Here is a 114,307-nt window from a genome sequence, read left to right as displayed (position 1 = left end):
ATATCATAATTTCCCTTCTTTTAGTTTTGTGCTTTGATTAATAATGGTTTTGCCTTGCCTATGGCAACGTCTTTTGAGATGATAACATCATATCCTTTAAGATCTGGAAGATTAAACATTATGTCCATCATAATATCTTCCATGATACTTCTAAGACCTCTTGCTCCTGTTTTACGATTTATAGCTTGTGTAGCAACCTCTTTTATAGCATCATTATCAAATTTTAAATTTGCGCCATCTATCGCAAATAATTTCTGATACTGTTTTAAAAGAGCATTTTTTGGTTCCGTTAAAATTTTTACCATATCATCGGTTGTTATCTCATTTAAAGTAGCAATAGCATGCAAACGTCCTATAAGCTCAGGGATAAGGCCAAAATGAACTAAATCATCTGGCTCAACTAAGCTTATTAAATTTTGCTTATCGTCGCGACCGCGTTTTATCTGACCAAATCCAAGAACATTTTTTCCTATTCTTCTTTCTATAATCTCATTTAACCCATCAAAAGCTCCGCCGCATACAAAAAGAATATTTGTTGTATCTATCTGAATAAAATCTTGATTTGGATGCTTTCTACCGCCTTTTGGAGGGATATTTACGGTACTTCCTTCTATTATTTTAAGAAGTGCTTGCTGAACTCCTTCGCCGCTTACATCGCGAGTTATAGAGCGATTTTCACCCATTCTTGCTATTTTATCTATCTCATCGACAAATACAACTCCTTGCTGAGCTCTTTGTACGTCTCCGCCAGCTGCGCTAAGTAGTTTTGTAAGGATATTTTCCACATCTTCGCCTACATATCCTGCCTCAGTTAAGCTCGTAGCATCACAAATCGCGATCGGCACATCTAAAAATCTAGCTAAAGTTTGAGCCATAAGAGTTTTACCGCTTCCTGTTGGACCTATAAGCAAGATATTTGATTTTGAAATTTCAGTATCATCTTCTATAGCATCTTGTTTAAATATCCTTTTATAATGGTTATAAACGCCTACGCTAAATACTTTTTTAGCTTTTTCTTGACCTATAACATAACTATCTAAAACATCTTTTAAAAGTTTTGGTGTTATATCTTTATAATCTTTACTTGTTTTTTCACTACTATTTAAACTTTCATCACCATGCACAGCAGCATATCCAGCATCAATGCAGTACTCGCATATAAAAGCGCTATCTGTTTCATTTGCTAGTAATTTTCTATCTTCGGCTTCACTCTCACCGCAAAAACTACATTTCCTAGCCATTAATATTTTCCTTTTTCAAGCGGAATTCCCCTTGTTGTATTTATTATAAACTCACACATTTTTTTTGCATATTCATTTGGATTTAAATTTAAAAGCTCCTGAGCTCTATCTTTTAATCCTCCACCGCTTCTAAATAAAAATTTATAAGCCTTATTTATCTCTTCAACAACTTCTTTATCAAATCTACGACGAATTCCTACTAAATTTAAACTTCTTATATAAGCCCTATTTCCCTCTGCTAAACAATACGGCACAACATCTTGAGACAAAGCCGAAGCGCCTGCTATCATACAGCTTTCACCTATTCTTACAAACTGATGAATAGGAGTAAGTCCTCCTACTACGCTAAAATCGCCTATTTCTACATGTCCTGCTAAAGTAGCGTTATTTGCTAATATAATATTATTCCCAAGTATGCAATCATGTGCGATATGCACATACGCCATTATAAAAACATTATCTCCTATACGAGTAATTCCATCGCCTTTATGCGTACCTGAGTTTATAGTACAAAACTCGCGTATAGTAGCATTTTTGCCTATTATAACACCTGTATTTTCTTCTGGACGGTAACTAACGTCTTGTGGGGCGTCTCCTACTATAGCATAACTATAAATTTTGCTTCCGCTGCCAATTTTCGTATCGCCTATGATCCTAGCGCCTTGCTTTATAGTAACGCCGTCTCCTAAAACAACTTTGGAGCCTATAAAGGAGTATGGTTCTATAATGCAGCCTTCGCCTAAAATAGCGCCGTCTTCTATAACCGCTGTTGAATGAATACTCATATCGCGCCGCTACTTATCAACTATCATAGCTTTTAGCTCAGCCTCAGCTACCAATTTATCGTCCACGTAAGCTTTCCCGTCTAAAACCCAAACATTTCCTTTATGTTTTAATACCTCTAAACGATACTCTAACTTATCTCCTGGCTTTACAGGATTTCTAAATTTAGCTCTATCGATACTCATAAAATATACGACTTTATTTTCTATGCTCAAACCGCTTGGATCTTCTGCACTTTTAAATGCCAAAATACCACCTGCTTGAGCCATTCCTTCTATTATCATAACACCTGGATATATCGGATGCCCAGGAAAATGTCCTTCAAAAATTTGTTCTGCGATAGTTATATTTTTATACGCATAAACACTTTTACCCGTTTCTAATTCACAAACTCTGTCTATTAACAAAAACGGATACCTATGTGGTAAAATTTTTTGAATTTCTACTACGTCTATCATAAATTTTGCCCTTACGTTGATATAAACTCCAAATTTTAGCAAAAATTAGCAAATAGTTAGATAAAACGAAATAAAAAAATCAAAATTTGTTTGTCGTTTAATTTTAATTATATATAAGCGTGCTTAATAAATTTAATATTTTTTTAAACTTTGCAGAATCAAGCAAGCAATTTGGAGAAATATTCTATCTTAAATTTAAATAAATAATGATATATCCATAGATACCGTATTTGCCGCTTCGCCTTTGGTTAGTAGCCAGCACATTTAGCCTAGCATAATTTCGCAGCCAAACTGATTTCTTATATCGTCAGTTTCCTATATCGTAAACTCTACTGTAGCTCTTTGAATTTGAAATAGTTTTATCTTGCGCTTTTGCATAATTTTCGCTTAGATAAGCTTCAAGCCCACCATCAAAATCATTGCCGAAGCTACGATCACCAAACCAAAAATGATTTTTTTCGTACTCTCTCCTTTTTGAAATTCGTAAAATATATTTAATCAAATTTAAACTTCATTTAACTTTAATTTTTAAGGTTACTTTCTATTACTGTTGCGCATTGTAAATTTAAGCTGATTTTAGAGAGATAATTTAAATATTTAGCTTGTTAAAGATATAGATTTGCGCCTCAAAAAAAGTGCGCAAAATCTACAGAACAAGCTTTTCTATGCTTTGCGTATACATAACGCTATTTGCTCTAACCTCGAATTTGCCGATATTTATCTCATCAAGCACGATGATAGGAGAAAGAGAAAAATTACCACAAAGCCATTTGCGAATTTTTAACTCGCGCTTTAGCTTCGGCGGATTTGCCATAAGCTCCGAAACGCTCTTATAAAAAAATCCACCAAGCTCGTTAAATTTAGCAAGACTAATAAGCTTTATATCGTCTTTATTTGTATTTAAAAGCTCTGAGTTCTCATTTACTTTAAATTTAACTAAATTCCTATTAAAATGCGAATAAAAAAGAAAATAACTAGGCAAAGTTACGCCATCAACGCAAACTTTTGCAAATTTTAAGCGATAATTTAAGATTTTTTCTCTTATCAGCTCAAATTCCAAACCATTTTTTTCATATTTTCTTACTTTTTTATATAGCTTTAAACGACTTTTTATAGATCCAAACTGAACTTGTCCACCAAGAGGTTCAAAAAGTTCATCTATGATTTCATTTTCTCTTTTTTGTGCACTCAATCCAAAAATGCAACCGCAGTAATTTTGATGATACAATTTATCGTTTTTAGCTAGTTCAAACTGCTTTGTAGTGCCGCCATTTTTGCGAAAATCCACAGCTATAGGCTCTAAGTTTGTACCAATAACTGCATTTTTTAATGCATTTTCTAACTGAGTAAAATCCTTTTTGGGGCTCATTAAAAGCGTTGTAGTTATCTTTTTACATCCTAACTCAACTGCTATTTGCGCCGATTTTCCCACACGAAAATCAAAACAATACTCGCACCTTTTTCCTTTTTCAGGCTCATTTTCAAGACCTTTTGTGCCCTTAAGCCAACTCTCGTAATCGTAATCTCCACAAATAAGTTTAACACCTAGCTTTTTACAACTTCTTTTTACGTCTTGATAACGCAACAAAAACTCACTATACGGATGGATATTTGGATCATAAAAGTAGCCTATGATGTTTTGGCTAGGATAGGCTTTTTTAAGCTCTTGTAAAAAGTAGTGACTATCAACACTGCAGCAGATATGAACTAGCAAAATTTGACCTTTTATTTTTATATTATCAAAATAATAGTGAATTTTTAGTAAATTTTATTACTTAAATAGATAATTTTTTATATAATAATATAAAAGGAGTCATTATGAAAACTGCTAAGATAACTGCTTATATAATCTGTCTTGTATTTCTGTTTTATACTGTTTTGGGATATTTTGCAGCTCCAAAACTCATTATGAATTATGTGCCAAAAATTGCCGTGCAATATGATGCGAATTTAAGCATAAAAAATATAAAATTAAACCCTTTTACATACGAAGCAAACATTACTGGAGTGGAGTTTAGCCGTAAATCTCCTATATTTAAATTTGACGAAATAAATATAAATTTCGATCCTATAAATTTGATAACAAAAACCATAAAAATCGCAAATTTAAAAATTTCTAAACCTGAAATTTTTATCCAAAAAGAAGAAAACGGTGAGTTTAATTTCTCATTTTTACTAAGCCAAAAAGATACAAATAGTAGTTCCGATACCGAAAAAACAACCCGATTCGAGTATGAAATAGGCGAACTCGAGATAATAAACGCAAACTTAAACTATGAAGATTTTAGCAATGATTTTAAACTTAGTTTAAAAGACATGGATTATAAACTTTCAAATTTATCTACTAAAAATGGAAGTCTTGGAGCACACTCTTTGCTAGCTAGCTCAAATCTAGCAAATAAAATAGTTATAGATGCAAATGCTAGTTTAAATCCACTCAAAATAGATGGAAATATACAGATAAACGAGCTAAAAACGAAGCCGATTTGGATATCGTTTTTCAAGAATATGCCGCTAACTATAAATAGCGCGGTTGTGAGTTCTGATGTAAATTATAGTTTTAATTTTGATAACAATATCAGCATAAAAGCAAACGCAAAAACAGATATCAAAGATATAAATATAACTCAAAATAAAAATACTTTTATAATAACTAGCTTAATCATACCGGATTTAAACGCAAATTTCATAAATAGCTATAATAATTTTGATATGAAAATGTCTATATCAAATGTAAATATAGGCAGTTTTAAAACTAAATTTGATGAATTTAATGCTAATTTTGATAAGTTGAGTTTGGCTGCAATTAGGTTAGGTTTTGATCAAAACTTGGATTTAAATTTAGATATAAATGATATAAATTTAAAAAAATTAAATGTCAAAAAAGATAGTTCAAAGCTAAGCATAGACACATTCGCATTAAATAAAATAAACTTAAAAAAAGATGATTTAAAAATAAAAAATATGTCGATTGCAAGTACGAGCTTAAACTTAGATAAGCAAAATTACCTGGATATAAATGGAACCGAGCTTAGTAATTTCAATTTAAAAAACAACAGTCTAACACTAGAAAATATAATTATAAATAAGCCAAATTTTGCGACTTTCATCGACGAGAGCGGATCTAAGTTCATAAACAATTTATTCTCCTTGCTCCCTAAAAACAGCGATAAAAAAGATGAATCCAAAAAAGATGAGTTTAACTATAATATTTCAAATTTCATCCTAAATAACGGATACTTGCATCTTAGCGACGAAATTAGCAAAAACAGTATAAAAAATATAGAACTGAGTGCCAAAAATATCTCAAATAAAGACAGTCTAACACTGAATTTAAATGCAAAAGATGATAATTTAAATTTAAAAAGCAGCGCAAAAATAAATATAAATAAAAACGAATTAGGCGGAGATATAAACTTAAATTTAAACAATCTAAACTTCGCAAAACCATACATAAAACGGTATCTAAACATCGCGGATTTAAATGCAAAGATAAATTTAAATGCAAAGATAAATTATACCGATAAACTAAGCGCAAAAGCCGATTTAAACGTAAATAACTTCTATATAAAAGATGATAGAAACGAGATATTAGGTTCTTTTAAAACTCTTAGCCAAAATATAAATTTGAACGATAAAAATATCTTGATATCAAATGTAAAGCTTGAAAATCCACATTTAAAATTTGTAGTTTCAAAACAAAAAGAATTAAATATTTTAAATTTAATAAAAAATCAAGATAGCAAAACTAGCAATGAAGAACAAAGCGATAACTTCAAACTAAGTCTAAAAAATTTAACGTTAAAAAATGGTAGTTTGGAATTTAAAGATGACAGTTTGGCTCTTCCTTTTGATACAAATATAACTAAAATATCTACCACGATAAACGAGTTATCAAATGACAAAATAAGCAATATCGCGCTTCACGGAGTTGTGGCAAACTATGGATTTAGCGAGATTTTAGTTACTACTTTGCCATTTGATCCAAGATCTAACACGGATCTTATCGTACGTTTTAAAAATATAAATTTAAAAAATATAACTCCGTATTCGGTAAAATTTTTAGGATATGAGATTGATAATGGTAGACTAAGTGTAAATTTAAATTATAAAATAAAAAACTCTATATTAAGCGGCGCAAACTCACTAAATTTCGATAACCTAACTCTAGGACGCGAAATTCCTAGCAAAGACGCGGTAAGTCTTCCTTTAAAGCTTGCGATTTCTATACTAAAAGATAGCAATAATCAAATTGATATAAATCTTCCTATATGGGGCGATTTGAACAGTCCGGAGTTTAGCTACTCAGGTATCGTTATTCAAGCTATTTTCCAACTTTTCAGTGACGTCGTCACTTCTCCATTTAGATTTATAGGAAATGTTCTTGGTATAAATACAGATGAGATCAGTAGTGTTGATTTTGCTCCAGGAACGGCGTTTTTACTAGAAACAAATGAATCAAAGATAAAAAAACTAGCAGATATCGCGAAGAAAAAACCAGAAATCATATTTACTCTCACGCCGACTTATTCTCAAATACCAGATTCCTACGCTATAGCAGATAGAAGCGTATCTAAAGATATACTTCTTGTTATGAACACAAAAGATCTAAGCTATGAAAATGCACTAAAAGAGATGTTTAAGAAAAAATTTAATAATTCTGAATTTATAAATGAAAAAGATGCGAAAGAAAAGCTTATATCTCTAGTAAAAATCAACCAAGACAGGATACTAGCCATAGCGCAAAAAAGAGTAGAAAATCTACGTAAAAAATTGATGGAAAACGGAGTTAAAGAAGGTCAAATAGAGATTTTAAATATCAAAGACGTAAAAGGTCAAGCAAACGATAAAAAAGTCTCAATGCAGATAAATATAAGAACAAGATAATTGATAAAAATAGCAAAAAGCACCGACCTTGCATATAAAAATATATTAAGATTATGCAAAGCGTTGCTTTTTAAATTTACTTTGCCAAATCAGCTAAAACTTTCATAGCGTGACCTGCGGCTTTTACGCTTTTATACACTTTTGCGATTTTTCCTGTCTTATCTATAACAAAAGTCGTTCGCACTATACCAAGATACTCTTTACCGTAGTTTTTACGTACTTGCCATACGCCATAAGCTTTTGCTATTTCTTTTTCCGGGTCGCTTAAAAGTATATGTTTAAGACTCTGTTTTTCTATGAAATTCGAGTGTGATTTTACGCTGTCTGGACTGATACCTATAATGATAGTATCGTTTGCTATGAAATCATCGTAATTTGCGCTAAACTCGCACGCTTCAGTCGTACAACCAGGCGTGTTGTCTTTTGGATAAAAGTATAAAACTACGTTTTTACCTTTAAAGTCTTTGAGTGAGATTTTAACTCCATCTGCGTTTTCTAGCTCAAAGCTTGGAGCGATATCGCCGGCTTTTAATGTAACTTTTCTCTCAACGTCTTCAGGCAAAAAAACTGTAGTTTGAGCTGATTCTTTTGTTTTAGGAGCGCATAAATTTGACTCTTTTTTATCGTTGCACGCCATTTATTTACCCTCTTTTATAGTTTGAACAGATTTTGCACCAAAATACGTCGCTTCAGGGCGAATTTCATCGAAATTTATCACGACTCTATCTGGATTTTTTCCTAAATCTTTTACCATTATATCCGTGATTTTGACTGCGATTTCATCTAGTTTTTCACGGCTTGGCATGGAACCTGCTAATTTTATATTTATAATAGGCATTTTATTTCCTTATTTAAATTTAATGCGTGATTATAGCGAATTTAAATTAATCAAATTATTCATATCTCTCAAATTTACTCCACAAATTTACTGCCATTCAAAAGATATTAATCAATTTTTTAGCATACTGCTTAGATTATTATTTCATAATTTTATTAAGCAACATATCAATATCATCTTGATGAATATTGTCTTCCATACCATACTTTTTTGCCGCCAAATTTAGCAATGATATTTGATCTTTTATGTATTTATCCACTTCGTATATTTTCCAATTTTCAAGACCAAATACATTACAATATGTGTAAACAGTTGAAAAAGTTATATTTAAAATCATACGTAAATACTGGTCGTTACCAACTATACTTTTATCATGTATGTAATGCGTATAAGCTACAGAATATGTATAATTAAGCAATTTTTTTAATTCTATTCTACCTTCTGAATCGTTAGCATGATTTATCCAAAAATGATTTTTAGAACCTTTAACAGTTGAATAATATCTGTCATACTGACCCAATAAATATTCGCCAACATCATCTTGTTTACCATTATATATAAAAAATGTTATCACTAAAGCGACTAAAATAGAAATTCCATATGTGAAAAAACTTAATATTATAGCAATAATCCATAAAATAGCCATTTTATTCCTTTATTTTATATCCAAATTTTTTCAAGAAAAATTTGTAAAGTTTTTTTACGATAAAAATCAAAGCCCAAGCAACACCGCCCAATACCAGCATGTAGATTATCGCTCCTACGCTTTGTCCGTTTGATGTAGCACCTTTAAAAACTGCCAAAAATAATCCAGCAGGGAAAAACCATAAGGCTAATCCAATCACTAAAGCCAAAGCAAATGCAACAAATTTCATTCTAATTCCCCCTTATTAAACCTTGATTATCTTCTCTCATTCCGTATTTACGGTATCTTTCAAGCTCATAATGCAAATGCTCTATACCAAATTCCTTATTTTTCATTCCACTGGCAAATATAATTTCATTTAGTATAAATAGCTTTTGATTTCCACTTACTACTTCATTTCTCTCAACTGCTACTTTATCAAATTCATCTGATATAGTTTTAAGCAAATTTATGATTTCCTCTTTTGCAAACATACCTACATAAGGATTTTTTGTAGATTTTAAAAGCTCTATATTTGCATCCACCAGCTCATCGTATAAAGTTCGCTCTTTTTTTACAGCATCTGGCATTTGAGAATAAATCATAAAAACACAAAATATAACAAATAAAATAAAAAATATTACCCACATCATTAACCTACTTAAATATTCTCTTTACATCACATTTACTTGGAATTGTCATATCGTAATCAAAAATCAAAGCATTATCATAAGAATAATTATCATATTTCAAAATTGCTTCGCTTCCATATGTGTAGTGATAACAAAATTTTGTTTCGATAAATATCTCATCAGATGTTCTGTATAAATTACTATCAACTCTTTTTACATAAACTTTATACAACTCTGCATTAAGAAATGAAAGACAAACAAATAGACAAAATAAAAATTTCATACAACCCTCCTTAAATTTATCCCATAGGATATAGAAAATATAATTGTATCGGTATAAATTTAAAAGAAAATTAATCCCATAGGATAAATATGCAGAGTGAGTTTAGCAATGCAAGTGACGAGGAAATCGCTGCTTTTTACAGACAATTATCACAAAACGTAAAACACTTAAGAGAACAAAGTAAAATTTCTCAGCTTGAATTAGCTTTAGAAATAGGTATCAAATCAGTCGCATTTTACTCCAATTGTGAAAATAATCGCTATGGAAAACACTTCAACATCGAACATATTTTTAAAATTTCAAAAGCCTTAAATGTGGATATAGAAGAACTATTTAAATTTAAAAATTAAGCTAAATTTAGTAATATTCAAAAGATATTAATCAAATTTTGGATAAAATCAGGCAAATTTTATAACCACGAAAGGCAACAAAATGGCAATACCAGAAGCAGAGCATATATGGTTTGATGGGAAACTAATCAAGTGGAAAGATGCCACGGTTCATGTTTTAACTCATTCACTTCATTATGGAAATGCTGTTTTTGAGGGAGTTAGGGCTTATAAGACACCAAAAGGCTTAGCTATATTTAAACTAAAAGAACATACAAAAAGACTTTTTGAATCAGCAAAAGCCTGCGGGATTACTATCCCATTTTCACAAGATGAGATAAATAAAGCGCATATAGATTTACTAAAAAGCAACACTTATAACAGCAACGTTTATATCCGTCCACTTGTATTTTTAGGGTACGGAAAAATGGGAGTTAGCCACATCGGCTGCCCAGTAAATACGGCTATAGCCGCATGGCAATGGGGAGCTTACATGGGCGATGATGCTCTTGAAAACGGGATAAAAGTAACGATCTCATCTTGGATAAAACCGGCACCGTTTTCTATGATGGCAAAAGCAAAAGCAAGCGCGAATTACTTCAACTCTCAAATGGCGAACTACGAAGCGCAATTATCTGGATACGATGAAGCTTTGCTTCTTGATCCTCAAGGATTTATAGCTGAAGGAAGCGGAGAGTGCTTTTTCATAGTAAAAAACGGCGTGATCATTACTCCTCCAAATGACACGAGTTTAGAAAGTATAACTCAAAAAACGGTTATAGATATCGCAAAAGATCTAGGCTACGAAGTGGTCCGTCAAAGAATCACAAGAGATGAAGCATATACGGCAGATGAGGCATTTTTTACAGGAACAGCCGCGGAAGTAACGCCTATAAGCAACATCGACGGTAGGATTATCGGCTCAGGAAAAAGGGGCGTTATAGCCACACAGCTTCAAGCCGCATATTTTGATGTAGTAATGGGTAAAAATGCAAAATACGAGCATTTTGTAACATATATAAAATAAATTTAAAAGGAATAAACTTGCCAGCAGATTTAAATGATTATTTCAACAAGAAAAACGGTAATGGAGGCGGAAACGGCGGAGATAATAAGCCGAATTTCAACTTTAAAAAACCAAATATGCCGAGCCTTCCTAGCGGCTTTGGTAAATTTAGCGGTATAATTTACGCTATCGTCGTTATCATAGCTGTTTTAGTCATAGCAAAACCATTTATAATAATAAATTCAGGTGAGGTGGGTATCAAATCAACAGCGGGTAAATTCGATCCGACACCTCTTGGTCCAGGATTTCATTTCTTTGTACCTTTTGTACAAGAAGTAAGAGTAGTAGATACTAAAGTTCGTATCATAAACTATACTTCAAGCGAAGGCAGAAACGAAGCAAATTACCGTGGCAGCGGTATAGAAACAAAAGATACTATATCGGTTCTTGATTCTCGCGGTCTTCCAGTCAGCATGGATATCACCGTTCAGTACAGACTAAATCCGCAAAATGCTCCTCAAACTATAGCCGCATGGGGATTTAGCTGGGAAAGTAAGATAATTGATCCAGTTGTTAGAAACGTTGTTAGAAACGTAACTGGTAAGTACACCGCCGAAGAGCTTCCTGAGCGTCGTAATGATATAGCAGTAGCTATAGATAATGGTATAAGAACAGATATCGATAGCCAACAAAATAAACCGGTAGAGCTTTTAAGTGTACAACTTCGCGAGATAATACTTCCGCCAAAAGTAAAAGAGCAAATCGAACGAGTTCAAATAGCAAAACAAGAAGCCGAAAGAACAAAATACGAAGTAGAACGAGCGAATCAAGAAGCTCTTAAAAAAGCAGCTCTTGCAAAAGGTAACGCAGAAGCCGTAAAAATAGAAGCTCAAGGTAGAGCCGACGCTTTAAAAATAGAAGCAAACGCTCAAGCATACGCAAACAAAGAAGTAGCAAAAAGTTTAGATAATAACTTACTGCAACTAAAACAAATTCAAACCCAAAAAGAGTTTAATGAAGCATTAAAAGTAAATACCGATGCTAAGATATTTTTAACTCCAGGAGGAGCCGTACCAAATATCTGGGTGGATACAAAAGACAAACCCAAGCAAAGCGCTCTAGAGCAAAAGTAAGGATAAAATATGTGTGTGAATTGGGATAAAGTAGCTGGACTTTTACCAGTAAGTGTACAAGAGTATAGCTCAAATGAAGTTCTTATGATGGCTTATATGAATGAAGCAGCACTTAATCTTAGTATAGAAACTGGTTTTGCTCACTACTTTTCACGCACAAAAAATAGAATCTGGAAAAAAGGTGAAGAGAGCGGAAATTTTCAGATTATTAAATTTATGGCTCTTGATTGCGATAACGACGCGCTTCTTATTAAAGTCAAACAAATAGGCGACAATGCTTGTCATACCGGAGCAAAATCTTGTTTTTTTAATGAAATTTCAGCCAACAAAGCAAATTTAAATAACAATCAAAAAACCCATAAATACGATATTTTAGATCATCTTTATCATATAGCTCTTGATAGAAAATTAAATAGGAGCGAGAACTCGTATATATCTAAACTATATCAAAAAGGTGAAAATAGTTACTTAAAAAAAATATGCGAGGAAGCCGGAGAGTTCAGTTTTGCTATCAAAGATCTTTCTAAATTTAAAAAATATGCAGATCTAAACAAAGAGAGTTTCGGCGAACATATAGATGGCAAACCAGATTACGACGTAGTATATGAAGCAGCAGATATTTTATTTCATCTTATAGTCGCTTTAGCTGATTTTGATATACATCCGGCTAGAGTTTTAGATGAGCTGAAAAGACGCGAAGGAATAAGCGGTATTGAGGAGAAAAATGCTCGCTCTAGATAGCATAAAACAAGGTATTAAATTTTATATATCGCATTTCGGTTTTATCGATTATTTTGCGATAATTTGGGTTTTATTAGTGTTTTTAGTGGTGCTTTTTCTTGTTATAATACTCATTTTTAAGCGCCCAGGTCTTGCCTCAATCCTACTTATAGCCGATATAGTATTTGTATTTCTTGGTATATTCTATACGCATAAATTTATAGATGAAACTTTAAGAAAGAGAGAGATTATGATAAGTGATATAAAACAGCTAAACTACTCAGATACAATGATAGTCGATCTGAATTTGACTAACAAGTCAAATAAAGCGTTTAAATATTGCAATGTAAATTTGAAGTTTTACAAAGTAGCGCCTAATAAATTTAAAAACTACATAAATTCTCTTAAGCCATTTTACAAAAAAAATAGCGTGATAGAAGATGGAGTAAATATAGGTCAAACCAAAAACTTAAGGCTTGTCATAAATGACTTTAGACCGACTGATTATAATACAACTGTGACTTCGGAGTGTTTTTGATGGGTTATTTTACTATTTATCACATAATCGCACTAGTGATTATATTTATACTATTTTTAGCTTTTTTATTTCTGTCCATAAAAGAAAAAAAGGTTTCAGTAGTGCTAAGTATGGTGCTGCTAAATATATTTGTCATGACCTCTGTTAGCATACTTGCAATGCTTATAATAGACGAATATACAAAAATAGCCAGAATAATCCAATTAGACCAAAACAGAGTACTCATCAATGAAAGTATAGTATTTACGGGCACTATCCAAAACACGGGCTCACATACGATCACTAATTGCAAATTTAATATAAGACTTGTTAATTCTCCTGTTGAAAAAGGAAAGCTTGATCCTACTATATTTCAAACAAGAGGATTTTTTGAAATATTTAAAAGAAAAGATACTCAATCCAGCACACAAAATGCTAGCTTCACAATCGGACATGGTTTAAAAGCAGGTGAAACTAGAGCATTTAGCGTTTCTATGAATTATCCGGCGCATTTTAGAAGTCCAAGTGTATATCATACTTTATCTTGCCACTGATAATCAGCAAGATAAAATCACATAAAACCAGGCTTTGAAACTCTGGTTTTAAATAAATTTATTTTATAAAATAATCACCATCAAAGCTCACGAGAGAATATTTTCGCTCATTGCCAAGGCTGCTAGTAAGCTCATCGATACTAAGAAACTCAAGACTATCAGCGCCTATAAACTTACGCACCTCTTCTACGTTCATATTTGCACTTATAAGCTCAGCGTAACTTGGCGTATCGATACCGTATCTACAAGGATGTTTGATTTCTGGAGCAGCTATTTTCATATGAATCTCTTTTACTCCGGCATGCCTTAAAAGCTCAACAATTTTTTTACTAGTAGTTCCTCTTACTATACTATCATCGATGACAACAACGCTTTTCCCATTTAAAACAGAACTCATAGGGTTTAATTTCAGCTTAACTTTTAAATTTCTCATCTCTTGAGTAGGCTCTATAAATGTACGACCCACATAGTGATTTCTCACTATAGCCATCTCAAACGGTATTTTGCTAAACTGAGAATATCCAAGCGCCGCGGGAACTCCAGAATCTGGCACCGGAACTACAAAATCAGCTTTGATATTTGATTTTTTAGCCAAAGTCTCGCCGAGTTTTTTTCTTATGTCATATACATTTTTACCGTCTATGACACTATCTGGTCTAGCAAAATATATATACTCAAAAGCGCAAATTCTAGGATCGACTTGTCCAAAAAGCTGGATACTTTTAAACTCGCTTTTACCTTCTTCAAATATAAGCATCTCTCCTGGCTTCACGTCTCTTATAAAAGTTGCTCCTACAAGATCAAACGCACAAGTCTCGCTAGCTACGATATATCCGCCATCTTTTAATCTCCCAAGACTAAGTGGTCGTACGCCGTAAGGATCGCGCAAAACAAACATCTTTGAACGACTCAGTATAAGAAGACAATACGCTCCTATAATCTGACGAACGGCTTCAACTATGCGATCTTGCAGATGCTCTTTTTTGCTTTTTGCAATAAGATGAAGAATATTTTCCGTATCCATATTTGACTGAAATATCGCACCGTCCTCGACAAGCCTCTCTCTAACTTCATTTTTATTTATCAAATTTCCGTTATGCACTATGCTAATCTGACCCAAAGAGTATTTTGCGCTAACTGGCTGAGCATCCAAAACGCTATCGCTTCCTGCGGTTGAATAACGATTGTGACCTATTGCCATTTCACCTTTTAAAACTTCAAAACTATCATGATTAAAAACTTCTGTTACTAAACCGCGATTTTTAATGGTTTTGATATTGTGATTATTACTAGCGCTGATTCCGCTTGCTTCTTGACCGCGATGCTGCATAGAAAATAGACCGTAATAAGCAGTCTTAGCGGCATCTTTTGAATTTATAATTCCTACTATCGCACACATTTTATAGTCCTAAACAATCATAAATAGAGTAAAGCTTAGGCTCTTTTGATTTTATCCAAATGGCAGCTTTTATAGCGCCTTTTGCAAATGTAGCTCTAGATGTAGCAGTGTGATTGAGTTCGATAAACTCCCCATCATTATAAAATCCTACAGTATGACGACCGACTATATCGCCGCCTCTTAGGGACATAACAGCTATCTCGTCTTTGCTTCTAGCTCCTATCATCCCGTCTCTACCGCTAACTCTTACGCTATCTAAAGTCAAGTTTCTAGCTTTTGCGGCATGCGTTGCTAGTGTAAGAGCCGTGCCGCTTGGGGCATCTACTTTACGGCGATGATGCATCTCGACTATCTCTATATCAAATCCATCTAAAACTCTACTTGCAAGTTCAGTAAGTCTATTTAACACTGCTACGCCTAAACTCATATTTGTAGCTTGAAGTATAGGCATAACAGAGCTAGCAAGTTTTATGAGCTCATCACCTTCGCTTCCCAGACCGGTTGTACCTATGATCAAAGGTTTTGGGTTTGTTCTTGCATAGTTTATTAAATTGACAGCACCATCTTTAATACTAAAATCAATTATCACATCGCTATTATCAAAAAGTGTTTTTAAATCATTTGTAACGATAGCATCACCGACATCAAAAGGCATAGGTTCTATCGTATAAGCAACGCTTAAAATTGCTTGTTCATTGTTTTTTAAATTTGAAATTATCTCATATCCCATTTTACCGCTTGCACCGTGAATTCCTATCCGTATCATCATACACCTTTTTGGTTTGAATTTTTTCTCATTTTATCAAATTTTTAATTACAAAATGGTTATGTTATAGAAAATTTGAAATTGAAATTTGAGTAAATGTGAAGATTTGAGATATTAATATAATTCGAAATTTGATATTTTAAATTTAAAAAACTAGGCTCAAATAAAAACTTATTTGAGTCTAAATTTAAAAATTAAAATAATCCAACAATTTGAGAAGCAATTTTATCTTCTAATATAGGAGTAGCTTCAGCCAAATCTAATCCCATTTTAGTAGCTTCGGCAAATATAATTGTCTTTTTCTCTATATAATCGCTTTCATAGCTTTGGCTAGAGGTGTCAACTTGGTTACTTCTTAGCGAACCGCTTGCATTATCATTTTTGATATTTCCGCCAAACGAATTTAAAAATCCAGATTTACTTGAATCGCTAACTGAAGCTTGTCCGCTCACGCTTCCTGTAGAGCTAAGAACCATTCCTTTTGATTTTTGTTTTATATTTATATCTACTTGCATTTGCCAAATAGTATCTTCGGTAATCTTGCCTAAAACTCCACCAACCAAAGCACCAGCAGCACCAGCAGCTATCATACTACCGGCCCCTCCGCTATTATATCCGCTTATAGCTGCTCCGGTGGCTCCTAAAGCTACAGCGCCGCCTGCAGCGTTATTTTCTGATTTTTTATCGCAATATAATACATTTGTACTAAGTATATATGTAGCAACGTCTGGATCATCTACTATCTGATAACCTTTAGACTGCAAACCTTGTATGATTCTATTTTCCAAATTCACATCATGACCGCTTGTGTTTTTGATATTGACAAAAACAAGTCTCTTGTCTTTAGCAACCGGATCTATAAATATACTTTGAGTCATTTTAGAGCTAGTCTGCAAATTCGTAGTAGCACAACCTGTTAAAAAAAGCAGCACGGCAATACTGCCTAAGATAGTTTTTGAACTTAAAATTTTCATATGAAACCTTATTTATAAATTTATTGCATAATAACAAAAAAGTTTATAAAAATCGCTTAAATGAATTTATTAAAGTCAGTAAAAACTGACTTTAATAATGAAGGCTCTCTATATAGCTCATAGCTGAAAGTGCTGCAGTAGCACCATCGGCAGCTGCACACACAACTTGTTTTGGAGCATCTTCTCTTAAGTCTCCAGCAGCAAAAAGACCGGGAATATTTGTTTGCATTTTTAAATTTACCCTAACTTGACCTGTTGATAAAGTATCACATATAAAATTGCCGTTTTCATCTTTTAAAACATCGTTTCTAACATCCAAACCAACAAAAGTAAATATACCAGGCACTGCCAAATCACGCACTGAGCCATCTTGAAGCTTAACTTTTACCCCTTTTACTCCAGCTACGCTATCTCCATAAACCTCATCTACTCTCGCATTTGTTATAAGCTCTATTTTTGGATTTTTTTTAACTTTTTCTACCGTGATCGGAGCTGCTCTAAAACTATCTCTTCTATGTATCAAATAAACCTTAGAACAGATATTTGCTAGATATTCGGCCTCTTCAAGCGCTGTATCCCCGCCACCTAAAACCGCAACTTCTTTATTTTTATAAAAAAATCCATCACAAGTCGCACAAGTAGAAATTCCCTTACCGAAAAACTCGTCTTCTCCTTTAAATCCAGCTCTTTTTGGCGTTGAACCGGTGCAAACTATAACTGCTTTTGCGGTTTCTACTTTATTACCTTCTAAAAAAATACTAAAACTTCCATCACTGTTTTTTGACACTCTTTGAACATTTGCCATTTCATGTTTTAAACCAAATCTAGTACATTGCTCAGTCCAAGGAGTCATAAAACTAAGACCATCCATAACTGTCGCGACTCCGGGATAGTTTTCCATCTCAGAACTACTTGTTATCTGACCTCCGGGCATTCCTTTTTCAAACATCACAACATTTTTAAGACCGCCGCGAGTTGCATACAAACCTGCGGATAGTCCGGCAGGACCTCCTCCAATTATCGCTACATCTAACATAATTTGCTCCTAAATAAATTTATATCTATAAAATTAAATAATAAATCACATAAAAATAAATTTTAAATTTTTGATTGAATATATACAGACAGATAATGGGGTAAAACCCCATTTGGATTATAAAAGCGAGTTAATTTTATCAGCAATTGCTATTTTTGATTGCGCGCCGATCATTTGATCTACTATTTGACCATCTTTAAAAAATAGTAGCGTTGGTATCGAACGAACGCCATACTCAACAGCTAAATCTTGTGCCTCGTCCGTATTAACTTTACAAATTTTAGCCTTGCCATCAAACTCAGCAGCAAGCTCATCAATAACTGGAGCTAACATTCTACAAGGTCCGCACCAAGGAGCCCAAAAATCTACTAATGCAACGCCTTCTTTGGCAACATTAAAATTTTCTGAAGTAAGCTCTATATATTTACCCATTTGTTTCTCATCTCCTTAATAAATTTAGTCAAATTATACATTAAAAAGCTTAAATTAAAAGACAATAGTGAATTAAAAGCTAACGTTTTGTATAAATTTAACCTTATTTTGTTCAATACATATAATATCTATCTGGTAATTCAAATCAAAATCGTATTTTAGCATATAAAAGTTAATAGTTTTTATTATTTTATAAATTTTATTTTGTGTAACTCTATATATAGTTTCGTAATCTTTACTAGTAGATTTTACCTCTACAAAATGGAGAACATCATCCTTTTTTGCAATTATATCGATTTCTCCGAATTTAGAATGAAAGTTTTTTTCTAATATTTCAAAACCTTGCGATACCAAATATTTAGCTGCCATATTCTCGCCTTTAAATCCAAAAAGATACTCTTTTAGACCCAAATTATTCTTCTATTCTGATCATAAATGGCTTATCTTTTATAAAACTCTCATTTTCAAGTAGATTTACCACTCTTACCATATCTGCTTCTAAGCATGTATGAGTAGTAAAATACAAAGTGCTACTATCACAACTCTTATCGACTCTTGGTTTTTGTAAAAAGCTATCTATAGAGAGATTATTTTTACTCATTAGATCCGTAATCTTAGCTAAAACACCTATCTCATCGGCTACTTTTAATCTTAAATAATACTTAGTTCTAATATCTTTTGGACTCATAAGCTCAAGCGGAGCTATCTCAAGCGGAGCTTTATAACCAAGCATAGGATTTTTAACGTTTCTTGCTATATCTATAAGATCGCTTATAACGGCACTTGCAGTAGCACTTCCGCCGGCTCCGGCTCCATAAAACAGACTTTCTCCAACAGCATCTCCAGTAACGCTAATGGCGTTCATCACTCCGTCTACTTTTGCTATCATTTTATCTTTTCTAATAAGAGCTGGATGAACGCGAAGTTCTACTTTATCTTCTCTTCGTTTTGCTATAGCTAATAATTTAATAACATATTCAAATTCATTCGCAAAATATATATCTTCATTAGTGATATCGCCTATGCCTTCTATGAGTATATCTTGCGGTTTTGCATGCACCAAATAAGCTATACTAGCAAGTATAAGGAGCTTATGAGCCGTGTCAAATCCTCCTATATCAAATGTCGGATCAGCTTCAGCGTAGCCGAGTTCTTGAGCTCTTTTTAACGCTTCATTAAATTTAGTGCCGTTTTGCATCATATTTGTAAGTATATAGTTGCTAGTACCGTTCATAATGCCTACGATTTTTTCTATATGGTTTGCGCTTAAACCCTCTCTTAAGGCTTTTATGATAGGAATACCTCCAGCTACGCTAGCTTCATAACCAAATGGAGTATCTCCGGCAAGCATCTCAAGCTCACTTCTATGATAAGCTAATAAAGCTTTATTTGCAGTTACGACAGGTTTTTTTTTCTTTAAGATTTTGCTTACTACATCATATGGTTTTTCCACGCCTCCCATAAGCTCCACAAAAACATCAATATCATCCCTATTTATAACACTTTGTATATCATCGCTAAGAGGTATACTAGACTCTCTTTTTTTACTTATATCGCGTACAACACCTATAACAGGTGTTATCTCAACACCCGATCTAGCTGTTATCAACCGTCTATTATTTATTAATACGTTGGCAACTTCGCTGCCAACAGTACCTAATCCAAGTATCGCTACTCTCATTCAAATTCTTTTAAATATTTTTTTATATTTCTAGCTGCTTGACGGATACGATTTTCATTTTCTATAAATGCAATTCTTACATATCCATCACCAAGCGCACCAAATCCGGCTCCAGGACTAACTGCTACGCAAGCTTTTGTTAGAAGCTGCTTTGCAAACTCTTTGCTTCCTATGCTTCCTACTTGATGAGGAAGTTTTGCCCATGCAAACATACTAGCTCTTGGCTTTGCTATCTCCCATCCAGCAGAACAAAACGCATCTATCAATATATCTCTTCTTTTCTCATATGTTTGGCGAATTTGCTCAACGCAGTTTTGATCACCATCAAGAGCAACAGTCGCTGCTACTTGAATAGGAGTAAACATACCATAATCAAACCATGATTTTATCTTTTTAAGTGCGGCGACTAATTTTTTATTTCCACATACAAAACCGACTCTCCAACCTGCCATATTGTATGATTTTGATAGCGTATAGCACTCTACTGCAACGTCTTTTGCGCCTTCAACTTCAAAAATACTAGGAGTTTTATACCCATCAAAAGTAAGTTCGGCGTAAGCTATATCGCTTATTATATAAAATCTCTCCTTCTTTGCCATATCTACTAAACGCTCATAAAAACTCTTTTGACAAGTCACCGTTGTTGGATTGTGGGGGAAATTTACTACTATATATTTTGGTCGTGGAATACTTTCATCTATAGTTCTTTGTAAATTTTCAAAAAATTTATTCTCATCTAGTTCAAATTCGGAATTATAGCTAAGCGGCATTTTGGCGACATTTCCACCAGCTATAATAAATGCTTGAGTATGTATAGGATAAGCAGGATCTGGAACGATCGCAACGTCTCCTGGATTTACTATAGCTTGAGTTAAATGCACAAAACCCTCTTTGCTACCCATAGTAGCGACTGCTTCAGTTTCTGGATCTAATACTACTCCATATTTTCTTTTATACCAATTACAGATAGCTAAACGGAGTTTATATATACCCTGACTTACGCTATATCCATGAGTTTTATCTTTTTGAGCGCTCTCACAAAGCTTATCTATGATGTGTGCCGGCGTTCTGCCATCTGGATTTCCCATAGAAAAATCTATTATATCAGCTCCGTCTCTTCTTGCAGCCATTTTTATAGCATTTACTTCGGCAAAGGCGTAGTTTGGTAATCTCTCAATAGTATTAAAACGTATCTCGTCAAACATAATAACTCCTTAATTTGATTTTATATAAATTGTTAAACCGTGCTTTATATTTTCTAAGCTAAAAACATCATCAATAATTAGATAAAACGCCTCATCAGGAAAATCTAAGTATATTTCTTTTTCTTTTTTATCTGACTTTACTTGACTAATAAGCTTTAAGTTTTTATCTAAAATTTTCACTAATGCTATCCAGCTATCATTTGATCTAGATTTTATCTCTATGCTGCTTTTACCACTTACATTTAAAAAATACGGCTCCAAAGGCTTTGAAAGCTGTACTTCGGTATCACTCTCATAAGTTAAAGTTTTTAGCATAGCTCTGCTAGCATCTATTTCATAAGAATAAGCAAATTGACCTGTTTTTTTTATATTTTTTATAAATATATTGTTTGATAAAAGCTCTTTATAAAAACTTCCAGGATTTAGCATAAATTGCGTATTTATAGATATACTCCATACCATACCAGAATCCCAAGTATCTAGGCTTTTGGTTAAAAAATAGTTATAGCCAAGATTATTTAAACTCTGAGATATCGCTTTTAGTACAAGAGTAGGAGAAGATGAGCTAACAAAACTAATATCCATATAAACAGGCGATGCATAGCTTAAATTTAAAAAGGAATTTGTCCTAAGTATGTTTGTTATCTTATCGTAATTCAAATTTAGGTTTGTATCTAAAAACTCGGCTTCATTTATAAATAAACTTTTAATTTTTTGCCGGTTTGCATTATATACCTGATCTCCAACTATGCTTTTTAAATTTGAGTTTAAATCATATCCAAAGCATATGGACGCAAAAAGCAAAAAAGCAAAAAATGATTTTACCACTCTTTTCCCTTATTTAACTTTACGTATTCATCATAATCTATCTGCTTTAAACTTCCATTTTCTACTAAAAATCTAAGTGCATTTTTTGATTTAAATGTTGTGTTTTTATCGTTTTGTTCTAAATTTAATTCTCCATGACCTGTTAATACAAGCGAATTCAAACTTAAATTTATATCAACCGGATCTTTTGTGCTAAATGATCTTTTATATGTTCCATCAAGACTTTTTACACCTATCCAGATTGTCTTTTTTGGTATAATTTTAGCGATCAAACCACCCTTAGGTACGTTTTGTTCTGCACTATTTTGCTGTAAATTTAAAACAGGTATCAAGCTATCTATCTGATCATTTTCACTGCTTTGTGTCATAGATGAGCTAAATAAAGACTCATTTTCATCAGACAAATTCGAATCAGTTACATTTTCATCTTGCAAACTGACAAAAGGAATTGTCATATTGCTTTCTATCTTTAAACTCTCTTTTGCAGTTTCTACTACCGTTGTATTTGAGTATGAAACGCTATTATTTTTATCGTCAAATATAAATGAAAAATCATCAAAATATTTCGTATATCCAAAAATCCAAATCAGCCCGACAATAACAAATAACAGCACAAGCGTCCATGTCCAAAAATTGCTGCCCGGTTTTGATGTATAAGCGGGAATTTTAGGTGCTACGCAAAACGTGCAGCCATCATCGCCTGAATGCTCAAAGCAGTAAGTCTTAAACTCATCATACCAATCAGAAAGATCCCACCCATACTCTCTTGTTAAAATTTTTATAAAACCAGAAACATTTAGCTTTTTTAACTTATCAAAATTTTTATCACACATATACTCTAGATATTCTGCTTCTATGTGTGTTTGCTTTGCAACTTCTCTTACGCCTATATCTTTGATTTTTAATATATCATTAGCCATTCATAATCCTATCAAATAATATTCCAAATGCCACACTAACATTCAAACTATCCCAGCCTTCGCGCATATTTATACCTAAATTCTCATCGCATTTTTCAAGCGCTTTTCTAGGAATTCCCTCACCTTCGCTGCCCATCACAAGTACGGTTTTTTTACCAAATTTGCACTCACTAGGGTTTTTACCTTTAGCATCTGAGCCATAAATTTTAAATCCAAGCTGTTTTAGCTCGTTTAAAAGACTTAGTCCATCACTAACTAGCGTTATAGGCAGCTCATAAGCCGCTGCACTGCTAGCTCTTATGATACCTTCCATGGAAGCACTTTTAGATATCATTATAACACCGCCTCCGCCAAGAGCGTAAGTCGTGCGAACTATGCTTCCTATATTTCCTACGTCGCTTAATCCATATAGCACGACTAAGAAGTCTTGTTTTTTTATCTCATTTAAGCTAGCAAACTCGAACTCACAAACTTCGGCTAAAAAGCCTTGATGATTGCCCCCGCGTGCTAAAGCTTGAGCTTTTTTGTTATCTACCTTGTGGATTTTGACTCCACTTTTCACAATTTTATTAAAGATATCTTTTTCGATATCTTTGGCAAGATAGATATTTATAAGCTTCTCTTTGTGCTTTTCTAACAAATGTAAAAATAGTTGTTTTCCATAAATAATCATACGCCTGATAATACCCAAAAGCCGTTAAAATTTAGCTTATGTTATCAAATTTTGGTATATTTTTTTTGCATTCTCACCGGTTATTTTAGAAATTAGCTTAGCTTTTTGTTTTAAAGGCAGATCAAGCTCCATAATATCTTTTGTAGTGATACGCTCTAATGCTTTATTTGCAGAACGATCGATCACAACACACCACTCTCCGTTTAAATTTGAGTTTTCAAGCTGAGTGAGTAAATTTGTAGCACTATTTTTAAATTTAGCTTCAAATTTTTTAGTCGCTTCTTTGATAATAAAAACTTCCCTTAAAGGATCGAGTTCAGATATGCTTTTTATAAGGCTTAAAATTCGTTTTGGAGACTCATATATAATCACCGGATATAGCGAATTTAACGCATTTTGGATAGCGATAGCTCTTTCTTTGCCTAAATTCGGCAAAAATCCTAAAAAAGTGAATTCTTTTTCTATGATCCCGCTAGCTGCGGCTGCTAGTAAAAGAGCGTTTGCTCCGCTTAGAACTTCGTATTTTATACTATTTTGCTGGGCAAATTTGACTAGCGAAATTCCCGGATCACTGATGCAAGGCATTCCTGCGTCACTAGCATAAATGCAAATTTTAGTTTCAAGCCTAACTTTATCAAATTTATCAAAAAAATCTTTTTCGTTGTGAGTATGGAGTGAGTAAAACTCTTTTGGGCTGATTTGTAAGCCAAATTTTGCATTCAAAAGAGTTATAAGAGATTTTGTTACTCTAGTATCTTCGCAGATGATGATTTCACAAAGTTCTAAGACGTCCAGGCATCTCTTTGAGATATCATCTAAATTCCCTATAGGGGTTGGAAGAAAGTAGAGCAACGGTTTATTTCATATTATATTTTTTCTTGAATTTATCAACACGTCCTGCGCTATCTACGATCTTTTCACTACCTGTGAAAAATGGGTGACACTCGCTGCAGATATCAACTCTGATTTCTGACTTATTTGACTTGCTTGTAAATGTGTTGCCACAAGCGCAAGTAACTGTGCATTCAACATACTCTGGATGTATATCTTTTTTCATTGCTTGTCCTTTTAAATTTTATAAAACTTCGCATTATAACTAAATATTCTTAAAACCAAATTACTTAGCATCGCAAAGCAGCTCGCAAGATGTTCTGGTGCGTAAATTTAGATACGCTGCGTTCAAGCATCTTGCATCTTTATCGCCACTTAAAATTTCAAGTTCATCACCTATTTTCCAGCCTTTACACGGTAAGCTCAAAGCCAAATAGTCTCTGTTATTTATAGTAAGCTTTAGCCCATCCTCACTTATAAAATTAACTTTTAAATTCTCGGCAAAAACAGCAGTGCAAAAAACAAGAAAAATAACAATTTTTTTCATTTTATAACTCTAGTTTCATTCGGTTTCATTTCTATGATCTCCCACGGAAGTCCTTGCTTATTTAATTCGTCCATAAATGGTTTTGAATCGAAATTTTCCATATTAAACACACCTTTACCGCTCCAAATTCCACGCGCAACCATCATACTTCCTATCATCGCAGGAACTCCTGTAGTGTAACTCACGGCACCTACTCCGGTCTCTTTGAAACACTCTTCGTGATCACATATGTTGTATATGTAGATCTTTTTTTCTACTGCGTCTTTTACCCCGGTTATCACGCAGCCTATATTTGTTTTGCCTTTTGTTCTCTCTCCAAGTCCAGCAGGATCTGGTAAAAGCGTCTTTAAAAACTGTATAGGTACAATTTTTACGCCGTTATGCTCTACTTCGTCTATGCGAAGCATTCCTACATTTTCAAGACATTTCATATGAGTTAAATAACTTTGTCCAAACGTCATAAAAAAGCGAATTCTTTTCAGTGTAGGTATATTTTTTACTAAACTCTCAAGCTCTTCGTGATAAAGCAGATAACTATCTTTTACGCCGACTTTTGGATAGTCCCATTTAAACATTATCTCCATAGGATCGGTTTGTATCCATTTACCATTCTCCCAGTATCTGCCCTTTGCGCTTACTTCGCGTAAATTTATCTCAGGGTTAAAATTTGTAGCAAATGCGTATCCGTGATCTCCGGCATTACAATCTAAAATATCGATCTCGTGTATTTCATCAAAAATATACTGATTTGCATACGCACAATACACATTTGTCACACCCGGGTCAAATCCGCTGCCAAGAAGAGCCATAGTATTTGATTTTTTAAAATCGCCATCTTTTGCCCATTGCAACTTGTACTCAAACTTAGCGGTATCTGGATGTTCGTAATTTGCAGTATCGATGTATGGAATTCCAGCCTCCGCGCAAGCATCCATAATAGTAAGATCCTGATAAGGAAGCGCAACATTTAACAACAAATCCGCTTTTATATCTTTTATCAAATTTACGACTGCATTTGTATCATCAGCGTCGATCTGAGCTGTATTTACGGTCACATTTAAACGATCTTTTATAAATTTAGCTATTTTATCGCATTTACTCTTTGTCCTGCTTGCTAAAGTTATTTTTGTGAAAATTTCACTATTCATAGCACATTTTACGGTCGCTGCTTGACTAACTCCTCCGGCTCCGATTATAAGAATATGGCTCATCTGTATCCTTTGATAAATTTTTTATGAATTATACTTGAAATTTGATAAAATGTTAATATATCGTTTTTACTTTACAATAAATTTAAGTTATAAGTAAATTTAAGCAATAATATTTAATCAAAAAAAATTATCAATTAGACTATCTTCATTATAATTTAATTTTTAAAATTTATATTATAATTTACTTGATTTTAAAAGCGATATCAAGCGAAATTTGATACTCTTTATCTACATTCGGGAAATTTGAACTTGCTTTTTTCAAAGCTTGAATAGCCGCCTCATTTAGCGAATTAAAAGAACTTTCACTTTTCAATCCATAGCTTTTTAAGCCGTTTTTATCTAAGATAAACTCCACTTTTACTACGCCTTGATATCCTAGCCTTTTTGCAACTTTTGGATAAATTACGTTTTTGATAATCTCATTTTTGATCTTTATGAATAGCTCGTCATTGCTTTTTAAATAGACTATATTTGAACTGTTTTCGCCTGATTTAAGACTACTGTTTTCTGAGCTGCTTTTTGTCAAACTGCTGCTTTTTATACTTTGAGTCTGATTTGTATCAATGTTATTTGAATTTAACGGAATTTCAGGCGGAATTTTTTCGTACGTTTGATTTTTAATATACTGGTTGGGCGCTTTAGTATTTTCTTTTGATATCTGCTTTTTTTCTACTTTTTTTGGCTTTGGAAGCGGTTTTTTTACTATCTCATTTTTTGGTTTCGCTTCATCTATTATCTGTTTTTTCTGCTCTTTTTTAGGCTGTTGGGGCTCTCTTGCTTCTTCTGTTTTTACACTGTTAATCGGAGTTTCAAATTTAGCCAACGGCAGTTTAAAACTCTGTTCTGATTGCTCTTTTGGTAATTTAATATCTAAATTTAGCGCGTAAGCAAAAACGCAAACATGCAAAGCGGTCGATATCAAAAACGCTATCAAATTTATACTAATTGTTTTTTGTGACGATGGAAAAATTTTCATGATTTTTCTCTTTTAATATATCTATGATCCACACGAAAGTCTCAAATTTACTCTCTTTATCACTTTTTATCTCTATCAATTCACTATTTCCTAGTTTAAATATTTCGCTTCTTAAAGCTTCTTTATCTACTAATATATCATTAAAATATAAGTTATTTTGATCATCTACGATTATAACGGTTCTACTTTTTTTCATATTTTTCATGCTAGAATTCGCATTTGGCAAACTTAGTTTTAAATGTCCACTAGCTATAAACGTTGATATACTAAGCACTATGCAAAGTAGTACCAGCATAATATCTATAAACGGAACTATATTTAAACTGTCATTTTTAGGAAGCCTCAAAGTGTTTCCTCAAATTTAGCGAGCAAAATATCTACTTTTCTATTTAATAAATTATATATCGCCAAAGTCGGTATAGCCACGGCAATACCAAGAGCTGTAGCTTTGAGAGCTAAAGAGAGTCCCATCATTATAGTATTTGCATTTATATTACCTGAAGCGCCCATATCGTAAAACGTTATCATGATCCCGCAAACTGTTCCCAAAAGCCCTACGTAAGGAGCGTTTGAGTATATCACGTATAAAAAAGTTAAGTTTTTAGTAAGCGCCATCTCAAGTGATTTAATGCTTTTAAAATGTCCTATATCCACAAAGCTATAAAAAAGAGCTCTTTCAATGGTAAAATATAGCGCAAAAAAACTCATAAAACCCAAAATTCCCATAATAATATAATCAATATTTTGCTTTAAAAACAGAACTATCTCCATAATGCCGACCTCAAACTAAAATTTCTATAAAAGCCCAATTCATCTCTTTGTATGTAGTGCGATTTTTTTCATAATAAACTTTTAAATTTTGCTTATCTACGTCATTTACTTTGTCTCCATAACTCCACTGCACCGCCGCTATAAACTCATCGAAAGTTTCTGTTTTAAATTTACAATCACTATGGCTTATAAAATCTACTTTCGCAAGATAACGCATTTGATAAAGTATGTTTAAAATATAGATATAATCAGGCTTTGGATAGACTTTGGAGCTTATAATTTCACTTATTTCATCGCCTAAAAAAGTTTTTCCGATATTGTAAGTTATATAAACTGCCCTATTTGCTTTGCTAATAAGTTTTGTTAAAGCGTCTTTTGCATCACTTACTTCAAGACATCTTGAAGCAATGATTATATCGTATTTTGGAAGCTCTTCCCAGCTATCTTCAAACGATAGTTTTTTAACCTTTACATTATCTAAACCTAAATTTGCCGCATTTGATTTAACGCATTTAAGCATTTCATCACTATAATCACAACAAAGCACGTTTTTAACGTCTTTTGCAAGCTTTAATCCTATCGTTCCAGGGCCACATCCCATATCTAAAACGGTAGTAGATTTATCAAATTTTATTTTACTCACAAACTCATCAACGTAATAGCTTTTATGAACTCTCTCATTCATACTAGAAGCTTTTTTATCCCAGTCTGTGCTGCTTTTTGGCTTAAAAGTGCTTATCTTTTTTTGCTCTATATAAAGCTTTGCAAAGTCTATCTCATCGTAATTTGAACTCATCATCATAGTAATTCCTCGTATTTTTTATAATTAACTCCGTATAGTTTGGATATCAAAGAGCTATCTAAAAGCTCACTAGAAGTGTCTTTAAATATCTCACCGTTTTTTACCAAAATCGCCCTTCCGCCTATAAATTTGGCATGTCTTGGATGATGTGTGGTTATGATAAAATTACAACCATTAGCCGCTACTTTTTTTATCATTTCTAAAAGCCTTATTTGATTACCGAAGTCAAGTCCGTTTACTGGCTCGTCCATTATGATAGTTTTTGCCCTGCTAGCTAGAGCTCTAGCTATTAAAACAAGCTGTTTTTGTCCTCCGCTAAGGTTTAAAAACTCGTCATCGGCTAAATTTATTATACCAAGTCTCTCTAAAGATTCCATAGCTATAAGTCGGTCGTTTTTAGAGTAATTATCAAAAAGCCCTTTATATGCAAGTCTTCCCATCAAAACCATATCAAGTACGCTATAGTTAAATGGAGTGTAGTTTGATTGAGGTATGTAGCTTATGAGTTTTGCCAGCTCTTTTGGACTAAAAGAGCACAAATCGGCTCCGTTTATCAAAACATTTCCTCTAAATTTAACAAGCCCCAAACTAGCTTTTAAAAGGCTCGATTTACCAGAACCGTTTTCGCCAAGTATATTTAATATTCCACCCTCAAACTCAAAGCAAATTTGATTTAATACCTCTTTTTTAGCATATTTCACACTTAAATTTACTAACTTTATCAAGCTCTTCTCCTAAGCAAAACCGCTAAAAAGATAGGAATTCCAAAAAAGCTTGAAACTATACCTATGGGGACTTCGTAAGTAAAGAGCTCACGACTTAAAAGATCACAAATCAGTAAAAACAAAGCTCCGATAAATGCCGAACTAAAAAGCATAGTGCGTGAGTTTGCTCCATAAATAAATCTAGCGATATGAGGCACGATAAGCCCTATCCAGCCTATGATACCGGCCAACATCACGCTTAAAGCAGATATCAAAGTAGCAAAAAATATAATGCAAATTTTAAGCGTTCTCACATTTACCCCAAGGCTTTTTGCCTCTTCTTCGCCCATACTAAGAGCGTCTATCTGTTTGCCAAGAAGTACAAGAGATAAAGTACCAAAAACCATAGGTATAAAAACCGCAAAAACAACGTCTTTTGTCGCAAAGCTCAGGCTTCCCATAAGAAAATAAGTTATTGCAGGAAGCGTTTCGTTAGGATCTGCTGCGTATTTTAAAACTGCTAAAAACGAGCTAAAAAGAGAGCTTGATATCACGCCGCCAAGCACTAACATTATCATATTTTTGCTACCACCAAATACAGCGATCATCACCGCTAAAAAAACAGCCGCGAAACCAAAAATAAAAGTAAGCCACATCTGATAAAATACGCCAAAACCCATCACCATAGCAAGTGCCGCGCCAAAACTAGCACCGCTCAAAACTCCAAGTATAGACGGACTTACCAAAGGATTTATAAACATATTTTGATAAGCGCCGCCAGCTACTCCAAGAGCCGCACCTATGATGATAGCGGCGATCACCCTAGGAAGCCTGATATCAAGTACGATAACAGAGGCTGGACTCTCTTCGCCGCTAAAAATCCCCGTAAAAACTCTCAGATATTCACTCATACTTATATCAAATTTACCGTTTGTCAAAGATATAACGCTAAATATAGCGAGCAGAGCAAAAAGAAAAATAAAACTAATTTTTTTCATTTAATATAAAATCCAGGTCGTCTTTGTTTAGATCTGCATATAAAAATAACTTGTAAAACTCACTAGCTTCACGCCTGATATCTAAGCCTAAAGCGTCTTTATGCAAAACATCCATAAGCCACCTAAGCCCCAAAAGTTTTGTAAAACTTGCAGGTTTTCCGACCCATGAAAACGGGCTTCTAGGTATGAGATAAACTCTTTTATTTTTTACGGCGTTTATTAAGTTCCACTTTTTATCGCTCCAAATTTTCTCAAAAAATTCCTTTTCATAGACTAGTATGACTTCAGGGTTTGCCGCTAAGATCTTTTCAAAATCTGCCTTTACGCGGCTCATTTTGTTTTTTGATTTGCACTTAAACTTAGCCGTGTCACCTCCAGCTAGATCTACAAGTTTGATAAAACTCGAGCTTCCGCACTCCGTCTCAAGTCCGCCTTTTCCAAAAGCGTAATAAACGCTTGGCTTATCTAAACTTAGTTTTGCTAAACTATCAGCCATTTTTTGACTTTGGTTAGCGTAAGCTATCAGTTCGTCCGCTCTTTTTTGGTTGCCGAAAATCTCGCCAAATGCCTTATATACTTGAACTCCAAAACTATCTTCATCATCTATATATAACACAGGTATTTTAAGAGATCTAAAAATACCGCCGTATTTTGGATCGTCTTTTGTATTTTGGCCGGTTATGATGAGATCGGGTTTTAAGCTTAATACCATTTCGATATTCGGCACTCTACCTTGCCCGTAAAATCCACCCACAACAGGCAAACTATACACATTTTTATCAAGATATCTTTTTTCGATATCCCAAAACTCGAAAACAAGCCCTGCTATCAAGCTTTTATCAAAACTATAAAGTGAATAAAGCAGAGTTGGATTGCTCGCATAGACTTTTTTGATATTTTCAGGTTTTAGATTTTCGCAGTTTTGACACTCGAATTTACCTAAAATCAAACTAGCATTAGCCGCTATAGCCAAAAAACACAAGAGTAAAAATTTAAACATAAGGCATTATCTTTCTAGCATAATCTTTTAAAATTTCTTTATGACGTTTGTAGCTTAAGGCTGCTGGTTTTAATAAAATATGGTCTATTTTAGTAACTTTTACTAGCTCTAAAACCTGCTTTTTGCACTCTTTTACGTCTCCTGTTATGGCAAATTTTTGTAGCAATTTGGGATCAAAAAACTCATTTCTAAGTTTTTCATACTCACTGCCTTTTACCATTTCAAACGTATCTTCGTTTTGCGCTCCGGTCATCGCTTTAAAGAAAAAGCTGATAGTTTTGTTAGCTTCAAGACTTGATTTGGCTTGATTTTGACCTATATTAATAGCTCTGATCAGTCCCATTTTCGGGTAAAATCCGGCTATTTTTTTATAACGCTCTTTTATGCTCAAAACATCATCTATACTTGATCTAATGCTCGCTAAAATAGGATATCCACGTCTAGCGGCAAATCCCAAGCTCTCATCATGTACGCTTGCCATATAAAACTGTGGTTTAGACACTTTTGGAGTGATGTTAAGCTCATCAAACATTAAATTTAACTCATCTAATTTTTCAAGCATAATTTTTCTATTTAAATTCGGATCTCTACCTTGAACTTTATCGATGATAGGAAACGAGCCTTTTGCAAAACCAGTTATTAATCTACCGCCGCTGATAGCTTCTAAATTTGCTATATCACTAGCTAGACGGAGCGTATCATAAGCAGGAAGGATAAATCCCGCAACGCCGATTTTGAGGCTTTTTGTTTTTGCTAGAGCATAGGCTGCGAGCGCAACCGGACTAGAAGTAAGAGAAAAACTGTTGAAATGATGCTCGCTTATCCACGCTTCATTAAAACCTAATTTTTCTATAAATTTTATAGTTTTAAACGCCTCTTTAAAACTCTTTTTCTCGTCATTTTCTAAATTTTCAAATAGCGCAAAGATTCCGTGTTTCATTAGTACTTATACTCCGCAGTTACAAAAAATCTTCTACCGGCCATATAATAGCCACCGTTGTATTGATAGTTTTCATCAAGTAAATTTGTAGCTCCTACGCTTAACTCAAGAGATTTGTAAGGTCTAAAATTCGCTTTTAAATCCATTAAAAACACGTCGTCGTTTTGATTTTCATATCCGGTCATCTCATCATAAGTCCATTGCGCACTTCTGTATGTTCCGCTTAATACCAAATCAACTTGTTTAACCGGGCTATAAGAGATAAATGCATTTGCTATGTGATTTGGATAGTCTTGAATTTTATTTAACGCTATACCGTTGTTGCTGTCTGCTGAAGTATGCTTTTGCGTATAAGTATAGTTTGCTCCTATATTTACTCTATCATTGAACAATCTTTGCTCGGCTGATAGCTCAAGACCGTAACTATAACCGCCGTTTGCATTATCTAGCATAGAGCAGCCATTTTTTTTATCAGGATTATCACAGCCTTTTAGCCCATTTACAGTTATGATAGAGTTTTTTAAAATGTTGTAAAATGCAGTTGCTCCAAGCATCGTAGAACCGTTATCAAATTTATGGCCTATTTCCGTATTATAGATTGATTCTGTATCTAAATTTGGATTTGGTATTCTTGCTCCCCATGGTGTGCCGTAACGAGTTTTTAGAGTAGGTAAATTATTTTTCTTACCTATGTTGAAGTGGGTTGTATTTGCATTGTCCCAATCAGCAAAAAATATAGTTTGAGCATTCCAATCCCACAAATCCACTTCATAATCCAGTTTTCCATCGCTTGTAGCTGAGCGTTTTCTTATAGCAGTTATAGTATCCACTCTATCATATCCAGCAGATACCACATAACGCCAAGTATCGTTCAACTGATGGCCAAACTGCACAAATAACGAAGTTTGGAAGTCTTCATACTCATCAGCATCAGTAAAATTACCTTGACTAAAGTTGCCTTTATTTGCATCTACAAAGTTATAATTATCGTTATTCGTATGGTTATAGCGTAAATTTGCGCCAAATTGAAGCTCTTTTGTATCATCTATCTGGTATTTTGCTGTTTCTATCAAACCAAAACTATGATCATCATAGATACTTACGCCTCTAAATCCGGCAGGAGTGATGGTTCCGTTTTTTCCGACGCCGCCCTTCATATGCAAAACGTTATAAAAATTATCCCAATAAATCTTTGAGTTTAAACTCCATTTATCATTTATCTGAGTTTGACCTAAAAAATAAACAGTATTTTTATCGTAATTTGGCCAATCCCAAAAACGACCGTTGCCATTTGCATTTACGGTACCGCCTTTTTCACCTCTTTGGATAACGGCGTTAAGCGAATACTCACTACCCTCGCTTGGCTCAAACCCGACTTTTGCTTTGAATGTTTGATTTTTGTAGTAGCTATTTCTTGCTTTGTCGCCAGGCTGATAATCAGTAGGTTTGTAGTCGTTTGAAAGCGGAAAACTATCACGATCAACCAAAGAGTAACTAAAACTAGAATACCAATTTCCTTGATTTGTACCGACATTTGCACCGATTTGATTTTCTTTGCCGGATAATAATCCGTATTTTAGTCCGGCTTCAAGCTCTTTTGTAGGTTTAGTGCTGATGATATTTACAGCGCCTCCCATTGAGTTTATACCATAAATCGGACTTACAAAGCCTTTTGCTACATCGATTTGAGATACGTCATAAGTATTAAATTGCGACCAGTCGGTTTGACGATCATAGATCGAGTTTACTGGAATTCCATCTATAAATAGTCCTATTTGTGTACGACCAAATCCACGAATACCTATATCTGCTTCACCGCGAGATCCTAATGCATAAGGAGTCGTATACACACCAGGAGTATTTCTGATCGCCTGATCTACGCTAGTTGAAAGAGACTCTGCGATCTCTTTTTGAGTGACTACCGCATCACTTCCTTCTGCTATGGTTTGTTTTTGATTTGGCGTAGTAACCTCGATACGACCAAGATCATAAACTCCATCTGCTCCAAATAGTACCGAACTAAGGGCACAACTCAAAATAAATGCTTTTTTCATACAAATTTAAATCCTTTCTAAACAAAATTCAACTTGTAGCTATTATAACTACTTTTATGAAAATAGTAAAATTTATATTTTAAGTTTTATTTTCTATTATAATGGTATTTAAGCAGTATATTATACTAATTTTATTAAATTTGATAAACGAAAGTAACACAAAAAATATGAAAATTCAGGAATAAGTGTTTATTTTTTACGCACTGTTGTATATTTTTGTATATTTTTATTATTTTTGCATGAAAAAAGAGTCTAAATTTATCTCAAGAATTTAGACTTAAATATTATTTGTAATATTTTTCAAGACTTTTTAGTATATATTTTGCCAATTCCAAACCCTTTGATCTGTGAGATATGGCTAGTTTTGTTTTAACGTCTAATTGTCCTATGGTTCCATCAAAACCATCGGGCATAAACATAAAATCATACCCAAAACCGTTATCGCCGCGCTCTTCGTCTATAACTGTGCCGTACATAAATCCATGTGTGCTAAAATTCCCGAATTTAGAAGCTACGGCTATACAAGCAGTATAAAACGCTCCGCTTTTTTTAAGTCCGAGTTTATGAAGTTCACAGGTAAGTTTTTTTCTATTGCTAGCGTCAGTCGCATCTTTTCCGCTATATCTTGCAGAGTAAATTCCCGGCGCAAAACCGAGTGCTTCTACACTTATTCCGCTATCATCACTAAGAGCGATAAACTCATTTTCAAGCTTTAAGGCGCAAAGCTTCGCATAAACCGCTGTTGCTTTTATGAGAGCATTTTCTTTGAAACTAGACCCTGTTTCATCGATCTCGAACGGCTCACAAATCTCATTTAGAGCATAAATTTCATAACCGTCATAAAAGGCTTTTATCTCTTTTACTTTATCTTTATTATTTGTTGCTAAAACTATTTTCACGATTTTTCCTTGAATTTAAAAAAGTAATTCTACTAAGAACGGCTTAATCTAAAATTTGGTTACAAATTTAAAGATACGACCGTAAAATAACTTTAAACCTATAGAAACCAAAACCAAAACAAACACCCAAAAAACTGCCCACCAAAACTGTGCTGTTCCTACATTAGAAGCATTTACTCCTAAATTTAAAAATACGATACTGCTCAAAACCTTACCAAAAAAGCTTCCTAAAAAAAATTTCCAAAACCTAAAAGCAAAAGCTCCGGCAAAATAATTTATAGCGTTATAAGGAATAATAGGTATAAGTCTAAGTAAAAATATAGTAAAAAACTCATCTTTTATATAAGCTGTTTTAAATTTATAAATATCAAAGAATTTAGCTAAAAAATCCTTACCTAAAAATCTTCCTAGAAAATACATTATAACCGAGTTTATACTGACTCCTATCATAGTCAAAATCAAACCTTCAGCAATTCCGAAAAACGCTCCGCCCACAAGAGCTAATATAGCTGCCGGAAACATAAAAATAGGTAAAATAATCCAAGATAGTATATAAATAACTGCGCTAAATTTAGAATGACTTTCTATATAATTTTTTAATATTTCAAAACTCAAGTTGTCAAATATTAAAAAACAAGCGACTATCAAAAAGATAAAAATAATAAATTTAAAAATGCTGTTTTTCATAGCTTCCAATCGTATGTAAAATATATACAAAAACAAATTTGAAAAATTCTAACTAAATTTAGTTAATACTTTAAGTCTAAATTTGATAAAATCTAAAGTTAAGTTAAATTTTTGGGCTAAAATTATGAAACTATTTTCAAAATATACCGGTTTAGTTTATTTAAAATATTTTATTATTATTTTTATGGCTTTGGAGCTATTTTATATAGGTATTGATACATTAACAAATTTAAAAGATTTTCCAAAAAGTGCGAATTTGCAGCTTATTTATCTAAGCCTTACTGCACTAACTGCGGTAAATTACGTACTTCCGATAAGTTTAGTTTTTGCTCTTATAGTTTCAAAAATAAATATGATAAGAAGCAACGAACTAGTTAGTTTCTACTCTCTTGGAATAAGCAAAAATACTCTTATACTTAGTCCGTTTATAATATCTCTTATCATAACCTGTTTATATATATATTTATCTAGTACTTCATTTGCATATGCTAGAGACTATCAAAAAAGCTTGATAAATTTTCAAGGATTTAATAAATCTTCAAATAGTATATTTTTAAAATACAAAAACAAATTTATCTACATAGACGAGTTGTATCCTGCTATCGGAGAAGCAAATAAAATAAAAATATTTGAAACTCAAGACGGCGATATTATAGGTCAAATTACCGCAAAAAAAGCTAAATTCGAAGACAACAGCTGGAAGCTTTTTGATGTTGATATAATAAGTCTGCCGCCACGTCTTGAACTAAACGCTACCGGATATATAGAAAATACCCAAAAAGAGCTTCTTATACTAAGTGGATTCAAACCAAGAACTATAGAAAATATATACCAAACAAATAGTAATTATTCTATCACAGATGCGATCGACTCTTTAAGAACTTTAAAAAACGAGGGAATTAATTTAAACAAGATAAAATCTACACTGTATTCACTCATATTTTTTCCTCTATTTGCTCCGCTTATGGTTCTTATCTTATACTACTATCTACCGATAACGGGAAGATTTTTTAACCTTGCTTTAGCAAGTTTTATCTATGTTATCGTCACACTGTGCATTTGGGGAGTGCTTTTTGTGCTTATTAGATTTAGTTTAAACGGAGTTATAATCCCAGAAATCGGAGTAATTTTGCCTATTATCATACTCGCTTCATTTGCAGGATTTAAATTTTACCAGCATCGTTAGATATTTTTTGTATTTAGAGCCTTTGTATCATATGAATATTCTGTTAATTTTGACACATCTATCTCACATTCGTTTTCTTTTAATTTTTCTTACAAATAATTAAATATAGTTAAATCTTAAATGTAAATCTATCTTCAAAATTCTTATACTTTATCGGAATTTTATTAAAATTTGGATAAAATATCAGGTATTTTACATTTTTGGAGATTTTTATGGATTACAGCTTGCTAGCTAAAAAATACGGAACACCTCTTTATGCCTATGATTTTGATTATATACAAAATCAATATAATAAATTAAAAAAAGAATTTAACGCAAGAAAATCACTTATATGCTACGCTCTAAAAGCAAACTCAAATTTAAGCTTACTAAAGCATATAGCAGATCTTGGAGCAGGATTTGACTGCGTAAGCATAGGAGAGGTAAAAAAAGCGATTTTAGCAGGTGCGCAAAATTATAAAATCATATATAGTGGCGTAGGAAAAAGCGATGAAGAGATAGAAGAAGCTTTAAATTTAGATATTTTAATGCTAAATTTAGAAAGCGAAGAAGAGATGAAGAGAGTCGAAAGTATCGCAAAAAAACTTAATAAAAAAGCCAGAATTTCAGTACGAGTAAATCCCAATGTAGATCCAAAAACTCATCCATACATATCAACTGGGCTTAGTAAAAATAAATTTGGAGTCGGGATAGAAAAAGCCCGTAAAATGTATCTTTACGCCCATAAAAGTGAATTTTTAGATCCGGTTGGAATACACTTTCACATAGGAAGTCAGCTAACAGATCTAAAACCTGTTATAGAAGCTGCAAATATAGTAAGCGACCTTTTAAGAGAACTTAAAGCTCTTGATATCGATATCAAATTTTTTGATGTAGGCGGAGGAATAGGAATAAGATATGAAAACGAAAAAGATCCTGATCTATACGGCTATGCTCAAGGAATTCTAGCAGCGCTTAAAGGTGAAGATATAACCATAATATGCGAACCGGGAAGATTTTTAGTCGGAAACGCCGGAGTTTTTATAACAAAAGTTTTATATGAAAAGATAAATGATACTCACAGCGATGATAAAAAAAGATTTATCATAGTAGATGGAGCTATGAATGATCTATTGCGCCCTAGTTTATATGAAGCTCATCATGAAATTATCGCTTTAAATAGCGGAAAAAAAGAGCTTTGCGACGTGGTGGGTCCGATATGCGAAAGCGGCGACTTTTTAGGTAAAAACGTAAATTTACCAAAGCAGTCAAGCGGAGATATTTTGGTAGTAAAATCAGCCGGCGCATATGGATTTTGTATGTCTAGCAACTATAATTCGAGATTAAGAACTGCTGAAGTCGCCGTTTGTGGCGGTAAAGATAGACTTATTCGTCAAAGAGAGAGTTTTGAAGATTTAGTTAAAAACGAGAAAGAGTTTATATAATGTATTTTATAGATGTGCAAGGAACGCTTATAAGCGACACGGATAAAAGCCCTATTAATGGAGCTTGTGAGCTCATAGAGTTTTTAAATTCAAAAAATATTCCGTATGTTGTCATAACAAACAATACAAAAGCAAAAAGCTTGGATTTTTTAGCAAATTTGCGTAAAATCGGACTGCAAATCAAAGACGGGGCTTACCTTGATCCGTTTTGCGTTTTAGAAGAGATACTTCCGCCTTGTAATTGCGCTATGTTTGGCGCTACTCAGTTTGTAGATACCATGAAAAATCTTGGGTATAAAGAGGATTTTAAAGAGCCAAAAGCGGTTCTTATCGCTAGTTGGGATGATTTTAAATTTAGTGATTTTGCAAGTATAAACGAGCTTGTTTTAAACGGGGCAAAGCTCATCGCTATGCATGAAACTAGCATATACAAAAAAAACGGAAGGCTTTATCCTGGAGTCGGCGCCATATCCGCTATGATAAATTATGCAACAGGAATTAGCCATGAAGCTGTCGGAAAGCCTAGTAAAGCATTTTATAATGAGGCTTTAAGGCTCTTAAATTTGCAAAGCAGTAAAGTCGAATTTAAAGATATAACTATAATAAGCGACGATGCAAAAGGCGACTTAAAAGGAGCTAAAGAGATTGGTATGAAAACATCGCTTGTGCTTAGCGGAAAAGTTAGCGACCAAAATAAAAGCGGCGTAAAAAAAGACATTTTAGATAGCGTTTATAAAGATATAAGCGAAGTTTTAAAGGCGATAAATGCAAAGTATTGATGAGCTAAGAACTAAAATTGATGATATAGATGATCAAATTTTATCTTTACTAAATAATAGAATGAGATATGTTCAAAAAATAGGCGAGCTAAAACAGAGCAGTAAAACTGCCATATATCGCCCTGAACGCGAGCGGGCGATTCTTTCTCGCCTTGAATCCACTAAAGACAATAAGCTTAGTAAAGAAGCTATAGAGGCCATTTATCTTGAAATTTTTGCCGTAAGCAGAAATCTAGAAATGCCGCAAAAAGTAGCGTTTTTAGGTCCTATCGGCACTTATACTCATCAAGCCGCCGAAAGTAGATTTGGCGCTATGAGCAGCTATACGGCGCTTTCAAGCATAGAAGCCGTATTTAGAGAACTTGATAATAAAGAAGCGAAATACGGAGTCGTGCCTATAGAAAACAACACAGAAGGCGCTGTTGGAATCACTCTTGATTGTCTTAGAAAATATGAAAATGTAAAAATTGTAGCCGAAATTTATATGGATATTCATCATAGCTTTGTTAGCATGAGCGAAAACTTAAAAGATATCAAAAAAATATATTCTCACCCTCAAGGCTACAATCAATGTCGTAGATTTTTAGATGATCACAATCTAAATGAAGTTACTTTTATACCGACAAAATCTACCGCAGAAGCTGCATTTCTAGCATCAAAAGAAAAAGACTCAGCAGCCATCTGTTCAAAGATAGCCGCGCATATAAATAACGTTCCTATAGTATTTGATACGATAGAAGATAATCTTGCAAACAGAACTAGATTTTTTGTATTAAGCGACTTTAAAAACGGTAAAAGTGAACATAATAAAACGAGTATTTTGGCTAAAACAGCGCACAGACCAGGCGGATTAGTTGAACTATTATCTATGTTTAAAAACGAAGGTATAAATTTAACCAAACTTGAAAGTCGTCCTATAAAACAAAAAGATTTTCAAACTGTATTTTATATAGATTTTGAAGGCCACATTGATGAGGAAAATATAAAAAAAGTGCTAGAATTAGCTGCGAAAAACGGTCATGATATAACATGGCTTGGAAGTTATATCAATCAAGAAGGATAAAAATGAAATTTAATAGCCATATAGAAAATTTACCTATTTATGAAGCCGGAAAACCTATAGAGCTAGTTATTCGTGAATTTGGAATAGATCAAAACGATATTATAAAATTAGCTAGCAATGAAAATCCGCTAGGAACTAGCAAAAAAGTTATAGAAAAGATAAAAAACGTAGCACAAAATAGTAGTTTATATCCAGATGATAGCTACTATGAGCTAAAAGACGGACTATCAAATTTATATAAAGTAGAGCCGAAAAATGTGATAATCGGTAGTGGAAGCGATCAGATAATTGAGTTTGCTCTTCATGCTAAGGCAAATGAAAAAAAGGGTATTTTAGTAAGCGGAGTAACGTTTGCGATGTATGAAATTTATGCTAAACATGTTGGAGCAAAAATTTACAAAACAAAGAGTAAAGAGCATAATTTAGCCGAGTTTAGAGAAATTTACCGTACAAATAAAAATGATATTTCGGTTATATTTTTGTGTCTTCCAAACAATCCTCTTGGGGAGTGTTTGGACGCCGATGAAGTTTTTTCTTTTATAAAAGACGTGAGCGAAGATACTTTGGTAGTTATAGACGGCGCTTATATGGAATTTGCTAAGTTCAAAAGTAGCAAAAAAGAGATAGACCCAAAAACGCTAATCCAGACTTTCTCAAATGCTCTTTATCTAGGAACATTTTCAAAAGCTTACGGACTTGGCGGAATGAGAGTTGGATATGGCATAGCAAATGAAGAAATTATAAAAGCTCTTCATAGATTGCGAGCACCGTTTAATATAACGACGCTTAGTCTTGCGGCAGCGATTGAGGCTTTAAAAGATAATGATTTTCTAAAAGAGACATTGGAAAATAATTTTAAAGAGATGAAAGTTTATGAGGAATTTGCAAAAGAAAACAGTATAGAATTTATAGAAAGCTACACAAATTTCATTACTTTTATATTTGATCAACATCAAAATGCTACTAAAATTTGTGACAACTTATTAAAACAAGGTATAATATTAAGAAATTTAAAAAGTTACTCAATGAATGCGATCAGGATAACAATAGGAAAAAATGAACAAAACAGACGCGTTTTAGATATGCTAAAAAAGGAAATTTAATAAAATATGGATTACAAGACTCTATTTCATCAAGTCGGTCAGCTATATCAAAATCTTACGCTAAAACAGAAGATTGTAGCAGCTAGCAGTGTTGTTATAGTGGTTGGATTTTTAGTATTTTTAAGCCTATATAAAAGCAGCAGCTCTGGATCTGAGTATGACGGATACAGCATACTATTTAGAAATTTAAATCCCGCCGACTCAGCTCAAATAATAGCTCAACTAGAAAAAGATGGAGTAACTTATAAATTAGCAAATGAAGGCACTATATTAGTTCCTACTAAAAGCGTTTATAAAGAGAGAATAGCAGTAGCAAGCCTTGGGATAATGAAAGACGGTAAAAACGGTTTTGAGATATTTGATAAACAAGATTTCGGCGCTACTGATAATGAGCAAAGAGTTAAGTTTCAAAGAGCCATTCAAGGAGAACTTTCAAAGACGATAGAAGGTCTTGAACCCATAGAAAAAGCTACTGTTTATATCGCATTTCCTAAAGATAGCGTATTTACGGAAAGACAAGTACCGCCGACTGCTTCAGTAGTAGTAAAGATAAAAGACGGTGAAAAACTAAATAGAAAACAGATAGACGGTATAAAAAGGATAGTAGCTGGATCAGTTACAAATTTAAAAGCCGAAGATGTGAAAATAGTCACTCAAGACGGAGTAGCAGTAGGGGATGACGAAATAGCTTTAGAAAGTGAATTAGTAGCTTCACAAATAAAATATAAAAAAGAATTTGAAAATACATATGAGCAAAAAATTATTGATATGATAGGAAAATTCACAGGCGGAAGAGATAAAGTAACTGCAAAAGTCAGCATAGAGTTTGACTTTTCCGTAAAAGATAGTCAAAGTGAAATTTATGATCCAAACTCCGTAATAAGAAGCGAACAAAATATAGAAGAAAAAAGAGAGGGAAAACAGCCAAAAGAAGTTGGTGGAGTTCCAGGAGCAGTTAGCAATATAGGGCCAGTAGAAGGCTTAGATCAAAATAAACCAGATGAGTTATACACAAAAAACGTAGCTAATACAAACTATGAAATATCTAAAAAAATTATCAAAGTCAAAGATCAATATGCAACAATAAAAAGAGTGACCGCAGCTGTTGTCGTAGATGGAAAGTATGAAAGAGAGAAGAAAGAAGACGGTAGTTTAAGCGATACAATAGCTTATGTGCCTCTAAGCGAAGATGAGATAAATAAGATAAAATCTCTAGTTGAACAAACTATCGGTTACAACTCGACAAGAGGAGATGAAGTCACAGTTAGCAATTTTGAATTTAAAAAAGCCGGAAATTTAAATGCAAATACGACAAAAATAGGAATATTTTATGACTCATACCTAAAACCTCTAACTCCGATAATTAAATATCTTATAGTGCTGCTTATACTATTTGTATTTTATAAAAAAGTCATTACTCCATTCTTGCAAAAAATGGTCGAAAATGCTAAAGATGAAGACTTTGAGCCGCAAAAAGAAGAGAGTAATATAGAAGAAGAAGCCGAAGATACTTTGGAAAAATTCAAAGCCGCAAGAAAAAGAGTTGAAGATGAGCTTGGTATCGGAGAGGATTTCAACGAAGATGAATTAAAATATGAGGTATTGCTAGAAAAAATGAAACTTATAGTATCTGAAAGAAGCGAAGAAATATCAACTCTTCTTCAAGGAATGATAAAAAATGACTCAGACTTCAACTCGCGTAAGGAGTTTTGATGACAAAGCTAAATGAACAGCAAAAAATGATATATGATGATCTTAGCATGCCAGAAAAAGTAGCCATACTTCTTATACAATTAGGAGAAGATGCCACCACTCTTGTATTTTCACATATGGATATAGATGTTATAACTGAAATTTCAAGATACATAGCAAGTGCAAAAACTATAGATAAAACAGTTGCGGCGGCGGTATTGGAAGAATTTTACGCACTTATGCAGTCAAATCAATATATGAAAAGCGGCGGTATTGAGTATGCTAAAGAGATATTATTTAGAACATTTGGACCAGAAATTGCTCAAAAAATCATGGATAAACTACAAAAATCCATGGAAACTACAAAATCTTTTGGTTATCTTAGCCAAGTAAGACCTCAGCAACTAGCAGATTTTATAGTAAAAGAACATCCACAAACAATAGCATTGATAGTAGCTCATATGGATGCAACTAGCGCTGCTGAAACTCTTGTGTATTTTCCAGATGATTTAAGAAGCGAAGTTATCATACGTATGGCAAATTTAGGCGACATAAGCCCATCTGTCGTAAAACGCGTATCAACCGTATTAGAAAGCAAACTTGAAAGTCTTACTAGCTACAAAGTTGAAGTCGGAGGTCCAAGAGCAGTCGCCGAAGTGCTCAACCGTCTTGGTCAAAAAGCTAGCAAATCCACTATCGGTATCATTGAACAAAGCGATCCTAGCTTAGCCGTAACCATAAAAGAAATGATGTTTACTTTTGAAGATATTAATACTCTTGATAATAATGCTATAAGAGAGATATTAAAAGTAGTAGATAAAAAAGATCTTATGGTTGGATTAAAAGGTAGCGGCGAAGAGCTAAAACAGAAATTCTTAGCAAATATGAGTCAACGCGCAAGTGAAGCATTCGTAGAAGAGATGCAATTCTTAGGAGCCGTACGCGTAAAAGAGGTAGAAGAAGCACAAAGGCGCGTCGTAGAATTAGTCCAGAAACTAGCCGAAGAAGGAGTATTCCAAGTAGGCGAAAGTGATGAGATGATAGAATGAAACAAAGTAACGTCATAGATAACAAAAATGCAGAACATACTATAGAGCCTTATAGATTTAAGGTTTTAGGCGCATTTCCTACAAACGATGTAAAAGAGCAAGAAACGGTTTCAAATTTAGAAGAGCAAACCGAAACTCAGGCTCCAAAACAAGAAGTCGAGAAAGAGAGCCAAACTCATCAAGAAGAGCCTAAATTAGAGCCGAGTTTTATTGAAGAGCTATTAAAACGAACCGATGAATTAAGCGGCAATATAATAAAACTGCAAATGCAGATAGAAAATCAAGAAAATGAATTTAAAGTAAGATTAGAACAAGAAGTTGCAAGAACTAAAGACGAAGCTTTAAAAGAAGGTCATATGGCGGCAAAAACCGAATTTGAAGCCGAGTTAAACGAGATAGAAAAAAAGTATATGCATTCCATAGAAAAACTTGATGAAGAAAAATCAAAACTAGAAGCACTATACGCATCAAGTCAGCAAGAACTAGCAAGTACTGCTATAGAAATAGCAAAAGAAGTAGTCATAAAAGAGATAAAAGATAGTTCATCTGTAGTTGCTTCAAATATTGCTAAAAGCTTGATCAGCGAACTAAATGACGCAACTAGCATAGAGATAAAAACAAATCCAAAAGATTATGAGTTTTTAAAAGCAAATTTAAATTTAAACTCACATATAAAAATTACGAGTGATGATGCTATAAATGCTGGCGGAGTTATAGTTTTAAGCGAAGTTGGAAATATAGACGGAAGCGTGATGGCGAGATTTGCAAAAATCAAGAAAATTTTAAGCGAGTAAGATATGGATATAAAATCAAAAAGTTTAGAAGAATTAACTGATTTATGCGATACTCTTAGAGATAAAATACTAAAAACCGTAAGTTCAAACGGCGGACATCTCAGCTCAAATATGGGGGCAGTAGAGCTGAGCGTAGCCATGCATTATGTATTTGACGTATCAAAAGATCCTTTTATTTTTGACGTAAGCCATCAAAGTTATGCACACAAACTATTAACCGATAGATGGAATCGATTTGATTCGCTTAGGCAATTTAATGGAATAAGCGGGTACACAAAACCTAGCGAGAGTAAATTTGATTATTTTGTAGCTGGACACAGCTCAACTTCTATAAGTCTTGTAGTAGGAGCTTGCAAAGCTATAAAATTAAAAGGCGAAAATAGACTTCCAGTTGCCGTAATAGGCGATGGGGCTATGAGTGCTGGAATGGCTTATGAAGCATTAAACGAGCTAGGAGACAGAAAATATCCATGCGTGATAATACTAAATGACAATGAGATGAGCATATCAAAACCCATAGGGGCTCTTAGTAAATATCTGTCTCAGATGATGGCAGGACAGTTTTATCAGAAATTTAAAGCCAGAGTAAATCAATTTCTAAGCTACGTTCCAGATTCAGCCGCGTATATGGCAAAACGTTTTGAAGAGGGATTTAGGCTCATAACTCCCGGAATGTTTTTTGAAGAGTTAGGACTTGAGTATATAGGACCGGTTGACGGGCATGACCTAAAAGAATTAATCTCTACTTTTACAACCGCTAAATTGATGAATAAACCAGTTATTGTTCATATCCAAACCATAAAAGGTAAAGGATATGAGCTAGCAGAAGGTCCAAAAGAGAAGTGGCACGGAGTAAGCCCTTTTAATCTAAAAAACGGTCAAAGCGTAAATCAAGCAAATCAAAAAAGTGCTACTAATATCTTTAGTGAATTACTTTTAAATTTAGCCAAAAAGTATGAAAATGTAGTAGGCGTAACGGCGGCTATGCCTAGTGGAACCGGTTTAAATAAGATAATAGAAGTTTTTCCCGATAGATTTTGGGATGTTGCGATCGCCGAACAACACGCCGTAACATCTATGGCGGCTATGGCAAAAGAAGGATTTAAGCCTTATATAGCTATTTATTCTACTTTTATGCAAAGAGCTTATGATCAAGTCATTCACGACTGCGCTATTATGAGGCTTCCGGTAGTATTTTGTATGGATAGAGCAGGAATCGTTGGTGAAGACGGTGAAACGCATCAAGGTGCATTTGATATAAGTTTTTTAAATGCAATTCCAAATTTAAATTTAGTTGCTCCACGCGATGAAGAGAGTTTTAAAAATATAATGGAATTTTCATACGCTTTTGATTCTCCTCTTGCTATTCGTTATCCGCGCGGAAACTTTATCTTAAATAATGAGTATAAATCGCAAAAAACAGCTCTTGCAAAAGGTGAAATTTTAGAAAATGGAGACGGCGGTGTAGCTTTTATCGGATATGGAAACGGAGTTGGAAAAGCAGTACAAACTGCTAAAAAGTTAAATTTCAAACCTACGATAGTAGATTTAGTCTTTGCAAAACCACTTGATAAAGAGCTTTTACTTCAGATCGCAAAAACTCATAATAAGTGGTATGTATTCAGCGATAGTGCCAAAAGAGGAGGCATAGGAGAAATATTGGCTGGATTTTTACAAGAAAATTTATTAACAAATATTTTAATAAAAAGTTTTGAATACGAAGATACATTCATAAAACATGGAAAAACTAGTGTTGTCGAGGATTATTTATCTATTAGCGCTGAAAAAATCTCTAATACGTTTTAAAAGATAAAAAATATTAATTGATATAAAGATATTTTAATCTTTTTTTAGATACAATAGCAAAAATAATTCAGAGGAAATTAGTATGGATTACATGGAGCTATTAAAACAGGCTAATCTAAAAGCCACACCACAAAGACTCTGTGTGCTAAAAATATTAGACAAGCACACCCACCCCACAATAGAAGAACTCTATGCTGAGATTAAGAGGGATTATCCATCTATATCATTAGCTACAGTCTATAAAAATTTAAATACATTAATAGACGAAAAGCTAGTTGTAGAGGTTAATACTCCAAATCAAAAAGCCAAATATGATATTTATGAACATCCTCATATTCATGTAGTATGTTCTGTTTGCGGTCATGTAGAAGATGTAAATTGCGATGATGCTAAAATGGTTGAGTATCAAGAACATCTAGAAAAAAAGATAGGAAATTTGATAGATAGACTAAATATAGTAGCAACAACAAACGGCTGCAAAAAGTGCTCTAATTGTTAAGTCCGGATTAATCCGGACTTATTTTAGCACATTTTTTTTGAAAAATATTAGAGTTATGCACAGAGATACGATGCCTATGATAAACATAGGTAAAATATATTTCAATGAATCTATAAAACTAATATCTTTTAAAAAAACTGCCTTTGTAAATACCACATAGTAAGTAAGCGGTAGTAAATTGCTAATTGGCGCAAGCCAGTCAGGCATATTTTCTACCGGCGTTACAAATCCAGAAAGCATAAATGACGGAAGTAAAAACACAAATGATCCAAGTATCGCTTGTTGCTGCGTTTTACAAAGCGCAGATATAAATAATCCTATACCGCATACAGAAAATATAAAAATAGTCGAACCAAGATACAAAAGCCACAAAGAACCTATAATAGGAACTTTAAAGAAAAATCGTATTATAAATATAACAATAGTTGATAATAATAAACTAAGTATAAGTGCCGGTAGCAACTTTCCTATTAAAATTTCAAAAGGCTTTAGCGGAGAAACGATAATTTGATCAAAAGTCCCTATTTCGCGCTCTCTTGATATACTAAGAGATGTAAGCACTATCGCCATTACCATAACTATTGATCCGTATAAATTTGGAACTATCCACCAAAAATTTTCTAAATTCGGATTATAGAAGTTTCTAACTGAAATTTGTATATCGCTTAAATTCGATATCATAGTCTGTTCGATGTATCCATTTACTATTTGAGCTGAGTTTGAATGTCTGCCATCTAAAACTAGACCTAAACTTTCTCCTCTTATAACAAAATCTTTAGGGATCATTAAAAACGCAAAAACCTCTTGGCCCGTAAGCAACTCTTTTGCTTCATTAAGACTTTTGACCATTACGATATTTTTTACAAATTTAGCACTTTCAAGCTTTTGAATTATCTCTCTGCTCTGTTTTGAACTATCTAAATTTAAAACAGCTAAATTTAAATTTCTTACTTCCAAAGTAACAGAAAATGCAAAAATCAAAATCTGCATAAGAGGCGGCACCATCACAACAATCATGCTTTTTTTATCATTTTTTATCGCCAAAATTTCTTTTTTGATAAGAGCCAATAGTCTCAATCCAAACTCCTTTTTGACTTTTTAAGTACCAAAATACCTACTACAAATCCTATAATGAGCATGTAAATAGCATCTAAAATAAAAACATTGTATAAATTTCCAACTAAAAATATATTTCCTAACGAATTTACAAAATAAGTCGCAGGGACAAAATATGAAAGATACTGGATAAATGTAGGCATATTGCTTATCTCAAACACAAATCCCGAAAGTAAAAATGCGGGCAAAAAGCCTACAATAATCGAAATTTGAGCTGCTACAAACTGATTTTTAGCTATAGTTGAGATAAAAAGTCCGATTAAAAGGGCCGGAAAAAGATAGATAAAACTTAACAAAAACAGTATAAAAATACTCCCTCTAAATGGAATTTCATACCAGAAGTACGCCACAAAAAAACAGATTACGGCTGAGAGCATAGCAAATACGAAATAAGGAATCAGCTTACCTATAATTATCTCTAAATTTGAAACCGGCGTACTCATCAAAGACTCCATAGTTCCTCTCTCCCACTCTTTAGCGATAACAAGAGATGTGAGCAAAGTACCTATTAAAGTCATTATAACTGCGATTGAACCGGGTATCAAAAAATATCTACTGGATAATTTTTCATTAAACCAGTATCTAGACTCTAACAAAACGCGTTTTGAAGTTAAATTTTCTGCCCAAATATAAATTATACTAGATCCGTATTGACGTATCAAATTTGCAGTATTTGGCTCGCTGCCATCCGTGATAATTTGAAATTTAAGGCTATTTTTATCATCATCAATAACTAGAAATCCGCTTATTTTATTTAATTTCATATCATTTATAAGCTCATTTTTATCGGTAGTTATTTTTGTGATAAAAAATTTTGATGCAGCAAACTTCGATATTATCTCTTTTGAATCCTTTGAACTACTGTAATTTACTATACCAAAAGATATATTTTTAGCATCCAAAGATACCGCGTATCCCATCAAAAACAATAAAATAATAGGCAAAATAATAGCTATCAAAGCAGTACTTGGATCTCTCATAGCTTGCAAGCTCTCTTTAATGACGATAGCAAAAATCCTTTTAAAGCTCATTTGCACCCTTTATAAGCTTTATAAACGCATCTTTTACAGATATCGCGCCGACTCTTTGCTTTAGCTCATCGGGAGCTCCCACCGCTATCATCTTTCCTTTATCGATAATCATTACTCTATCACAAAGCTCGGCTTCATCCATAAGGTGAGTCGTAACCATAACGCTTATTCCTAAATTTGAAATAGCATCTATATGCCTCCAAAACTCCTTCCTAGTGATAGGATCTACTCCGCTTGTCGCTTCATCTAAAAATAATACAAGAGGAGAATGCATAAGGGCACACGATAAAGCAAGGCGCTGTTTTATACCAAGAGGCAGCTCAAAAACTTTATTTTGCAAATATCTATCAAAGCCGAAAATTTCTATCATAGAGGCTATTTTATCTCTTTTTTCTTTTCCCCTAAGCCCATAAAGTCCGGCAAAAAAGTCAAGATTGTCTTTTAAGCCTAGATTTCCGTATAATGAGAATTTTTGAGCCATATAGCCTATCTTATTTTTCATAACATCTATGCTATTTCCATAGATAAGAGACTCTCCTTCACTTCTAGATAAAAGTCCACAAATCATCTTAAACGTGGTCGATTTACCGGCTCCATTAGGACCTAAAAAGCCGAATATTTCACCCTTGCTAATCTCAAAACTAATGTTATCAGTAGCGGTAAATGAGCCAAATTTTTTTGTGAGACCTATAGCTTTTAGAGCAAAACAATCTTGCTTATCGACTCTGTTTAGTATAGCAGTTAGTTTTGAATGCGCTTTGGTTTTTATTTTTAGCATATCAACAAATGCATCTTCAAAACTAGGAGCTACATTTTCAAATTTAAAATCCGCAAAATCTTGAAACAAAGAGCAATCTTTCGTTTTCAAAACAACTCTTATTTTTGAGCCGACAAAATATGCATCTAAAACATTATCGTGCTCTAAAATATTAGTTAAAAATGATTTTTTATCGCCTCTTACTTCGACTAAAAATACTCTATTTTCTAATATATTATTTATACGTTTAGGATCGTCGTCAAATATAATTTTACCGTCATTTATGAGTAAAACTTTATCACACAAACCAGCTTCATCAAGGTAAGAAGTCGCCCACAATATACTTACGCCCGTTAAACTTTTTGCCATAGACCAAATCTCTTCTCTAGAAATAGGATCTACGCCGACTCCTGGCTCATCTAGTAAAAGGAGCTCCGGTTTTTTAAGCAAAGTTGCGCCAAAAGCCAACTTTTGCTTCATTCCTCCGGACAAACTTCCAGCTAATCTATCTTTAAATATTTTTAAATTTGTGAATTCCAAAATTTCATCTATGCGTTGCTTTGAATGCTGTACATCTTGAAGCTTTGCGTATAAATTTAAATTTTCTTCACAAGTAAGATCTTCATATAAGCCAAATATTTGAGGCATGTAGCCGATTTTATTTAAAAAATCTTTCTGGCTACAAGGCATTTTATAGCCTAAAACATTTAATTCGCCGCTACTTGGTGTGAGAAGTCCGGCGCAAAGCCTAAGAAGGGTTGTTTTTCCTGAACCATCTGGTCCTACTACGCCTGTGATTTTGCCTTTGATGGCATCGAAATTAATACTTTTTAAAGCCTCGGTAAAAGGCTTATCAAAATTTCTTGTAAGATTAGTTGCTTTGATCATTGAATTTGATATGCACTGGCATACCTTGCTTTAGTCGATCATCTTTATCTATCAACGTAACTTCAAATTTATAAACAAGATCTGATCTTAGCTCCGTAGTTTGAATGTTCTTAGGAGTAAATTCAGCCACAGATGAGATAAAATTTATATAGCCAAGATACGGCTCGCTTCTTGCATCGCTAAAAATTTTCATCTTTTGTTCGAGTTTTATCTTACCAAGATTTTTCTCATCTATATAAGCTCTTATGAAGTATTTATCATCTCTAGCGATCTCGACTACTGGCTCATTTGCGTTTGTTATAGCACCTATTTCTTTATATCTTTTTTGCAAAATTCCATCATACGGAGAGATTAAAACCGAATTTTTTATATCAAGCTCTATAGCTTCAAGATTAATATTTAAATATCTTACAAGCTCTCTTTGAGCTTCGATATCCTCTTTTTGATATCCGTTTTTAAGAAGTTCGTAATTAGCTTGAGCAAGATTTAAATTTGCTTTAGCAGCTTCAAAGCGTGTTTGAGCAGTCATAAACGCCTCTTCGGAAGTTGCTTTTGATAACATAAGTTTTTGTTGTCTATTAAATGAGTTTTGTGTCTCTTTTAAATTTGCAGCAGCAGCCTCAAGTCTGGCTTTACTCTGCTTTATCTCCTCTATCCTATAACCAGATTCTAGTTTTAAAAGATTTATATTTTCTATGTTTATCTTTGATTTTAAGCTATTTAGAGAGTTTTGAAGATATGAGTCATCAAGATATACCAAGGGTTCACCTTTTGAAACCTTAGCACCTTCGATTTTCGAGATATCTACTATTTCGCCTAAAAATCTAAAAGAGAGATCGACTGTTTTTGTATCAACATTTCCGTAAAAAATATCGTCCTTATCTTTTAGTATAAACTCTTTTTCATAGAATTTATAAAATAAAAATATCAAAACCAGAACAACACCGATAACTCCAAGCTTGTTCAAATAAACTCCATTTTAAAATAACAATTAATAATAGATAAATATTATACAATCCAGAAGTTTAAATGTATCTGAATAGAACTATTCAAATTTTAAGCTTATTTAGATATATTTATGCAACTATTTTTATCGTATGGTAGAGTTTTTTCATAATAAATACATTATATATTAAATTTAAACTAAATTTTAAACAAAATATAATATTGATTTGATAATATTTAAATAATAGAAATTTATAATCACTACGCAAAAAAATTAGTTAAATTTAAATAACAATGTTTAAAATATTTTTAAATTTAACCTAATGTTAGCGTAATTTAAAAATTTAAAAGAGGGAAAATGCAAACCATACAAATTCTCATACCCGTGTTTTTGATCGGTTCTATTATTTTAGGATACTTATACAAAACAAATATAGGTATATTTGCCATTCCGCTTGCATTTATAGCAGCATTTATCCATGGATTAGAAGTAAAGAATATAATAAATTTATGGGGATTAAATCTATTTTTCATACTTATATCAATGACGTTCTTTTACGGTTTTGCTATAAGTAACGGTACGCTAAATCTTTTGGCGTCAAAAGCCATTTACGTCTCAAGAAATCAACCTTGGGCTATTCCGATTGTTTTGTTTATAATCGTTGCAATGTTTGTCGGCATAGCAGGACATTACGCCGGATTTGCATTTATGTCGCCGTTAGTACTTTACATAGCAAATAAAATAAATATGAGTAAAATGTTAGCGGCTATCATTATATACTCCGGATCGTGCGCCAGCGGATTTAATCCGTTCACGATCGGGGGTCGATTCGTAAATAGCATAATACTAAATTTAGGATTTAACGACTCGGTAGCTAGCGATTTTACAGTATCGATATATAAAAATATGTTTTTTGTGCATACTTTGATCTTTATAGTTGGATATTTTGTGCTAAAAGGCTACACAGTACATGCAAACAAAATAGAAAAACCGGCAAAATTAAGCAAAATACATATCAAAACCATATCTTTAGTTGCTTTTATATTTGCTTTAGTTATGGCACCGTCTATCTGGTTGGCATTTGTTCCACATAGCGTATTTATGCAAAAAGCAAGCGATATTTTAAATCCGATTTTTCTTTGCTTTCTTGGAGTATGTCTTGCTATTATATTCAAAATCGGAGATGAAAAAGAAGCATTTAGAAATATACCTTGGGATATTGTTTTTATGATATGCGGGCTCGGTATGCTCATAGCTCTTGCCAAAGAAGCAGGAGCTATCGATAAACTTAGCATCTATATAAATAGCGTATCGACAGATGAACATACTATAGCTTATCTGCTTGGGATATCTTCAAGCACAATGAGTATATTTTCTAGTACGCTAGGCGTCGTGATACCCACTTTTTTTCCTATTATTCCGAATTTAAATATAGATATCGCCTTAGGACTTAGTATAGTCGTCTGCTTTGCTACATTTACTGGGTATTCTCCTTTTAGCACGGGAGGCGCACTTGTTCTAGCCGGGACAAAAGATCCAAAAGAGAGCAAAGAGCTATTTATAGGATTGTTAGTGTTACCTGCGATATTGGTTTTAGGTGGATTTGCTTTGCTTATCATCGGATTTTTTAACTAAATTTAAAATATATTGGTTCTAACCTGCTCAAAATATATTAAATATTTTTTGCAATATAAGTCAAATATCGCCTTATATTTTAATTTTAAGAAAAAAAATAGGTGAATATGTATAAAGCTAGTTTTTAGTAGATTTCAGGTAAAATATTCCCATTTTGTAGGCAAAGGATCTTGATTTGGTTTTAGAAATTGAGCGCAAATTTCTATTAAATAACGGCTTCATGCAAATAGCATTAATGCTCGAAGGAGTCGAATTTAAAAAAGTAAATATTCTACAATTTTATACAAAAATCGCTCCTAATTACGAAGTTAGATTTCGCAAAACTGCAAACGAATTTATAAAAACAATAAAAATAGGCAAAGGCCTCATAAGACAAGAAAATGAAACCGTAATTTCTGAAAAAGAGTTTCAAAAACAGCGCAAAAACAGCATCGCAAATCAAATTTCTAAATCAAGATATATATTTAAACTAAATAATTTTCCATGCAATATAGACATTTATAATGATTGCTTATCCGATCTGGCGATTTTTGAGATAGAATTTATGAAAAAATCAGACGCCGATGTATTTGTACTACCTGAATTTTTAAAAAATTATATAAACAAAGAGATAACATTTGATGAAAGATATAAAAATAAAAATCTTGCACTTTTTGGACTTCCTGATTTTAAATTTAATTACAAAAAAACAGTAAAGATGGTAGAAAAACTTAATCATATAAAACTATTTTTTGGGAAAAATATAAGCAGTTACGATGCTATCAGACTTGCTTTATTACAAAATTACAAGATGATTTTAGAGTACAAATTAAAATACCTACAAGGAAAAGATCAATCCACATTAACAAATTTAAGAGACGCTTTAAGAGTAAGTTATTCACTTATGGATATTTTTAAATTTGCATTTGATGAGAAGATAATATCTGTTTTTTTAGATACTTTTAGCCAAAAAATCAGAAAAACAACAGAATTAATAAGAGCAAATCTTTTGATTGATTACACGAATACTGCTGGTTTTGAGCTAATAAATAGTGAAAACTACAATAAACAAAGGCAAATTTTAGAAGATGAAACTATACTGCTTTTAAGCTCAGATACTTTCGAAAAAGAGCTAAAAGAGTGGAATATCGTGCTTAACGATGAAGATTATTTTTATGCCTCCAATAACTCTACACCGATAAAAACCGCGTCCGCTTATAGATTGAGATTAGAAATACTAAAAACCATAAAAAGTATAAAACGCAAAAAAAATTATAAACAAATATATAAACAATGCAGAGATTTAAGAGCGATTTTATGGTATTTCGGAGATATATTTGGAAATACTAATAAAATGATAAAAAATTTAGATAATCTGATAGAAAATTTAAGATTTTTGTCTCAATGCAGATTATTTGAAAATGCTAAATTCAAAGATAACGATAGTCTTGAATTTTTCAAAAAAAGTTTAAATTTAAAAATCCTAAAAACTATAAAAAAAGCAGACAAAAAATCACAAAAAATCACAAAAAAAATAGGCAAATTCTCAAAAAAACTAAAAGTATATTACACAAAGGAAATTTGAGTGGAAAAACAAGAAAAAATCATAGAAATGTTCAACCAAATAGCACCTACTTACGATAAAGCCAACCGTATTTTAAGCTTTGGAGTTGATACCAGCTGGAGAAAAAACGCTTGTTGCATCGTGCTTGATAAACTAAAAGCAAAAGAGATAAACATAGTAGATGTTGCATGTGGAACAGGCGATATGATGAACATTTGGGAGCAAATGGCAAATAAAAAAAATATTAAAATATCTTCTATGAGCGGAGTTGATCCAAGCGTTGGAATGCTTGAAGTGGCTAAAGAAAAATTTCCAAATTATAACTTCATAACCGCTCTTGCAAACGATACTTCTTTACCAAATAATTTTGCAGATATAATAAGCATCAGCTACGGCATAAGAAACGTAGTTAAAAGAGAAGAAGCGCTAAAAGAATTTAACAAAATCTTAAAACCGGGCGGTTATGTGACGATTTTAGAATTTACAAAAAGAGAGCAAGGTGGATTTATATCAAAAATAAGAGATTTTTATCTTAGTAAAATTTTACCGAAGATAGGAGGCTTTATAAGCAAAAATGAAGCAGCTTATACATATTTGCCTAGCAGCATTGAGAATTTCTTAGATAAAAATAGCTTTTGCGATGAACTTATAAAAGCCGGATTCGAGATAGAAGTTTGCAAAGGTTTTAGTTTTGATATAAGCACACTTTTTATAGCAAAAAAAGTCAAACAAATATGACCGTAAGTGAACTAAACGAACAAGCTAAAGCGCTTCTAGAAACTCATTTTAGCTTTGTGGAGGTTACTGGAGAGATTTCAAGACTTATTCGTCATAGCTCCGGACATTGGTACTTCTCATTAAAAGATGAAAAAAGCGTTATAAGCTCCGCTATGTATAAATTTAGCAATCAGCAGGTTAAATTTGAAGTAAAAGATGGAATGCAAGTAACGATCTATGGAAAATTAACGATTTATCCGCCGAGCGGAAGTTATCAGTTATTAGCAAATAAAATGCTTCCTGTTGGTATAGGAGAGCTTGAACTTGCATTTAATCAGCTTAAATCAAAGTTAGAAAACGAGGGACTTTTTGATATAAAATTTAAAAAACCTCTTCCTAAATTTCCAAAAAAAATAGCCATAGTCACAAGCCTAACATCAGCAGCCTATCAAGATATGTTAAAAGTCATAAACTCAAGATACAAACTTTGCGAGTTTATAGCATTTAACACTTTAGTTCAAGGTGAAATGGCAGCTGCAAACATCATACAAATGCTACAAAAAGCCGATAAAATGGGTTTTGACGCAATAGTTTTAGCCCGCGGAGGCGGTAGTAAAGAGGATCTTTGGTGCTTTAACGATGAAAATTTAGCAAGAGTGATTTTTACCCTAAAAACTCCTATAGTCTCGGCAGTAGGACATGAGATAGACTACTGTATAAGTGACTTTGTAAGTGATCACAGAAGCCTGACTCCGACTGCTGCTATGGTTGATTTGTTACCGGATGCCAACACGATTTTACAAAGCTTAGATATAGCTTTTGATAAATTTGAGAGTTTCATAGATGGCAAATTTCAAAACTCATTTAATATACTAAATTTAATAAATCAAAGCTTAAAAAATCAAGCAATAAGCCAAAAAATAGAAAAAGCAAATTTAACTTTAGAAAACAAAAAAGCAAATTTAGAAAATTTAATAACTTCAAAAATAAATAATTTAGCACATAAAATAAAGGAATTTGAGCTGGTATTTGATAGACAAGAACAGTTTTTCAAAGCCACTAAAAACATGGTTCAAATAGAAAAAAACGGCAAAATAATGCCACTCCATGAATTACAAATAGGTGATGAGATATCTATATATTCACAAATAACGAAGAAAAATGCGATAATAAAATCTTAGAAAGGCAAGATATGACAAGAGTTTTAAATTTCAGCGCCGGACCTAGCGCGATCCCCTTAAGCGTATTAGAACAAGCACAAAAAGAGTTTGTAAGTTACAAAGGGATGGGGTTTAGTATTATGGAAGTGAGTCATAGAGGTAAAGTATTTGACGCACTTCATAATAATGCAATAGAAAAAATCAAAGCATTTTATGGTTTAAACGATGATTACTCGGTACTTTTTTTACAAGGTGGAGCTACTTTGCAGTTTGCACAAGTTCCAATGAATATATATAACGGCGGAATTGCGCAATATGTAAATACGGGAATTTGGACAACAAAAGCCATAAAAGAGGCAAAAATACAAAATATAAATTATGAAGTTGTTGCCTCAAGCGAAGAGACCAAATTTGACCGTATCCCGGAAAATATACGTTTTTCAGACGACGCAGACTACGCATATATATGCTCAAATAACACTATTTACGGTACACAATACAAAGATCTACCAAATACAAAATGCCCTTTAGTAGTAGATAGTAGCAGTGATCTTTTAAGCCGCGAGATAGATTTTAGCGCAAAAAATATCGGTCTGTTTTACGGAGGAGCGCAAAAAAACGCGGGACCGGCAGGAGTTACGCTAATAATCATAAAAAAAGATCTTGCAAATAGAGTAAAACATAACGTTCCAACTCCGCTTCGATATACAACTCAGATAGAAGCAAACTCTTTAGCAAATACGCCTTGTACGTTTGGTATATATATGTTTGATTTAGTGCTTGACTGGATAAAAGATCAAGGCGGGTTAAGCGCTATAAATAAACTAAATGAGCAAAAAGCGGCTTTATTATACGATATCATCGACACTTCAAGCTTCTACAAAGCTCACGCAAAAACAGGTTCAAGATCTCTTATGAACGTAAGCTTCACTACTCCTAGCGCAGAACTTGATGCTAAGTTTGTGAGCGAAGCAGAAAAAAACTCTATGATAGGACTAAAAGGGCATAGGCTTCTTGGCGGAATTAGAGCATCTATATATAACGCGGTTTGCTTAAAAGATGTTCAAACATTAGTAAATTTTATGAAAGAGTTTGAAAGAGTAAATGGGTAAATTTGGTTGAATAACTCATAAATTTACCTAGAAAAATATCCATTTCTTACTAAATAAATATCTAAATTTATATATTAAATTTAGATATTTTATAAATCATAAGCTCAAAAAGTCAATTTGATACAAATTTTACTTTTTATTTTTCTCTATTTCTGCAAGACTTGCTGATACTTCTGCTATCTGAGAGATAAGACCGCTTGCCTTTTGAGAAAGTTCTTTGAGTATATTTTGTGCATATTCATTACTATTATTTTGATACTGAGCTATCTGTTTTTGAATTGTTTCTAACTGTTTTTGAAGTTGTTCTAAGCGTTTTTCAAGCATCTTTTTTACGGCTTCAATGCTACTGCTTGCACCAGAAGAAGTATCGATTTCTTCTGCTTGCTTAACTGACTGAGCAGAGGATTTGTCAGAAGATTTTGCTTGAATGCTGTTTGGTGATTTTAAGTTATTTAAATTTTGTATTGATATCTTGCTTGTTTGAGAGGTATTCATACTATTTAACTCACTAATCATAATATCTCCTTATAAAATATTAGATTATATATCGTCAAAATTGGTATTTAGTAAAATTGTATTAAAAAATGAATTTAAAAAAGCAAGCCTGAAAAAGGCTTGCAAAATAGTAGTAATATATTATAGCTTATCGCCGTTTTCGCCAAGATAAGAAGCAACACCATCGGTAGAAGGCTTCATACCTTTATCGCCTTTGCTCCAACCTGCAGGGCAAACTTCGCCATGCTCATTCGTAAATAGCATTGTATCTACCATTCTTACCATCTCATCGATGTTTCTTCCAAGTGGAAGGTCATTTATAACGGCGTGTCTTACCGTTCCGTCTTTATCTAATAAGAAACTTCCTCTTAGAGCAACTGCCTCATCAAATAACACGTCAAAACCTTTTGCCCACTCTTTTTTAAGGTCGGCAACTAATGGAAATTGAACTCTTCCGATACCGCCGCATTTTACGTCAGTTTCTCTCCATGCAAAGTGGCAATACTCATTGTCGCAGCTTACGCCGATAACTTCAATGCCTCTTTCTTTAAACTCTTTATATCTGTGATCAAATGCTATAATCTCACTTGGGCAAACAAAAGTAAAATCTTTTGGATAGAAAAATACTACCGCACCCTTTGATCCTATGTTTTTGTAAAGTTCGAAATTTTCATCTATTTGACCATTGCCTAAAACCGCTACGCCTTTTAAAGCAGGCGCTTTATTTGTAACTAACATAACCTAGTTCTCCTTAGTAATTTTTATTTTTAGCGAAATTATATCCCTGCTATATTAATTAATTTTAAATAATGATAAATAATGTTATTTTAAAATTTAAAAATGATTAAGCTGTAATTTATTGTAATTTTAATTTAATTTAAATTTACTTGCAGTGTATTATCTACTGTTTTAAAGAAAAATTTGGCTAAAGTTGGTTATAATCGACCAATTTTTAAAAGCTAAGGAAAAAAATGTTTGGTGATTTTTTTTCAAAAATAAGAAGAAAACAATCAGATCCGAGCGAAGCACCAAGTCACTGGATCAAATGTAATAGCTGTAACTCTTTAATGTATTATAAAGAAGTAGAAGCATGTTTTAATGTATGCCCTAAATGTGGTTATCATATGCGTTTAAGCGCGAACAAAAGAGTAGAGTTGATAGCCGATCGAGATAGTTTTGTTGAGTTTGACTCTGAACTTAGACCAGTAGATCCACTTAAATTTGTAGATAAAAAATCCTATAAAAAAAGAATATCTGAAAGCGAAGAAAAAAGCGGTAAAACGAGTTCTGTTATATCTGGTGAAGCTTGTATAGACTCTATACCGGTGCAGCTTGTCGTATTTGATTTTAGTTTTATGGGCGGAAGTCTTAGCTCTGTCGAGGGCGAAAAAATCACTCGCGCAGTAAAACGAGCCATAGAAAAAAGACAAGCTCTTATAATAGTAAGCGCGAGCGGCGGAGCTAGAATGCAAGAAAGTACGTTTAGTCTTATGCAAATGAGCAAAACAAGTGCAGCTTTGAAACTTTTAAGCGATAATAAATTGCCTTATATTTCAGTTTTAACAGATCCTACTATGGGTGGAGTTTCAGCCTCATTTGCATGGCTTGGAGACTTGATCATCGCTGAACCAGGTGCACTTATAGGATTTGCCGGTCAACGAGTTATAGAACAAACTATAAAAGCTAGTCTCCCAGAAGGATTTCAAAGAGCCGAATTTTTACTAGAGCATGGACTTATAGATGCTATAATTCCTAGAAGTGAGCATAAGAAATATCTAGCCGATATGGTTAGGTTTTTTATGAAAGAAGATGCAAATTTACAAAAGCCGGATTTTGAGCCTAAGGCTGTGTGATGCAGATCCTAGTCCATTGTATACAAAAAAAAGATGATGATTTTGATAACATAAAAGAGTATATCAAGATGTCATCTAAATGGGCTGATATAAAAGATATAAATAAATTTAACTCTCAAATAGCAAAAGCCCAAAGTGCGTCAAAAGAGCAAGCTCACAAAGCTTACGACTTAGCTTATGAGCATTGCCTTAATGGGTATTGCATTGGGCTTGATGAAAAAGGCTATCACCTAGATAGTGTAGAATTTGCCGATTTATTGAAAAATAGCTCTCAAATTTCATTTTTCATAGGCGGAGCTTATGGACTTAGTCCTCAGTTCAAAACAAAGATGAACAGATTAATCAGCCTATCAAAGATGACTTTAGCGCATAAAATAGCAAAACTAATGCTTTTTGAGCAAATTTTTCGAGGACTTTGCATCAACGCAAATCATCCATATCATAAATAAAGGAAGCAGATGAGACAAAGCGACTTAGAGTTTTTTAAAAATCTTCTTGAGGAACGTAAAATTCAGATCAATAAAAATATACTTGATGCGGCAGACGAGATAAACGGCTTACGACAAAGCGGCGCTAGCGACGAGTTTGATTTTGCAAGTATAAACGCTGATGCTATACTAGAACATTCGATATCTGCTAAGCAAAGATCTGAGTTAAACGAGATAGACGAGTCTTTGAAAAAGATTGCAAACCGCACTTATGGAATTTGCGATATGTGTGAAGATGAGATAGATATAGAACGACTTAAAGTAAAACCTAATGCAAAATACTGTATAACTTGTCGAGAAATAATAGAAAAAAACAATAAAAATAAGGATATGCAATGAAAACAAGAAGATATATATTTTATTCTGTTGTATATATAGCTCTAGTATGGGTAATGACATTTTCATTTATCAATCAGGACTTTAGCGTCAATCTGTTTGAGTACAATATAAACTTACCTATAGCAACATGGATCATTATACCTATAACACTGTTTGCACTACTTAGTATACTTCATATGAGCTATTACGGTTTTAAAAACTTTTTAGACGCAAGAGCCGTTAAAAATGATCTGCAGCTTTATAATACTTTGGCAAAAGAGATATATCTAGGTCTTGAATCAAATAAAGATTTTAAAACAGATCTATTTTTAAGTCCTAGCGAGATCACAAAATCACTTTCTCCTTGGGTAGATCTTGGTGAGCTAAATTTAAAAAACGAAGAGTTAAAATCTGCTTATGAAATATCTAAAAAAGTTAAAAACGGTGAGGCTTGCGATATAAAAAAATTTAAGATATTGAAAACAAATCCTCTATTTTTGCAAAATGAAAAAAATAAAATCAAAGCTGATTACAAATACGCTATAACTTTGATCTCTAGTAAAAATGAGATAAATGACGCAATTTATAAAGAAGCTTATAGCGCGCTTATAAACTTTGCGAGCTATATAGAACTTTGTAAATTTAACTTTGCCTATACAAATGATGATATATTTAGCCTTGTAAAAAGATATGTTAAAAATGAAAATTTCGAAATTGCAAGTTCTGAGCTATTTACTATGATAAACAAAAACGAATTTAGCTGTGATGAATATATCAAACTAGCCATTCTTCTAAAAACAAAACTTGATCCAGATAAGCTTATATCTATGTTTGATAGACTAAAAAACGAGCATTCAAATGCCATGGAAGCGTATTTATACATACTTTATGATTTACAAATGTTAGATAAGCTAAGAGAAAGTTTAGCTTCTATAGAACACGGAGATTTTGATAAGATAAAAACATTACTATTTTTGAGAGAAAGTGGAAGATTAGCTCCCGTAGATATGTTTTATAAATGATAGATTTTAGTTCAAAACCGCTATTTCTAGCGCCTTTGGCAGGTTTTTCAGACCTGCCTCTTAGGGGAATTGTAAAAAAATTTGGCTGCGATGTTACAGTAAGCGAAATGATAAGCTCAAACGCTTTGGTATATGAGAATAACAAAACAGTTTCAATGATAGAAAAAAATCCTTTAGAAACACCATATATAGTGCAATTAGCCGGAAACGGTTCTGAAATTATCAAACAAGCAGTTCAAATTTTAAATGATATTGAAGGAATCGATGGAATCGATTTAAACTGCGGTTGCCCTGTTCCAAAAGTAGTAAAACAAAATTCGGGATCCGCTCTGCTAAATGATATAAAAACGCTATGTGAAATAGTAGAAACTATCAAAAAAACATCTAATAAGCACTATACTTCAGTTAAAATACGTCTAGGATTTAATAGTAAAACCGCACACAATATAGCAAAAGATATAGAAAACGCTGGTGCTGATTTCATATGCGTTCACGGTAGAACAAGAGCCGGTGGATACAGTGCTAAGGTCGATTATGAAGCTATAGGTTTAGTAAAGCAAAGCGTGTCGATACCAGTAATTGCAAACGGCGATATAAATGCAAAAAACGCAGATGAAATACTGCGCCTTACTAACTGCGACGGGGTCATGATAGGAAGAGCAAGTATAGGAAATCCTTGGATATTTTATGAAATAAAACATAAAAAGCCAGTAGATAAAAATATTAAAAAACAGATTGTTTTAGAGCATTTTAACGAAATGCTGAATTATTATGGCGAACACGGCATAGGAATATTTAGAAAACACCTGCATGAATACTCAAAAGGTATAGATGGAGCAAGTTCATTTAGAAATGAGATAAATCATATCTCAGATCCGGATGATATGCTAAAAATATTGCGGTCATTTTTCAAGTAAGATGCAAGGATATATCTTAAAAGTACAAAAAGTACGCGATGAAGACTGTTTAGTATTTATATTATCTAAAGATAAGCTAATAAAATGCTACAGATTTTATGGTGCGAGACATCCTGTTATCACTCAAGGCTTTAAGCTTGATTTTGAGCTTGTGCAAAATGGAAACTTTTTACCACACTTAAGAGGAACTATGCATCTTGGATTTTCATGGTTATTCCATAGAGATCGGCTACTAGCATGGCAAAATTTTATGAGACTTTTGTATGAGCACTTAAGAGATGTTGAAGATATAGATGAGTTTTACTACTCTCTTTTAGAGTTATGCTCATATAAATTTGAAAAACAAAATCCAAAACGTATAATTATAGAAGCATATCTCGATATACTTGAGTTTGAAGGTAGGCTACACAAAGATTTAAGATGTTTCGTATGTGATGAGATAATCGATTCGAATTTAACCCTAACAAGAGGATTTTTACCGGCACACAAAAGATGTATCGGTAAAGCTGCGTTTGATTCAAAAGATATAAAAACTCTTTTCGAAACAAAAAAATGTTCCCATATAAATGATTTTTACATTGACCAAATTTATTATATAGTTCTTGAAGGATTATAATTAGTCAAAAGTTATTGCAAATATAGTAGGTTTTACCAGTTTTTTGATATTATCCTTGACCATAAAAAAGTTTTTTACGCCATAAATGTGCAGGGCGTGATTTATAAATTTAAAACTAACCGTATTAGATACACTCAATGATTTAGCAAGACCGAGTAAAAAACTAAGCCATCTTAAATCATTTATATCTGGAAGTAGATCTTTGAATTCGCCTAAATCGCTTATTTGTCTGCCTTGATACTCTATGATGGATGCTATGAGAGATTTTTGCTCATGGGTATATCCGTAGTTTAGTCCATTTTTTACTAAATAACTACTATGAGAATGCTCAGAGTAAAAGCCAACTGATCTGCCGATATTATAAAGTTTTGCAGCAGTTATAAGCTCAAAAAGATACTTATCGTCTACTTTATGAAGCGGTTTTAAAACTTCAAATAGCTCTTTTACGTATTTTATCGTAGTCTGATTACTTCTTTTTGCAAATCTATCTTGCAAACTTCTAAGACTAGGATTAAAATTATTTGGAAATCTTATATTTATCTGCTGAGGCATAGCTTTTAAAAGTTTAGTTTTTACGCAAGGCTTAAGCAAATTTGTTATAAATATCCCTTCTCTAACTCCTGCTCCGCTTGTATATATATTTTTTGCTTGCAACTCTTTTACTAAAGTGCAAAATATCATAGCTCCTTCTCTAATCGTATCATATCTATCTTTTTTTATAGGAAAATTTTTTAGATCTAGTACGCCGGTAAAGGCTATTTTTTCTATCAAGTCACCATAGTCTTTGTAGCTATATGAAAAATTATGAACAAGCTTTAATGGATGATTTTTTATCTGCATTATAGCATTAGCAAGAGCTCTTAAACTACCTCCTATGGCAATTATATTATTTGAATGAAAATGACTGGGCACTTCAGAAATCAGTTTTTGTGCAAATTTAGAAGCGCCGTCTATATCTTTTTTATCAAAAAATAGCTCTTTTAATCTAACCGTACCTACATTCAATGATATAACATCTATAATTTTACCGTCTTCTATCTTCGCTAATTCAGTAGAGCCGCCACCTATATCTATAGTAGTCGCTTCTTTCAACGGATTTAGTAAATTTATAGCCGCTATTCCGCCATAAAAAGCCTCCATTTGACCATCTATGACTTTTAGTCCAAGACCCAACTTATCTTGCACTCTTTTGATAAATAAATTTGAATTTGGGGCATCTCTAAGAGCAGAAGTTCCTGCGCACAAAACTTTATTTACACCATATAAATTTAAAAAATGTTTGAACTCGCTAAAAGCGTAAAATACCTTATCCATAGCGCCATCTTGCAAAACTCCGCCATTTTCATAAGCACCCTCGCCAAGCCTAACTTTTATCTTATATTCGCGTAATATATAAAATCCAAGCCTACTAGTACGCTCAAAAATCGCCATTCTAGCCGAGTTTGAACCAAGATCTATGACTGCTACTCTTTTTGGCATTAATTCCCTTCTAAATACTGTTCGTGTTTTAATTTTAACTCTTCTGGAGTTTCTATATTATCAGGATCTGGAACTATACAATCAACAGGACAGATAACTATACAAGCAGGCTCAGCATAGTCACTTATACACTCGCTACATCTATCTGGATCTATCATATATGTGGGATCATCTTCATATATAGCCTCATCTGGGCACTCTTCGCGGCAAGCATCACAACTGATGCAGTCTTTAGTTATCATAAGAGACATCTCAAACCTTTCAGTACTATTTTAAAGCCACTTTATACAATATTTTTACTTTAAAAACTTTGAATTTGAAATGTTTTTTTGCATTTTTCTATTTTTGGTATTTATAGGTAGTATAAAAGTAGCTATAGCACCACTTCTATCTGTTCTATTTCTTATCTCTATACGTCCGCCGAGTGCCTGAGCAGCTCCCTTTGCTAAAAATAATCCTAGTCCGGCTCCGCCTTTGTCTCCATATCTCTTAAATGGAGCAAATAGATCTTTATTTTCATCTATTCCAGGACCCTCGTCTACTACTTTTACTATAAATTCATTATTTAATAAGTTTGATTTAATCTCTATAGTCGCATTTGGAGGTGAAAATTTAATAGCGTTTTGAACAAAATTTTGTATAACATGTAAAAATAAAGTAGGTTGCAAAAACATCTTTAAAGTCTGCGGTTTTAGACTCATTTTTATATTTTTACCCTCGCCCTTTGCCAATATCAAAAAGTTATTTCCGATTTCATTTAAATACGCAATTATGTCTACATTTAAAGGTTGTTCAAACTGAGCACCTTCTTGACGACCGATCTCTAAAATAGAACCGATCATTTTATTCATTTGATTTATTGACTCATTATTATTTTTTAGGGCTTCTATATATTTTTCCGGCTCTCTTTGTTTTATTAAAGTCACTTCATTCTTAGTTTTCATAACCGCCAAAGGTGTTTTTAGCTCATGAGCGGCTCCGACAAAAAGTTCTTTTTGATATTGAACAAAAGTCAAAATTCTACTTATAAGCCTATTAATCCCATCACCAAGAGGTTTAAACTCATCTGGAAGTTCATCTATACTAACTTCTTGTAAAAATCTTTCATTTAACTGGCCAAGTCTCAAGCTAAGCATTTTTATAGGTAAAAGCAGCATTCTTGATAAAAATAACGCATAAAAAAGTATCAAAAATATAGCAGTTGCATTTATAATTAGTATATCCACTAAAACTTGATTTACGACGCTGCTGTATTCAGTAGTATTTTTTTTGAGCGCTAATACCATATTATCTTTATATGGATAATAAAGCGTCAGATAAGTACTATTTTCATCTTCACTCTGAATAAATTTAGGTCTTGATAAGTTATCGGTATTTTCTTCAACTCCAATGACTGTCAAATTTTGAGATTGTGGGTAGTAAAACTCTAGTTCACCTATTTGAAGAAGTTCTTTTGAGTCAAGTATATTATTTGCTTCTATAGTCAAGCTTTGTACTATATTTTCAAAAATGGTTATTTTTATATAGTGATACAACATCACCGAAAAGATTACAATTAGCATCGTAGAAGCAGATGCTAATTGTAGAGCAAATCTAGCCCTTAAGCTTTTTTGGGGAAACAAAATCTATATCCGCGACGTCTTACAGTTTCTATAGTTGAGATGTTTAGCGGTTTATCCATTTTTTGGCGTATTTGGTTTATAGCTACTTCGATAACATTTGGAGTAACAAGCTCCGGCTCCTCCCAAATAGCATCTAAAAGCTGCTCTTTGCTTACTATTTGATCGCTGTGTCTAGCAAGATGAGTTAAAACTTCAAACGGTTTACCTTTTAACTCTATTTCTTGACCAAGATATGTTATTTTTTCTTCATCTGTATCAATAATTAAATCGTCTATTTTAATAACATTTGTACCGCCGAATCTTAGTCTAGCTTCAAGACGGGCTACTAAAACTTCAAAATCAAACGGTTTTTTTATATAATCATCGGCTCCGGCTCTTAAGGCCTTTATTTCACTCTCTTTATCATCTTTAGCAGATATGATAACCGCTGAAGTGCGCGGACTCTTTTGCTTGATGACATTTATAAGATCAACGCCATCTCCATCAGGAAGCATCCAATCACTAAGAACTAAATCATAGTTTCTAATACCTATATAATATTCAGCGTCTTTAAAACTTTCTGAACTATCTGTTTGATAACCAAATTCCTGCAAACCTTCTGCTATGGTTTTGTTAAGCGTAACCTCATCCTCTACTATCAAAATTCTCATTATACTTTCCTTAAAGCGCAAATTTATTCGAGATTGTACCATAAATTAAGCAATTTTTCAAGTTATTTTAAATTTAATTTAATAAAGCTGCTCGATTTTTGCTCCAACCGTGGCATTTGAAATGATTTTTACCTTTGAAATTTTCATATAAAAATACTCAAGAGACGGAAAAATTTCTTTAAAATTATTTTTAAAATATTGCAAAGCCTCTTCAACTTTTTTAAATTTCATTTTTTCAAATTCATTTCTAGTGTGTTCACACACAAAAGCATAATCAATAAATTCATCAGCTTTAAAACCCATATCAACTCTTATTTTTTGGCGTTTAACCCGCTCAAAAGCCAAAAGTCCGATTATCGTTTTGAATTTAAAATCTTCCACAAAAACAGTTATCAAATCACCCTCTTTTCAGAACCGCTCAAAAGCCTTTTTATGTTTGGAATGTGTTTATATAAAACCACAAACGATATGATAAAAATAGGAGCGTGAGTATTTATCACCGGCATTTCATAATGAAATATAAAAGATGTTCCTATCAAAGTAAAAAGCGCCAAAAGCGAGGCCAAACTAGAAATTTTAAGTACTTTTCCGATTATAAACCAGATTCCCAAAGCGCAAATGATCTCTAAAGGTAAAAAATAAATAAGCGCTCCGGCTCCAGTAGCTACGCCTTTTCCGCCCTCAAATTTAAGATACGGCGAAAAGCAATGTCCTATCACTGATAACACAGCCATAGTCCAGATAGTTTGATCACTTAAATCAAAAACAACTTTTGCTACAACCATAGGAATAAATGCTTTAAAAGCATCGCAAACGACTGTTAGTACTGCAAGCTTTTTTGCCAAATTCGGGTTTGAACTTTTAAGAACTCTTAAAACATTTGTGGCTCCGATGCTGCAGCTTCCTTCTTTAGTTATATTAACTTTACCGAAAATTCTACCCAAAATCAAACCAAAAGGTATCGCACCAATAAGATAAGCCAACACATAAGCAACAATATTTTCGTTCATTTTACTCCTTTAACTCTTCCATAAAACAGATACTTTTTCATTTAAAATATCACTCTTTTTTGGGCGCAGTATTTTTTCATCTATCTGTAAATTCGCAATATCAAAACTCTCTTTTAGTTCTGATATTTTGGTTTCATAACTACTTTGCAACTCATTAATTTCATTCAAAATACTCTGCATAGTCTCTTTAGATGCATACATATCATCGTGTTTTGAAAAAACGTCAGTAGCTTTTTTTGTACTGCTCAAGATTTTTGTGCTACTTAATCTCTTTCTAAAAACAGCAGACAAAACTCCGCTTACTATCTCGATAGCTGCAAATATACCGCTTTTATTTGCTATATTTTTCTTCTTTTCTAAACTATTTTTAGCATTTAATAATCTTTTTTCCAAAATGCTTTTCTCTTTTTCAAATTTATTCATAAGCAAAGTTTTTTGTTCTTTTAAAAGTTCGTCCGCTCTGAGCTTTACTCTTAAAACAAACTGATCTTTGCTCTCATTTAAATTTGAAACTATATCAAATGCTTTATATAGCACTATTTTTTCATTAGTATATAAAAACTCGGTAAATGATTTTACAAATTCATTTAAATTTTTTGCATTTAAAATAGATCTTGGGGCATCTAAAAGCTCTATATTTTCATATTTTTCACAGCTGAAATTTGAGACCGAAATTTCTTCAGCATTGCTCCAGTCTAGCTCATCGCTATCTGCTTTTAAACAAAAAATTCTATCTTTTATAAGCTCGTCATCACTGCTAATAAATCTCACTTTTGCCGTGCCGAGCAGATGACAAAAAAGCTTATTTGAGTTGCCATATTCATAAATTTGAACTATATCTGGATTTAATATAGCGCTTGAATTAAGCATTATAGATGATCCATTTTTAATCTCAAAATGCTTCATAAGATTTGAAATATCATTTTTATTTAATGGACCTTTTAAATAGCTAAGTGCCCATCTAGTAGTTATGATCTGTAAATTTGTATCGTGGATATTTTTTACTAAAAACTGGCGCTTTTTTAAATTTGAAAGAGTATCTAGAATCTCTTTATCGCTAGTTTTACCAACTCCGCTAAGTCCGCTAATCACATTTTGTTTATCTTGAGCTGTTTGTAATCTTCCTATAAACCACGTTCCTATATTACTAAGTCCTTTGTAGTCTATATCTACTGGATTTTGCGTAGATAAAACAACACAAATTCCAAAAGCTCTTGCTTGTTTTAACAAAGTAAGCATAGCTAGTTTGCTAGGAGGATTTGAGCTTGGAGGAAAATATCCAAATATTTCATCCATATATAGCACTACTCTAGGTTTATGCGTTCCTTCTAAACTTCTCATCCAAGAAACCATCTCATTTAATAAAATAGTTACGAAAAACATTCTACTAGCATCGTCTAAATGGGATATTGTAAATATATTTGATCTTGGCTTGCCATTTTCAAAAAGCATATTTGAGATATCTAATTTCTCTCCGCTACACCAAAGAGAAAAATCAGGACTAGCTACAAGCGCATTTATTTTCATAGCTAAGTCGGCTCTTTTATCGGCCGGATAAAAACTCTCTACATCAAAAACACCTATTTTTTTAAATTTAGGATTTATGATATCTTCTATCAACTGAGCTATGCTAAGATCTTTTTTTGCACTAAATCTATTAAAAAATATATTTTGTAAAATAAGCATCTCGGGCGAACTAAAATCATCATTTTTAACACCCACTAAAGATAAAATAGAACCACAAATTCCGATAATATAGCTATTTAAACTCTCAAAATCATCAAATTTAGGTGCGTTAAAATCACTAAGCAGACTAACTCCAAGACCCGCATTGCTTTTTGGAGTAAATATCTTAAAAACTGAGCTATTTTTAAATTTTTTAACTCTTTCAAAATTCTCAAAACTACTCTCAAGACCAGCTTTATACTGCTCATAAACGCTACTTCCGACGTTTTTATCTGCACAAACTTCTATAAACTCGTCTTCGCTGCTAAGCATAAATTCGTCATATCGCCTTTTGGGTCTATTATTATAGTTGGAATTTGATTTAATGAAGCTTCTTCTAACAGACTTATACCAAGACCTGTTTTACCACTTCCGGTCATTCCTATGATAGCTGCGTGAGTAAGAAGATCTTTACTATCATAAATATATGGCGTATTTTCACTAAGTCCTAGATAAAATTCGCCACTTTCAGGCATTTTCATCTATAAAGTTCTACTTTTTGTTGCAATTCATCTAGCGTATCTTTAACTCTTAACTTAGAAAATTCAACTATTTTTTCCGTGATAGATTGAGGTTTTACTATTTCACAACAGTAACGCATAGAGCCTTGATAATTCAATGCAACTACTAAATTCAACTCTAAATAAACATCGATAACTTCTTTAGTTCTTGGCATAGTTAAACTAAACTTAGCCATAAGCTCCTCGCCGCTTTTAAATCCACCGTTTTGGATGCTTACCACGCCTATTCCGCCTTGAGAAATATCGTATAATTTACCCTCTATACTTACTCCGAATTTATTTGATAATATAACTTTTGTATGTTGATTTGGATGTACTCTGGGAAATTTTCTTTGGTTTGCAAACATATTTTCCATTCGTACAAAGTTATTTAATAAAACAGTATTATTAGATAAATTTATACTTAATATATCAGCTTTGACGTTGCTTACTAAGTTATCGCCTTTTAGTATGTATGCATTTTCTTCTTCTTTCATAGCCAAAATCTGCATCAAATTCACCTTAAAAAGCACTTTATCATCTTCTATGCTAGCTATTTTAGCATCGCAGCTGACATTTACGCCATAGTATAAATTTAAAAATCTTAAGCTTGAGTTTGAACGCAAAGCCGCTCTAAACTCGTCTATTATATCGCCAAATAACATAAATCCGCCACTAGTTCCAAATTTAAAACTCTGAGGGCTTGAAATTTTTGTTTTAGCTTCTGTTTTCATTAAAACTTGAGTAAAAGCATCTATCGCATTTTCTAGATATATTATATAAATTGTACTGTTTAAATCTGATTTTGAAATATAAATACTAAAACGATGTAAAAGATGAAATAAAACTTTCAAAATAAAATAATTAGCATACGTTTCATCGTTACCAAAACATTTGTTTATCTGTTTTAATGAGGCTTCTTTATCTAAATTTGTCTTAAAAATCGCATCAAAAATCAATTCTAAAGTATCATCTAAATCATAAGGATCAATCTGTTTTTGCGACTCTTTTGCAAGATTTTTACCGTATTTTTTGTAGTCTTGCTCTAATCCTTGCAAAATCCCCATACACTCAGATATAAGCACATCTTGCCCTTCATAAATCACTATTTTTCCTTAAAATTTAGTTGAATTTAATTATAGCATAAAAATATTTAAATTTGGTTGTTATTTTGATGGCTTATTTTCCGCCGAATCTTAACAAAGCAGAACCCCATGTAAAACCGCCGCCAAATGCGTCTAAAAGGATTAAACTACCTTGTTTAAGACGCCCGTCTTCATAAGCATCATTCATAGCCATAGGTATGGAAGCCGAGCTAGTGTTACCATAATCCACAACAGTTACAACGCACTGCTCATCTGTGAAATCCAAACGCTGTTTTACTGCTTCTATAATTCTTAAATTTGCTTGATGCAGTATGAAAAGATCGATATCTTTGCTGCTGACACTGTTTTTTTCTAAAATATCAACAACATCTTTAGATAGCGTATTAACAGCTATTTTAAAGACCTCATTACCAGACATATGTAAAAAATTTAGCTTTTTATCGATAGTATCTTTGTTGGCTGGATGAACAATGCCGCAACCAGGAGTTATTAATAAATTTCCTTTGCTACCGTCGCTTGATGTATGAACATCTATTATATAATTATCATCCGAAGAGCTAACTATAGCCGCGCCTGCTCCATCGCCAAATAAAACACAAGTGCTTCTATCTTGCCAATTAATAATTGAGCTTAATTTTTCTGCTCCTATTATAAGAACATTTTTCTTAGCTCCACTCTCAACGAGAGATTTTGCAATCTCTAAAAGATAGATAAATCCGGTACAAGCGGCACTTATATCAAAAGCAGTTACATCAAACAAACCTAAATTTGAAGCCACTTTACAAGCAGTAGAGGGCATACAAAAATAATCAGGCGTAATAGTCGCGCAGATAACCGCATCTATATCATTTTTGTCTATACCGGCTCTTTGTATGGCCATCAGAGCCGCTTTATATGCTAGATCACTAGTGACTTCATTTTTTGCTAAATGCCTAGTTTTTATACCTGTTCGTTTGACTATCCATTCATCACTAGTATCAACCATTTTTTCAAGGTCAAAATTAGTTAAAATATCTTTTGGAATATAAGCTCCAACTGAAATTATCGATGCTTTTTTCATTTATTTGCTACCTAACAAAGTGCGAAAGCTCATCTTCTATAACTCTATTTATGTCTGATTCAGCAAATTTTAGAGCTTGGAAAATAGCATTTTTAACGGCTTTTGGACTACTTTTACCATGACTTATAATAACACAATCTTTAACCCCTAAAAGCGGAGCTCCTCCGTACTCGTCATAGTCTATTTGAATCTTTAAAGCCTTAAAAACTCTTTTCATAAGCAAAGCACCAACAGTAGCAAAAGGTGACTTCTTAACACTTTCTTTTATGATTTTTGATATAGCGCTAGCTACGCCTTCACTAGTTTTAAGTAAGATATTTCCGACAAATCCGTCACAAATAATAACATCAACACTTCCATCAAAAATCTGATTTCCTTCAACATTTCCGATAAAACTATCGAGTTTTGACATCATTTCAAATGCTTCTTTTGTGACTTCATTTCCTTTACAATCCTCTTCGCCATTACTTAAAAGCCCTACTTTCGGGTTTTTTACTCTCATTATTTGTTTGGCGTAAGATTCTCCCATTATGGCAAACTGAAATAGATGTTCTGCTTTACAATCAACATTTGCACCGACATCAAGAACAAGTGTTTTTTTATTTAAAGAAGTAGGCATAAGTGTGGCTATAGCAGGTCTTGCAACGTTTTTTAATCTACCGATTCTTAAAGTTGCTAAACTCATAGTAGCTCCACTATGTCCTGCTGAAACTATAGCTTTGCATTCGCCGTTTTTTACAAGCTCAATTGCTTTAAAAATACTGCTTTCCTTGCGCTTAAGTGCATCAGTAGCACTCTCGCCCATAGAAAATACTTCGCTAGACTCGATATAAGTTACAAATCTTGCGTAATCTTCAGGTATAAGGGGTTTGATCTTTTGTATATCACCTACTAAAACAGCATTAAAACTTCTATGTTTTAAAGCGTCGAGTACACCAGTTATTATAGGTTCTGGACCAAAATCCCCGCCCATAGCGTCTATTGCTATACTAATCATTGTTGTATATCAATACTCGCCGGTTGTTTTATTTATACGATGTGGCATCTTCCAACTACCGTCTTTATCTTTTACAGGCATAGGAAGAGTTACTTTATAGTGAGTTCTGCGTTTTGCAGCGCGTGTGTGGCTCACTCTACGTTTAGGTACTGCCATTTTATTCTCCTTTTAAAATTTTACATTCATAACAGTAAAAATATCCGCTTTTATAAGCTTCTATTTCGCTTTCAAAAATTTCATCGATGTCAATCTCGCCATCATAAAATTCAATAGTATCACTTAAATCGTTTTCTAAATCTTTATAAATACCGTTACTTAAAGATAATTTTACATCCTCATTCAAATTTAAAATCATATCTTTACCGCATCTATCACAATAATAATTTAAATTTCCAGATATCACAGCAATACACTCTACTATTTTTGGATTAATTTTTTTTAAATTTCCATTAAATTTTAATCCATTAATAACTATTTCAAATGGAACAGGCAAAGATGTTATTTTATCAAATGGTATTTTCAAATTTATCTTCTTAGTTTAGCAAATTTCTCTTTTTGCAAAGAAAAACGCTATTTCTGTCTTTGCATTTTCTAAACTATCGCTTCCATGAACAGCATTTGCATCAATGCTCTCAGCAAAATCTGCTCTTATGGTACCGGCTGCAGCTTCTTTTGGATTTGTTGCACCCATAAGCTCACGATTTTTAACAACTGCATTATTACCCTCAAGCACCATTACTACAACAGGTCCGCTTGTCATAAACTCTACTAATTCTCCATAAAATGGTCTAGCGGCATGAACTTCATAGAATTTTTTAGCATCTTCTACGCTAAGTTGAAGTTTTTTTGCGGCTGCTATTCTTAATCCGTTGCTTTCAAATCTATCGATTATTTTTCCTACAACGCCTTTTTCTACGGCATCAGGCTTTATTATAGATAAAGTTTGTTCCATGAAATCTCCTTTAATGATGGTTGAAATTTTTACAAAATTGCGATTATATCAAAAATAAACTTAAAAAAATAGTAAGCCACATAAAAGTGGCTTTAAATTATTATCATAATACAGGAGTAGCGGCATTTCTTACATCAGCGGTTATTTCGCTTCTGCTTGGCTGGCCAGAGATAACCTCACTCCATACAATACAGCCGTCAGTAGGACAGGCTTCTGCGCAAGCCGGAGAATCATTGTGTCCTACACACTCTACACATTTATCGGCATATACATAGTACGCATCTTCGCCTGTTGGATTATCGCTATCATCAACTATGGCGCTAACTGGACACTCATCAATGCATGAACCGCAACTTATACAGGTATCTGTAATTCTAACTGCCATTATATCTCCTTAAATTTAGATTTATTTTATAAGATTATCAAAATTTGACTAAAATATGACTTAAGAAATTATATATAAGTATATTATATTTTAATACATATAAATATAACAAAATAGCTATAAATTGCAGCCTAATTTACTGGATTTCATTTACTATATCAAGTACAGATTTTTGTAGCTTTTTATCTTTTATATCTATTCTAAAATAAATTTTAGCTAGTTTTAAATCGCTATTTTTGATCTGAACACTATCGCCAAACGATGTGAATCTCAGCCTTTTTGGATCTATACCGTTCCCAATCAGCATAGTAAGTACATTATACGCTCTATCTGCTGCTAACTTGTAATCTTTTGCGTATTCATTATAATCATCGGCATATCCCCTTATCTCTACGGAAACAGATTCTGGAACTTTATTTATTATCATAGAAATTATTTTTACAAAATTTATCATATCTGGATTATAAATTTCAGCACTCATAGGATCAAATTTGATTCCTGCAGGCAGATCTATAGCAACTTGATTTTCAGCTTGATCAAGCGCAACTCTATAGCGTTCGTTATTTGTATTTTGCTTGACCGAAGTGCTGTCGCTATTTTGCATAGCGATACCAGGACCATCAAATTGTTTCTCGCTTTTAGCGTTTTTAGAACTTTGTTTGACACCTTTTGAATCAGGAAAATCAAATATTTTTATAATTTCGGTTTTTAAAGCTTCAACTTTTGCGGTATTTACTGCAGATATCGCATATAAAGCTATAAATAAAGCAAGCAATAAAGATAAAAAGTCTGCATACGGAACAGCCCATTTTTCACCCGCTGGGCACTCTTGCTGTTTTTTCTTTTTTGCCATTTTGTACCTTAGTTAAATTGAGACACTCTAGGCTCATTTTTATCTAAAAAGTTAAATAATTTTGACTCTAAGCTTCTAGGATTTGCGCCCTCAGCTATACCTACTAGGGCTTCTATTATCATAGTTTTTTCTTTAATTATATCTTTTGCGTTTCCAAGTATTTTTTGACCCCATGGTCCAAAAAACGCATATGCACCCATAATACCAGTAACAGTCGCGGTAAATGCTCCTGCTATACCTGCTGCCATAGCTGCTGGATCATCTAGCAATTGAAGAGCTAACATAAGACCCATAACTGCTCCAACTAGACCAAATGTAGGGCAACTTTCACCGGTTTTTATCCAAAAATGTGCACATTCATGATAGTACTCTTCAGTAGTCTCTATGGCAAGTTCAAGATTTTCTTTAACCTCATCTATAGGTTGACCATCAACTAACATACTAAGTCCCGTTTTCAAAAACTCATCGTCTATAGAAGATGCTTTTTGTTCAAGAGACAAAATACCGTTTTTACGGGCCAAAGTACTATACTCTACCATCTCGGCTATACGCTTTGACATATCTACGCCAGAGCCCTTAAATGCTACTTTAAGCTCTTTAAATGCAGCTTTAACATATTTTTTATTTGTAGCCGTAACAGCTGAAAACATGGCTGTAGGGATAACTATCAAAACTGAGCTAATATGCAATACATGAAGCGGATTACCACCTTCTAAAATATCACCCACAGATATACTAGTTATAGCTAGCACCATACCGAATATCGTTGATAAATCCATAAATTCTCCGCCTATTAGAATTAAAAATTATTGCATAAATTAGCAAAAAAATAACTTAATGTAAAAAAATCTTACTTTAAATCACCCCAATTTTTCGCCATACCCCAATTTGCAACCAAAGGCACATTGAGAGCAACTACTGTTTGCATAAGCTCTTGCACGTTTTTAGCAAAGCTAGGTGCTATTTCATCTCGCACCTCGAATATAAGCTCATCGTGGATCTGTAAAAGCATTTTTGCATCATCATTTAAGAGATCTTTTACTTTTATCATAGCAATTTTTATTATATCGGCTGCACTGCCTTGAAATTTAGTATTTACAGCTTCTCTCTCAAACATCGCAAGTTGCATAGGAGTGGCACCGCCAAAGTCAAAATACCTCTTTCGCCCAATCAATGTTTCTACAAAGCCGTCATTTTTGGCTCTATTTTTTATACTATCTAAAAAATCTTTTATAGTCGAAAATGCCTTAAAATAGCGATCAATATACTCTTTTGCGCTCTTTTTATCGATGCTGAGCTCATTGCTCAATTTATTTGATCCCATTCCGTAAATCAATCCGAAATTTATGGATTTTGCTATGGCTCGATTTTGCGTATTACTTTCTCCAAATATGCTTATAGCAGTTCTTGCATGTATGTCATCTCCATTTTTAAAAGCTTCTATAAGCGCAGGATCGCAACTAAAATGCGCTAAAAGTCTAAGCTCTATCTGAGAGTAGTCAAGAGATATCAAACTATAACCGTCTTTTGGCTCAAAAACAGCCCTCATATCTTTTGCCAAATTTCCGCGAGCAGGTATATTTTGTAAATTTGGATTTTTACTCGAGAGTCTTCCTGTGGCTGTTCCGGTTTGAATAAAATTTGTATAAACTCTATGATTCTCATCTTTTATGGCTAAGTTTAAAAGCGGCTCACAATATGTACTTTGAAGTTTATATAACTCTCTATACTCCAGTATTTTTTCTATAGATGGATGTAAATCTAAAAGCTCACTAAGTACGCTTTCATCGGTGCTATAACCTGTTTTTGTCTTTTTTTTCGCAGGAAGTTTTAGATAATCGAACAAAACAGAACCTAGCTGTTTACTTGAGTTTATATTAAATCTCTGCTCGCAAAGCTCATAAATTTCAGTTGTCAAAGCTCGCAAAGCAGAGTCATTTCGCAGTATAAGCGCTCTTAATTTTTCTAAATTTAATCTTATGCCGTTACTTTCCATATCAAAAAGTGTTAATATAAAAGGAAATTCAACGTTTTTTGCTATATTTAGCATGCTTTCTTCTAATTTATTTGTGAAAGTTTTATAAAATTTAAGTGTTATCCACGCATCTTCGCTAGCGTATTTTGAAGCACTTTGTAGATCGACACTAGAAAAATCCTCGCCTTTTTTTACTACACTTTCAAATTTAATGGTTTCATAATTATAAAGCTTCTTGGCCAAATTATCCATGCCGACGCTGCTGCTTGGATCATCTAACCACGCTAATATCATTGTATCGGAGTAATTTTTAGGAGGCTCGATACCAAAGTTATTTGCTACTATTCTAAAATCGTATTTTAAATTCTGTCCTATTACAAAACCTTTGTAAATTTGAGATATCGCCCATTTTGCACTGTTCATACTAATCTGAGATTCGACTCCAAGATAGCTATGAGCTAAAGGCACGTAATAGCTGGTTTGCTCATTAAAACAAAAGCTAAAACCGACTATTTTAGCTATTTTGGCATCTGTTGAAGTAGTTTCCGTATCAAAACTAATCATAATTTCGCTATTCATATCTTCTAAAAGCCTTATAAGCTCACTTTCATCCGTTAAAAGTACCGGAGTAAAACTCAAAATTTTATCTTCATCGCTAGATTTTAAGGTTGCCAAAAGACGACTAAGCGAATAGTCTTTTAACGTATCAATGACTTTTAGCAAAGGATTAGACGTCGGAAAAATAGCATTTTGAAGATTTGGCGTTTCAAGTTCATCATATAAAGTCGCTAGACGTTTTGAAATAAAAGCGTTCTCTTTGCTTTCAAAAAGCATATTTTTCGTTCTCTCATTTCTTACTTGACTTAAATTTTCATATAGATTTTCTATGCTTCCAAACTCATCAAGAAGTTTTTTCGCACCTTTTTCTCCGATACCTTTAACCCCTGGGATATTATCCGCGCTATCACCGCACAATGCTAAAAAATCTCTTATCTGCTCAGGATAAACTCCGTATTTTTCATAACAACCATCACGATTATAAAGCTCTTTTTTTGCAGGACTAAATATACTTACTCTATCATCTATCAATTGGTAAAGATCTTTATCGTGAGTTACTATTCTTATTTCTAGATCTTGATCTTTGCTATTTTTTATAAAACTAGCTATGATGTCATCCGCCTCATAACCTTCTACTCTAAGGCTACAAAGCCCCATTTTTTCTATCATATCTATACATACTGGAAGCTGATCTTTTAGCTCTTGAGGAGGGCTAACTCGGTTTGCTTTGTAGTTAGGATCAATCTGACTTCTAAAAGTTTTTCCACCACTATCTAAAGCAAAAACTATATAATCACTCGGAAAATCTTGCTTAAGATTATAGATAAAATTTGCAAATCCATGCACCATTCCGCTTGGTTTACCGCTCTGACTTTTAAGACCGCTCATTGCGTAATAAAGTCTGAAAAAAAATCCAAAAGTATCAATTATCGTCAAGCTCTTCATGTTTTCTCCTAAATTTATCGCATATTTTGCACAGACCCGTTCTTTTTGCCATATTTTTGAAACTTAGCAACACAAACAGTCCAAAATAAGCCCCCAAAATATCTTCTAAAAAGCTAATAACTATATTGCTAAATGGAGCATCGAGTCTATTCATCTCTAAAAATGCCGATAAAATCAGCACCAAAATAAAAAATATATACTTTTTATATCTATCTATATCCCACCAAAATCCGATAATAAATCCAGGAACCGAACATATAAAAGCATGTAAAGTACAGACAAAAATAAGTAAAATTATAGCCATATCACACCAAGAACTTACTCGCAACGCTTATTATTGCGGTATTTGATTTAAGGATATTTGGACATTTTAGACAATACCGATTTAAAAACTTAACTCTTTCTTGTGCGCTAAAACCGCCCTCGCTTCCTACAAATAGCACTTCGCTTCCATTAGCATTATCTAGGCTGTCTCCTCCAAAATCTATCAAACTCACGTTTTTATGTACTTTTAAAAACTCATCTATATCTGCAAAAATTTCAAATTCTATAATGGAGTTTCTGCCGCATTGCTGCGACGATCCTATCAAAATCCTACGAAATCTATCAAAATCAAGCTTTATATTTCTTTGAGAAAAATCAGTATATACAAATATAATTTTCTTCACTCCAAGCTCATTTAAACTAGGTAGAGTCTTTTCTATGACGCTAGGATCGACTACGGCCCAAGCTAAAACCAGATCACTATCAAGACTTTTCGTAAGAGATTTAAATACAAGCTCGCAAGTGGCTTTTCGTTCAAATTTAATAATTTCATAAATATAACTATAACCGTCTTTTAAATTTCTTATATCAATTCTATCGCCTACGTTTTGACGCCTTGCTTTTAGGTGATTAAAACTATCGCCTTTTATCTCTAAAATTTCATTTTTAGCATTTTCATCATATAGAAATTTCAAAATACTACTCCAACGACGGTTGCTAAAACAACCAAAATTATCTCACAAACTATTTTAAATATCATAAATTTCTTAAATTTGGAGAATTCTTTTGTGATGCGAACTCGTTTTAATCTCTTAAATCCGGCAGCCCCAAAAGGTATCAAAGCTATCCAGCACACTATCATAAAAACTACGCTAAAACTAATACTAAAATGTAAAATAGCTAAATTTAATACGCCCGTAAAAAATATAAAAGCCAAAAAAACATAATAGGTAGGCAAAAAATACATAAGTCTTTTTATATACGAAAACTTAGATGTATCGCCTACAAAAACCAAAACGATATGCAAAATTAAAAGCCCTAGCAATATCTTAATAAAACTAAGATGCAGCCACGTACTCATTTCATAAGTTTCTCCCATATTTGCCTACTCTGCTACTGGCGCTGGCGGGAAATCTTTATCTATATTTATATTCGCGTCACTTTTTGCTATAGGCACATCTGGAGGCGGAGTTTCAGAAACTACATTCTGAACCGGTTTTTGCTCCTCGTTTGAGCAGCCCGATAAAAACAGGATAAAAGCCGCAAATAGCCATACAAACTTCATCAGCACTCCTTTGGATTTATAAATTTAATACCGTTTTTTAACTTATCGTAAAACATCGCGTCTTTCCACTCTTCTATAATACCTTGGCTAAATACTATATCTTCTAAATTTATTATACCCATATTTGGATTATAAGCATCTTCATAAAAACACTGAGCATATCCGCTAGCCGTTTCATGAACGATAATGCTATGAAGTTTCACTTCTCTCTCGCCATTTCTCATCACAGTAAGTCCTAAAAGCCTATCTATAAGCACGAAAAATACTCTGCTAAACTGCTCGGCGCTTGGATTATAAGGAAGCTCTATCCACCTTTTAGAATACTTTTTTATATCATTTTTATACTCAATGTCATCTTTTGAATATAGAGTTGTGGTATGATCAAAACTGTCGATTATAGTTTTAATTCCTTGTTTCATCAAACCAAAATCATACACCATTTCTGCATTATCAAGATAATTTGAGCTTAACATTACCTCACATTTATAACTATGACCATGCAGACTTTCGCGACATCTTTTAGAGCTGCAAAACCTTACTATATGGGCATTTTCATAGTCATACATTTTTCTAATAATCATAGTTGCTCACTGTTTTTGCTTATATTTTACCTAATCTTTCATTAACTTAAGATATAATCGTACAAATTTTATATAAATATCAGGAGCTTTAATATGAATAATTTTAGTTTTGAGTGTCCTACAAAGATAGTTTTTGGGAAAGACACGATACCTAAGCTTTCAAATTTATTGCCTGAGAATTTAAAGATACTAATTATTTTCGGCGGTGGAAGCGTAAGAAAAAACGGTATATATGAACAAGTAAAAAATGCTCTAAATAAACATAACGTAAGCGAGTTTTGGGGGATAGAGCCAAATCCTAAACTCGAAACTTGTTTAAAAGCTGTGAATTTAATAAAGCGTGATGGTATAGATTTCTTACTTAGCGTTGGAGGCGGAAGTGTTTTGGACGCCACTAAATTTATAGCCGCTGCGGCTAAATTTGATGGAGATCCTTGGGATATAGTAAGCAAAAGAGCATATTTCGATAAAGCCTTACCGCTTGGCTGCGTGATGAGCTTACCGGCTACTGGAAGCGAGATGAACTGCGTTTCAGTTATATCCAATGATAGTTTAAAGATAAAAAGAAGCTTTAGAAACGAGCTTTTATATCCTAAGTTTAGCATCATAGATCCAAAAACAACTTTTAGCCTTCCGCTAGCCCAAATTCAAAACGGTATAGTTGATACTTTCGTACATATACTAGAACAGTATGCAACTGTGGATCTAAATACCGATGTACAAGACGGTTTTTGTTTTGCGGTGATAAAAACCGTGATAAAAAACGCAAAAATCACCATAAACGATCCGCAAAACTATGACGCAAGAGCGAATTTATGCTGGGCGGCGACTTGCGCACTAAATGGCTGGTGTAGTGTAGGATGTACTAGCGACTGGTCAAGTCACGCCATAGGTCATGAGCTAAGTGCGGTTTATGGTTTGGATCACGGACTTAGTTTAGCTGTCGTTACAACTAGACTTTTAAGATATAATCTCGAGTTTAAAAAAGCTAAATTAGCCAAAATGGGACGCGAAGTTTTTGGGCTGGATGGAGATGAGATAAGCGTGGCAAAAAGCTGCATAGACGAGATCGAAAACTTTTTTAAAAGCACCGGAATAGCTACTACTTTAACTGAACTCGGTATGGATAAAGCATGCGTTGCAAATTTAATAAGCGAACGTTTTAAGCAAAGAAATTTAATCGTCGGAGAGCATGGCAATATCGACTACAGAGCCGCAAAACAGATACTTTTGGAGTGTTAAGCTTACTTTGATAAGATAAATATCGCCACTTGCAAAGAAACTCTAAAAAGACAAAGCCTATTTCGTTAGCTAATTACACGCCTTCTTTGTCGTTCCATAAGCGTACATGGAGTCTGTCGGAGTAATTAAAGCCGTTTTTAATACAAAACTCAGCTACTCTCTTAGCGTTTTTACTTAGTTCGGATATATTTTTTCCTAAAGGCATACACCAAACTTCGCCGTTTTGTAGCTCTAATATCTCGTTTATCTCGCCAAGCTCACTTCTACAAATCACAAATTTATAAAACGCATCTGCGTTAGCAAAGATAGCTTGTAAGGCTTTTTGGTTTATTCTTTTAGATTTTGGCTCGCCGCTTATTGCTAACTTCACGCTTACTGCGAATTTACACTTTTTATACACTTTAAATTTATCAAAATCAACAAAAATGCTGCCGTTTGTTTCAAAATGCACTTCGTAATTTTGCTCAAAACACCACTGTATAAATTTGATCAGATCTTCATCTTTATACCAAAGTAGCGGCTCACCGCCAGTTATTACGATGAGTGGTTTAAACTCCGTTTCTTTTACTAAATTTACAAGAGCTTCAAAATCAAATTTATTATGCTCAAAATGCTCTGTCTGCACTGCTTTGATCGTATCGCACCCAACTAATATCTCGCCTGTTTTTGGGGATTTTATTTTGACGCCAAAACCTTTACAAGAAAGGTTGCATCCCCCAAGGCGGATAAAAAGCGAGTAGCGACCACTAAATTTACCTTCACCTTGAACGCTGGTAAAATACTCGACTACATTTACCATCAGCCGCCTGTTTGGTAAAATGCACGGCTAGATATCTCACCTTTACCGTCATTTTCCCATTTGTTTTTTTCAGGTTTATCAGCCAAAACTTGATTTAAAATTTCACAAGCTTTTTTTATATCCCCCGCTCTCATTGCTTCTCTTATACTTTTTCCGTCTTCATAGTACAAGCACGGTATCAAAAGCCCTTCGGCACTGAGTCTTAGGCGATTACAAGTAGAACAAAAATCATGTTTATGCGGGTCTATTATACCGAATTTATAACCGTCTTCAAGTTCAAAAAGACTCGATGGGCTATTTGGACTTTTTGTTATCTCTTTTATATTGTACTTTTTAGAAATAATGTCTAGAATTTGATCTTTATTAAGCCCTTGTAACTCGCTAGAGGCGTGAGAATTTTCCATAAATTCGATATAGCGGATCTGAGCGCCTTTTTCTTTTGCAAAGTCCATAAGATATATCAATTCATTGTCATTTACGCTTTTTAAAGCAACGGTATTTATCTTTACACCGAATCCTAAATTGCATGCTGTTTCAATGCCTTCTATAACATTATCAAGAACATCTTTTCTAGCAATAAAATGGGCTTTTGTTTTATCTAACGTATCTAAAGATATATTTATACGCTTAAGTCCGGCGTCTTTTAGAGCTTGTGCTTTTTTTGCTAAAAAATAACCGTTTGTAGTCATCGCTAGATCAAGTCCTGATTTATAGCCGTTTATCATGGCTACAAAGTTTTCAACTCCTTTTCTTACAAGAGGTTCCCCGCCTGTAAGCCTGATCTTTTTAACGCCGTTATCAAGACATATTTTTATAAACTCAAACATCTCCTCATAGCTCAAAACATTACTGTGACCAGCGTCTTTAAAAGGCTCATCTGGCATACAGTATCTACAGCGAAAATTACACCTCTCAGTCACTGAAACTCTTAAATAATCAACAACTCTTCCATAGCTATCTATCAGCATTAAATCACCTTATGAAATTTTAAAACCATTATCACCCTACCTACACTAAGTCTCAAATCTCTAGCAATGTTTTCTATGCTTTTTCCTGAGCTATATAGCTGGATAATTCTATTTTCATCATTATCATCAAAACCCGGAGGAGTAATTTTGCTTATAGTTTTTGTTCGCTCTTCTAGATTATATATTCTATTTTGTTGATCATTTTGAAAATCATCAATGACTTTTTCTATACTTTTTACACTCTCTAACATGGGAATGACTTTGGCATTTATGCCGTCTGTGATTTTAGCATCTATTTGATCATATATATCTTTTAAATTTATATCGTTTTGCATTACTATGGGTTGATTTAACTGCTCGTTTAGCTGTTTTTTTAACTGATAATTTTCTTTTATTAAACCCTCTAAAACAAGTTCGAATTTAGCAAATTTACTATTTGACTGAGCATCTCTTGAATAAATAAGCCCAAACAAAACTAAAAAAAGCAGTCCAAAACCAACATAGATAAAAATTTCGCTACTCATTACCTTTTTGTTTCCTTATCTCTAATCTCTCACTCTCGGCTACATAAGACGACCACTCTTTTTCATCGCTTCTTGCTATTCTTACTATTTTTGCGGTTTTACAGTCTACTGCTTTGAAATAGAGCAAAATCTCTCTTTTGATGAAAAGAGGCAATGAAATTTTAGCAAAATAAATAACATCTTTTTCCAAACAATCCTCATCAAAACTAAATCCTTCAAAGCCTATTTTATCTGTTATTTTCATATGTTTTAAAGGCTTTGGCGGAGTTTTTTCATTTTTTATTAAATTTGAAAGCTCATCTACTTTTTTGTAAAGCTCAACTAAAAGCTTCAAAGTGAGAGGATCTGAATTTTCACTCTCTCCTCTTGCTTTTTCGTGGCTTAGCCATTCATCAATATTTGATCTACTCTCATTAAATTCAAGTTCAAATTTGAAATCCACATCTTCTTCAAAGCTAACTGCGACCTTAGAGTCTATAAGTCTGAAATCTACCATAAATCCACCCACACAAATAGTAAAAACATAATGCCTAAATAGCCATTTAATGTAAAAAATGCCTTGTCAATTTTTTTAAAATCAGCCCTGACTATTTTATGCTCTTTATAAAGTACTAAAGCGCATAAAATGACACCTAAAAAACCAAAAAAACTTAGTCCTGCAGCGCCTGCAAAAAGTAGCCAAAAAACAACGGCTAAAGAGTGAAATAAAGCCGAGATAAACATAGCTGATTTTTCTCCGTAGATAGCAGGAATGCTATAAAGTCCGACTTTTTTATCGTACTGTATATCTTGTAAAGAGTATAAAATATCAAATCCTCCGACCCAAAAAATTACACCCAAACAAAGAAGTATAGACCAAAGAGGAATGTTTCCGCTAACAGCTATAGCTCCGGCTATGACAGACAAGCCAAGACAAAATCCTAAAACAACGTGAGCCAAACTAGAAAATCTCTTAAAATAAGAGTATCCGCCAAGAACTATTAAAAATAAAAAACTCAACCAAAACGCAAGTGAATTTATAAAATACGCCACGACGATAAAAATAATACCGTTTACGATTATAAATAAGAGAAGATTTTTGCGCCCTATTCTACCATCTACGCTCGGGCGAGAAGCACATCTTGGATTTGGTCTGTCTATATCCTCATCAAGGTAGCGATTAAATGCCATAGCATAATTTCTAGCGCTAACTGCACATAAAATACCGAGGATTAAAAGCGGAATTCCAAACCACATAGAACCGCTTTCAAGTTTACTAGCTGTTATCATAGCAGAAAACAAAAACGGTAGTGCAAAAACTGAATGTTTGAAAACTATCAGTTCGTTTATATCTTTTAAAATTTGAGTAAATTTAGCCATAATCTTCCTTTAAACTACTTATTTTATCTAATTTTTTATAAATTTAGCTTTTTTTTGATAAAATCGCACTAAAAAAGGGTGAGAATGTTTTACGAATTTGCTCTTATCGGAACAACGGCGAGCGGAAAAAGCAGCTTTTCTATAGAGTTAGCAAAAGAAATCGAAGCTGTTATTTTGAGTCTTGATTCGCTTTGTTTATACAAAAACATAGATATAGCAAGCGCAAAACCAAACAAAAACGAGTTAAGCATCATAAAGCATTTTGGGATAAATTTAGTATATCCAGATAGCCATTTTTGTGTTGGGGATTTTATAAAAGAGTATCATAAAGCAAAGGAATTTGCAATATCAAAAAATTGTCCGCTTATCATAACTGGTGGTAGCGGGTTTTATCTCAAATCTATGTTAAAAGGACTTAGTCCAAAACTTGAAAAGATAAAGATAGAACTTAACAATGACGAAATTTGGAGCATCGCAGAGAAGATCGATCCAAATTTCACATCTAAATTTAGCAAAAATGACGAATTTAGACTTCATAAATGGTATCAAATTTATAAATTAACAAACGAAATTCCAACTAATTGGTTAGTCAAAAACACCTCTGCCCCAACTATACAAAACTTAAAAATATACGAACTAAACTGGGATAAAGAAGAGTTAAAAAATCGCATAAAAAACAGAACGAAAATTATGTTAAACTCAGGTCTTATAGATGAAGCCAAAAAACTTTTTACCACCTACCCAAAAGATATCAAAGCACTAAAATCCATAGGTCTTAAAGAGTGCGGCGAATATTTTGAAGCAAAATTAGGAGATATAAAAAGCAAAGAGGCTATTTTAAATTTAGAAAATCTCATATCGATCCATACTATTCAATTAGCTAAAAAACAACGAACGTTCAACTCAGGAGCATTTAAAGATAGGATTATATTAGATGCAAAAAGCCTTAAAGTCAAACATTTTTTAGATAAATATTTAAATTTATAAGCCTATAAGCTTTTTTTGCTGCTCACAAAGACTTTTCCAAGGAGAGTCAAAATTCGAGTTTAGACACTCGCTTATATACGGTTTTGCGGAGTCAAAATCATTTAAATTTATATAAATTTCTGCTACTTGATATAATGCTCTTAAACGAGTATCTGGTTTCAAACGTATATCAAGAAGCTTTCTTGCGCTCATAAGAGCATCTTCAAATTTAGAAATTTTTACCAAAGCAGAAATATATATAAAATCAATATCGGGGCTAAACGTATTTATATTTAGCTTTGTTTGCATATCGATAGTCTTTTTTGAATAATTAAATGCCGCACTATCAAAACCTTTTTCATATGCATATTTTGCCGCAGCGTCATATACCTCAACAAGTTTTAAATCATTCCCCCTTAAACTCTCAAGCGCATTTATACTAGAAATTGCCTCTTCAAATCTATTTAATTTCAACAAAGAGTAAAATCTGTAAAAAATAGATTCAGTAGGGTCTGAATACGGCACGCTAGCCGCCAAACTAAGAGCTTCGTCGCTAGCTCTAATCACCTCTTCATATCTGCCAAGCCGGTATAAAACCTTACTTAAATTTGCAAACCATTGAACTCTGTTGTTTAAATCCGGATCTTTTATATGCGAAACAGAAAGATTAAAAGCATCTTCAAATTTACCGGTTCTATCATAGCAGTTAAATAACTTAAATTTATCTTTTATATCATTTTGTATAGAGTAGTTGCTTACTAGCTTGACAACTGTTCTGCAGTCTCCGCTCTGATTTGACAAGTTGGCTAAAACCACTGCTGATTTATTTAATATATCCAAAGTAGCAGTGTCATTTAAATCTCTGATTTTTGTCGTATAGTTTAAAACTTTTTGATATTTTTTCTCATCAAAATTTAGTTTTACTTCTTCTTTAAGTGCTCTTTTACCTATATCTAGACCCTTATATTTATCCATTAAACTCTGATAATACTCATGCTTTTCTTCACTTGTTTTATCGTTAAATTCAAAAAATAGTCTGTCGATTCCGGCTGAAATTTCAGGCATATATTCACTAGTGCTAAACTCTTTTTGATATCTTTTTAGATACTCATAAGCCTCTTTTGGATGATCTGTTTTTGTAAGAGTTATGGCCAAATTTCTAAGCGAAGGCTCGTAAAAATTATCGGTTCTATTTGATCCTTCAAATATTATTTTATAAATTTCAGAAGCTATATCGTACATCTCTTTATCTCTAAACTCACCGGCAATTTGCATAGCGGCGTCTCTATCTTCTAAAATAAAGTTTTTGTTTGCATTTATAACTTTTTGCATATAATCTTTAGCTTCATCAAATTTAAGAGCCGATAAACTAACTTTAGCAAGTTTAAAAGCGGCTCTGCTGGCTATATTTATATCGTTTGAAGAGTATAAAACATCTTCATAAAGCCTGATAGCGTCTTCTGTTTTTCCCTTTGTAAATAAATCATCGGCGTATGACAGTATCGCCATTGTGGTAAAATGAGAGTCTGGATGCTCAGTCATCAGTATATCCAAAGAGTAGTTTGCATCGCTCGCCATATCGCTTGTGAGATATGCGTTCATAAGCATATACAAAACTTCTGGATAGTTTCTATCTGATCCATAACTTTTCATCCATTTTTTAGCTGCGTCTATTATTTGATTACTAAATTTTTCAGCAGACTTATAGTCGTTTACTCTTTTAGAAAGTTTGTCAAGCGAACGTATATAATAGAGCCAAAACTCGCTTTTAAATATACTATTAGGATGCAAGCTTAAAGCTTTTGTAGCGTCTCTTAAAGCATCGCTATATCCGCCTTGCTCATAGCTTTTTTTAATAGAAAGATATACTCCTACATCACCGTTTTCTTCATAAGTAAGAGGTTCTTTGTTAAGATCTAAAGCGCCTATAGACGGTCTTAGAACATTTGGATATTTTATCGGAAAATTTATACCGTCGCTATCTAAGTTTGAGTATTCATTAATTCTATTATCCATTATCAAAGTAAAATGCCTAGAACTAGTTGCGGGCTTAGATATCACATCTTCATAATCAAACAAAGCTCTACTAGAATCGATTAATTTCGAGTTTAGCTTAGGAACTATAGTAACGATAAATCCATCTTTGCTCGGCTCAAAACTAACTTTCATAAACGGCAAATCCTGATCTTCTATATCACCGCTCATCTTAGCATTGACTTTACATATATAAGTCGTACCTTTTTGGTTGGTATTTTTCAGACATACGATATCAGAAGTATCTTCTAAATGTGCTATATAGTAGTCGTTGCCCATATCTTTTCCGCTATTTACGCTAAGAGTAAAGCCAAACATATTAATAACGATCAAATTTATTAAAATTATATATTTCATTAAAAAGATTATAACATAAAAATTTAAAAATAAAGATTTGCGCCATCAAGCTTACATCTTGGATTTATCGACATATCAAGAGGCTTTGTGAAGCATTTATTTTTATATTTACAAACTCCTGCGCGTGCTATCATAGCAGCATTATCACTACAAAACTTAAGCGGAGCAAACATTAAATTTGAGCCGAATTTCTCGCAAATTTGCTCCAAATTTGACCTCAAAACTTGATTTGCACTTCCTCCGCCTATAGCACCGAAGTTTTTAAATTTATACTCACTAAAAATCTTTTCTAACTTATCTGTTATGTGAGAAATAGCAGTATACTGAAAACTTGAAGCTATATCGCTTTTGTCTTGAAGACTCAAACTCTCAAATTTAGAGATCTGCGTTCTAACTTGATTTTTAAGCCCCGAAAAACTGTATTCCAACCTTTTATCATGTTTTAATGGAACCGTAAAATTAAATCGATTCTTATCTCCGCTCAAAGCTAATTTTTCTATAATGGCTCCGCCCGGATATCCTAAATCCATCATTTTAGCTACTTTATCAAAACTCTCTCCGAAACTATCGTCGCTAGTTGTGGCTATCAACTTTATGTAACCGCTTTCATCGATATTTAAAACCATAGTATGTCCACCGCTCACCAAAAGTACACCAAGGGGCAAAACAACATTTTTATCTAAAAACAGAGAGTAGATATGACCTATGAGATGATTTACTCCTATTAACGGAATACCTAAAGCCAAGCTTAAAGCTCTTGCCGCACTCACGCCGCTTATCAAACTCACGCTAAGTCCAGGCTCGTTTGTAACAGCAACGGCTTTTATGGATGTAAAAAATTCCTTTACATCTTCTATTAAATTTGGAATAGCGGCGGTATGAAGCCTAGCGGCAAGTTCTGGAACTACGCCTCCGAATTTAGAATGCTCGTTTTCTTGAGTAATTTTTTTATATTTTTTTAACTCAAAGTTATCTATATCCATAAGAGCTATGGAGCTATCATCGCAACTGCTTTCTATACCTAAGATCATAGTCCGGCCACATCTACAAATGTAAAAGCCTCTAAAGACGCGAATTCTACTAAAAACATACCTATAAATTTATCTTGCTCGCCGTCTTTTTGCTCATATAACTCAACTCTAAAAGTTTTTCCTTTTTTATCTATAGAATAGTTTCTTTTGATATTTTTTTTATGTATAGAAATACTTGACTCATCTATAGGTTGACTTCCGTATCCTATAAAATTTACTCTAATTCCATCTTGTTTGATGATTTTTACACTATTTTCTACATTTATTTTTGAGCCTAAACTTATCTCTCTAGTCTCATTGCCGTCTATCTCGACTCCAACTTTATTTATACTGCTTGAATACTTAAAATACTCGGGTACTAATTTTGTTAAAACTCTATTTCCATAATGCACGCTATAGCCATCTTTATCTTTGACAAGAGCAGTTAGAGGATTGCTCGCGTTGTACTCAAGCGCGATATTTTTAGGTATAGGAACGTAGCCTATTCTAGCTCTTGGATGATCTAAACTTAAGAAAAATTTATTATCAAATAAAACTATCTCGATCTCCTTTTCTATAGCGTTTTTAACCCCTCTTGGAGTAAGATCAAAATTTCTCTCAAACTCGATTCCGGCGACTTTTAAATACTCTTCTATAGCCAAAAGATGATAATAGGCTCTCTCATGGCTAGGCAAAGATTTGCTAGTTTCGTTTGCAAATGCGGCTTTACCTTTTTTAATGGCAAAGTAAGTGAGAGATTTTAGCATCTCTTTATCGCCTTTTGCAGTTTGCGTATTTCTAATATAATATTTATGCTGATCTTTAAGAGCTTTTTCATTGATTTTAGATACAACTCTAGAGGCGATCTCTTCTAAATTCCCGTATGGTACGCCGTCTAAACTAACTTGATCTATAATAGAGCTATTGCCCCATCTTCTTGGATTTTCCATATCGTTTATATATGTTGGTCTATAAAATCCGCTTCCATCGTGTAAATTTAGTATCAAAGAGACGTTTTGATCTACTATTAAATCTTTTATGCCTTGTACACTTTTTAAATCAGGATCATTACTGCTTATATAATCAAATTTTCTATTCATATCTCCATAAATTCCACGATCTCTTTTTATAATACTAGCGAAATTCAAATTCGGAACTACCCAAACCGAACCTTTTGTAATATTATAATCAGTAGCCAACAAACTAGCTGCCAAAAAACCTCCCGGCTCATCGCCTTGTATACCGCCTATGACAAGAACCGTATTGTTATCGTCATAACCTTTTTTGATAAAAGAATACTCAAGATCCTCTGCTAAAAGAGCATTTAAAAAGCCCAACGCCACAATAAAACTAATTAATCTGTACATGCCACGGTTCAAATCTAACTCCATCTAAATTTTTTTTCGTATATCTTATAGATACGTACTCTAACTCAATAAGCTTTTTAAATTCATCTGTTTTTATAAACTCCTCGGTGAAATTAAGCGCACCAAAACCGTGTTTTCCAACATCAAAATCACCAATACTATGGTAACTATGAGCAGGAGGAGCTAGCGAAAAACTAGCTTTTGATATATTATAACTGCTATTTTTTATCTTATTCATATATAAATACATCTGTTTTGGCACACTTCTTACGCCGCTTGTGAGAAATAGCGTATCTCCAACATCTTTAACAAGTCTAGTATATACATCATAAGGCAATCCTTTAAATAGATAATGACCTGTTCTAGGTATTTTAACGATATCTTTTTTATTTATAGCGCTAGTTAATCTATCGCAAGTTTTCCTACCGTAAAAACCATATTTTTTAGGATCCTCACTAAACATAAAGTCCATAAAATTTATTTGAGCTGTATTAAATGCACCGATTTTTGAATTTCTAGCTATTTTTAATACCTCATCAAAACTAATTATATTAAAATACCCAAATCCTATATGAGACTGCACGGCTTTTAATTTACTAAAAGTACTATCAAAAAGCGACTTATCGTCTATATAAAAATCACTACTACCAAACGCCGTGCTAGGAAACGCACATGCTCCTAAAAGTCCTAAACTATTTTTTATAAATTTACGTCTATCCATATGTTAATATCCATCATATCCATCAAATTTATCTGTTTTTGGAAGCACTAAGTTTAAAATCACGCCCATAATTGCACCAAGCCCTATTCCGCTAAAACTAGCCGCACCGAAATCAAACACCATTCCTCCTATAGCAAAAACTAATATCAAAGATACTATTATCATATTTCTAGGATCTGCCAAATCTACTTTATGCTTGATAAGAGTTTCCATTCCCACGCTTGCTATAATACCGAATAAAAGCACCATTATACCGCCTATAACAGCAGCGGGAATAGTCGCTATAAACGCGCCTAATTTGCCCACAAAAGCCAAAAGTATAGCCGTTATAGCAGTCCAAGTCATAATACCTGGATTAAATGCTTTTGTAAGTCGCACAGCTCCGGTTACTTCTGAATAAGTCGTATTGGGCGGTCCTCCGAAAAATGCAGCTGCAGATGTAGCTAAACCATCTCCTAAAAGCGTATCTTTAAGCCCGGGATCTTTTATAAAATCAGTTTTCGTAACATTTCCTATGGCTAAAATATTTCCTATATGCTCTATGGTGGGAGCTATCGCGACTGGTATCATATAAAGTATCGCATTTAGCTCAAAACTAGGAGCGGTAAAATTTGGCATAGATATCCAACTAGCTTTAGCTATAGGAGAAAAATCGACAACTCCATAAATAATAGAAACTACGTATCCTACGCTTATTCCTATTATTATAGGTATAAGTCTGAAAATACCTTTAGTAAATATTATCGCAACGATGGTAGATAAAAGTGAAATTCCTGCTATGCTTAAAGCAATTTCATTTGAATAGCTAGCTCCTTTTCCCATAGCCATATCTACCGCACTTGGAGATAGTATCAAACCTATAGTTATGATAACCGGGCCAACTACCACTGGAGGCAAAAGTTTATATATAAATTTTTGACCTTTAAATCTAACTATAAAACTAAGAACTACATAAAATAGTCCGGCAGCGACTATTCCGCCCATAGTGGCTGGTAGTCCCCACTCTTGTATACTAAAAGCTATAGGCGCTATAAAAGCAAAACTCGAAGCTAAAAATATCGGAACTACACGTTTTCTAGTGCAAATTTGAAAAATAAGAGTACCAATACCGGCTGTAAATAGCGCAACATTCACATCAAGTCCGGTTAGGATCGGCATAAGTACGAGAGCGCCAAAAGCTACAAATAAAAATTGTACGCCAAAAAGTGCATCGCTAACTCTGAAATGATAGCCGTCATAAACGCTACTATTTTTCATTTCGATCCTTTACAAAACCATCTAAATTCTTTTGATTTTTATTATCTTTTATTTTACAAATTTCTTCGTACGCAAAGCAGCTCGTTAAATGATCGTTCATCATACCTATAGCTTGCATAAATGAATAAATCGTAGTTGATCCTACAAATTTAAATCCTAATTTTTTTAAATCTTTACTTATCTTATCAGAAAGCGGAGTTGAGACCGGTAAATCTGAGATTTTTTTCCATCGTCCGACAACAGGTTTATAATCAACGTATTCCCATATCATTTCATCAAAGCTTCCTCTGGTTTTTTGAATTTCAAGAAAAATCAAAGAGTTATTAACGGCCGATTCAAGTTTTAATCTATTTCTGATAATCCCTTGATTTTGCATTAGCTCATCAATTTTATTTTTATCAAAAAGTGCTATTTTAGTTGGATCAAAGCCACAAAAAGCTTGTCTATATGCTTCTCTTTTTTTTAAAACCGTGATCCAAGAAAGTCCTGCTTGCATGGTTTCTAAAGTCAGCATTTCAAATAATTTTTTGTCATCATGAACCGGTCGCCCCCACTCATAATCGTGGTAATCGATATATATTTGGCTATCTCCTACCCAACCGCAACGCTCTTTCATCAACATTAAAATCCTTTACAAAACTCTCTGACTTTTTTATCTATCTCAAAAACAGTATCTTCATCGTCTATTTTAACGCTTCCAAATTTATCAAGCGATTTAAAAACAGCTCTATTGATATCTAAAAACGAAATTTCGTTATTTAAAAATTTATATACCATCTCTTCATTTGCCGCATTTATGATAACGCCTAAATCCGGATTATTTAAAACATCTTTTTTTAGAGTAAATATAGGGTATTTTTTTAAATTTATAGTATTGAAACTAATATTTTTTAAGCTTAAAATATCAATAGGTTCTAAGATTTCTTTCTCTTCAAGACCTATTGCATGAGCAATGGCTAGTTTCATATCGGTTCTTGATATATGAGCAGTAGTAGAACCGTCCATAAAACTTATAAGAGCATGAATACAAGATGTACGCTCTATAAAAGCATCTATATCTTTAATACCGTATAAATGATAAGCTTCAAGCACTTCAAATAGCTTGTTTGCCATAGTCGCACTATCTATAGTTATTTTTGCTCCCATGCTCCAATTTGGATGTTTCAGAGCGCTTTTAGCAGTTACAAACTCAAGTTCGTTTATGTGCATATCATAAAATGCGCCGCCGCTCGCAGTTATAATCATTTTTTTGACAGCAGGTCTATTTTTAAGCAAAAATTTAAGCCCAAAATGCTCACTATCTATAGGATTAATACTTTTTGTGTCTAAAAATTTACCGCCTGCTACTAAACTCTCTTTATTTGCCAAAGCTAGCTTAAATCCAAGTTTTTGAGAAACTAAACTCGGTCTCAACCCACTAAAACCCACTAATGAGTTGATAACAACGGTAGAACCAAACTCATCATAACAAGCTTCTAAAAATTTATCTATGCCATCTTTGCTAGTAAAAACTCTACTATGCTCCACAAGATTTTTTAATTTATTATCTTCTATATAAACAAATTTAGGATTAAATTTAGAAATTTGGCTATTAAGTTCTTTATAATCTGTTTTACAAGCTAAAGCATCTAGTTTGATACCATACTTCATAGCCAAAAAAGCAACATTTTTTCCTATGCTGCCGCTACTGCCTAATAGTATCATGCAAGTACCAAAAACATAGCAACTACACCAAAAAGATATCCGTCTATTCTATCTAAAACGCCTCCGTGTTCGCCTAAAACAGTGCCGCTATCTTTGAGATCTACGCGCCTTTTTAAGTAACTCTCAAATAAATCTCCAAAAACTCCAAGTACACTCATTAACACCGAACAAAAAATGGCAACGCTATACTCAACATCTACAAATACAAATGCAAAAACAGCCCCCAAAACGCTTCCTAAAATAACTCCGCCTATAACGCCTTCTATAGTTTTATTTGGACTTGAAGCAGAAAAATTGTGCTTACCGAATGCTTTTCCGGTGAAATACGCTCCGCTATCGCTTATCACGATAGTGAAAATCAACCAAAATAAGCAGGCAATTCCATAATTTTGATATAAAGCAAACATCATAAATATAGGAACGCTAGGATATAAAAAAGGTAGTATAAACTTTAAATTTTCAGATTTTGTATATGCCAAAACCGAAGCAACGGCTATTAAATTTAATAAAATAACTTTAAATATATCATTTATTCCGGTTAAAAACGGAAGTATCGAAAAAAATGCCAAAACTATAAAAACAAGACTTTTGTACTCTATCTTAAATAGTTTCAAACTCTCCAAAAAAGCTACGGCTAAAATAAGACCAAATATCAAAAAATTTAGCCAAAATATATCAAGCAGCGCAACAACTAAAAAAACTGCAAATAGCACTAAACCAGTTATGATGCGATTTTTCACTTTATTTCCTTTTTATATGAAATATTAGCGAATTTTAACTAAAAAAGAGCCTAAAATTACTCTATAAATTTAGTTAATTGATTTGGTTTATTTAGCGAATCTAAATATCTGATCTCAAGTCTGCTTGAGATATTTGGAAGATTGCAGGTTAATTCCCATTTTCTTATGATAGAATCAAATGTAGCTCCGCTCGCTTTTAGCTTGCAGCTATTTGTGATATTATTGTTATTATAAATTACTAGCAAACTATTTATATTTTTACCAAAAACATCGGCTTTAAGCACTCTGTTTTCTATACTTTTTATATCTACTTTATTTATCCCATCGGCTCCAAACGCTGCTAAGACAAGCAGAAAAACAATGATTATCTTCATAAAACTAAACAACGATATCTAGTTTATGTACTTCTTGCGACTCGTCTATTTCTAAATCCTCAGAACCGTTTTCATCTAAATTTTCATCAGAAGTCTCATCTTGTTCGCTAAGCTCTTGATCATTTTTTTTCTTTTGATGCTCATGCTCTGGATCTATTTTATAAGTCTCTTCGGTAGGTCGGATCTCCTCTACTTCTTTTTTCTTTTCGGCTGCATTTTGGGCTGCAATGGCGGACTGAAGCTCGAGTTTTGATTGAAAATCACCTTGCACGCTAGCTGCTGCTGGAGTGTTTTGATTAACATAGAGCGTATTTGCTAATGGAGTAATTGCCATTATACTCCTCCTTAATTTTTATGATTTTATCCAAATTTGATAAAATAAAAATAAAATCTTTAAATAGTAATCGGCAAATTTAGGATTATCTATAGATGTAAGTTGATTTAAATTTGAAGTGGCTCCGGATGCTGGATTCGAACCAGCGACCAATCGGTTAACAGCCGACTACTCTACCGCTGAGCTAATCCGGAATAAAAAAGAGTTGAGATTATAACGAAAACTTTTGTATTTGTCAATAATCCAAACAGTATTTTTTAAAAATATTTTTTATTTAGCAGAGGTTTTATTAAATTTTAAAACAAAAACATCGACTACAATATAACAACTTCGCTTTTTAACTCTATTCCAAACTCATCTAAAACCCGTTTTTTAGCTAAATTTATAAGACTCACGGCATCTTCAAAACTTCCTCTGCCGTAATTTATCAAAAAATTTGCATGAATCTCGCTAAATCCGCATCCGCCTATCCTAAAACCTTTTAATCCAACACTTTCAAGTAAAGCTCCGGCGTATTTCCCTTTTGGATTTGTAAAACAAGAGCCAAAACTAGCGCCTTTTGGCTGGTTTGTTCTTTTTGCGTTCAAAAACAAACTCAGCTCATCGCTAAACTCACGCACAATCTCAAAACTAGCTTCGTAAATAACACCTTTGATAGATGAGTGTCGGTAGCTAAAATCGCAATCGTTTTTTAAAATTTGACCGAAATTCGTAGTTACATTTTTTAAATTTTGTGATATTTCATACTCTTTCAGACCGGCATTCATAGTAATCAAGCCGCCCATTGTTCCAGGAATTTTTTTTATAAACTCAAATCCGCCGAGCCTATGCTCTTGAACAAATTTAAAAAGAGTGGAGGTTTTGGTTTTCCCACCTACTTTTAAAATACCGTTTTCAAATTTAATATAATCAAATTTAGAACTTAAAATTCCCATTTTTGGAGGATTGGGCGAGATTAATATATTATTTGCTCCGCCTATCAAAACTCCATCAAAATCACGTATTTTGTCTATTATCTCCACATCGAAAATACCGCCGATTTTCACTGAACTAAGCTTTGAAAAATCTATTTTCATTGGATAAAAGTCGGTATCATATTTAGTATTCTAGCAGTAAATTCTATCATCTGATTCATCATCCACGGCATTAAAAATATGATTATAACGACAACTAAAATGATTTTTGGTACGAAGCTAAGAGTCATCTCGTTTATTTGAGTAGTAGCTTGAAAAATGCTTATTATAAGTCCTGCGATAAGCCCAGCAAGCAGCATCGGCAAACTTATAAGCAAAGCTAGTTTAAACGTTTCTACTCCAAGTCCTATAAGATCACCTTGCATTAAGCGTTTCTACTTTCTAAATATTCAGTCGGTATGAGATTAGGGCTAGAAGTTATTAAATTTCCATAAAATCCATGTTTATAACCTAGCTCGAAAAGCCTATCGACTGCTTTTATCTGTATTTTACTCATACTTATCGAATTATCGTTTGCGTATAAATTCAGATATATTTCAAGTTTTTTATCATCTACTCTTACCAAATTTCGCTCAAGAAGCATTTTACAAAGTAGTTTTTTATTATTGTTCGCAACCTCAACTGCATTTGTAAGAACTCTTTCACACTCTATAGCGTCGGTTATAGGCAAACTCCTTCTAAGTGCCATTCCCCCAAGAGGAAGTGGCAATGAATCATCTCCTCTAAGCTCACACCAAATATCCCAAATTTCACGCTCCACGCACAGCTCACTACTAAAATCCAAAATACTTTCGTGTATAAGAACTCCGGCATCGACTTCACCGCTTAAAACCGCATTTTCTATATCTAAAAAGTTTTTATAAACAACTCTAGCATTTGGATAAGCTATCTTAAAAATTAGCGCATTTGTAGTATGCTCACCGCTAAGCGCGACTTTGAAATTTGGTTTTAAAGTAACGCCTTTTTTCTTAATTAATTTTGGTCCATATCCCTCTCCAAAACTCACTGCAGTACGTAAAAGAGCGTAATCTTCATATATAAACGGATACAAACCAAAACTTATAGCAGTCACGTCATAAGTCCCTTTTATGGCTTCGTAATTTAGCGTTTGTATATCGGCTGGGGTATTTGAAAATTGCAAAATATTACTATCAATCCAGCCGAATTTAATAGCTTCATACATAAAAATATCATCGGCATCTGGAGAGTGAGCTACGCTTACATTTTTCAAATTTTTTACCTTTTTTGACTTTTTGTTAGCAGTGTATTCAAATTTAGCTTAATTTTTAATACTTTAGGGTAAAATAACTTAAATTTTTAAGAGGAAAATCATGGATGATAATAAGAAAAAAAGCCTAGACCTTGCTTTAAAGCAGATTGATAAAGCTTTTGGCAAAGGCACTGTTTTAAGGCTAGGAGACAAGGAAATAGAGCCGATAGATTCTATCTCCTCAGGATCTATAGGACTTGATATAGCTCTTGGTATAGGCGGCGTACCAAAAGGAAGAATAGTCGAAATTTATGGGCCAGAAAGCTCTGGTAAAACAACTCTTACTTTGCATTTAATAGCAGAATCTCAAAAAGTCGGCGGAGTTTGCGCGTTTGTAGATGCAGAGCATGCACTTGATGTTAAATATGCTAAAAATTTAGGCGTTGATACGGATAACTTATATATTTCTCAACCGGACTTCGGAGAGCAAGCTCTTGATATAGTAGAAACTCTAGCTAGAAGCGGCGCCGTTGATCTTATAGTAATAGATAGCGTAGCAGCTCTAACACCAAAAAGCGAAATAGAAGGCGATATGGGAGATCAGCACGTAGGGCTGCAAGCAAGACTCATGAGTCAAGCACTTAGAAAATTAACCGGAGTTGTCCATAAAATGGGAACTACAGTTGTATTTATAAACCAAATTCGTATGAAAATCGGCGCTATGGGCTATGGCACTCCTGAAACTACTACTGGCGGAAATGCGCTTAAATTTTACGCTTCAGTTAGACTTGACGTACGTAAAATAGCTACTTTAAAACAGAGCGATGAGCCAATCGGAAACCGCGTAAAAGTAAAAGTAGTAAAAAACAAAGTCGCTCCTCCTTTTAGACAAGCCGAATTTGATATCATGTTTGGAGAAGGTATCAGCAAAGAAGGAGAGATAATAGATTACGGCGTAAAACTTGATATTATCGATAAAAGCGGCGCTTGGTTTAGCTATGATAATTCAAAATTAGGTCAAGGCAGAGAAAACTCAAAAGCGTTTTTAAAAGAAAATAAAGCAATAGCAGATGAAATAACAGAAAAAATCCGTGCAAATATGGGTGATAGCATAATGAGCGGTGCAGTAGATGAAGAAGAAATGGAAGGAGACGAGTAATGGTTATCGTAAAAAAGATTAGTGCTATAGAAGTTTTAGATAGTCGTGGAAATCCAACTATAAAAACCAAAGTAGAGCTATGCGACGGAAGTATAGGAGAAGCTATAGTACCAAGCGGCGCGAGTACTGGAAAACGCGAAGCTTTAGAACTTAGAGATGGCGGAGAAGCATTTGGAGGCAAAGGTGTTTTAAAAGCTATTAAAAATGTAAATTCTATGATAGCTGAAGAGATATGTGGAAAAGACGCCTATAATCAAAAGGCTATCGACGACGCTATGTTGGCGCTTGATGGAACAGATAACTACTCGCGTATCGGCGCAAACGCGGTTCTTGGAGTATCTATGGCAGTAGCAAGAGCTGCTGCAAATAGCTTAAACATTCCGTTATATCGCTACCTTGGAGGAGCAAATGCCTGCACGCTACCCGTGCCTATGTTTAATATTATAAACGGTGGCGCTCACGCAAATAATAGCGTTGATTTTCAAGAATTTATGATAATGCCCTTTGGATTTTCTAAATTTAGTGACGCTCTAAGAGCTGCAACCGAAGTATATCAAACATTAAAAAAGATATTAAACGATCTTGGACACAGCACTGCAGTAGGTGACGAAGGTGGATTTGCGCCAAATTTAAAAGACAACGAAGAGCCTATAAAAATTATTATGGAAGCTATAAAAAAAGCGGGCTACAAACCAGGCGAACAGATAAAACTAGCACTTGATGTTGCTTCAAGTGAACTTTATGATGGTAAAACTTATCAAATTGAAGGTAAAAAGCTAACAAGTGAAGAGTTGGTTAATAGATATGTGAAGCTTTGCGATAAATACCCTATATTCTCCATTGAGGACGGACTTAGTGAAGACGACTGGGATGGTTGGAAAATTCTGAGTGAAAAACTAGGCGATAAAATACAGCTAGTAGGGGATGATCTATTTGTAACAAATGAAAAAATCCTAAAAGAAGGTATAGAAAAAGGTATAGCAAACGCTATTCTTATAAAACCAAACCAAATCGGCTCGGTAAGTCAAACTATGCAAACAGTTCGTCTAGCTCAAAGAAACGGTTATCGCTGCGTTATGAGTCATAGAAGCGGTGAAAGTGAAGATAGTTTTATAGCTGATTTTGCCGTTGCGTTAAACACGGGTGAGATAAAAACCGGCGCCACGAGCAGAAGCGAGAGAAACGCAAAATATAATCGCCTTCTTGAGATAGAGCTTGAAACGAGTGAGTTTTTAGGGGATAAAATTTGAGTGAAATTTTAGAAGAGTATAAATCGCCAAAAAGTCATAGAGTTAACTCTTTTAAAAATTTTTTTGTATATTTTATAGCCATCTCTTTTGTAGTGATGGCTGGAGTTTATGTTGGAAATGCGTTATTTGGTAAGCGATCTTTAGATGTTATGCTAGATCTTTACAATCAAAAAGCAAGCTTGCAAAGTGACGTACAAAAACTCCAAGAAGCAAACTCAGCTTTGCAAAAAGAGTATTTCGAGCTTATAGGATTAGATCCTGATAGCTATAAATAAACACGCGAGTATAATGATGAAACAAATTTTAATCTTACTAGTTTTTATATCGTTCTTGAATGGACGTGAAAATCCGTTTGTTCCTACAGATATAAACAGTACCGACTTGATCTCTACAAATATGAAAGATAGCGCTCCGCCTTTTGAAACCCAGATAATTAAATTTCCGAGCGATGCAAGAGAACTTACGTCTATAGTTTTTTATTATAAAAGTATTGATGGGAGCATAAAACAAAAAGTAGTTGATATAAATGGTAGCTTTGACTGGCACGATGAGTTTGTACTCAAAAATCAAATAACGCCGAATAAAACCGCTTCAAAAATCCTAGACGTATCCGTAACTACGGTAAAAGCGGATAATAATAGCAACCAAAATGATAAACCATCTACTAAAATCTCAAATTTAGTTCCGAAAATAGAGCCTCCTTTAAAAAGCTTGAGTTTTAATGATATGATTAAATTTGATATTTATGCTATGAAGATAAATATATTTACCGCCGATCCTAAAATCAGAGATTTTGTGATAAGCAAACCAGATAAAATTGTAATCGACTTTAAAAGAAAAAATGCGGACTTTAACACAAAAACTATAAAAGTCGACAAAGGCGCTGTTAAAAAACTTACGTTTGGCGCGCATGACGGATATTATAGAGTAGTTATCTCACTAGATGGAAATTACCACTACGGTATCAGACAAAGCGACGGCGGATATACTCTTATACTAAGATAATAAAACGTATTTTGCTATAAAATCAGATAGCTAAAAGCAGCTATCTGATAAAAAATACAAATCCGGCGCCAACTCGGCTCTCATGCTTATCATAGTCTATGAGACTTTGCGCATATCCGTTAAAATACTGTAAATATCCATAAAATCCACTATTAAATATAGGAAATAAAAAGTCAAACTGAAAAGAACCTTTATTTGTCTTATCAAAATGCAAGTTATTTGCTATAGTAGCTATAAATCTCATATTATTTAAATTATAAGATATCTCTATATCTGCATTGCCTTTGTAATTGGTGATATCTGGATTATCGTCTTTATTGTCTTTAATCCTATACCAAACTCTAGGAGCTAAACTAAAATTTCCGTACTCAAAAACCGATCTTAAATAGACTCTATTCCAAGATCTAGAATCTTTACCGCTTTTACCGTTTGAATCGTGTAATATGCCTATTTGGGCAGATTTCAAAGTCTCAAAATTATCAAATTTAAAAGGAAAATCTACAAAGATCTCCGGCTGATAATTACTCTCTCTAAACGGAGAAGACTCTTTTGCTATCTGCCACCAAGATATCTGAGTATATCCAAGATAAAAAGTCTCATCAAGCCCAAATAAATTATCAAACATCGCCTTTTTGAGACTAAGCTGGAACTTTGTTTCGGTATGTTTTCTATCTGAATTTGATATACTAGAATACGTAATAGGAAGAAGATAATTTACCTTATAAGGTTCTAAATGGAAAATATTATAATTGTTTTCTTTATTATTTTCAGCTTTAATTATACGGTTATTTTGACTATATTTTAAGTTTGTCGTCTGAGTAGTTTGCTGCCAAATGCTATGCGTACTATCTTTTTGTAAATTTTGATTTTTATCTAAATTTGAAATATGGTCGGTTCTAGTTTGCTCATTTTCTAAAGCTTTTTGAGCAGCCATTTTATAGTAAATAAGAGCATTTTTACTATCTCCTTTACTCTCAAATTCAATTGCTTTTTTATATAGTTCATTTGCATTGTTTGCATTCAAACTTAAAAAGCTAGCCAAAATAGTTAGCAATTTTCTCATTTTATCAACTCATACTCGGCTTGAGTGTTTAAATTTAAAAACTGCTTTTTATCTTTAAATTCGGTGATAACAGTAGGACAAAGATCCCTTAAAAGTGCGATTTTTTGCATACCGTTTTTCAACAAAGACTGCGCTGCTAGGCTCACTTTAGGATTATAAAATCCACAAAGTCCATGCACAAACTCACCGCCTTTTGGAAGCGATATATCGTTATTTTTTAAATTTAAATACAGCTCTTTTATAGTTTCAAACTTTACAAATGGCGTATCTGCTGCTATGATGAAAACCGGCTCGTTATAGTTTTTATCTAAATTTGCTATGACTTTTAGAGCAGAAAAATCATCAAAATCATCAACCAAAATAGGAAGTTTAGGCTCAAATTTATCATTTTTTGCGCTGATTTTAACATCTTTGAAGATCTTGCTCAAACGCTCAAATAAAAAGTGCGTAATGCTAGGATAATCTTTATAAGCAAGAAGTGTTTTATCGCTTCCCATTCTGCTGCTTTTTCCTCCAGCTAAAATCAGTGCATTTTTCAAGCTTAACTTTCTTATAGCACTCTTGGATCTGCTATCTTACCGGCTATCGCGGAAGCCGCCGCGACTGCGGAGTTTGCAAGATATACTTCACTAGTTCTATCGCCCATTCTGCCTACAAAGTTTCTATTTGTAGTGCTTACGCATCTCTCGCCTGCTCCTAAAATTCCCATATATCCGCCAAGACAAGCTCCGCATGTAGGGTTGCTGACCACGGCTCCTGCTTCTACAAATATATCCATAAGTCCTTCTTTTTGCGCGGCAAGTGCGATTTTTTGCGTAGCCGGAGTGATGATGAGCCTGGTATGCTTAGCCACTCTTTTTCCTTTTAAAATACGTGCTGCTATCCTAAGATCGCTAAGACGCCCGTTCGTACAACTTCCTATGAACACTTGATCTATTTTTAGATCGTCTTTCAAAGCCTCGTTTATGCTTTTTCCATTGCTCGGTAAAAACGGATACGCGATAACAGGATCAAGTTTGCTTACGTCTATGCGTAAAACCTGCTCATAGTTCGCGCCCTCGTCACTGTAGTGAAACTTTGGCTTTGAGCGTAAATTTTTACTTTCTAAAAACTCTTTTGTTATGTCATCTACTGCTATTATACCGCTTTTTCCGCCTGCTTCTATAGCCATATTGCACAAGCTAAAACGGCTATCCATATCAAGATATTTCATAGCATCTCCACAAAACTCTAAAGCTTTGTACAAAGCACCATCAACACCGATTTGACGTATGACTTCAAGTATCAAATCCTTACCATAAATATGCTTAGCGGGTTTTCCTACAAACTCTACTTTTATAGTTGCAGGCACTTTGAACCAGTTTTTACCAGTTATCATAGCGTAAGCAAGGTCCGTACTTCCCATTCCCGTGCTAAACGCTCCAAGAGCGCCGTGCGTACAGGTATGAGAGTCGGCTCCTATAATAACGTCCCCAGGCACTACAAGACCTTTTTCTGGCATCAAAGCGTGTTCGATACCCATATCTTTTTCATCAAAAAAGTTCTTTAGATCATGCTCGTAAGCAAAATCACGGCTGATTTTAGCTTGATTTGCGCTTGCTATATCTTTAGCCGGGATATAATGATCCATTACTATGGCAAAGCCGTCCGGATTTGCTAGTTTTTTTGCTCCGCTCTCTTTGAAAGCCCTGATAGAAATCGGAGTCGTGATATCATTTCCTATAACCATATCAATCTTAGTTTCTACTATTTGTCCTGCATAAACCGCGTGCTGGACGTGTTCGCTAAAAATTTTTTCAGTAATTGTCTGCTTCATGATTTTCCTTAGCTAAATTTGGGTTATTGTAGCAAATTTTTGGTATAATCAGGCTTATGAAATATAAAGTTTTAACACAAATACCTGAGTTTTTATCTAAATTTAAAAAAATAACTAACATAAAAAGAGTTGATGATTGCGCTTTGGAAATAGTATTTGATGGAAATTATCCTCTTGTCTTTGATTTAAATAAAAGCAACTCAAGTATATACAAAACAGATGAAAAAATCGCCGTAAAAGAGTATAAAGCGCCTTTTGATATCACGCTCAAAAAGCGTCTAAACTCATCAAAAATAGACTTCGTAGAAGCTCTAAAGAATAATAGAATATTAAAAATTAAAACCACGCTAAACGGCTCATATAAGGCTATTAGTTCGATTTTATATCTCGAGTTTACGGGGCGATTTACGAATATCATTTTAACTGATGAAAATGATATCATCTTAGAAGCCTTAAGACATATGGAAAACGAAAAAAGAACTATAAAAGTTGGCAAAAAATTAACCATACTTGAGCCGTTTGATATAAAAGAAAGTGAGTGTGAGCAGATCACTGATTTTGATGAATACTTTAAAATGGAATTTTTACGTCTAAAAACCAAAAAATTAGATGAGATAAAACAGGTAAAACTTTTAAATTTAGATAAAAAAATTACGAATTTAAATGCAAATTTAAGTGAACTCCCCAGTAAAGAAGAGCTAGAAACTCAAAGTCATAAGCTAAATAAAAACGCAAATCTTATCATTGCAAATCTGTATCTTTTAAACGACTATGAAAGAGAGCTAAAACTTGCTGATGAAAATGGTGCAATTATAAATTTAAAACTCGAAAATAGCCCTAAAAATAGTGCCAATGAGATGTTTAAAGAGAGTAAAAAACTAAAGCAAAAAGCTGCCAATATAAGCTTGCAAGTTCTAAATTTAAAAGAGAAAATAGAGTTTCTAAATAAGCTAAAAAATATCATCTCACTAAGTAAAAGTACCAGTGAAATCAGTATTTTGTCACCTAAAAAATCGCAAACAAAATCAAATGCTAAGCTTAGCGATTTGATAGAGAATTTTTATGTAGGAGAATTTAAAATAAGCGTAGGAAAAAGCGAAAAAGGTAATGAATTTTTGCTTAAAAATGCAAAAAAAGATGACTTTTGGTTTCATCTGAAAGACAGACCCAGCACTCACGTCGTCGTAAAAACAAATAAACGGACATTAAGCGAGGATATCATAAATTTCGCAGCCAAACTCTGCGTTAGTTTTAGCACGACACAAAGCGGAAATTACTTGATAGACTACACAAAAAAGCAAAACGTAAAAGTCGTAAACGGAGCGTTTGTAAATTACGTAAATTACAAAACTATAGGAATACAAATTTAATATTATAGGATATGATTATATCTTTTAAGGAGAAACAGTGGTAAAAGTAGAATTTCTAGGACCTATAAACAAAGAATCTTTAGAGATAAAAGCAGCTAGTCTTGGCGAATTAAAAACTATTCTGAATCAAGATGAAAGTTTAAAAGAGTGGTTAAATTTAAGCGCCGTTGCATTAAATGACGAGATAGTTACAAGTCTTGATACCAAACTAAAAAGCGGAGATAAAATCTGCATTTTACCGCCTGTTTGCGGAGGTTAAAATGAACTCTGACATAGAACTTTTTAGCGGTAGCTTAAACGTCACTGAAATAACAAACCGCTGGTATGATAACAGTAAAAATTTAAATTACGGTGCGATCATAACTTTTGTAGGCGTCGTGCGCGATGAAGACGGCATAGACGGTCTTAGTTTTGATATCTATGAACCGCTGCTCAAAAAATGGTTCGATGCGTGGCAAAAGAAGGCGAAAGAAAAAAACACTACCATCTTTATGGCGCACTCAAAAGGTGATGTTCCAAACCATACTTCGAGCTTCATAGCAGGAGTGTTAAGCCCCAAAAGAAAAGCGGCGTTAACTATTATAAATGAGTTTGTAGAAGACTTCAAGGCAAACGCTCCGATATGGAAATATGATTTAAAAAATAAGCAAAGAATCTATGCGAAAGATAGGAGTCAAAAACTAGCCGGAGCAGGGATTTTAAGCTGATTTAAGGAGAAAAGATGAAAAATATATTTTTGATTTGTATGATTTTAGTAGGCTTAACAAGTTTTGCATACGCGAAAAATAGTGTTACAGCGACGTTTATAGGTAAAAATAGCAGTCTTAGCTTAGAGCTTTCTGGTATAAATATAAATTATAATTTCGTAGGAAATCCGGCTATTCCCGACTCAAACTCCGATGGCATACTCTCAAAATACACTAAAAGTCTATCGTTTTCAGTAAATTCTCAAGAAAGCAACGCAAAAGAGCTGTTAAAACTCATATCAAAAAACGATAAAGTGGATCTTGTCATTAAAACAGAAGTCAATGGAATAAGCAGCACTTATAAGATAAAAGATATCAAAGCTTATGATTTTTCAGCGGCTTACTCAAACTATGAAGATTATGAAAATAACACGACCTCACCTTTATCATCCAACATTTACTTCTCATTTTACTATGAAAATTTAGAGCTTGATGGCGTGAATTTAGTTAAATAATTAAATGTTTATTTATGGGCAAATTCAAAAAATTCGTCCATAATATAATGCATTTTTTAAAACCACATACAACAAGGTCAAAACTAAATTTATAAATTTTTGAATAAAGTCTCTATAAATTTAATATTTTTAAGTTACAATCCATCATCATATTGTTTTATATTTATTTAGATTTAGCACAGCAAGTTAAATTATATAATATAATAAATTTAAAATATAAATTAAATTTAATCTATGAAAGTGCCTAATACAGTTGTTTAATCTTATTTAAAATTTTTATCTAAATTATTAATATACAAATTAAATATTTAAGCTTGCTTTTTTTAAAAAATATTATAATACAATGAAAAATAAATTAATAAAGGAAGAATATGTTATTTGGCAGCAAAAGCATAGCGGGAAAAGTCTCATTTGGAGTATCCATACTTTTTATCATTTTACTTTTAGTTTTAGCGTTTATTAACTACTCAGACTCAAAAGACAACTCAACAAAACTTCTAGTTAGCGAGAGGCAAAAAGTGATTCAAGCATCTGAAAATCTAATGGACAGTCGTTTTGGAAGCGATATCAATACGATAAATAATCTAAATGACTATATCTCTAAAAACGACTATAGTCAACAAGAAATAGAAGATATATTAAAAATTATTGACAAAACTTCAAATTTTGAACTTCTTTATGTAGGTTATCAAAAAGACGGTATGATGATACGCTCAAACGGCGATAGTGGATTACCTTCTACTGAAAATGGTATGTATGATCCTAGAAATCGCCCATGGTATATAAATGCGGTAAAAGAAAATAGAGTTGTCATCACAGAGCCGTTTATCAGTAAAACAACAGGACAATTTACCATATCTATCTCAAAACCGATATATAAAAATAGCGAACTTATCGGCGTTATAAGCGGACAAGTAGCATTAAATGAAGTAAATAAAAAATTTGCAGAGCTAGGAAACGCCGAGGGAGCCTATGTGCTTCTTATGGATAAAGACGCCAAGATTATCATGCATCCGACAATCGATTATATAGGTAAAACGCTTAGTGCTACAAAAGAAATTCTCAAAAATTACCAAAATAAAAATTTTGATAAATACGGCAGACTTACATATACTCACGAAGACGGATCTTTGAAAATAGGACAATGCGCAACTACTAAATTTGATGGATGGATTATTTGCAGCAACGTAGATGCTAAATACTTCCAAAGCAAAGTAGATGCTATATTATACAAACAACTTTTGATTTCGTTTATATTTATTATTATTGCAGCATTTGCGGTTTGGATTTTGGCAAAAAGACTATTACAACCGACACAATCTATAGAAAACGGTCTCAAAGACTTCTTTGACTTCTTAAACCATAAAAATGATAATCCTAAAGCTATAAGCTTAAAATCTAATGATGAGTTTGGAGTTATGGCTAAACTTATAAACGATAATACATCTAATATAAAAGATTCTATGGAACAAGACAATAAAGCAGTAAAAGAGTCTTTAGAAAAAGCAAATGAAGTTGAGAATGGAAATTTAAAAGCTAGGATAAATACTATACCATCTTCACCTGGACTTGAGAAGTTAAGACAAGTATTAAATAAGATGTTAGATACGTTAGAAAGAAAAATAGGAAGCGATATAAATGTTATTCAACAAACATTTGATAGTTTCAAAGAGTTAGATTTTACATCAAGAATTCCAAACGCTAAAGGTGAAGTCGAAAGAGTAACAAATCTTTTAGGAGATGAGATAGCTAAGATGTTAAAAGATAATCTAGCTCAAGCTAATAATCTTAAAGAAAAAGCAAATAGCCTAAAAGGATACGTAGAAAATCTAAATGAAAGCGCAAGCTCTCAAGCTAACTCACTTCAAGAAAGTGCAGCAGCCGTTGAAGAGATGAGTAGTTCTATGAGTTCTATCAATGAAAGAGCAGGAGATGTTATAAAACAATCAGAAGATATAAAAAGTATTATAACAATAATCAGAGATATAGCAGATCAAACAAACTTACTAGCATTAAATGCAGCTATAGAAGCAGCCAGAGCCGGAGAGCACGGTAGAGGATTTGCTGTTGTTGCAGATGAAGTAAGACAACTAGCTGAAAGAACCGGAAAATCTCTAGCAGAAATTGAAGCAAACGTAAACATATTATCTCAAGGAATCAATGAGATGAGTCAAAGCATAAATGAGCAAACTGAAGCAATTAACCAGATAAATGAAGCTGTTGCTACAGTAGATGAGCAGACTAAACAAAATGTCACTATAGCTCAAAATAGTAATAAGATAACTAATGAGGTGGAGAGTATAGCAAATATCATCGTAGATGAAGTTAAAAAGAAAAACTTCTAAACACCCGTTTTATAAGTGCCTTAAAGGCACTTATAAATATATTATCATTATATCCGAAACACAAAACGACCCAAATAGCTTATTTGTAAATTTATGCTACAATCATTTTAAATTTAGAAAATTCAAGGCTCATAAATGAAAAGTTATAATGATAGTTTAAAAGATCTTTTGAGCTCGGCTCCTACTTGGGATAGAGTAGAAAGAATAGCTCTTAGCGCATCTCTTGGAAGAGTCGTATGTCATGATATAGCAGCTAAAAGCGACTATCCTGAGTTTGAGACTTCGGCGATGGACGGATACGCCGTTAAATTTAGCGATATGAACCTAAAAAAATTAAAAATTATAGGTTGTTTGCCTGCCGGAGTTAAAGGTGAAGATATAAGCATAAAAAGCGGAGAATGCATCAAAACCTTTACGGGAGCTATTATATGCAACGGCGCCGATACGTTAATTCCGATAGAAAACGTAACTGCGAACAAAGACTACATAGATATAAATACACAGGTAAAAAAAGGGTTTGCTGTAAGAAAAATCGGTGAAAGCTACAAAAAGGGTGATATTCTCATAAAAAAAGGGACAAAACTTAGTTACTCTGAATTAGGACTTTTAGCCGAACTCGGCATTAGCTACGTAAATGTTTTTGTTCGTCCGAAAGTAGCCGTTTTAAGCACCGGAAGCGAGATAGTGGATATAGGTGAAATTCCTACAAACAAAGCTCAAATTCATAGTTCAAATCATATTGCTATAGCAAATATGCTTTGGCTGATGAACTGCGAAGTAGTAACTTTACCTGTTATAAAAGATGATTCAAATTTAATAAAACAAACGATAAAAAGTGCACTTAAAAGCTGCGATTTTTTGATTACTACGGGCGGAGTAAGCGTTGGGGATTTTGATTTTATAAGAGATATTATGGGAGATTTTGAACTCGTGGTAAATAAAGCTGCCATAAAGCCCGGACGCCACGTAAAAGTAGCAAAACTAAGTGAAAAATATATATTTGCTCTTCCTGGATTTCCGTATTCTGCTATGGTGACGTGCGCTCTTTATTTTAGAGAGTTTATAAATAAAATTTTATGTTTGCAAGAAAACTATAGATTTAAAGCGATTTTAGATGAACAATACGTTAAAAAATCGGATTTTGAAGAGTTTAGTGCTGCTAGCATAGAAAATGAAAACGGTATTATAAAAATATCAACTTCAACGAAAAAATCAGGTTCTTCGGCAATTGTTTCAAACTTAAATAACAAAGCCGTATTGCTAAATTGTCCTTTAGAGAGAGACAAACTAGAAAAAGGTGAAGTAGTCGAGTATATTATTATGCTTTAATTTTTAAATTTGGATTACATTTACGATTTTAGCAGTATAATTCCAGCCAAATTAAATAAAGGCATAATAAATGCAATTTATCATAGATGGCGTAGAGTTTCATAAGTTTGCCATAACTACAAAACCGCTTATGGAACATTATTTGAGCGAGCTTGGAAATGAACTTGAAGTAGATATCAGCGACTACACGTTTGCCGCAAATTACATATGGCTTGAAAATGCAAGCGGATTTTATGCGATCATAGAAGATTCATTTTGTCTATTTAGTATGGCAGGAAGCGAGTTAAGTATGCTTTTACCGCCTCTTGGTAAACTTTGCAATCTGAAAAAAGCAATAGAAAAATGCTTTAATGCGATGAATGAAAATAATACCAAAACTCATTACGCAAGAATAGATTATGTTGCTGGATCTATTTTGGAAAAATTTGCCGCTCAAATAGAAAACGGAGCTAGTATATTTGATGCTTTTGAGGAGTACATTTTTGAAAAACAACTTGTGGATTATATTTACAAAAGCGATGATTTGATAGAACTTAAAGGCAATTCATACCATACAAAACGCACAGAAATTAATAAATTTAAAAACACATATCCAAATTTCAAAATCGAAACATTAGATCCAAAAGCCCACAGAGAGATAATAATAGATTTAGCAAACAAATGGGCGGCTGAGCGAATAAAATATATGCCGGCTGAAAAAATGGATGATTTTTTAGAAGGAATTTATCAAGAAAAAGCTGCTATAAAAAGAATGTTGGACCACTATGAAAAACTTGAATTAATCGGTATAGTTTTGTTCATAGACGATGAAATAAAAGGTTTTAGCGTAGGTGAAAAAATAAATGATGGAGTGGCTAGCGTGATCATAGAAAAAACAGATTTTGCTACTCTTGGTTCAGCGCAATTTATATTTAGAGAGTTTAGCAAAGTACTAAAAAACATATATAATTGCGACTTTATAAATGTCGGCGACGATATGGGATTTGAAAATTTAAAGAAAGTTAAGATGAGCTACAGACCAAACCACCTTGAAATCAAATACTCTATATATCAAAAACAATGACTATTCAACCAGCAAACAATAAAGATATAAATGAGCTTGCAAATTTAGAAACAAGTATTTTTGATAAGCTGAATTTTCCTATTTCAAAAGCAAGTTTTAGATACCATATAAAAAGAAATTTGATATTAAAATACGTCGATGAAGGTGAAATTTTAGGTTATATTTTAGTTTTAACAAGCTTTAAAATACCTAGAATTTATTCTCTCGGAGTCTCTTTGCAAGCAAGAGGAAAAGGCGTTGGAGCTGCATTATTAGGAGACATATGTTCTAAATTTAAAAATCTAAGATTAGAAGTTAGAAAAGATAATATAGGTGCGATAAAGCTTTATGAAAAATTTGAATTTAAGAATAAAAAGCTCATCCGCGCATATTATGATGACGGAATGGATGCGATAGAGATGGTTAGAACTTAATATCTTTTAAGTTAATTTCAAATAAAAGCCAGTTCAAATAGATACTTCGGCTATTAT

General features: G+C 33.3%; 127 protein-coding genes, 1 tRNA gene and 3 pseudogenes (1 of these 131 running past the window's edge). 43 read left to right on the top strand and 88 right to left on the bottom strand.

What is annotated here, in order from left to right:
- The 6 genes from DQN38_RS01590 to DQN38_RS01565 all read right to left on the bottom strand — a co-directional run.
- On the bottom strand, window positions 1–7 hold the 5' end (the start) of the coding sequence (locus tag DQN38_RS01590; protein ID WP_002848440.1) for a rod shape-determining protein. The gene continues 1,031 nt to the left of window position 1, outside the view; 7 of the gene's 1,038 nt are visible here — the first part of the coding sequence; its start codon is at window positions 5–7; its stop codon lies beyond the left edge, outside the window.
- A 13-nt stretch (window positions 8–20) separates the two neighbouring features.
- Window positions 21–1,241: an ATP-dependent Clp protease ATP-binding subunit ClpX gene (clpX, locus tag DQN38_RS01585; RefSeq protein WP_002848439.1), complete on the bottom strand. Its 1,221-nt coding sequence runs from the start codon at window positions 1,239–1,241 to the stop codon at window positions 21–23.
- Window positions 1,241–2,026 (bottom strand): acyl-ACP--UDP-N-acetylglucosamine O-acyltransferase, encoded by a 786-nt coding sequence (lpxA, locus tag DQN38_RS01580; protein ID WP_002848437.1) that lies wholly within the window; start codon window positions 2,024–2,026, stop codon window positions 1,241–1,243. Before lpxA ends, clpX begins: the two co-directional genes overlap by 1 nt.
- A 9-nt stretch (window positions 2,027–2,035) precedes the next feature.
- Window positions 2,036–2,482 (bottom strand): 3-hydroxyacyl-ACP dehydratase FabZ, encoded by a 447-nt coding sequence (gene fabZ / locus DQN38_RS01575; protein WP_002848435.1) that lies wholly within the window; start codon window positions 2,480–2,482, stop codon window positions 2,036–2,038.
- A 307-nt stretch (window positions 2,483–2,789) separates the two neighbouring features.
- A complete protein-coding gene (locus DQN38_RS01570) occupies window positions 2,790–2,984 on the bottom strand; it encodes a hypothetical protein (RefSeq protein WP_038452806.1) in 195 nt (64 codons plus the stop codon).
- Between the two features lie 144 nt (window positions 2,985–3,128).
- Window positions 3,129–4,196, bottom strand: a complete 1,068-nt coding sequence (locus DQN38_RS01565) for an epoxyqueuosine reductase QueH (RefSeq protein WP_002848433.1) — start codon at window positions 4,194–4,196, stop codon at window positions 3,129–3,131.
- Window positions 4,197–4,300: 104 nt separating this feature from the next.
- Here DQN38_RS01565 and DQN38_RS01560 point away from each other — a divergent pair, with 104 nt between their 5' ends.
- Complete coding sequence (locus DQN38_RS01560) at window positions 4,301–7,369, top strand: DUF748 domain-containing protein (protein ID WP_065843689.1); 3,069 nt, start codon at window positions 4,301–4,303, stop codon at window positions 7,367–7,369.
- A gap of 76 nt (window positions 7,370–7,445) precedes the next feature.
- Here DQN38_RS01560 and bcp read toward each other — a convergent pair whose 3' ends face one another.
- From bcp to DQN38_RS01530, 6 genes are all read right to left on the bottom strand, one after another.
- Window positions 7,446–8,006 carry a thioredoxin-dependent thiol peroxidase gene (gene bcp / locus DQN38_RS01555; protein WP_002848432.1) on the bottom strand — a complete coding sequence of 187 codons (561 nt, stop codon included), beginning with the start codon at window positions 8,004–8,006 and terminating at the stop codon, window positions 7,446–7,448.
- Window positions 8,007–8,207 (bottom strand): tautomerase family protein, encoded by a 201-nt coding sequence (locus tag DQN38_RS01550; protein ID WP_002848431.1) that lies wholly within the window; start codon window positions 8,205–8,207, stop codon window positions 8,007–8,009.
- A 139-nt stretch (window positions 8,208–8,346) separates the two neighbouring features.
- The gene (locus DQN38_RS01545; RefSeq protein WP_038452799.1) at window positions 8,347–8,853 is read right to left on the bottom strand and encodes a hypothetical protein; all 507 of its coding nucleotides are present in this window, start codon (window positions 8,851–8,853) and stop codon (window positions 8,347–8,349) included.
- 1 nt (window position 8,854) lies between these two features.
- Entirely contained in the window at window positions 8,855–9,082 is a 228-nt protein-coding gene (locus DQN38_RS01540) for a hypothetical protein (protein WP_065843688.1), read from the bottom strand.
- Between the two features lies 1 nt (window position 9,083).
- Window positions 9,084–9,482 carry a hypothetical protein gene (locus tag DQN38_RS01535; RefSeq protein ID WP_002848428.1) on the bottom strand — a complete coding sequence of 133 codons (399 nt, stop codon included), beginning with the start codon at window positions 9,480–9,482 and terminating at the stop codon, window positions 9,084–9,086.
- A gap of 7 nt (window positions 9,483–9,489) precedes the next feature.
- Window positions 9,490–9,747 carry a hypothetical protein gene (locus DQN38_RS01530; RefSeq protein WP_002848427.1) on the bottom strand — a complete coding sequence of 86 codons (258 nt, stop codon included), beginning with the start codon at window positions 9,745–9,747 and terminating at the stop codon, window positions 9,490–9,492.
- An 89-nt stretch (window positions 9,748–9,836) separates the two neighbouring features.
- Between DQN38_RS01530 and DQN38_RS01525 the strand changes: the two genes are divergently transcribed.
- From DQN38_RS01525 to DQN38_RS01500, 6 genes are all read left to right on the top strand, one after another.
- Entirely contained in the window at window positions 9,837–10,097 is a 261-nt protein-coding gene (locus tag DQN38_RS01525) for a helix-turn-helix domain-containing protein (protein WP_002848421.1), read from the top strand.
- Between the two features lie 88 nt (window positions 10,098–10,185).
- Window positions 10,186–11,103 carry a branched-chain amino acid transaminase gene (locus tag DQN38_RS01520; protein WP_170117954.1) on the top strand — a complete coding sequence of 306 codons (918 nt, stop codon included), beginning with the start codon at window positions 10,186–10,188 and terminating at the stop codon, window positions 11,101–11,103.
- 17 nt (window positions 11,104–11,120) lie between these two features.
- Window positions 11,121–12,215, top strand: a complete 1,095-nt coding sequence (locus DQN38_RS01515; protein WP_011731770.1) for an SPFH domain-containing protein — start codon at window positions 11,121–11,123, stop codon at window positions 12,213–12,215.
- A gap of 9 nt (window positions 12,216–12,224) precedes the next feature.
- Window positions 12,225–12,956: a bifunctional phosphoribosyl-AMP cyclohydrolase/phosphoribosyl-ATP diphosphatase HisIE gene (hisIE, locus tag DQN38_RS01510; protein ID WP_038452797.1), complete on the top strand. Its 732-nt coding sequence runs from the start codon at window positions 12,225–12,227 to the stop codon at window positions 12,954–12,956.
- Complete coding sequence (locus DQN38_RS01505; RefSeq protein ID WP_002848412.1) at window positions 12,940–13,473, top strand: DUF2393 family protein; 534 nt, start codon at window positions 12,940–12,942, stop codon at window positions 13,471–13,473. Before hisIE ends, DQN38_RS01505 begins: the two co-directional genes overlap by 17 nt.
- Window positions 13,473–14,006 carry a DUF2393 family protein gene (locus DQN38_RS01500; RefSeq protein ID WP_065843686.1) on the top strand — a complete coding sequence of 178 codons (534 nt, stop codon included), beginning with the start codon at window positions 13,473–13,475 and terminating at the stop codon, window positions 14,004–14,006. The genes DQN38_RS01505 and DQN38_RS01500 overlap by 1 nt, the downstream gene beginning before the upstream one ends.
- A 58-nt stretch (window positions 14,007–14,064) precedes the next feature.
- Here the strand turns inward: DQN38_RS01500 and purF are convergent, their stop codons facing one another.
- From purF to DQN38_RS01370, 26 genes are all read right to left on the bottom strand, one after another.
- Entirely contained in the window at window positions 14,065–15,405 is a 1,341-nt protein-coding gene (gene purF, locus DQN38_RS01495; RefSeq protein ID WP_002848409.1) for an amidophosphoribosyltransferase, read from the bottom strand.
- 1 nt (window position 15,406) lies between these two features.
- Window positions 15,407–16,171, bottom strand: a complete 765-nt coding sequence (gene dapB / locus DQN38_RS01490) for a 4-hydroxy-tetrahydrodipicolinate reductase (protein WP_002848407.1) — start codon at window positions 16,169–16,171, stop codon at window positions 15,407–15,409.
- Window positions 16,172–16,365: 194 nt separating this feature from the next.
- Window positions 16,366–17,145, bottom strand: a complete 780-nt coding sequence (locus tag DQN38_RS01485; RefSeq protein ID WP_111738142.1) for a complement resistance protein TraT — start codon at window positions 17,143–17,145, stop codon at window positions 16,366–16,368.
- Window positions 17,146–17,236: 91 nt separating this feature from the next.
- Window positions 17,237–18,181, bottom strand: coding sequence for a thioredoxin-disulfide reductase (gene trxB, locus DQN38_RS01480; protein ID WP_002848401.1), 945 nt, complete (start codon window positions 18,179–18,181; stop codon window positions 17,237–17,239).
- Window positions 18,182–18,298: 117 nt separating this feature from the next.
- A complete protein-coding gene (gene trxA / locus DQN38_RS01475) occupies window positions 18,299–18,613 on the bottom strand; it encodes a thioredoxin (protein WP_002848398.1) in 315 nt (104 codons plus the stop codon).
- 72 nt (window positions 18,614–18,685) lie between these two features.
- On the bottom strand, window positions 18,686–19,024 hold the full coding sequence (locus DQN38_RS01470; protein WP_002848396.1) for a YraN family protein: 339 nt from the start codon (window positions 19,022–19,024) through the stop codon (window positions 18,686–18,688).
- A gap of 1 nt (window position 19,025) precedes the next feature.
- The gene (locus DQN38_RS01465) at window positions 19,026–20,294 is read right to left on the bottom strand and encodes a homoserine dehydrogenase (protein ID WP_111738141.1); all 1,269 of its coding nucleotides are present in this window, start codon (window positions 20,292–20,294) and stop codon (window positions 19,026–19,028) included.
- A complete protein-coding gene (locus tag DQN38_RS01460; protein ID WP_002848395.1) occupies window positions 20,291–21,499 on the bottom strand; it encodes an LL-diaminopimelate aminotransferase in 1,209 nt (402 codons plus the stop codon). Before DQN38_RS01460 ends, DQN38_RS01465 begins: the two co-directional genes overlap by 4 nt.
- 9 nt (window positions 21,500–21,508) lie before the next feature.
- Window positions 21,509–22,327, bottom strand: coding sequence for a hypothetical protein (locus tag DQN38_RS01455; RefSeq protein WP_065844109.1), 819 nt, complete (start codon window positions 22,325–22,327; stop codon window positions 21,509–21,511).
- On the bottom strand, window positions 22,321–23,247 hold the full coding sequence (locus tag DQN38_RS01450) for a hypothetical protein (protein ID WP_167497331.1): 927 nt from the start codon (window positions 23,245–23,247) through the stop codon (window positions 22,321–22,323). The genes DQN38_RS01455 and DQN38_RS01450 overlap by 7 nt, the downstream gene beginning before the upstream one ends.
- Window positions 23,240–23,920 (bottom strand): 23S rRNA (guanosine(2251)-2'-O)-methyltransferase RlmB, encoded by a 681-nt coding sequence (gene rlmB / locus DQN38_RS01445; RefSeq protein ID WP_002848390.1) that lies wholly within the window; start codon window positions 23,918–23,920, stop codon window positions 23,240–23,242. Before rlmB ends, DQN38_RS01450 begins: the two co-directional genes overlap by 8 nt.
- A gap of 36 nt (window positions 23,921–23,956) precedes the next feature.
- The gene (gene rsmI, locus DQN38_RS01440; protein ID WP_065844110.1) at window positions 23,957–24,772 is read right to left on the bottom strand and encodes a 16S rRNA (cytidine(1402)-2'-O)-methyltransferase; all 816 of its coding nucleotides are present in this window, start codon (window positions 24,770–24,772) and stop codon (window positions 23,957–23,959) included.
- 4 nt (window positions 24,773–24,776) lie between these two features.
- Window positions 24,777–24,977 (bottom strand): 50S ribosomal protein L31, encoded by a 201-nt coding sequence (gene rpmE, locus DQN38_RS01435; protein WP_002848387.1) that lies wholly within the window; start codon window positions 24,975–24,977, stop codon window positions 24,777–24,779.
- A 60-nt stretch (window positions 24,978–25,037) separates the two neighbouring features.
- A complete protein-coding gene (locus DQN38_RS01430) occupies window positions 25,038–25,298 on the bottom strand; it encodes a hypothetical protein (RefSeq protein ID WP_002848384.1) in 261 nt (86 codons plus the stop codon).
- Complete coding sequence (locus DQN38_RS01425) at window positions 25,295–26,509, bottom strand: saccharopine dehydrogenase family protein (RefSeq protein WP_002848383.1); 1,215 nt, start codon at window positions 26,507–26,509, stop codon at window positions 25,295–25,297. The genes DQN38_RS01430 and DQN38_RS01425 overlap by 4 nt, the downstream gene beginning before the upstream one ends.
- Window positions 26,510–26,690: 181 nt before the next feature.
- Complete coding sequence (locus DQN38_RS01420; RefSeq protein WP_170117929.1) at window positions 26,691–27,485, bottom strand: energy transducer TonB; 795 nt, start codon at window positions 27,483–27,485, stop codon at window positions 26,691–26,693.
- Complete coding sequence (locus tag DQN38_RS01415; protein WP_002848381.1) at window positions 27,451–27,780, bottom strand: biopolymer transporter ExbD; 330 nt, start codon at window positions 27,778–27,780, stop codon at window positions 27,451–27,453. The genes DQN38_RS01420 and DQN38_RS01415 overlap by 35 nt, the downstream gene beginning before the upstream one ends.
- Before the next feature lie 47 nt (window positions 27,781–27,827).
- Entirely contained in the window at window positions 27,828–28,256 is a 429-nt protein-coding gene (exbB, locus tag DQN38_RS01410) for a TonB-system energizer ExbB (RefSeq protein WP_002848380.1), read from the bottom strand.
- 10 nt (window positions 28,257–28,266) lie between these two features.
- The gene (locus DQN38_RS01405; RefSeq protein WP_011731763.1) at window positions 28,267–29,058 is read right to left on the bottom strand and encodes a class I SAM-dependent methyltransferase; all 792 of its coding nucleotides are present in this window, start codon (window positions 29,056–29,058) and stop codon (window positions 28,267–28,269) included.
- Entirely contained in the window at window positions 29,055–29,783 is a 729-nt protein-coding gene (locus DQN38_RS01400; protein ID WP_010401403.1) for an ABC transporter ATP-binding protein, read from the bottom strand. The genes DQN38_RS01405 and DQN38_RS01400 overlap by 4 nt, the downstream gene beginning before the upstream one ends.
- A complete protein-coding gene (locus DQN38_RS01395) occupies window positions 29,780–30,760 on the bottom strand; it encodes a FecCD family ABC transporter permease (protein ID WP_002848375.1) in 981 nt (326 codons plus the stop codon). Before DQN38_RS01395 ends, DQN38_RS01400 begins: the two co-directional genes overlap by 4 nt.
- Window positions 30,747–31,760: an ABC transporter substrate-binding protein gene (locus DQN38_RS01390; protein WP_170117928.1), complete on the bottom strand. Its 1,014-nt coding sequence runs from the start codon at window positions 31,758–31,760 to the stop codon at window positions 30,747–30,749. The genes DQN38_RS01395 and DQN38_RS01390 overlap by 14 nt, the downstream gene beginning before the upstream one ends.
- The gene (locus DQN38_RS01385) at window positions 31,753–32,700 is read right to left on the bottom strand and encodes an LLM class flavin-dependent oxidoreductase (protein WP_065844196.1); all 948 of its coding nucleotides are present in this window, start codon (window positions 32,698–32,700) and stop codon (window positions 31,753–31,755) included. Before DQN38_RS01385 ends, DQN38_RS01390 begins: the two co-directional genes overlap by 8 nt.
- On the bottom strand, window positions 32,700–34,754 hold the full coding sequence (locus DQN38_RS01380) for a TonB-dependent receptor plug domain-containing protein (protein ID WP_057040840.1): 2,055 nt from the start codon (window positions 34,752–34,754) through the stop codon (window positions 32,700–32,702). Before DQN38_RS01380 ends, DQN38_RS01385 begins: the two co-directional genes overlap by 1 nt.
- A 284-nt stretch (window positions 34,755–35,038) precedes the next feature.
- A complete protein-coding gene (locus tag DQN38_RS01375; protein WP_065844060.1) occupies window positions 35,039–35,653 on the bottom strand; it encodes a non-canonical purine NTP pyrophosphatase in 615 nt (204 codons plus the stop codon).
- A gap of 48 nt (window positions 35,654–35,701) precedes the next feature.
- Window positions 35,702–36,340: a TVP38/TMEM64 family protein gene (locus DQN38_RS01370; RefSeq protein WP_167497328.1), complete on the bottom strand. Its 639-nt coding sequence runs from the start codon at window positions 36,338–36,340 to the stop codon at window positions 35,702–35,704.
- Between the two features lie 124 nt (window positions 36,341–36,464).
- Here DQN38_RS01370 and DQN38_RS01365 point away from each other — a divergent pair, with 124 nt between their 5' ends.
- The 10 genes from DQN38_RS01365 (at window position 36,465) to perR (ending at window position 47,735) form a co-directional block, all read left to right on the top strand.
- Window positions 36,465–37,526: an LptF/LptG family permease gene (locus DQN38_RS01365; protein WP_111738255.1), complete on the top strand. Its 1,062-nt coding sequence runs from the start codon at window positions 36,465–36,467 to the stop codon at window positions 37,524–37,526.
- A 212-nt stretch (window positions 37,527–37,738) separates the two neighbouring features.
- Window positions 37,739–38,950: a diaminopimelate decarboxylase gene (lysA, locus tag DQN38_RS01360; protein ID WP_011731761.1), complete on the top strand. Its 1,212-nt coding sequence runs from the start codon at window positions 37,739–37,741 to the stop codon at window positions 38,948–38,950.
- Entirely contained in the window at window positions 38,950–39,729 is a 780-nt protein-coding gene (locus DQN38_RS01355) for an HAD-IIA family hydrolase (protein WP_011731760.1), read from the top strand. The genes lysA and DQN38_RS01355 overlap by 1 nt, the downstream gene beginning before the upstream one ends.
- On the top strand, window positions 39,716–40,792 hold the full coding sequence (gene pheA, locus DQN38_RS01350; protein WP_002848356.1) for a prephenate dehydratase: 1,077 nt from the start codon (window positions 39,716–39,718) through the stop codon (window positions 40,790–40,792). The genes DQN38_RS01355 and pheA overlap by 14 nt, the downstream gene beginning before the upstream one ends.
- Before the next feature lie 2 nt (window positions 40,793–40,794).
- Window positions 40,795–41,895, top strand: a complete 1,101-nt coding sequence (gene hisC, locus DQN38_RS01345) for a histidinol-phosphate transaminase (RefSeq protein WP_011731759.1) — start codon at window positions 40,795–40,797, stop codon at window positions 41,893–41,895.
- Between the two features lie 6 nt (window positions 41,896–41,901).
- On the top strand, window positions 41,902–43,608 hold the full coding sequence (gene fliF / locus DQN38_RS01340) for a flagellar basal-body MS-ring/collar protein FliF (RefSeq protein ID WP_011731758.1): 1,707 nt from the start codon (window positions 41,902–41,904) through the stop codon (window positions 43,606–43,608).
- Window positions 43,608–44,636 carry a flagellar motor switch protein FliG gene (gene fliG, locus DQN38_RS01335; protein ID WP_002848349.1) on the top strand — a complete coding sequence of 343 codons (1,029 nt, stop codon included), beginning with the start codon at window positions 43,608–43,610 and terminating at the stop codon, window positions 44,634–44,636. The genes fliF and fliG overlap by 1 nt, the downstream gene beginning before the upstream one ends.
- Entirely contained in the window at window positions 44,633–45,430 is a 798-nt protein-coding gene (gene fliH / locus DQN38_RS01330; RefSeq protein WP_002848347.1) for a flagellar assembly protein FliH, read from the top strand. The genes fliG and fliH overlap by 4 nt, the downstream gene beginning before the upstream one ends.
- A 3-nt stretch (window positions 45,431–45,433) precedes the next feature.
- Window positions 45,434–47,236 carry a 1-deoxy-D-xylulose-5-phosphate synthase gene (gene dxs / locus DQN38_RS01325; protein WP_038452755.1) on the top strand — a complete coding sequence of 601 codons (1,803 nt, stop codon included), beginning with the start codon at window positions 45,434–45,436 and terminating at the stop codon, window positions 47,234–47,236.
- A gap of 82 nt (window positions 47,237–47,318) precedes the next feature.
- A complete protein-coding gene (perR, locus tag DQN38_RS01320; protein WP_002848342.1) occupies window positions 47,319–47,735 on the top strand; it encodes a peroxide-responsive transcriptional repressor PerR in 417 nt (138 codons plus the stop codon).
- An 18-nt stretch (window positions 47,736–47,753) separates the two neighbouring features.
- Here perR and DQN38_RS01315 read toward each other — a convergent pair whose 3' ends face one another.
- Genes DQN38_RS01315 through DQN38_RS01300 form a run of 4 tightly spaced genes read right to left on the bottom strand, consistent with a single transcriptional unit; the run spans window position 47,754 to window position 52,494 of the window.
- A complete protein-coding gene (locus DQN38_RS01315) occupies window positions 47,754–48,812 on the bottom strand; it encodes an ABC transporter permease (protein ID WP_011731755.1) in 1,059 nt (352 codons plus the stop codon).
- The gene (locus DQN38_RS01310) at window positions 48,809–49,882 is read right to left on the bottom strand and encodes an ABC transporter permease (protein WP_065843713.1); all 1,074 of its coding nucleotides are present in this window, start codon (window positions 49,880–49,882) and stop codon (window positions 48,809–48,811) included. The genes DQN38_RS01315 and DQN38_RS01310 overlap by 4 nt, the downstream gene beginning before the upstream one ends.
- Entirely contained in the window at window positions 49,872–51,527 is a 1,656-nt protein-coding gene (locus DQN38_RS01305; RefSeq protein ID WP_057040829.1) for an ATP-binding cassette domain-containing protein, read from the bottom strand. Before DQN38_RS01305 ends, DQN38_RS01310 begins: the two co-directional genes overlap by 11 nt.
- Window positions 51,511–52,494 carry an HlyD family secretion protein gene (locus tag DQN38_RS01300; protein WP_111738140.1) on the bottom strand — a complete coding sequence of 328 codons (984 nt, stop codon included), beginning with the start codon at window positions 52,492–52,494 and terminating at the stop codon, window positions 51,511–51,513. The genes DQN38_RS01305 and DQN38_RS01300 overlap by 17 nt, the downstream gene beginning before the upstream one ends.
- Before the next feature lie 336 nt (window positions 52,495–52,830).
- Here DQN38_RS01300 and DQN38_RS01295 point away from each other — a divergent pair, with 336 nt between their 5' ends.
- The 5 genes from DQN38_RS01295 to serC all read left to right on the top strand — a co-directional run bounded on the left by DQN38_RS01295 (window position 52,831) and on the right by serC (window position 58,640).
- Window positions 52,831–54,108, top strand: coding sequence for an SLC13 family permease (locus DQN38_RS01295; protein ID WP_042960447.1), 1,278 nt, complete (start codon window positions 52,831–52,833; stop codon window positions 54,106–54,108).
- Between the two features lie 220 nt (window positions 54,109–54,328).
- Window positions 54,329–55,672, top strand: coding sequence for a CYTH domain-containing protein (locus DQN38_RS01290; RefSeq protein WP_167544644.1), 1,344 nt, complete (start codon window positions 54,329–54,331; stop codon window positions 55,670–55,672).
- Window positions 55,673–56,389 (top strand): bifunctional demethylmenaquinone methyltransferase/2-methoxy-6-polyprenyl-1,4-benzoquinol methylase UbiE, encoded by a 717-nt coding sequence (gene ubiE, locus DQN38_RS01285; protein ID WP_111738139.1) that lies wholly within the window; start codon window positions 55,673–55,675, stop codon window positions 56,387–56,389.
- A complete protein-coding gene (gene xseA, locus DQN38_RS01280; protein ID WP_011731750.1) occupies window positions 56,386–57,549 on the top strand; it encodes an exodeoxyribonuclease VII large subunit in 1,164 nt (387 codons plus the stop codon). Before ubiE ends, xseA begins: the two co-directional genes overlap by 4 nt.
- 11 nt (window positions 57,550–57,560) lie before the next feature.
- Window positions 57,561–58,640: a 3-phosphoserine/phosphohydroxythreonine transaminase gene (serC, locus tag DQN38_RS01275; protein ID WP_065843712.1), complete on the top strand. Its 1,080-nt coding sequence runs from the start codon at window positions 57,561–57,563 to the stop codon at window positions 58,638–58,640.
- Between the two features lie 129 nt (window positions 58,641–58,769).
- Here serC and DQN38_RS01270 read toward each other — a convergent pair whose 3' ends face one another.
- Both DQN38_RS01270 and DQN38_RS01265 read right to left on the bottom strand, forming a co-directional pair.
- Window positions 58,770–59,156 (bottom strand): hypothetical protein, encoded by a 387-nt coding sequence (locus DQN38_RS01270; protein WP_042960120.1) that lies wholly within the window; start codon window positions 59,154–59,156, stop codon window positions 58,770–58,772.
- A gap of 120 nt (window positions 59,157–59,276) precedes the next feature.
- Window positions 59,277–59,873 carry a peroxiredoxin gene (locus DQN38_RS01265; RefSeq protein WP_002848312.1) on the bottom strand — a complete coding sequence of 199 codons (597 nt, stop codon included), beginning with the start codon at window positions 59,871–59,873 and terminating at the stop codon, window positions 59,277–59,279.
- A 233-nt stretch (window positions 59,874–60,106) separates the two neighbouring features.
- On the opposite strand from DQN38_RS01265, the gene accD reads away from it, so the two are divergent.
- From accD to recO, 6 genes are read left to right on the top strand one after another with little or no spacing between them, the layout of a single operon-like run.
- Entirely contained in the window at window positions 60,107–60,988 is an 882-nt protein-coding gene (gene accD, locus DQN38_RS01260) for an acetyl-CoA carboxylase, carboxyltransferase subunit beta (RefSeq protein ID WP_002848311.1), read from the top strand.
- Window positions 60,988–61,437, top strand: a complete 450-nt coding sequence (locus tag DQN38_RS01255) for a 23S rRNA (pseudouridine(1915)-N(3))-methyltransferase RlmH (protein WP_011731749.1) — start codon at window positions 60,988–60,990, stop codon at window positions 61,435–61,437. Before accD ends, DQN38_RS01255 begins: the two co-directional genes overlap by 1 nt.
- Window positions 61,438–61,446: 9 nt before the next feature.
- Window positions 61,447–61,815: an RNA polymerase-binding protein DksA gene (gene dksA, locus DQN38_RS01250; protein WP_002848307.1), complete on the top strand. Its 369-nt coding sequence runs from the start codon at window positions 61,447–61,449 to the stop codon at window positions 61,813–61,815.
- Entirely contained in the window at window positions 61,812–62,816 is a 1,005-nt protein-coding gene (locus DQN38_RS01245; RefSeq protein WP_065843711.1) for a hypothetical protein, read from the top strand. The genes dksA and DQN38_RS01245 overlap by 4 nt, the downstream gene beginning before the upstream one ends.
- Complete coding sequence (locus tag DQN38_RS01240) at window positions 62,813–63,733, top strand: tRNA dihydrouridine synthase (RefSeq protein WP_038452735.1); 921 nt, start codon at window positions 62,813–62,815, stop codon at window positions 63,731–63,733. Before DQN38_RS01245 ends, DQN38_RS01240 begins: the two co-directional genes overlap by 4 nt.
- A gap of 1 nt (window position 63,734) precedes the next feature.
- Window positions 63,735–64,349, top strand: coding sequence for a recombination protein RecO (gene recO, locus DQN38_RS01235; RefSeq protein ID WP_002848305.1), 615 nt, complete (start codon window positions 63,735–63,737; stop codon window positions 64,347–64,349).
- Here recO and DQN38_RS01230 read toward each other — a convergent pair whose 3' ends face one another.
- From DQN38_RS01230 to DQN38_RS01125, 22 genes and pseudogenes are all read right to left on the bottom strand, one after another.
- Complete coding sequence (locus DQN38_RS01230) at window positions 64,350–65,828, bottom strand: Ppx/GppA phosphatase family protein (protein WP_011731748.1); 1,479 nt, start codon at window positions 65,826–65,828, stop codon at window positions 64,350–64,352. It lies immediately after the preceding gene.
- Window positions 65,828–66,079 carry a YfhL family 4Fe-4S dicluster ferredoxin gene (locus DQN38_RS01225; protein ID WP_002848303.1) on the bottom strand — a complete coding sequence of 84 codons (252 nt, stop codon included), beginning with the start codon at window positions 66,077–66,079 and terminating at the stop codon, window positions 65,828–65,830. Before DQN38_RS01225 ends, DQN38_RS01230 begins: the two co-directional genes overlap by 1 nt.
- A 45-nt stretch (window positions 66,080–66,124) precedes the next feature.
- Window positions 66,125–67,390: a HAMP domain-containing sensor histidine kinase gene (locus tag DQN38_RS01220; RefSeq protein WP_024305307.1), complete on the bottom strand. Its 1,266-nt coding sequence runs from the start codon at window positions 67,388–67,390 to the stop codon at window positions 66,125–66,127.
- A gap of 38 nt (window positions 67,391–67,428) precedes the next feature.
- Window positions 67,429–68,100 carry a homeostatic response regulator transcription factor HsrA gene (hsrA, locus tag DQN38_RS01215; RefSeq protein WP_111738138.1) on the bottom strand — a complete coding sequence of 224 codons (672 nt, stop codon included), beginning with the start codon at window positions 68,098–68,100 and terminating at the stop codon, window positions 67,429–67,431.
- A 78-nt stretch (window positions 68,101–68,178) separates the two neighbouring features.
- A complete protein-coding gene (locus tag DQN38_RS01210; protein ID WP_002848299.1) occupies window positions 68,179–68,496 on the bottom strand; it encodes a dihydroneopterin aldolase in 318 nt (105 codons plus the stop codon).
- Complete coding sequence (plsY, locus tag DQN38_RS01205; RefSeq protein WP_002848297.1) at window positions 68,493–69,110, bottom strand: glycerol-3-phosphate 1-O-acyltransferase PlsY; 618 nt, start codon at window positions 69,108–69,110, stop codon at window positions 68,493–68,495. Before plsY ends, DQN38_RS01210 begins: the two co-directional genes overlap by 4 nt.
- 9 nt (window positions 69,111–69,119) lie before the next feature.
- A pseudogene (locus DQN38_RS01200) lies at window positions 69,120–71,317 on the bottom strand (ATP-binding protein).
- Window positions 71,314–72,441, bottom strand: a complete 1,128-nt coding sequence (locus tag DQN38_RS01195; protein WP_002848293.1) for a PilZ domain-containing protein — start codon at window positions 72,439–72,441, stop codon at window positions 71,314–71,316. Before DQN38_RS01195 ends, DQN38_RS01200 begins: the two are co-directional and overlap by 4 nt.
- Window positions 72,442–72,514: 73 nt before the next feature.
- Window positions 72,515–73,501: a beta-ketoacyl-ACP synthase III gene (locus tag DQN38_RS01190; RefSeq protein WP_111738137.1), complete on the bottom strand. Its 987-nt coding sequence runs from the start codon at window positions 73,499–73,501 to the stop codon at window positions 72,515–72,517.
- Window positions 73,502–73,508: 7 nt separating this feature from the next.
- Window positions 73,509–74,498, bottom strand: coding sequence for a phosphate acyltransferase PlsX (gene plsX / locus DQN38_RS01185; protein WP_011731747.1), 990 nt, complete (start codon window positions 74,496–74,498; stop codon window positions 73,509–73,511).
- A 9-nt stretch (window positions 74,499–74,507) separates the two neighbouring features.
- Window positions 74,508–74,654 (bottom strand): 50S ribosomal protein L32, encoded by a 147-nt coding sequence (rpmF, locus tag DQN38_RS01180; RefSeq protein ID WP_002848290.1) that lies wholly within the window; start codon window positions 74,652–74,654, stop codon window positions 74,508–74,510.
- Between the two features lies 1 nt (window position 74,655).
- Complete coding sequence (locus DQN38_RS01175; RefSeq protein ID WP_065843709.1) at window positions 74,656–75,021, bottom strand: hypothetical protein; 366 nt, start codon at window positions 75,019–75,021, stop codon at window positions 74,656–74,658.
- 15 nt (window positions 75,022–75,036) lie between these two features.
- Window positions 75,037–75,450: a nucleoside-diphosphate kinase gene (gene ndk / locus DQN38_RS01170; RefSeq protein ID WP_065843708.1), complete on the bottom strand. Its 414-nt coding sequence runs from the start codon at window positions 75,448–75,450 to the stop codon at window positions 75,037–75,039.
- 103 nt (window positions 75,451–75,553) lie between these two features.
- Window positions 75,554–75,835 (bottom strand): DUF362 domain-containing protein, encoded by a 282-nt coding sequence (locus DQN38_RS01165; protein WP_002848287.1) that lies wholly within the window; start codon window positions 75,833–75,835, stop codon window positions 75,554–75,556.
- A 136-nt stretch (window positions 75,836–75,971) separates the two neighbouring features.
- Entirely contained in the window at window positions 75,972–76,688 is a 717-nt protein-coding gene (gene motB, locus DQN38_RS01160) for a flagellar motor protein MotB (protein ID WP_011731746.1), read from the bottom strand.
- Window positions 76,689–76,696: 8 nt separating this feature from the next.
- Window positions 76,697–77,467 (bottom strand): flagellar motor stator protein MotA, encoded by a 771-nt coding sequence (gene motA, locus DQN38_RS01155; RefSeq protein WP_011731745.1) that lies wholly within the window; start codon window positions 77,465–77,467, stop codon window positions 76,697–76,699.
- Between the two features lie 71 nt (window positions 77,468–77,538).
- The gene (polA, locus tag DQN38_RS01150; protein WP_002848283.1) at window positions 77,539–80,166 is read right to left on the bottom strand and encodes a DNA polymerase I; all 2,628 of its coding nucleotides are present in this window, start codon (window positions 80,164–80,166) and stop codon (window positions 77,539–77,541) included.
- A complete protein-coding gene (locus tag DQN38_RS01145; protein ID WP_002848281.1) occupies window positions 80,144–80,470 on the bottom strand; it encodes a hypothetical protein in 327 nt (108 codons plus the stop codon). The genes polA and DQN38_RS01145 overlap by 23 nt, the downstream gene beginning before the upstream one ends.
- Window position 80,471: 1 nt before the next feature.
- Window positions 80,472–81,125 (bottom strand): 16S rRNA (uracil(1498)-N(3))-methyltransferase, encoded by a 654-nt coding sequence (locus DQN38_RS01140; RefSeq protein ID WP_011731744.1) that lies wholly within the window; start codon window positions 81,123–81,125, stop codon window positions 80,472–80,474.
- Window positions 81,122–81,529, bottom strand: coding sequence for a hypothetical protein (locus tag DQN38_RS01135; RefSeq protein ID WP_002848276.1), 408 nt, complete (start codon window positions 81,527–81,529; stop codon window positions 81,122–81,124). Before DQN38_RS01135 ends, DQN38_RS01140 begins: the two co-directional genes overlap by 4 nt.
- 6 nt (window positions 81,530–81,535) lie before the next feature.
- The gene (locus tag DQN38_RS01130) at window positions 81,536–81,715 is read right to left on the bottom strand and encodes a hypothetical protein (RefSeq protein ID WP_002848275.1); all 180 of its coding nucleotides are present in this window, start codon (window positions 81,713–81,715) and stop codon (window positions 81,536–81,538) included.
- Window positions 81,715–82,296 (bottom strand): 6-pyruvoyl trahydropterin synthase family protein, encoded by a 582-nt coding sequence (locus tag DQN38_RS01125; protein ID WP_002848273.1) that lies wholly within the window; start codon window positions 82,294–82,296, stop codon window positions 81,715–81,717. The genes DQN38_RS01130 and DQN38_RS01125 overlap by 1 nt, the downstream gene beginning before the upstream one ends.
- A 93-nt stretch (window positions 82,297–82,389) precedes the next feature.
- Here DQN38_RS01125 and DQN38_RS01120 point away from each other — a divergent pair, with 93 nt between their 5' ends.
- Window positions 82,390–83,538 (top strand): iron-containing alcohol dehydrogenase, encoded by a 1,149-nt coding sequence (locus tag DQN38_RS01120; protein ID WP_038452726.1) that lies wholly within the window; start codon window positions 82,390–82,392, stop codon window positions 83,536–83,538.
- A gap of 73 nt (window positions 83,539–83,611) precedes the next feature.
- Here the strand turns inward: DQN38_RS01120 and DQN38_RS01115 are convergent, their stop codons facing one another.
- The 5 genes from DQN38_RS01115 to mqnP are packed head-to-tail and all read right to left on the bottom strand — an operon-like array spanning window position 83,612 to window position 87,188.
- Window positions 83,612–84,337, bottom strand: a complete 726-nt coding sequence (locus DQN38_RS01115; protein WP_002848269.1) for a 7-carboxy-7-deazaguanine synthase QueE — start codon at window positions 84,335–84,337, stop codon at window positions 83,612–83,614.
- A complete protein-coding gene (gene moaA / locus DQN38_RS01110) occupies window positions 84,337–85,305 on the bottom strand; it encodes a GTP 3',8-cyclase MoaA (protein WP_002848267.1) in 969 nt (322 codons plus the stop codon). The genes DQN38_RS01115 and moaA overlap by 1 nt, the downstream gene beginning before the upstream one ends.
- Entirely contained in the window at window positions 85,305–85,829 is a 525-nt protein-coding gene (locus tag DQN38_RS01105; protein ID WP_011731743.1) for a DUF6115 domain-containing protein, read from the bottom strand. Before DQN38_RS01105 ends, moaA begins: the two co-directional genes overlap by 1 nt.
- Window positions 85,822–86,325, bottom strand: coding sequence for a hypothetical protein (locus DQN38_RS01100; RefSeq protein WP_002848263.1), 504 nt, complete (start codon window positions 86,323–86,325; stop codon window positions 85,822–85,824). The genes DQN38_RS01105 and DQN38_RS01100 overlap by 8 nt, the downstream gene beginning before the upstream one ends.
- Entirely contained in the window at window positions 86,319–87,188 is an 870-nt protein-coding gene (gene mqnP, locus DQN38_RS01095) for a menaquinone biosynthesis prenyltransferase MqnP (RefSeq protein WP_065843707.1), read from the bottom strand. The genes DQN38_RS01100 and mqnP overlap by 7 nt, the downstream gene beginning before the upstream one ends.
- An 84-nt stretch (window positions 87,189–87,272) precedes the next feature.
- On the opposite strand from mqnP, the gene miaA reads away from it, so the two are divergent.
- On the top strand, window positions 87,273–88,175 hold the full coding sequence (miaA, locus tag DQN38_RS01090) for a tRNA (adenosine(37)-N6)-dimethylallyltransferase MiaA (RefSeq protein WP_065843706.1): 903 nt from the start codon (window positions 87,273–87,275) through the stop codon (window positions 88,173–88,175).
- On the opposite strand, the gene DQN38_RS01085 is transcribed toward miaA, so the two are convergent.
- The 14 genes from DQN38_RS01085 to DQN38_RS01020 all read right to left on the bottom strand — a co-directional run bounded on the left by DQN38_RS01085 (window position 88,170) and on the right by DQN38_RS01020 (window position 100,257).
- Entirely contained in the window at window positions 88,170–90,545 is a 2,376-nt protein-coding gene (locus tag DQN38_RS01085) for a tetratricopeptide repeat protein (protein ID WP_065843705.1), read from the bottom strand. The genes miaA and DQN38_RS01085 overlap by 6 nt on opposite strands.
- A 23-nt stretch (window positions 90,546–90,568) precedes the next feature.
- Window positions 90,569–91,576 carry a tRNA (adenosine(37)-N6)-threonylcarbamoyltransferase complex transferase subunit TsaD gene (gene tsaD, locus DQN38_RS01080; protein ID WP_010401903.1) on the bottom strand — a complete coding sequence of 336 codons (1,008 nt, stop codon included), beginning with the start codon at window positions 91,574–91,576 and terminating at the stop codon, window positions 90,569–90,571.
- Window positions 91,573–92,922 carry a M99 family carboxypeptidase catalytic domain-containing protein gene (locus DQN38_RS01075; protein ID WP_065844616.1) on the bottom strand — a complete coding sequence of 450 codons (1,350 nt, stop codon included), beginning with the start codon at window positions 92,920–92,922 and terminating at the stop codon, window positions 91,573–91,575. The genes tsaD and DQN38_RS01075 overlap by 4 nt, the downstream gene beginning before the upstream one ends.
- Entirely contained in the window at window positions 92,906–93,643 is a 738-nt protein-coding gene (locus DQN38_RS01070) for a M15 family metallopeptidase (RefSeq protein ID WP_011731740.1), read from the bottom strand. Before DQN38_RS01070 ends, DQN38_RS01075 begins: the two co-directional genes overlap by 17 nt.
- Before the next feature lie 3 nt (window positions 93,644–93,646).
- A complete protein-coding gene (locus DQN38_RS01065) occupies window positions 93,647–94,900 on the bottom strand; it encodes a uracil-xanthine permease family protein (RefSeq protein ID WP_002848243.1) in 1,254 nt (417 codons plus the stop codon).
- A complete protein-coding gene (locus DQN38_RS01060) occupies window positions 94,890–95,522 on the bottom strand; it encodes a DNA-3-methyladenine glycosylase I (RefSeq protein WP_011731738.1) in 633 nt (210 codons plus the stop codon). The genes DQN38_RS01065 and DQN38_RS01060 overlap by 11 nt, the downstream gene beginning before the upstream one ends.
- Entirely contained in the window at window positions 95,522–96,604 is a 1,083-nt protein-coding gene (locus DQN38_RS01055; RefSeq protein WP_002848238.1) for a 1-deoxy-D-xylulose-5-phosphate reductoisomerase, read from the bottom strand. The genes DQN38_RS01060 and DQN38_RS01055 overlap by 1 nt, the downstream gene beginning before the upstream one ends.
- Window positions 96,601–97,344 carry a phosphatidate cytidylyltransferase gene (locus DQN38_RS01050; RefSeq protein WP_002848237.1) on the bottom strand — a complete coding sequence of 248 codons (744 nt, stop codon included), beginning with the start codon at window positions 97,342–97,344 and terminating at the stop codon, window positions 96,601–96,603. The genes DQN38_RS01055 and DQN38_RS01050 overlap by 4 nt, the downstream gene beginning before the upstream one ends.
- Before the next feature lie 56 nt (window positions 97,345–97,400).
- A complete protein-coding gene (locus DQN38_RS01045; protein ID WP_065843950.1) occupies window positions 97,401–97,718 on the bottom strand; it encodes a hypothetical protein in 318 nt (105 codons plus the stop codon).
- Between the two features lie 4 nt (window positions 97,719–97,722).
- Complete coding sequence (locus tag DQN38_RS01040; RefSeq protein WP_010396050.1) at window positions 97,723–98,052, bottom strand: hypothetical protein; 330 nt, start codon at window positions 98,050–98,052, stop codon at window positions 97,723–97,725.
- Window positions 98,053–98,171: 119 nt separating this feature from the next.
- Window positions 98,172–98,246: transfer RNA gene (locus tag DQN38_RS01035), tRNA-Asn, on the bottom strand.
- A gap of 120 nt (window positions 98,247–98,366) precedes the next feature.
- Entirely contained in the window at window positions 98,367–99,128 is a 762-nt protein-coding gene (locus DQN38_RS01030; RefSeq protein ID WP_002848234.1) for a UDP-N-acetylmuramate dehydrogenase, read from the bottom strand.
- Window positions 99,125–99,391, bottom strand: coding sequence for a flagellar biosynthesis protein FliQ (fliQ, locus tag DQN38_RS01025; RefSeq protein ID WP_002848233.1), 267 nt, complete (start codon window positions 99,389–99,391; stop codon window positions 99,125–99,127). The genes DQN38_RS01030 and fliQ overlap by 4 nt, the downstream gene beginning before the upstream one ends.
- Window positions 99,391–100,257, bottom strand: a complete 867-nt coding sequence (locus DQN38_RS01020) for a menaquinone biosynthesis family protein (protein WP_002848231.1) — start codon at window positions 100,255–100,257, stop codon at window positions 99,391–99,393. Before DQN38_RS01020 ends, fliQ begins: the two co-directional genes overlap by 1 nt.
- Before the next feature lie 100 nt (window positions 100,258–100,357).
- On the opposite strand from DQN38_RS01020, the gene recA reads away from it, so the two are divergent.
- From recA to DQN38_RS01000, 4 genes are read left to right on the top strand one after another with little or no spacing between them, the layout of a single operon-like run.
- Window positions 100,358–101,395, top strand: a complete 1,038-nt coding sequence (gene recA, locus DQN38_RS01015; protein ID WP_002848230.1) for a recombinase RecA — start codon at window positions 100,358–100,360, stop codon at window positions 101,393–101,395.
- Window positions 101,395–102,645 (top strand): phosphopyruvate hydratase, encoded by a 1,251-nt coding sequence (eno, locus tag DQN38_RS01010; protein ID WP_065843945.1) that lies wholly within the window; start codon window positions 101,395–101,397, stop codon window positions 102,643–102,645. The genes recA and eno overlap by 1 nt, the downstream gene beginning before the upstream one ends.
- Window positions 102,642–102,920, top strand: a complete 279-nt coding sequence (locus DQN38_RS01005; protein ID WP_002848222.1) for a hypothetical protein — start codon at window positions 102,642–102,644, stop codon at window positions 102,918–102,920. Before eno ends, DQN38_RS01005 begins: the two co-directional genes overlap by 4 nt.
- Window positions 102,921–102,936: 16 nt before the next feature.
- Entirely contained in the window at window positions 102,937–103,650 is a 714-nt protein-coding gene (locus DQN38_RS01000) for an AMIN domain-containing protein (RefSeq protein ID WP_002848219.1), read from the top strand.
- A 40-nt stretch (window positions 103,651–103,690) separates the two neighbouring features.
- On the opposite strand, the gene DQN38_RS00995 is transcribed toward DQN38_RS01000, so the two are convergent.
- The 3 genes from DQN38_RS00995 to leuC are packed head-to-tail and all read right to left on the bottom strand — an operon-like array spanning window position 103,691 to window position 106,529.
- Window positions 103,691–104,713, bottom strand: coding sequence for a phospholipase A (locus DQN38_RS00995; RefSeq protein ID WP_038452703.1), 1,023 nt, complete (start codon window positions 104,711–104,713; stop codon window positions 103,691–103,693).
- Window positions 104,710–105,252 carry an NTP transferase domain-containing protein gene (locus tag DQN38_RS00990; protein ID WP_065843946.1) on the bottom strand — a complete coding sequence of 181 codons (543 nt, stop codon included), beginning with the start codon at window positions 105,250–105,252 and terminating at the stop codon, window positions 104,710–104,712. Before DQN38_RS00990 ends, DQN38_RS00995 begins: the two co-directional genes overlap by 4 nt.
- An 11-nt stretch (window positions 105,253–105,263) precedes the next feature.
- Window positions 105,264–106,529: a 3-isopropylmalate dehydratase large subunit gene (gene leuC / locus DQN38_RS00985; protein ID WP_002848215.1), complete on the bottom strand. Its 1,266-nt coding sequence runs from the start codon at window positions 106,527–106,529 to the stop codon at window positions 105,264–105,266.
- 56 nt (window positions 106,530–106,585) lie between these two features.
- Between leuC and DQN38_RS00980 the strand changes: the two genes are divergently transcribed.
- The 9 genes and pseudogenes from DQN38_RS00980 (at window position 106,586) to DQN38_RS00945 (ending at window position 114,250) form a co-directional block, all read left to right on the top strand.
- Window positions 106,586–107,899: an NFACT RNA binding domain-containing protein gene (locus DQN38_RS00980; RefSeq protein ID WP_065843947.1), complete on the top strand. Its 1,314-nt coding sequence runs from the start codon at window positions 106,586–106,588 to the stop codon at window positions 107,897–107,899.
- A gap of 37 nt (window positions 107,900–107,936) precedes the next feature.
- A complete protein-coding gene (locus DQN38_RS00975; protein ID WP_002848211.1) occupies window positions 107,937–108,158 on the top strand; it encodes a MoaD/ThiS family protein in 222 nt (73 codons plus the stop codon).
- Between the two features lies 1 nt (window position 108,159).
- Window positions 108,160–108,606 carry a molybdopterin synthase catalytic subunit gene (locus DQN38_RS00970; protein ID WP_065843948.1) on the top strand — a complete coding sequence of 149 codons (447 nt, stop codon included), beginning with the start codon at window positions 108,160–108,162 and terminating at the stop codon, window positions 108,604–108,606.
- A gap of 14 nt (window positions 108,607–108,620) precedes the next feature.
- On the top strand, window positions 108,621–109,100 hold the full coding sequence (locus tag DQN38_RS00965; RefSeq protein WP_065843949.1) for a hypothetical protein: 480 nt from the start codon (window positions 108,621–108,623) through the stop codon (window positions 109,098–109,100).
- 371 nt (window positions 109,101–109,471) lie between these two features.
- A pseudogene (locus DQN38_RS09225) lies at window positions 109,472–110,269 on the top strand (PDC sensor domain-containing protein); the annotation flags it as partial.
- 774 nt (window positions 110,270–111,043) lie between these two features.
- Window positions 111,044–111,445: pseudogene (locus DQN38_RS09220) on the top strand (methyl-accepting chemotaxis protein); the annotation flags it as partial.
- Window positions 111,446–111,580: 135 nt separating this feature from the next.
- Entirely contained in the window at window positions 111,581–112,774 is a 1,194-nt protein-coding gene (locus tag DQN38_RS00955; RefSeq protein ID WP_111738136.1) for a molybdopterin molybdotransferase MoeA, read from the top strand.
- Window positions 112,775–112,844: 70 nt separating this feature from the next.
- Window positions 112,845–113,837, top strand: a complete 993-nt coding sequence (locus tag DQN38_RS00950) for a DUF2156 domain-containing protein (protein WP_011731729.1) — start codon at window positions 112,845–112,847, stop codon at window positions 113,835–113,837.
- A complete protein-coding gene (locus DQN38_RS00945) occupies window positions 113,834–114,250 on the top strand; it encodes a GNAT family N-acetyltransferase (RefSeq protein ID WP_002848204.1) in 417 nt (138 codons plus the stop codon). Before DQN38_RS00950 ends, DQN38_RS00945 begins: the two co-directional genes overlap by 4 nt.
- Window positions 114,251–114,307 lie beyond the last annotated feature (57 nt).

The sequence above is a fragment of the Campylobacter fetus subsp. fetus genome, from assembly GCF_900475935.1.
GTDB classification, from domain to species: Bacteria; Campylobacterota; Campylobacteria; order Campylobacterales; family Campylobacteraceae; genus Campylobacter; species Campylobacter fetus.
This window is presented reverse-complemented; position numbering and strand designations above follow the sequence as displayed.

What these genes read in the sequence shown, in the direction of transcription:
- clpX (WP_002848439.1), bottom strand. Translation starts at nt 1,241, where the DNA reads ATGGCTAGGAAATGTAGTTTTTGCGGTGAGAGTGAAGCCGAAGATAGA.
- lpxA (WP_002848437.1), bottom strand. Translation starts at nt 2,026, where the DNA reads ATGAGTATTCATTCAACAGCGGTTATAGAAGACGGCGCTATTTTAGGC.
- fabZ (WP_002848435.1), bottom strand. Translation starts at nt 2,482, where the DNA reads ATGATAGACGTAGTAGAAATTCAAAAAATTTTACCACATAGGTATCCG.
- DQN38_RS01560 (WP_065843689.1), top strand. Translation starts at nt 4,301, where the DNA reads ATGAAAACTGCTAAGATAACTGCTTATATAATCTGTCTTGTATTTCTG.
- bcp (WP_002848432.1), bottom strand. Translation starts at nt 8,006, where the DNA reads ATGGCGTGCAACGATAAAAAAGAGTCAAATTTATGCGCTCCTAAAACA.
- DQN38_RS01550 (WP_002848431.1), bottom strand. Translation starts at nt 8,207, where the DNA reads ATGCCTATTATAAATATAAAATTAGCAGGTTCCATGCCAAGCCGTGAA.
- DQN38_RS01545 (WP_038452799.1), bottom strand. Translation starts at nt 8,853, where the DNA reads ATGGCTATTTTATGGATTATTGCTATAATATTAAGTTTTTTCACATAT.
- DQN38_RS01540 (WP_065843688.1), bottom strand. Translation starts at nt 9,082, where the DNA reads ATGAAATTTGTTGCATTTGCTTTGGCTTTAGTGATTGGATTAGCCTTA.
- DQN38_RS01535 (WP_002848428.1), bottom strand. Translation starts at nt 9,482, where the DNA reads ATGTGGGTAATATTTTTTATTTTATTTGTTATATTTTGTGTTTTTATG.
- DQN38_RS01530 (WP_002848427.1), bottom strand. Translation starts at nt 9,747, where the DNA reads ATGAAATTTTTATTTTGTCTATTTGTTTGTCTTTCATTTCTTAATGCA.
- DQN38_RS01525 (WP_002848421.1), top strand. Translation starts at nt 9,837, where the DNA reads ATGCAGAGTGAGTTTAGCAATGCAAGTGACGAGGAAATCGCTGCTTTT.
- hisIE (WP_038452797.1), top strand. Translation starts at nt 12,225, where the DNA reads ATGTGTGTGAATTGGGATAAAGTAGCTGGACTTTTACCAGTAAGTGTA.
- DQN38_RS01505 (WP_002848412.1), top strand. Translation starts at nt 12,940, where the DNA reads ATGCTCGCTCTAGATAGCATAAAACAAGGTATTAAATTTTATATATCG.
- DQN38_RS01500 (WP_065843686.1), top strand. Translation starts at nt 13,473, where the DNA reads ATGGGTTATTTTACTATTTATCACATAATCGCACTAGTGATTATATTT.
- purF (WP_002848409.1), bottom strand. Translation starts at nt 15,405, where the DNA reads ATGTGTGCGATAGTAGGAATTATAAATTCAAAAGATGCCGCTAAGACT.
- dapB (WP_002848407.1), bottom strand. Translation starts at nt 16,171, where the DNA reads ATGATACGGATAGGAATTCACGGTGCAAGCGGTAAAATGGGATATGAG.
- DQN38_RS01485 (WP_111738142.1), bottom strand. Translation starts at nt 17,145, where the DNA reads ATGAAAATTTTAAGTTCAAAAACTATCTTAGGCAGTATTGCCGTGCTG.
- trxB (WP_002848401.1), bottom strand. Translation starts at nt 18,181, where the DNA reads ATGTTAGATGTAGCGATAATTGGAGGAGGTCCTGCCGGACTATCCGCA.
- trxA (WP_002848398.1), bottom strand. Translation starts at nt 18,613, where the DNA reads ATGGGTAAATATATAGAGCTTACTTCAGAAAATTTTAATGTTGCCAAA.
- DQN38_RS01465 (WP_111738141.1), bottom strand. Translation starts at nt 20,294, where the DNA reads ATGAGAGTAGCGATACTTGGATTAGGTACTGTTGGCAGCGAAGTTGCC.
- DQN38_RS01460 (WP_002848395.1), bottom strand. Translation starts at nt 21,499, where the DNA reads ATGTTTGACGAGATACGTTTTAATACTATTGAGAGATTACCAAACTAC.
- DQN38_RS01450 (WP_167497331.1), bottom strand. Translation starts at nt 23,247, where the DNA reads ATGGCTAATGATATATTAAAAATCAAAGATATAGGCGTAAGAGAAGTT.
- rlmB (WP_002848390.1), bottom strand. Translation starts at nt 23,920, where the DNA reads ATGATTATTTATGGAAAACAACTATTTTTACATTTGTTAGAAAAGCAC.
- rpmE (WP_002848387.1), bottom strand. Translation starts at nt 24,977, where the DNA reads ATGAAAAAAGATATACATCCAGAGTATGTTGAATGCACAGTTACTTGC.
- DQN38_RS01430 (WP_002848384.1), bottom strand. Translation starts at nt 25,298, where the DNA reads ATGAAAAAAATTGTTATTTTTCTTGTTTTTTGCACTGCTGTTTTTGCC.
- DQN38_RS01425 (WP_002848383.1), bottom strand. Translation starts at nt 26,509, where the DNA reads ATGAGCCATATTCTTATAATCGGAGCCGGAGGAGTTAGTCAAGCAGCG.
- DQN38_RS01420 (WP_170117929.1), bottom strand. Translation starts at nt 27,485, where the DNA reads ATGAAAATTTTTCCATCGTCACAAAAAACAATTAGTATAAATTTGATA.
- DQN38_RS01415 (WP_002848381.1), bottom strand. Translation starts at nt 27,780, where the DNA reads ATGCTGGTACTACTTTGCATAGTGCTTAGTATATCAACGTTTATAGCT.
- exbB (WP_002848380.1), bottom strand. Translation starts at nt 28,256, where the DNA reads ATGGAGATAGTTCTGTTTTTAAAGCAAAATATTGATTATATTATTATG.
- DQN38_RS01405 (WP_011731763.1), bottom strand. Translation starts at nt 29,058, where the DNA reads ATGATGATGAGTTCAAATTACGATGAGATAGACTTTGCAAAGCTTTAT.
- DQN38_RS01395 (WP_002848375.1), bottom strand. Translation starts at nt 30,760, where the DNA reads ATGAAAAAAATTAGTTTTATTTTTCTTTTTGCTCTGCTCGCTATATTT.
- DQN38_RS01390 (WP_170117928.1), bottom strand. Translation starts at nt 31,760, where the DNA reads ATGTTTAAATTTTTACTCTTGTGTTTTTTGGCTATAGCGGCTAATGCT.
- DQN38_RS01385 (WP_065844196.1), bottom strand. Translation starts at nt 32,700, where the DNA reads ATGAAACACGGAATCTTTGCGCTATTTGAAAATTTAGAAAATGACGAG.
- DQN38_RS01380 (WP_057040840.1), bottom strand. Translation starts at nt 34,754, where the DNA reads ATGAAAAAAGCATTTATTTTGAGTTGTGCCCTTAGTTCGGTACTATTT.
- DQN38_RS01370 (WP_167497328.1), bottom strand. Translation starts at nt 36,340, where the DNA reads ATGAAAAACAGCATTTTTAAATTTATTATTTTTATCTTTTTGATAGTC.
- DQN38_RS01365 (WP_111738255.1), top strand. Translation starts at nt 36,465, where the DNA reads ATGAAACTATTTTCAAAATATACCGGTTTAGTTTATTTAAAATATTTT.
- lysA (WP_011731761.1), top strand. Translation starts at nt 37,739, where the DNA reads ATGGATTACAGCTTGCTAGCTAAAAAATACGGAACACCTCTTTATGCC.
- DQN38_RS01355 (WP_011731760.1), top strand. Translation starts at nt 38,950, where the DNA reads ATGTATTTTATAGATGTGCAAGGAACGCTTATAAGCGACACGGATAAA.
- pheA (WP_002848356.1), top strand. Translation starts at nt 39,716, where the DNA reads ATGCAAAGTATTGATGAGCTAAGAACTAAAATTGATGATATAGATGAT.
- hisC (WP_011731759.1), top strand. Translation starts at nt 40,795, where the DNA reads ATGAAATTTAATAGCCATATAGAAAATTTACCTATTTATGAAGCCGGA.
- fliF (WP_011731758.1), top strand. Translation starts at nt 41,902, where the DNA reads ATGGATTACAAGACTCTATTTCATCAAGTCGGTCAGCTATATCAAAAT.
- fliG (WP_002848349.1), top strand. Translation starts at nt 43,608, where the DNA reads ATGACAAAGCTAAATGAACAGCAAAAAATGATATATGATGATCTTAGC.
- fliH (WP_002848347.1), top strand. Translation starts at nt 44,633, where the DNA reads ATGAAACAAAGTAACGTCATAGATAACAAAAATGCAGAACATACTATA.
- dxs (WP_038452755.1), top strand. Translation starts at nt 45,434, where the DNA reads ATGGATATAAAATCAAAAAGTTTAGAAGAATTAACTGATTTATGCGAT.
- perR (WP_002848342.1), top strand. Translation starts at nt 47,319, where the DNA reads ATGGATTACATGGAGCTATTAAAACAGGCTAATCTAAAAGCCACACCA.
- DQN38_RS01310 (WP_065843713.1), bottom strand. Translation starts at nt 49,882, where the DNA reads ATGAGCTTTAAAAGGATTTTTGCTATCGTCATTAAAGAGAGCTTGCAA.
- DQN38_RS01305 (WP_057040829.1), bottom strand. Translation starts at nt 51,527, where the DNA reads ATGATCAAAGCAACTAATCTTACAAGAAATTTTGATAAGCCTTTTACC.
- DQN38_RS01295 (WP_042960447.1), top strand. Translation starts at nt 52,831, where the DNA reads ATGCAAACCATACAAATTCTCATACCCGTGTTTTTGATCGGTTCTATT.
- DQN38_RS01290 (WP_167544644.1), top strand. Translation starts at nt 54,329, where the DNA reads ATGCAAATAGCATTAATGCTCGAAGGAGTCGAATTTAAAAAAGTAAAT.
- xseA (WP_011731750.1), top strand. Translation starts at nt 56,386, where the DNA reads ATGACCGTAAGTGAACTAAACGAACAAGCTAAAGCGCTTCTAGAAACT.
- serC (WP_065843712.1), top strand. Translation starts at nt 57,561, where the DNA reads ATGACAAGAGTTTTAAATTTCAGCGCCGGACCTAGCGCGATCCCCTTA.
- DQN38_RS01270 (WP_042960120.1), bottom strand. Translation starts at nt 59,156, where the DNA reads ATGATTAGTGAGTTAAATAGTATGAATACCTCTCAAACAAGCAAGATA.
- DQN38_RS01265 (WP_002848312.1), bottom strand. Translation starts at nt 59,873, where the DNA reads ATGTTAGTTACAAATAAAGCGCCTGCTTTAAAAGGCGTAGCGGTTTTA.
- accD (WP_002848311.1), top strand. Translation starts at nt 60,107, where the DNA reads ATGTTTGGTGATTTTTTTTCAAAAATAAGAAGAAAACAATCAGATCCG.
- DQN38_RS01255 (WP_011731749.1), top strand. Translation starts at nt 60,988, where the DNA reads ATGCAGATCCTAGTCCATTGTATACAAAAAAAAGATGATGATTTTGAT.
- dksA (WP_002848307.1), top strand. Translation starts at nt 61,447, where the DNA reads ATGAGACAAAGCGACTTAGAGTTTTTTAAAAATCTTCTTGAGGAACGT.
- DQN38_RS01245 (WP_065843711.1), top strand. Translation starts at nt 61,812, where the DNA reads ATGAAAACAAGAAGATATATATTTTATTCTGTTGTATATATAGCTCTA.
- DQN38_RS01240 (WP_038452735.1), top strand. Translation starts at nt 62,813, where the DNA reads ATGATAGATTTTAGTTCAAAACCGCTATTTCTAGCGCCTTTGGCAGGT.
- recO (WP_002848305.1), top strand. Translation starts at nt 63,735, where the DNA reads ATGCAAGGATATATCTTAAAAGTACAAAAAGTACGCGATGAAGACTGT.
- DQN38_RS01230 (WP_011731748.1), bottom strand. Translation starts at nt 65,828, where the DNA reads ATGCCAAAAAGAGTAGCAGTCATAGATCTTGGTTCAAACTCGGCTAGA.
- DQN38_RS01225 (WP_002848303.1), bottom strand. Translation starts at nt 66,079, where the DNA reads ATGTCTCTTATGATAACTAAAGACTGCATCAGTTGTGATGCTTGCCGC.
- DQN38_RS01220 (WP_024305307.1), bottom strand. Translation starts at nt 67,390, where the DNA reads ATGCTAATTGTAATCTTTTCGGTGATGTTGTATCACTATATAAAAATA.
- hsrA (WP_111738138.1), bottom strand. Translation starts at nt 68,100, where the DNA reads ATGAGAATTTTGATAGTAGAGGATGAGGTTACGCTTAACAAAACCATA.
- plsY (WP_002848297.1), bottom strand. Translation starts at nt 69,110, where the DNA reads ATGAACGAAAATATTGTTGCTTATGTGTTGGCTTATCTTATTGGTGCG.
- DQN38_RS01190 (WP_111738137.1), bottom strand. Translation starts at nt 73,501, where the DNA reads ATGAAAAAAGCATCGATAATTTCAGTTGGAGCTTATATTCCAAAAGAT.
- plsX (WP_011731747.1), bottom strand. Translation starts at nt 74,498, where the DNA reads ATGATTAGTATAGCAATAGACGCTATGGGCGGGGATTTTGGTCCAGAA.
- rpmF (WP_002848290.1), bottom strand. Translation starts at nt 74,654, where the DNA reads ATGGCAGTACCTAAACGTAGAGTGAGCCACACACGCGCTGCAAAACGC.
- ndk (WP_065843708.1), bottom strand. Translation starts at nt 75,450, where the DNA reads ATGGAACAAACTTTATCTATAATAAAGCCTGATGCCGTAGAAAAAGGC.
- DQN38_RS01165 (WP_002848287.1), bottom strand. Translation starts at nt 75,835, where the DNA reads ATGGCAGTTAGAATTACAGATACCTGTATAAGTTGCGGTTCATGCATT.
- motB (WP_011731746.1), bottom strand. Translation starts at nt 76,688, where the DNA reads ATGGCAAAAAAGAAAAAACAGCAAGAGTGCCCAGCGGGTGAAAAATGG.
- motA (WP_011731745.1), bottom strand. Translation starts at nt 77,467, where the DNA reads ATGGATTTATCAACGATATTCGGTATGGTGCTAGCTATAACTAGTATA.
- polA (WP_002848283.1), bottom strand. Translation starts at nt 80,166, where the DNA reads ATGAAGAGCTTGACGATAATTGATACTTTTGGATTTTTTTTCAGACTT.
- DQN38_RS01145 (WP_002848281.1), bottom strand. Translation starts at nt 80,470, where the DNA reads ATGGCTATAATTTTACTTATTTTTGTCTGTACTTTACATGCTTTTATA.
- DQN38_RS01135 (WP_002848276.1), bottom strand. Translation starts at nt 81,529, where the DNA reads ATGGGAGAAACTTATGAAATGAGTACGTGGCTGCATCTTAGTTTTATT.
- DQN38_RS01130 (WP_002848275.1), bottom strand. Translation starts at nt 81,715, where the DNA reads ATGAAGTTTGTATGGCTATTTGCGGCTTTTATCCTGTTTTTATCGGGC.
- DQN38_RS01125 (WP_002848273.1), bottom strand. Translation starts at nt 82,296, where the DNA reads ATGATTATTAGAAAAATGTATGACTATGAAAATGCCCATATAGTAAGG.
- DQN38_RS01120 (WP_038452726.1), top strand. Translation starts at nt 82,390, where the DNA reads ATGAATAATTTTAGTTTTGAGTGTCCTACAAAGATAGTTTTTGGGAAA.
- DQN38_RS01115 (WP_002848269.1), bottom strand. Translation starts at nt 84,337, where the DNA reads ATGGTAAATGTAGTCGAGTATTTTACCAGCGTTCAAGGTGAAGGTAAA.
- moaA (WP_002848267.1), bottom strand. Translation starts at nt 85,305, where the DNA reads ATGCTGATAGATAGCTATGGAAGAGTTGTTGATTATTTAAGAGTTTCA.
- DQN38_RS01105 (WP_011731743.1), bottom strand. Translation starts at nt 85,829, where the DNA reads ATGAGTAGCGAAATTTTTATCTATGTTGGTTTTGGACTGCTTTTTTTA.
- DQN38_RS01100 (WP_002848263.1), bottom strand. Translation starts at nt 86,325, where the DNA reads ATGGTAGATTTCAGACTTATAGACTCTAAGGTCGCAGTTAGCTTTGAA.
- mqnP (WP_065843707.1), bottom strand. Translation starts at nt 87,188, where the DNA reads ATGGCTAAATTTACTCAAATTTTAAAAGATATAAACGAACTGATAGTT.
- miaA (WP_065843706.1), top strand. Translation starts at nt 87,273, where the DNA reads ATGTTTTACGAATTTGCTCTTATCGGAACAACGGCGAGCGGAAAAAGC.
- DQN38_RS01085 (WP_065843705.1), bottom strand. Translation starts at nt 90,545, where the DNA reads ATGAAATATATAATTTTAATAAATTTGATCGTTATTAATATGTTTGGC.
- tsaD (WP_010401903.1), bottom strand. Translation starts at nt 91,576, where the DNA reads ATGATCTTAGGTATAGAAAGCAGTTGCGATGATAGCTCCATAGCTCTT.
- DQN38_RS01075 (WP_065844616.1), bottom strand. Translation starts at nt 92,922, where the DNA reads ATGTACAGATTAATTAGTTTTATTGTGGCGTTGGGCTTTTTAAATGCT.
- DQN38_RS01070 (WP_011731740.1), bottom strand. Translation starts at nt 93,643, where the DNA reads ATGGATAGACGTAAATTTATAAAAAATAGTTTAGGACTTTTAGGAGCA.
- DQN38_RS01065 (WP_002848243.1), bottom strand. Translation starts at nt 94,900, where the DNA reads ATGAAAAATAGTAGCGTTTATGACGGCTATCATTTCAGAGTTAGCGAT.
- DQN38_RS01060 (WP_011731738.1), bottom strand. Translation starts at nt 95,522, where the DNA reads ATGTTGATGAAAGAGCGTTGCGGTTGGGTAGGAGATAGCCAAATATAT.
- DQN38_RS01055 (WP_002848238.1), bottom strand. Translation starts at nt 96,604, where the DNA reads ATGATACTATTAGGCAGTAGCGGCAGCATAGGAAAAAATGTTGCTTTT.
- DQN38_RS01045 (WP_065843950.1), bottom strand. Translation starts at nt 97,718, where the DNA reads ATGAAGATAATCATTGTTTTTCTGCTTGTCTTAGCAGCGTTTGGAGCC.
- DQN38_RS01040 (WP_010396050.1), bottom strand. Translation starts at nt 98,052, where the DNA reads ATGGCAATTACTCCATTAGCAAATACGCTCTATGTTAATCAAAACACT.
- DQN38_RS01030 (WP_002848234.1), bottom strand. Translation starts at nt 99,128, where the DNA reads ATGAAAATAGATTTTTCAAAGCTTAGTTCAGTGAAAATCGGCGGTATT.
- fliQ (WP_002848233.1), bottom strand. Translation starts at nt 99,391, where the DNA reads ATGCAAGGTGATCTTATAGGACTTGGAGTAGAAACGTTTAAACTAGCT.
- recA (WP_002848230.1), top strand. Translation starts at nt 100,358, where the DNA reads ATGGATGATAATAAGAAAAAAAGCCTAGACCTTGCTTTAAAGCAGATT.
- eno (WP_065843945.1), top strand. Translation starts at nt 101,395, where the DNA reads ATGGTTATCGTAAAAAAGATTAGTGCTATAGAAGTTTTAGATAGTCGT.
- DQN38_RS01000 (WP_002848219.1), top strand. Translation starts at nt 102,937, where the DNA reads ATGAAACAAATTTTAATCTTACTAGTTTTTATATCGTTCTTGAATGGA.
- DQN38_RS00995 (WP_038452703.1), bottom strand. Translation starts at nt 104,713, where the DNA reads ATGAGAAAATTGCTAACTATTTTGGCTAGCTTTTTAAGTTTGAATGCA.
- leuC (WP_002848215.1), bottom strand. Translation starts at nt 106,529, where the DNA reads ATGAAGCAGACAATTACTGAAAAAATTTTTAGCGAACACGTCCAGCAC.
- DQN38_RS00980 (WP_065843947.1), top strand. Translation starts at nt 106,586, where the DNA reads ATGAAATATAAAGTTTTAACACAAATACCTGAGTTTTTATCTAAATTT.
- DQN38_RS00970 (WP_065843948.1), top strand. Translation starts at nt 108,160, where the DNA reads ATGAACTCTGACATAGAACTTTTTAGCGGTAGCTTAAACGTCACTGAA.
- DQN38_RS00965 (WP_065843949.1), top strand. Translation starts at nt 108,621, where the DNA reads ATGAAAAATATATTTTTGATTTGTATGATTTTAGTAGGCTTAACAAGT.
- DQN38_RS00955 (WP_111738136.1), top strand. Translation starts at nt 111,581, where the DNA reads ATGAAAAGTTATAATGATAGTTTAAAAGATCTTTTGAGCTCGGCTCCT.
- DQN38_RS00950 (WP_011731729.1), top strand. Translation starts at nt 112,845, where the DNA reads ATGCAATTTATCATAGATGGCGTAGAGTTTCATAAGTTTGCCATAACT.
- DQN38_RS00945 (WP_002848204.1), top strand. Translation starts at nt 113,834, where the DNA reads ATGACTATTCAACCAGCAAACAATAAAGATATAAATGAGCTTGCAAAT.